The organism is Streptomyces sp. BE303 (assembly GCF_036290945.1).
Taxonomy (GTDB): Bacteria; Actinomycetota; Actinomycetes; order Streptomycetales; family Streptomycetaceae; genus Kitasatospora.
The window spans coordinates 1-113,702 of sequence record NZ_JAQYWZ010000716.1; the positions used below are offsets into that span (position 1 = coordinate 1).

The following is a 113,702-nucleotide window of genomic DNA, read 5'->3' on the forward strand; positions in this document are numbered from 1 at the left end:
GTCCACCAGGGCCTTGACCTTGGTGTCCTGGCCGATCCAGTAGGGCATCGACCAGAACGTGACGGTGGTGGGCCCGGCGGACTCCGACGACCCGCCGCCGGAGGCGCAGGCCGAGGCGGCGAGGGCGAACGCGGACGCCAGGGAGAGGGCGGCGAGTCTGCGGCGGAGTGGTGCCATGGGTGGGTCTCCTTGTGCGACGGGCAGCGGCCGGGCCGGCCGTCCCGGAACGTGCGGGGGCAGGGAGAGGCCGGGCGATCCGGCCCAGAGACCGGCCCCAGAGCGGTGCGGCGTAACGTCGAAGCAGCAAGCTGGAGCCTTGCCCGAAACTTATGCGATATACGAAATGGCCGCCAGGGGTGTTGCCGTTTCGTGTTCTTGGCCAACCGGATCTCTCTCGGGCCGAGCCGGGGGATCGGTGGCAGGGGGCGCCACCATGCGGACGGCTCCGCAGACCCCGCCCGGCGGCCGTACCCTGCCGCCACCCGCGGAGCGGCGACGGCGCGGTCGTCCGGGCGCACTGCGGAGCGCGAGCGGCGTCACGGGTGGATCAGTTCGCCCAGCCCCAGGGTGCGCAGCGCGTGGTTGGCCATGTGCAGGTGGCCGACTGCGTTGGGGTGGATGGGGTCGTCGAGCCACTCGCCCGGGTCGCCGTCGGGGAAGCGGGCCAGCCAGTACGCCTCGTGGTCGACCAGGAGCGAGCCGGTGTCGTGGGCGATGTCCCGGACGGCCTGGCAGTAGGCGGGCAGGCCCGGGTGGGTGGTCCGGGCGGCGGGGCCGGTCGGGACGGGGGTCTGGAGGATGATCTGGGCACCGGGGGTGCGGGTGATGATCTCGCGCATGCCGGAGTGGAAGGCGTCGAGCCCGACCGCCCCGGCGTGCGCGTCGTTGGTGCCCAGGGAGATCGAGAGGATGTCGGGGGCGAACCGGCCGATCAGATGGTGGTAGGAGCCGAGGACGTCGGCGGAGGTCCAGCCGGACACGCCGGTGTTGACGACGATGTCCGTGCGGCGGTCCAGCTGTCGCCGCACGCGTTCGTGGAGGTGCTCGACCCATCCGCGGGCCCCTCGCGTGTGCGTGCTCGCCTGGGTGATGCTGTCTCCCGCCGTCACCCAGGTCATCGGCGCGGCCGACAGATCGATCATGCGTGTACCTCTCGCCTCGTTCGGATTCCGGACGCTGTTGCGGACGCACGCGGCGTCGGCGGCCTCGACGGGCCGCACCACGGTGCAGTGGTGGCGGCCGGCCGGACCATCCGGGCGCGCCATACGACGCAGACTCCCCTGTGCGATCTACGACAGCGATGCTTCGAGATCAGGACCTGGCCGGCCGGACGCCCGCGCTTCCACGTTCACTTCACCCCGACCGGCCCCACCAGGACAACATCCTTGCGGTCGACGTGAGGTGGGTGCAGTGCGCCGCCCATACGATTCTGTTATCGGCCCCATCAGCAATTCGGACCTTGCCGCCGTCGGCCGACGGGCCGAGAATCGGACCCCACGCTCCCGGGGAGGGGGCGGTGCCGGCGACGCGGTCGACGTGAGCGGGAGCAGCCTCGCCGACCGTGCCGCGGTCGTCCGCAGACCGAGCGCCGACGCCCCGGGCCGGGGCTCCGGGTTCGGACCGCTCGCAGACGGTCACACGCGTGTCGCCCACAGCCTCGGCGGCCTCTACCTCACCGCGGGCGCCACCCGGGACGGTCGGTTCGAACAGCACCCCTGTGGCGGAAGCAGCCCCCAGGCGTTCGTCCTCGGCCGACATCGCCGCGTCCACCGAGGTGCGAGATCCGCGGCCCCTCTCGACTGGCTGGCAGTAACCCCTTCATTTTCCTCCGGAAGAAAGGGACTTGGCGGCACAGTTCGTTCGCCGGATGCTCCGAACTCACGTGACCTTCGCCCGCCGGGATCGCTGATATGACGTGCACGAATTGCGGTCGGTCCATGAGGGTCTGGCCGCTTCGCAAGGGAAAGGAGCGACGGCGTGTCAACCTCCAGCAGCCCGAGGCCCGTTGCGCGGTGGTGGTCCTCGCCTCGCCCGCGTCAGGCCCGGTCCGCTCCGGTGACCTTCCGGTGAGCAGGAATGGCCCCCGCCGCAGTGCGCCGGGGCGGGGACCGCGTGGTGTGCTCCCGGGCGGGCTCCGGGGGCGGGTCGGGTGTGGGCCGGTGGATCGGCCGACTGCGGGGGAGGGCAGGGGAAGCGAGCGGTCACGGACGGGGGTAGACGCCGCACGACGTGACCGGTTTGCCGTTCGCGTCGTCGAGGCAGACCCCGACGTACGAGCCGCCGCCGACGACATCGGCGGGAAGCGTGGCGGGCACCGAGGTCACCGTGTTGCAGTGCGTACTGCTGCTCCTGGGGCCGAGCGGGTTGGCGTAGCCGTCGAACACGCTGTACCACGCCCTGCGGCAGCCGACGGACTTCAACGTCCCGGTGAAGCCCACCGATCGGTTGTACCAGGTGAGGGTGCCGGAGATGTAGCTGCCGGCGCCGTCGGCGACGTGGACCGGGGTGGTGGGGTAGGCGGCGGCCGTGGCCGGAGGTGCCGCGACGGCCGGTGCGGTCAGTGCGGCGGACGTGGCCAGGCTCGCCACGGTGAAGAGGGTGAGTGCAGTTCGGCGCAACACGGCGTTTGTCTCCATTGGTGGGAGTTTGCGGTGATGACGCCACAAGGTTGCCCGCAGCCCTTGCATGTCAACCCTGGCGGAGCGCGATGTCCACGGACGGCCCTGCCGGCGCCGGGGTGGCGCGAAGTCGGGTGGATTTCGTCCGTTGTCGTCCGCTTCGTCTTCGGACGGACCGTCAGGAGGCCCAGGGGGATGTCCTTGTCGGCAAAGGTCAGGTAAAGGAAAAATGGTCTGGACCTCTTGACGGCTTGGTCTGGACCTTTCTAGTCTCGCCGGAGCACCCTGCGAAGGACGTCGCGCAGCGTGCGACCACGGACTCCCCCACCCCTGTCCGCCCCCACGTCGAGGAGCCCCTCTCTTGAGTACTCGCTTCGCCATGTCGAAAAAGAAGTTGAGAGTCGCTGCAGCCGGTCTGACCGCGCTCGCCCTTCCGCTGGTCGCCGTCGTAGGCCTGTCCACCCCCGCCCAGGCCGCCACCGCCGCCACCGCCACCTTCGCCAAGGGCTCCGACTGGGGCTCGGGGTTCGACGGTAAGTGGACGGTCAAGAACACCGGCACGACCACGCTCACGTCCTGGACCATCGAGTGGGACTTCCCGACCGGTACGAGCGTCGCCTCGGCCTGGGACGCCACGGTCACCAGCTCCGGCACGCACTGGACCGCCAAGGACAAGGGCTGGAACGGCACCCTCACCCCCGGTGCCTCCGTGACCTTCGGCTTCAACGGCGCCGGCCCGGGCGTGCCCAGCGGCTGCAAGCTCAACGGCGCCTCCTGTGACGGCACCGACCTGCCCGGCGGCAACCAGGCGCCCTCCGCGCCCGGCACCCCGGTCGGCTCCGACGTCACCGACACCTCGCTGAAGGTGTCCTGGACCGCCGCCACCGACGACACCGGTATCAAGAACTACGACGTCCTGCGCAACGGCACCAAGGTCGCCACGGTGACCGGCCTCAGCTACAGCGACAGCAACCTCACCGCGGGCACCAGCTACGACTACACCGTTGTCGCCCGCGACACCGCGGACCTGACCGGCCCCGCCAGCGCCCCCGGCAGCGTGCGCACCACCGGCGGCGACGTCGTCGTCGGCGACAAGGTCAAGCTCGGGTACTTCACCAACTGGGGCGTCTACGGTCGCAACTACCACGTGAAGAACCTGGTGACCTCCGGCTCCGCCGCGAAGATTACCCACATCAACTACGCCTTCGGCAACGTCCAGAACGGCAAGTGCACCATCGGCGACGCCTACGCCGACTACGAGCGCGCCTACACCGCCGACCTGTCGGTCGACGGCGTGGCGGACACCTGGGACCAGCCGCTGCGCGGCAACTTCAACCAGCTGCGCGAGCTCAAGCGCCTCTACCCGCACATCAAGGTGATCTGGTCCTTCGGCGGCTGGACCTGGTCCGGCGGCTTCGGCCAGGCGATGCAGAACCCGGCCGCGTTCGCCAAGTCCTGCCACGACCTGGTCGAGGACCCCCGCTGGGCCGACGTCTTCGACGGCATCGACCTCGACTGGGAGTACCCGAACGCCTGCGGTCTGACCTGCGACACCAGCGGCGCCGACTCGTTCAAGAAGATGACCCAGGCGATGCGCACCGAGTTCGGCCGTGACCTGGTCACCGTGGCCGTCTCCGCCGACGCCTCCCCGGGCGGCAACATCGACAAGGCCGACTACGCCGCCGGTGCGCCGTACCTCGACTGGATCAACGTCATGACGTACGACTTCTTCGGTGCCTGGGCGGCGAAGGGCCCGACGGCCCCGCACTCCCCGCTCACCACGTACAACGGCATCCCGAAGGCCGGCTTCACCTCGGCCGAGGCCATCGCCAAGTACAAGTCGATCGGCGTGCCGGCCGACAAGCTGCTGCTCGGCATCGGCTTCTACGGCCGTGGCTGGACCGGCGTGACCCAGTCCGCCCCGGGTGGTACCGCCACCGGTGCGGCGGCCGGTACGTACGAGACCGGCATCGAGGACTACAAGGTCCTCAAGAACACCTGCCCCGTCACCGGCACGGTGGCCGGCACCGCCTACGCCCACTGCGGCACCAACTGGTGGAGCTACGACACCCCGGCGACCATCGCCTCGAAGATGGCGTGGACCAAGGCCCAGAACCTGCGCGGCGCCTTCTTCTGGGAGTTCAGCGGTGACACCGCCAACGGCGAGCTGGTGAACGCGATCCACAGCGGTCTCCAGTAACACCTGCACCACCGTTCGACCACAGCACCACAGCACCGCAGCACTGTACGAAGCGGCCCGCCGGCCATCCGCCGGCGGGCCGCCGTGCTGTGTCGGTGCCCGCAGCCGTCGAGAAGGTGCGGTTGTTCCAGGGCGGCCGCGAGGCGGCGGCGAAGGTCCGGGAGGATGCGTCGCGCCGGTGCACCCGCCCCGGACACGGTGAAACCGTCGGCCTACCCGGCCTGGACGGCTCACGGGGCAGTGACGTCACGATCACGGTGGCCTCGCCATCCGGCCCAGCTGATATCGCCCGATGAAGTGACAAGCGGGTGTCACTCGGTCCGGGGCCGTCCGTGCTCTGCCTCCTTGGGACTGGTGACCTCCTCATTCCTCGGGACATGCCGTCGTGGCTCGGTGGGCCTGATCGCCGCAGCCGTTCTCTGCTCGTCGGCCGTCCTCGGTGCGGGCACGGCGCGAGCCCAACCGATGCCCGTTCCCGTCCCCGTGCCGTCGCCCGCGCCGTCGCCGTCCGCCGGCGCCGCGCTGCCGGACGAAGGGCTCGCGCCGCCGACCGGGCCGCTCGGACCGGACGGAGAGCCGGCCGCGGTGGCCGAACCCGGCCCGGCCCCGACGGCGGAGGCCGTTCGGGAGTGGACGGACACCGCGTTGGCGATCGTGGAGGGCGAGGCCCGACTGTCGGTCGTGCGGGACAGGGCCGTACACCTCCGTCAGGACGCCGCCGCCGCCGTGGCGTCAGCGGACGCCGGGCGGGTCCGCCAGGAGGTGCTGGGAGACCTGCTCAGCGGGTTGGCCCAGGCCCAGTACCTGAACCACGGGATGGTCCAGCTGGCCGCCTTCCTCAGCTCCACACCCGAACAGAGCCTTGAACGATGGCGGGGCGAGCGGCTCAGCGACGACGCCCTCGCCGACCGCTACCACGATGCCGAGGAGGTGCGCCGGGCCCGGGCGCAGCAGGCGGAGCTCGCCCGTGCTGCCGAGTCGGCGGGCGCCGAGGAGGTCCACCGGGTCGAGGCGGACCAGGGTGGTCTGGTGCAGCGGCAGGAGAGGATGCGCGCGGATCTCGCGGACCGGTTCGGCGACGGGGTCTGGCAGCCGGGGACGTACCGGAACTCGACGCTGGCCGACGGCCGGACCGACCCGGTCGCCCAACGCGCCGTCGCCTACGCGCTGAGCCGCATGGGCAGCCCCTACGTCTGGGGCGCGACCGGGCCGACGGAGTTCGACTGCTCCGGCCTGACCTCGAAGGCGTGGGAGGCGGCCGGTGTCACCGTGCCCCGGACCAGTCAGGAGCAGTGGGCGAAGCTCCCGCGCGTTCCGAGTGGCGCTCCGCTGCGCCCGGGTGATCTGGTGGTCTATTTCGAGGAGGCGACCCACGTCGGCCTGTATGTGGGTGACGGGTTGGTGGTCCACGCGCCCCGGCCCGGCACGGTGGTCCGGCTCACCGCTCTGCAACGGATGCCGGTCGTCGGAGTGGTGCGGCCGGAGCCTTCACCGCCCCGGCCGTAGCGTCTCGTCAGGCAGCGGGCAGTCACCCGTCTTCACGCCATGGCCGCGCCCTCGCCGAGGAAGTCCCTCACTCCCGATTCCGGCCGATTCCCGGTATGGGACGCACACTGTTCTCTCCCGGCCTTCCCCGGCAGCTCGGCGAAGTCATTCGCGAGCACACCGTGTAGAGAACGGAAGGCCGAGCGCATCCCCGTCCACGGCGCCCGAATGCCGTCCGGCGGCGCTCGCCCGTCATCGGCGGTGTCCGAGTCCCGCAAGGGGCGCAGCCTGTCAGGCACACCGGGCATCCGGAACGAGGGCCGGTGCGGCGTGACTACTGCGACGCCCGCACTGCTGCCCCCGCGGAGGCGACATCCAGGTCGATCACGACCTCCTCACCCTCCCAGCGGCCGCGCTCCGAGATCACCAGGCCGATCAGTGCCAGATCGCCGGCCTGGTCCCGCAGCGCGTACTGCTCGTGGGTCTCCTCGCCGAGGTCACCCAACTCGTCACGCTCCCAGGCATCCACCGCGGCCTCGGCCACAGCCCTGGGCAGTCGCACGGTGACACGGCCGACCTGGGCGTCGACATGCTCCCCGATCACTGCCAGCACCTTCGAGTCTTCCCGATACCGGACGTACTGCTCTTGATCCACCACAGGGCGAGGCTACTCGGACTGCTGAAGCCGTCTCGACCGAATTGACCCGGCGGTCCTGTGCGGGGCAGCGGTCATGGCAGTAGCGTTTCCCCGGCCTCGGCCCCCGACCCCGGCGGCTTGCAGGCGGTCACGACCGCCGCTCCTCCGACCGGCCGACACGCGGGCTACTCCCGCCAGCCCGCTGTCGCGGCGGCGCGTTCCCGCCACTGCCTCACACCCGGGCCGTTCGACTCCCAGCGGTCGCAGAACCGCTCCAGGTCGGCGCACCTGGCCAGCATGGCGGCCTGGCGCACCGGCCAAGCGGGCACAGGCCCGCCGTAGGCGTCGAAGAAGTGGCCGAGCTCCTGGCGGTGCTCGGCGTGGTGCATCCGTACGATCCACTCGCACCAGGCCAGGTCCTCGACCGCGTCGCCGAGGTGGGCGAACTCCCAGTCGACCACGGCAGTGACCCGGAACGCAGCCGGGGTCACGGGTGCCAGGAGCAGGTTGTTGGGCCCGAAGTCCCCGTGCACGAGCACCTGGCCGACATCGTGGGTCTTCGCCCCAAGGATGCTCGGCGCGATCTCGTGGATGCGGCGCAGCAGTGCCCCGCAAGCCTCCAGGACCGGAGCCGCGCTACCGGCCTCCATCAGTTCCTGGCCCGGGGTGCCGGCGACGAACCCGAGGGAGAGGATCCCGTTGTCCAGGCCATGTACCGGAGGGACCGGCAGCTTTCCCTCCAGCCGGGTCAGCAGCGTGTGCTCCCGCGCGCGCCGGAGCCCGGCATCGGGACCTTCATAGGTCTTCTCCACCACCGATCCGTCGCCGACGGTGCGGTTGGTGTAGCCGTGCTTCAACGGACGCATCCACAGATCATCGATCACGACGCCGCGTGGTTCTGCACCGGGCCCGAGAGGTCGGCGTCTGCGGACGAGGTGAGGCGAAGGAGGACGAGGAGGGAAGGGGTGGCCCGTCCGATCAGATGTCGGGTCTCGTGGTGTGCCGGGACCGGCGACGTTCGACGGCGCCGTCGCGACCGAACGCATGGCCGCGCCCCGTAGTACAGTCCGCGAGGACGATCACCGGGGGGAGCGTATGGCAGCGATACGTCGCAGGCGGATTGCATGGTGGCTCAGAGGACTGGCGTTGGTGACTCTCCTGGCGTACCTGCCGGGCTGTCAGGCCTCGCGCTCGGGCGGGCTGGTGGAGGTCGAGCGCTGGTTCAACCGCCCGGTGCTGCTGATCGGGGCAGCGGTCCTGCTGATCGTGGTCTCGGTGGTGGTCGAGTTCGAGTTCCGCTCCAGGTGGTCGCAGATCGGCTTCGCAGCTGTCCTGGTGGCTCTCGGCTTCGTCGGGCTGCCGATCGCCCTCCTGTCGTTCGCGATGGGCGAGGACGGTCGGGCAGTCGACCGGAAGGCCGATCCGAACCACCCGGACCACGTGCTGACCGCGACCGACATCGCCTTCTCGATCGACCCGGTCTACCGCGTGGAGCTGCTGACCGGCAGCGGGTGGTCAGCCCGCCACTGGGATCTGGGCGTGTGGGAGGAGGCCGGCGGACGCGGCTTCTTCAAGAGTGCCAAGTGGTCCGGGGCGGACGAGATCACCGTGTTCGCGGAGAAGGAGACCACGGTGTTCACCGTGGACCCGGTCAGCGGCCGTCCGGGCGAGCCGAGGGCGGGGGCCCGGTAGTCCGCTCGCCTGACAGTGGCGCGTGGCACAGTTCCGCCCATGAACATCGTCGCCACGCCGCACAGTTGGGACGGCGCCGTCGCTCTCTTCGAGCAGCGGAGCCTGCCCGTCAGCACCTACGAGAACCTGTACGAGGAGGACTACGACGTCCACGCGGGTGACCTCGCCATCGACGGCCACCTCGACCTCGACGCCGTCGAGCCGGACGGCACCGGCTACATCGTCGACGGGAACCTCGACGTCGCCGGCGCGATCCTCAACCTCGACGACGGCTGCCCTGCCCTGATCGTCCTCGGCGACCTCAGGGCCACCGCCGTCTACCTGGAGGGCGACGCCAAACTGCTCGTCCGGGGGAGCGTCCACGTCGAGGCGTTCGTCGGTAACATGACCGACAAACTGGTGATGATCCACGGCGACCTCCACGCCCACGCCACCGTCCTGTCCTCCGAGTTCGCCCCGGATCTCATCGGCGGCGCCCTGCACGGGCCCGTCCTCGCACCCGACTACCTCGCTCCCGCTCCCGGCCGACCGACGGTCGCTCCTGAAACGGTGCTCGTTCCCGAGGTCCTGCGCACCGGCGCCGACGACGACCCCGACGACCTGCGCTGCTTCGACGCTCCCGGCGTCCACGGCGGGCGCCTCCTGCGCCGCATCGAGGCCGGGCTGCCCGTCACCCTGACCGCTCGGTCCACGGCCGGGCCCGCCACCGGGCGGTAACGGGGGCGGCTCCTCCCGGACATCGGCTCCGGCCGATGTCCGGCGGGCCCCGCTGCCGTCTGTCTCGTCAGCCGTGGCCGTCGCCGGGTCGTCCTGGCCCGCTCCCGCGGCCGGCACGGCGACGTCATCGTGCTCCTGGAAGGGCTCAGGATCACCGGCCCGCCGAACACCGACGACCGGCCGGCGCGCCAAGTCCGCATCCCGATAGGGTCCTTGGACGAGGAGGGATGACCTTGGGCATGGATGATCTTGTCGCCGGCCGGTTGCCATGGCCGGCGGTGATGGCGGAGCTGGCCCGGGCACGGCCGGTGTTCCACTCGGAGGCCGACCTGCAGCACGCGTTCGCCCGGACGCTCTGGGAGCTCGACCGCGAGGTGCGGTGCCGCCTGGAGGTGCGGCAGACCACCTCGGACGGTGCCGAGCACCTCGACCTGCTCTGTGCCACCGCGGAGGGTCGGACCGCGGTGGAGTTCAAGTACGTCAAGAGCGCCTGGAGCGGAGCGGTGGGTGCCGGACCTTCGGGCGAGCAGTACGCCCTGAAGGCGCACGGTGCCCCTGATCTGGCCAGGCGCGACTTCGTGTTCGACGTGGCACGGCTGGAACGGTTCTGCGACCGGGCGGACCAGAACGGTCTGGCGCTGATGGTCACCAACAACTCGGCCTTGTGGCGGGAGCCGAAGCCGTTGGCGAAGCTGCCGCGCGACCACGCGTTCCGGTTGCACGAGGGCGGCGAACTGACCGGGGAACTGCTGTGGGGCGGGGGTGACTACCCGCCCAACACCCGCGTCCTGCGCGGAACGTACCCCCTGCGCTGGCAGCCGTACTCGGTCCGGCCCGGGGCGGCGGGGGAGTTCCGATACCTGGCCCTGTTCGTCGAACCGGGCGGGACGGCTCCCGCGGAACCGGACGCCTCGGAGGCGGACAGCCGACCGGCCTGATCGCGCCCGGCCCGGCCCGGACGCACCTCCGGAACCGCGGGCACGTCGGCGGCGAGCGTGTGGACGGGCGGTTCGCGCGCGGGCGCCCGTCGGCTCCTGCTTCGGCCTCGACTGAGTACGGATACTCAGGCGCCCGCCGCTCGTGCGGCGTCACACTGGGGACGTCATGACGGGTGCGAAGGGGGCGGTTGTGAGGCGTGCGAGGGTTCTCACGGTTCTGGCGGTACTGGCGGCGTGTGCGGTGACGGGTGCGGGCCCTGCGGCCGCTGCCGATGACGTGCTGCTCCCGCACCCCGGGCCGGACGGCCTGGTGTGGGTGCCGGACCAGGTGGGGGACGGCGGTTTCGTGTCGGGCGGAGCGTGGAGCACCCTGCCGACCGTCCTCACGGTGGCCTGCGAGGGCGGCGGCAGCGTGCAGGTGACGATGGAGTCGCAGGGGGTGCAGACGGCTTCGCTCACCGTGGACTGCCCGGTCGGAACCGCCGGGGTGGGGTCGGCGACCATGGCTCCGGGGGTCGTGCTGGGATCTTTCTACGTGGGCGTCGACGCGTCCGGTGACACGATCCGGTGGGCCGCGACGGTGACGCAACCGGAGTAGACGCCGTGTTAACGGGGGGCTGCCGCCACACCACCGTGCGGCGGCAGCCCCCGCACCGATGAGCGCCGTCTGCCGGACGCCGCCGGACGCGCGACCGCGGACGGCCGGACCCTAACCGGGAAGGTGGATCAGGAAGCCCCAGGCCTGCTGCTCGTCGCGGACGTCCAGCGGTCGCAGGGCGATCCGCTGCGGAGCGATGTCCAGCACGCTGAGATCGAGCGCCAGCTCGGTCCCTCCGACCGGACCGCCTGGGACGACCACGTGGAACCGGGAGGCGTCCGGATCTCCGGCCGGGCGGAGCTCCCACTCCCGGGGCTCGGACGAGCCGACCACCTCGGAGTTCTCCTCCGGATCGCCGTAGTAGCCCGCGTAGGAGCGGTGCCGCTGGTTGCGGAGCAGGACGTTGCCGTTGTCGAGTTCCTCCACCTCCCACGACTGCGCCTCCACCTTGCCTCCGTGGGGAGGGAGGAGCAGCACGTGCTCCTTGACTCCCGGCAGGCTGAGCAGCTGCTCGTTGGGCTTGTCGATGCCGTAGGTGCCGCTCGGTACGGGTGCCATGGGCGGTCTCCCCTCGTTCGTGTGGTGCCGCACGGCACCGCAGATCGATGAATGGGACGATTCAACCCGCGAAGGACGGGACGTGTACGGACCGACACGAGGTGCCGGCCCGCCGAGCCCGGGCACCTGAAGGCGCAGGCCGGTCCGGGACTCGGCCGTGGCCGGCGGTGCTGCTCCGGACGAGTACGCGCCCGCGTCAGGGCGAAGGCGGCGCCGGGGAGTTGCGGTGGGCGGCGATCCAGGCGTCGGCGTCGCGGAGGGCGGTTTCGAGCGGGCCGAAGAGAGTGCCGGTGGCGGGGACGACGGCGCCGGGCCCGAGGTGCTCGGCCAGACCGGTGTCGGCGACGATCCTGGCGAGCGGGGGCTGGACGCCGGCGAGGATCAGGTGTCCGCCCGCGTGGTGGAGTTCGTCCGCCTTGCGGCGCAGGAGCTTGATCATGGCGGACGACGGTACGTCGGGGAGGGTGCGGACGACGAGGACGAGGACGGCGCCCTCGGCGGGCGCGGGCCAGCTCCGGTCCATGCGGGGGAGTTCGGCGAAGAGGCTGACGCCGTTGTAGTCGAGGACGGTGACCTGCCCGGGGGTCAGCCGGTCGGGCGGGGGCGCGGTCCTCCAACGGCCGTCGCCCGCGGGTTCGAGGGCGAGGAGCCGGGACTGGCGGGCGGCCTGGGCACAGTAGAGCAGGAGGGAGACGACGGCGCCCAGAATGACGGCCTGCTGGAGCGGGAGCTCAGTGGTGGCGAGGAAGGTGAGGGCCATCGCGGCGGTCGACAGGGGAGAGGTCTTCAGGACGAGGCGGATGTCGGGGATCTTGCCGGCGATGAGTTCGGTGCCGACGACGATGATCAGGCCGCCGATGACGGGCATCGGGATGCGCTCGGCCAGGGGCGCGAGGGTGAGGACGATCGCGGCGAGCCACAGGCCGGAGAAGATCCCGGTCCAGCGGGTGCGGGCGCCGGCGGAGACGGCGACACCGGTGCGCGACAGGGAGCCGCCGACCGGCAGGGACTGGAACAGGGCCCCGGCGACGTTGGCCGCACCCTGGGCGGCGAAGTCGCCGTTGACGGAGGAACGGGAGCCGTCCGGGTTGGGGACGGTCGGGGCGATACCGGCCGCTTGCGCGAGGGCGACCAGGGCGATGGAGACGGCGCCGCCGAGCAGGTGCGGGAACGCCGACCAGTCGGGGGCGGTGAAGTGGGGCAGGGCCGAGGGGATGTCGGCGATGCCCTCGACCAGCTCCACACCGGTGCCCAGCGCGGCGACCGCGCTGCTGACGACCACCATGGCGATCAGCAGCGCGACCGTTCTCAGCCGCTTCACGGCGTGGGCCAGGGCCCAGACGCCGACGGTGGCGGTCGCGGTCAGGGTGGCAGCGAGCTCCCAGGAACCGACGTGCACCACCCAGTCGCCCAGCTGCACGAGCTTGTTGTGGCCCTGCGGCTTGTAGCCGGTGGCGTCCTTCAGGACACCGGTGATGATCTGCACGGCGATGCCGACGGAGAAGCCGGTCATCACCGCGTTGGAGACGAACGAGAGCACCACTCCGAGCCGCAGGACGCCCATGAGCAGCATGACGAGGCCGGTCATCACGGCGAGCATCGCGATGTTTCCGCTGCTGCCGGCATCGAGGCCGGCGTCGGCCAGGACGCTCTGCGCCGTGAGTGAGATGGCGCTGGTGAGGGTGGTGACCATCAGTACGGTGCGGGCGGTGATCGAGCCGACGACGGCGGGCACGACACCGGAGAAGAGTCCGGCGACCGGGTTGAACCCGGCGATCGCCGCGTAGGCCATGCCTTCGGGGATGCTGAACAGGCCGGTGACCAGACCGGCGGAGACATCGGCGGGCCGCGGCCTGCCCAGGTGGGGGCGGCGGAGCCTGGAGGGTGCGGTTCGGGTCATGCGCGGCTTCGGTGGCATGCGGGGCCGTGGTCGCGGTGTCGGACGGTCAGGGAGTGACGACCGGGAAGGACTTGTCGACCGGTGTGACCAGGGAGAAGAGGCGATCGAGGGCGCCGAGGTCGCCCTCGTGGTCGATCTTCTCCGAACCGCCGCCGGCCAGCAGGCCCAGCAGCTGGGGCTTGGTCAGGGTCAGGGTGAGGTCGGCGGCTGTCCTGGCCGCGCCGCTCGGGGGAACGGTGCGGTGGGTCAGGGCGCCGTTGCTGAGGGTCAGACGGTGGCGCCGGCGCTCGTCGACGAGGGCCAGGTCGATCGTCAGGTTCTCCTGCCAGGCCCGGGGGCCGTCGACGCGGACCGCGATCGAGTCGAGGAGCATGTCGACGGTCAGGGCCATCGCCATCTCGGGGTTGGTGGAGTCCAGCAGGATGGTGCCCGGTCCCTGGCGCAGTTCCAGGGCCGCGGTGAGGAAGAAGTTGCGCCAGGGGCCGTTCTCCGCGCCGTGACCGAGCCGGTCGTAGACGCCGGCGAGCGCGTCCTTGGCCGCGGTGTCGGAGGCGTCGGCGAAGACCAGGTGGTTGAGGAGGGTGGCGGCGAAACGCAGGTCCCCGTCCTGGGTGAAGGCCCGGGCCTTCGCCAGTGCCTGGTCCCGCCCGCCGAGCGCGTCCACGTACCGGCGGGCCTGCTCCACCGGCGGGTGCTCCCACAGGTGCGCCGGGTTGCCGTCGAACCAGCCCAGGTACCGCTGGTAGACGGCCTTGACGTTGTGCGAGAGCGAGCCGTAGTAGCCCCGCGCGTGCCAGGAGGTCTCCAGCGCCGGCGGCAGCTCCAGCTGCTCGGCGATCTCCGGCCCGGTCAGCCCGTCGTTCAGCAGCCGCAGGGTCTGGTCGTGCAGGTAGGCGTACAGGTCGCGCTGCGCCGACAGGAACGTCACGACGTTGCCGTGACCCCAGGTGGGCCAGTGGTGCGAGGCGAACGCCACGTCGTACCGTCCGTCGAAGAAGTCGATCGCCTCGTCCAGGTAGCGGGCCCAGATCCGGGCGTCCCGGACCACTGCGCCGCGCAGGGTCAGGATGTTGTGCATGTTGTGCGTGGCGTTCTCCGCCAGGCACAGGGCCCGCCTGTCGGGGAACAGGAAGTTCATCTCGGCCGGGGCCTCGGTGCCGGGGGTCAGCTGGAAGACGATCCGCACCCCGTCGACCGTCTCCTCCTGCCCGGTGTGGGTGATGTCGAGCGTCGGCGGGATCAGCGTGACCGTGCCGGTCGAGGTGGTCATGCCCAGCCCGGCACTGATCTGTCCCTCGGGGCCCTTGGGCAGCCGGTCCCCGTACATGAACATCGCCCGCCGGGTCATGGCGTTGCCCGCGTAGACGTTCTCGCTCACCGCGTGTTCGAGGAAGCCCACCGGGGCGATCACCGGCACCCCCTCCTCCGTACCGGCCGGCAGCACACCGCGCGAACCGCCGAAGTGGTCGCCGTGCGAATGCGTGTAGACCAGGCCCGTCACCGGCCGCCGACCCCGGTGCTCGCGGTACAGCGCGAGCGCCGCCGCAGCGGTCTGCGCGGAGATCAGCGGGTCGATCACGATCACCCCGCGCTCGCCCTCCACCAGCGTCATGTTCGACAGGTCCAGACCCCGCACCTGGTAGATGCCCTCGGTCACCTCGAACAGGCCCTGCTTCGCACACAGCTGCGCCTGGCGCCACAGGCTCGGGTTCGCGGTGGGCGGGCATTCGCCCCGCAGGAAGTCGTAGGCGTCGTTGTCCCAGATCACCCGCCCGTCCTCGGCCTTCACCACGGCGGGCACCAGCGAAGCGATCAGTCCGCGCTCCGCGTTCTCGAAATCCGTCCTGTCACCGAAGGGCAGTGAGGAGGTCATGCGTCGCTCCGATCCGAAGCCGAGCCGGGAACCCCGATCCGCGGCCCGCACCGGGCGCACCCGGCGGCGGAACGGCGGCGTACCCGGCCCACCCTAGGACGATCACGGACAGGACCCCGAGTCCTGTTGGACCTTCCGGGTGAAGGCCGAGAGACGCGCCACCGACACTGCCCTCGGCCCCCTCTCGCCACGAGCGTGCGCAAGGCCCGGCGCCCCGTCCGGCGACGCCGCTCGAACCGGGTGCGGGTCGGTGGCGGCCACCGGCGGATGCGTCCTCGTGCGGCTACTCGAAGCGTGCGGGGTCGCCGGCTCCGCGGCGGACGATCTCCGCTCCGCCGTCGGAGAAGTCGACGACCGTGGTCGGGGTCGTGCCGCAGTCCCCGGAATCGACGACGGCGTCCAGCACGTGGTCGAGCCGTTCCTTGATCTCCCACCCCTGGGTCATCGGCTCGTCCTCGCCGGGCAGGAGCAGGGTGCTGGACACGAGGGGCTCGCCGAGCGTGGCGAGCAGGGCCCGCGTGACGGTGTGGTCGGGGATCCGGACGCCGACGGTCTTCTTCTTCGGGTGCATCAGACGGCGCGGGACCTCCTTGGTGGCGGGGAGGATGAAGGTGTAGCTGCCCGGTGTCGCGGCCTTGATGGCACGGAAGACGTCGTTGTCGATGTGGACGAACTGCCCCAGCTGGGCGAAGTTCTCGCACATCAGGGTGAAGTGGTGGCGGTCGTCGAGGCGCCTGATCGACCGGATCCGGTCGAGGCCCTCGTGGTTGCCCATGCGGCAGCCGAGGGCGAAACAGGAGTCGGTCGGGTACGCGATGAGGGCTCCGGAGCGGAGGCTGCCGGCCACGGTGTTGATGGTGCGGGCCTGGGGGGTCTGCGGGTGAACGTCGAAGTACTTCGCCATTGGCCGACCCTACGGGATCCGCCCGGCCGTCGTGGGACCGGCCCGCGGTGGGGCGGGGCCGGGGCCAGCCCGGCGCGCCGTCCGCGCGAGCCGGTCAGGGTCGTAGCGGTCAGGGGTGGGGGGCACCTCGCGGGGCGGGCGGTACTCAGACGCTGCCCGCGGTGGCGACGTGCTCCGCGGCGGGTTCCTCGTCGACGGCCACCCGGTGGCCGGTGGCGCGCAGTTCGGCGCTCCGGAAGGGTTCGAGCTGCTCGCGGCCGGCCGGCATCACCTGGTGGTACCAGTGGCGCAGCAGCGGGTCGGGCTGGTCGGTGGCGTAGAAGGAGTTGTGGACGACGCCCCGGGCGCCTACCAGCGCCTGCTCTCGGGCGGTGGGGCCGTCGAGGATGGTCACGACGTCGCCGTTGGCGAAGGGGGGCGCGGTGGCGGCCTCCTCCTCACCGACCTCCGCGCCGCGGACCGCAGGGTGGAGGAAGACGTCCCCGCGCGCCGTACGTTCCCAGCGGGGCCAGTCGCCGTGCTCGTCCGGGCGCAGTCCCAGGGCGAGGAGGCAGTGCGTGGTGGAGGCGGAGGGGGTGAGTTCCACGTCGAGGAGGAGCAGGGAGGGGGTGCGCCAGTGGGGTCCGCGCGAGGTGACGGTGACGCGGCCGAGGGGGGCGAGCGCGTCGGCGACGGCGCGGGTCAGCCGCGGGCCTTCCTCGGCGGGGGCCTCCAGCCGCAGGTTCATCCAGACGAGGCGGTGAGGGGCCAGGGGCATCGTTCGGTCGCTTTCCCGAGTCGGTGGTCGAATCGTGCGCGGATTCTACTGGTGTCGGTCGGTGCCGCCACCGGCCCGGCGGGGGTGCCGGGGCCGGTGGCGGCGGGCGGGTTTCGTCTCAGTGCGTGACGTAGCCGTCCGGGGAGATGTTGGCGTGTTCGAAATCCTTGCCCTGGTTCTTACCGCTGGAGAAGATGGAGAACTTCGTTCCCTTCTTCACCTGGACATCCCATTCGTCCTTCCCGTCGTCCGCCTTCTTCCAGAGATTTCCGTAGGCGTCCCTGAAGCCGCCGCCCCTTTCGGGCTTTCCCATCCAGCCCTTCGGCGGAACGAAGGGCACGGGCCCTTCGAGGTCGGTGGGCAGGTTGTGCCTGATGGCGGCGGACCGGGAATTCGCGGTGTATCCCTTCTTGGCGTCGCGGGCGAGTGTGTTGAGCGTGGCCACGCCGTCGCCGAGCTTGGCGGGTGAGACGTGTTTGAGGCTCTGCGCGGCCCACTTCACCCATTCCAGGTCGGTGGCCCGCTTCGCGATGTGGCTGTTCTTCCCCAGGAGCTTCGCGATCTTGGCCGGCTTGGAGAGGTCGCCGGCGAACGGGATGATCGCGACCGCGGACAGGCCGGCACCCGCGAGGTCGCCGCGGAAGAGGCTGAGGAGGCCCGAGGCGCCGTCACTGATCGGTGTGGGGTCGAAGATGCCGATGATGTCGAGGGCCAGGGTGGCGGCGTCGGCGGCGGACAGCCCGCCTTCGAGGTCCATCGGCTCTTCCGGGTGCGCCGGCTCGAACTCGTCGCCCGGGCCGGTGCCCGGGTCGCCGGGGGTGCCCGGTGAGGTGGGCGCGGTGGCGTTGGCCTTGGCCTCCTGCTGGGCGAGCGTGATGGCGTGGCCGAATGCCTCGCCGGCCAGGGTCAGGGCCTCGCCGGCGCTCTTGCCCGCGGCCACGGCGGAGGCGTACGCGCGCGACGACGACTCGTAGGCGGCGCGGGCGGAGGCCGCAGCGGTGGCGGCGGAGTTCGCGGCGCGGTGGGCGGACCGGGTCGCCTGGGCGGCCGAGCTGTTCGCCGACGCGGCCGCGTTCCTGGCCCGGGTGGCCGATTCGGCGGCCTGGCGCGCGGAGGCGTCGGCGGACCTGGCCGCGTCGGAGGCCTGGTCGGCCGCCTGCTGTGCGGTGTGCGCGGAGGCGGCGGCCTGGGCCGCGTAGCCGGTGGCCTCGGCGGCGGCGCCCCTGGCGGTGGCGGCGGCCTCGGCGGCCTGGGCCGCGTTCTGGGTGGCGGTGGCGGCGAGGGCCTTGCCCTCGGCGACCAGGCGCCGGATGCCGGCGACGTGGACGGCGTCGTCCTGGTCGCGGGTGGCGGCCTTGTGCTGGACCTCGGCGACGAAGTCGCGCAGGAGAGGGGCGGGGCCGGCGAGGGCGACCTGGGCCGCGGCCTTGACGCGCGGTCCGGCGGTGGCCGAAAGCCTGAGCGCCTCGACCTTGTCGTCCTCCTCGCGGGCCAGGTGCTGGCCGGTGGCGAGGAAGACGCGGAACGCCTCGGTGGAGTTGGCGTCCAGGGCGGCCGATCCGGCTTCCTTGACGGCCTTTCCGCCGCTGTTCATCAGGGCGAGGATCTGGACGCGGTAGTCGTCGGTCAGGACGGTGTGCCGGCCGGTCTCCAGGAAGGCCGCCTGCTCGCCGGGGCCGGTGTCCAGCGCGGCGAGGGCTGCCGTCTTGAGCGCGGGGGTGCCGCTCGCCGCGAGGGCGGCGATCTTGGTGTAGTCGTCCTGGGCGGCCGCGGTGCTCCGACCGCCGGCGAGCCACTGCCGGACGTCGGTCTCGGTGCCGGCCAGGGCCGCCTCGGCGGCACGCTCGGTCCACGGCGAGCCGGTCTCCAGCAGACGCAGGGCTGCCTTGCGGCCCTTGACGAGGACGGTCTCGGTGGGGGCCGCGGGGGCGGTGGCCTCGGCGAGGAGCTGCTTGGTCTCCTCGTCCTGGCGCAGTGACTCGGCGCGCTCGGTGGCCTGCGCGGACTGCTGCTCGATGTACTGCTGCTTCTGTTCCTCCGCGTACTGGACGGACAGGTCGCGGTCGCTCTCCAGGGCGACGGTCTCGGCCTGGCGGGCCGTCTGTTCGACCTGGTCGGCCTGGTTCGCGGCGGTGGTGGCCTTCTCGGCGGCCTGGACGGCGGCGTTGGCGTGCTCGGTGGCGAGGTTGGCCCAGTTGCCCGCCTGGCCGGCGTGGTCGGCCGCGTCCTGGGCGGCCCGGGCGGCGGCGTTGGCGTGCGCGGCGGACTCGTTGGCGGCGGTGCGGGCCTGCTGGGCGGCGGTCAGGGCCCGGCCGGCCATCGCCTTGGCGGTGTTGGAGGCCGCGGTTGCGGTGGCGGACAGGCGCCGGGCCTTGGCGGCGGCGGCGTTCGCGCGGTTCGCCTGGGCCTGGGCGACCGCGCTGTTGCCGCCGGCGGCGGTGGCGGCGGTGGCGGCGGCGGCAGCGTGGGAGCCGGCGTCGAGTGCTTCGCCGACGGCGGTCAGGGCCTCGTTGAGGGCGCCGATGGCCTGGAAGACGGACTGGGCCGCGTTGCCGGCGCCGACGGCGGCGTCGCGGGCGGTCTGCGCGGCCGCGCGGGCGGCGGCGGCCTGGTTCTGGTCCTGGGCCGCGGCGGACGCGGCCTGGTAGGCACGGGCGGCGGCCCGGCCCGCCGCGGCCGAGGCGGCTGCGGCGGCGGAGGCCGCGGAGGCCGCGGTGCGGGCCGCACTGCTGGCCGCGTTGGCTGCGGTGATCGCGGTGCGTGCGGCGGTGGCCGCGCTCTCGGCGGCGTCCGCGGCCCGGCTCGCGGCCGCCGTCGCCTTCTGGGCCGATCCCTGGGCGGCGGCGGTTTCGGCGGCGGCCCGCTGGGCCGCCTCCTTGGCGAGGCGTGCGGAGTCCACGGCGCGGCCCGAGGCCTCCTTGGCCGACGCGGTCTCCTTGGCGGCCTCGGCGCCCGCCTGGCGGGCCGCCTCGACGAGCTGTCCGACCGTCATGGCCTCCTGGTCCTGGGCGCGGGCGGCGTTCTGGCCCTCGCGCAGGAACTCCCGGACCTCTGCGGGGCCGGCGTCCAGGGCGGCGCTGGCGGCTTTCCTCAGCTGGGGGCCGCCGACGTTCAGCAGCCGCAGGACGCGGACCCGGTCGTCCTCCTCCTGCGCCTTCTGCAGGTCGGTGGCGAAGAACCGGGCCGCCGCCTCCGGGGAGCCGTCGTCGAGCGTCAGCTGGCCGGCCTCCTTCACGGCGGTCCCGCCGGTGTTCATGGCCCGCAGGATGGCGACCTTGCGGTCCTCCGTGAACGGCGCCGTCCAGCCGGTCGTCAGGAAGGCACGCAGCTGCTGCGGCGTGCCGGCGAGCGCCGCCTGCGCGGCCTCCCGGACGCCGGGGCCGCTGACGTTGAGCAGGTGGAGGACGGCGAGCCGGTCGTCCTCCTCGGCCGCGATCGCGCGCCCGGTCTCCAGGAACGCGGCGATCTCGCCGTCCGATCCGGTGAGCGCCTGTCCGGCGGCGGCCCGGACCGCCTTTCCGCCCGACTTCCACTCGGCGACCGCCTGGGCCCGAGGGCCGGGGGCGGGTGATGCGGGCGTGTCCGCCGCCGCGGTGGCGGCGGCGGACAGCGATCCCGCCGCGAGGGCGAGCACGGCGATGCCCGCCAGAAGGCGGCGCGCCGGTCCGGCGTGCGGGGACTCCTTCCGACGCCCCCGCGGTATCTGCTGTTGCATAATCCCCTCGATCCCCTCGAAATCAGTCAGTTCGTCACGAAACCGATTGGGGTGAACGACTTCCCCCCGGGGTGAATGATTTCATGACGCGTTCGACGCGCGGCGGGTTTCCGTCGAATTTGTCAGAACAATGGACGCATCCGACTCATAATTTACTATCCATCACATTGCGGACAGTCGGCGTTCGTTCAGCGGCCGAGGTGATATCAATGACCCGTCATCCCGGCAGGTCGGCGGCCGGGACGTGGTGCCGGCGCATCCGCGCGGCACCGCCCGGGCCGCCGCCGGTCGCCGTGCCGATGACGGGGAAGTCGAATTCAAGCCAGAGGGATATGGGGGTGAGGAGCCCGAAATGAGGGTTTCTTCTCGAATAGTGGCAGCCGGCGCGGCGATCGGGATGTCGCTGCTCTACGGGGCCTTCGGCACCACACCGGCCGGCGCGACGCCCACCGCCGCCGCGCCGTTCGTCGTCGAGGACGGTTCGTATCCGGACGCGGACCGGATCCTCGCCGAGAGGGGCGTGCGGTTGAAAGCCGGCAACGGCAACATCGTGCTGGCGCCCTGTGCGCCGGGGGGCGGCCTGCTGCGGATCATGGCACGCGGCCGGGACGACCTCTGCTTCCGCATGACGGGGGCGACCGGGTACCTGAGCCTGGAGGTCCCGCGGGTCCACGGCATCCAGAGCGACGGCGTGCGCGACGTGAGCGTCGCCATGTCCGTCGACGGTGCCGGTACCTCCTTCACGGTCGACCGGCACCTGTGGACCGCGGTCGGGGAGGCGGCGGACCCCCAGGGGCGCGCCCACACCCTGCTGGAGATCACCGCCACCGGCCCCGCGTCGCCGGGCACCGGCGCCTCGGACCGGCCGTACCTGGCCAAGCTGGGCGTCGGCAACCGCACCTGCACCGGGACGCTGGTCGACCCGTACTGGGTGCTGACGACCGCGAGCTGCTTCGCCGAGAACCCGGCGCAGTCGCTCGCGGTGCCGGCGGGTGCGCCGCAGAAGAGGACCACGGCGATCGTCGGCCGCGGTGACCTGAACGGGGCGGGCGGGCACACCTCGGAGGTGACCGAGCTGGTCCCGCACGCCGACCGGGACCTCGTGATGGCCCGTCTGGCCTCGCCCGCCACCGCCGTCGTCCCGCTCGCGGTCGCCACCGCGGCGCCGGTCCCGGGCGAGGGACTGAAGGTCGCCGGCTACGGGCGCACCAGGACCGTGTGGGCCCCCACCGCGCCCCACACCGCCACCTTCGGCGTGGGCGCCGTCGAGGCGGCCGGCATCGACCTCGCCGCCACCGCGCCCGCCGACGCCACCGTCTGCCTCGGGGACACCGGCGCGCCCGTGATCCGCGAGACGGGGGGCCAGGGCGAGCTCGTCGCCGTCACCAGCCGCTCCTGGCAGGGCGGCTGCCTCGGCGTCCCGGCCACCGAGACCCGCACCGGCGCCCACGGCACCCGCGCCGACGTCCTCGCCGACTGGGTGCGGAGCGTGCGCTGGCGCACCGCCTCCATCAAGAACGTCCACAACGGCAACTGCCTCTACGTCCCGTGGCAGACGCCGGGCGACGGCGCGAACGCTCGCCAGAGCTTCTGCGACCCCCAGTACACCGACCAGCTCTGGCGGGTGGAGAAGGTCGCGCAGGGCTACCAGGTCCGCAACACCTACAGCAACCGCTGCCTCTACGTCCCGTGGCAGACGCCCGACAACGGAGCGGCCGCTCTTCAGACGTTCTGCGACGCTCAGTTCGCCGACCAGGTCTGGCAGCTCGACAAGGTCGACCAGGGTTACCAGATCCGCAACACCCACAACAACCGCTGCCTCGTCTTCTTCGCCTGGCAGGACAGCTCCGACCCCGCCCGCGTGTACGACTGCGTGCCGTCCTACAACGATCAGGTCTGGAGGCTGTGACCCCGCAGGACCCGGGTGGCCGCCGCTGAAGCACGCCACCCCGGCCGGGCCCGGCAGCGCTCCCGCTGCCGGGCCCGCGCGCGATGCGCCGGCGGTGCGGAGCCGCGGTCACGAACGGGCGGCCGGCACCCGGTCCGGGTCGTGCTCAGGCGCCGGGCTCCGCGCCGGCGACGAGAAGGCACGCATGGCCTGAAGCGGGAGTGCTTTTACGGAGAGTGACCGGCAGACGTCCTCGACGTACGCCGTCAGGGTGAATCGGCTCCCCTGATGGGTGAGGCGGGTGCGCTTCGGAGGGTGGTCCAAGGCCCGTCCGGAGTTGGCTGGGAGCGGATTCCTGGAGGATGACCCATGGGGCGTACGACCCGGCTCGGCCATTCCACGGCCCGGTTCGCGGTCGTGGTGCTGATGGGTGTCGCACTCGCGCTCGCGCTGCTCGGCGGGGGAGCCGACAGCGGCTTCCCGGAGCGCGTGGCGAGCGGCCACTGCGCAGCCGGCCAGGAACGGCCCGCAGGTGAGGGTGGCCCTTCGACGCCGCCCGGCGCGCCCGATCCGGAGAACTGCTCCGAGCCCTGCGAGCGACGCCGTGACCGGGTGGGTGTGTCGGCGGGCGTCGTCGTCCACCGGGCCGTCCGGACCGGGACGGTGGCGGCCCACGGTGACGGAGCGGAGCGGCGACCCGACGCGGGGGCGGCCCGGCCCAGGACCGGTGAAGGCGTCGGGCCCGTCCGCGAGGTGGTCCTGCGCTGCTGACGGTGCCCGGCCGGGAGGTGCCGGGACGCGTGGGCGGTGTCGCCGCCGATCGCACCGGCCCCGGCCTGCCGCGACCACCGTCCGACTCCGCACACCGCAGGAGATCCGTCATGCCGTTCGATGTCTATGCCGCGATGGGCGCGCTGGTGCGTGCCGAGGCCGTTCGCGTCCACGAACCCGTTCCCGCTCCGCCGTCCGCCGCCCGGCCCTGCGGAGCGCCCGCCGCCGCACCTGCGGGCGGGCCGTCGACCGATCCGGCGCCGGTGCCCGCGACGGCCCGGGCCGCCGAGGCCGGGCGGGCGGGCAGCCCCGACGTCCTGCCGGCCTCCGTGTGGCGCAGGCTCACCGGCCTGTTCGGCTGACCGCCGTGCGGCACGCACCGGAGGCCGGAGCCCGGCCGGGTCAGGCCGGAGGGACGAGCCGTACCGACGGCAGTGACCCCGGCAGCTCCGCCTCCGGCGTGTCGTACCCCACCACCTGCGCGCCCCGGGGGATCTGGCAGCGGCGGAGCGCGATCCCGTAGCGGCAGTCGCCGCACCAGAAGGAGCCGCTGCCTCCTTCGCCGGGTCGGAGGTCAGGTCCAGCAGGTGCAGGCTCCCGGCCGCGCTCCCGCACCCCGGGCAGGTCGCTCGCACGGACCGCGGCAGCGCGCCGTACACCTCGTCGAACGTCTCCAAGCACGCGTCCCACGAAGCCATCGGTTCTCCCCGGTCGTCGTCGCCCACGCTGTCCGTGCCGTGATCGACCGCATGCCGCGCGGGTGCCCGCTGCTCGTCCCCGCGCTCCTCGGCCCGCGTCGACGGTAGCGCCGGAACGCGTCGTCGGGCAGGGTTCGGCATGACGGACGCGGCGGCGGCCACCGCGCGGGCCGCCCCCGTCGGGGCGGTGCCGTACGCGGACAGGGGACGGCGGCGGCCGGTGCCCCGGGTCCGGTCGGGCCGCCGGTGGCGGGCTGTTTCCCGGGACCCTGTATGTTGATCACCCGCCGGTGCTCCCGGTGTCCCACGACGGCCTCTGACGTGCGGTTCTGCCTGCCCGGGTGACGGCCGTGCGGACGCCGGGCCGCTGCCGTCGCCGGATCGGGCCGGGCTTCGGCCCCGGAGCCGACAGGCGCTCCTCGTCTCCCCATGCGTGAAGGATTTCGCATGACCGTTCCCGCCCCGCCCGACAGCCCGCCGCCCGTGGAGGACACGACCGGCCCGCGGCCCGTCGAGGACACGACCGGCGACGATCCGTGGACTCCGCCGGGTCCGGACCGGGGCGACGTCACCGACCGCGGTGGGGCCCCGGCGTTCGCGGCGGCGGGTCCGCCGCCCTGGGCCCCGTACCCGATGCCGGTGCCGCCGCCCCGCAACTCTCTGGGGACCGCGGCCATGGTGCTCGGGATCGTCGGTTCCACGCTGAGCCTGGCCGTGATCCTCTTCTGGCTGTCCTGGCTGCCGGCCCTGCTCGCCGTGATCCTCGGGGCCGTCGGCCTGGGGCAGGTGCGCAAGGGCCTCGCGACCAACCGTGCGGCGGCGCTCGCGGGCGTGATCCTGGGCATCACCGGTCTGCTGGTCTCGACGGGTGCCGGCGTGTTCGTCGTGACACAGCTCTGGGCGGTCAACCAGGAGCGGAAGGCGGAGGAGGAGGCCGCGCGGGTCCGGGCCGAAGCCGCGATCGAGGCCGCCGAGACGAGGGCGGCGCAGGAGAAGGAACGGGCCGAGGCCGAGAAGCAGCGGATCGAGGCGGAGCGGCAGCGGATCGCGGCCGAGCGGGAGAAGGCGGCTGCGGACGAGAGGGCCAGGCGTCTGTCGTTCGGCCAGTCCTACACGTACCCGGACGGGCTGAAGGTCACCATGGCCGCGCCGGAGCGCTACGTCCCCAGCACGACCGTCTTCGAGGCCCCCAAGAACGCCAAGATCGTCCAGGTGACGATCACCGTCGTCAACACCGGGTCCCAGGGCGTCTCGCTCGAAGGGGCGGGGCTGCCCTCCGTCAGGGACGCCTACGGCGGTCCCGTCTTCACCCTGATCGACGGGAGCGCACGGATGAAGATCCTCCCCGGCTCCCTCGCGCCCGGCGAGCAGGCCACCGGCGTGTCCGCGTACGCGCTGCCGGCCGGCGCGGCCGACCCGTTCTCCGTCGGGATCGACCACGGCCTCGGGTCGCAGCGCAAGAACGTGATCTGGTCCGGCCCGCCCGCCTGACCGGGGCGGTCGGCTCCGCCCCGGTGAAGCACCCGTGGGCGAACCGTCGGGGAAGACGTCAGTGCCGTTCTGTCGTGACCTCCCGCGCGGTCGGGAGGTCACGGCCGCGCCGGGCCGTCGCCGCCGGCGCAGCGCCTCACGGGCGGAGCGTCGGAGAGTCAGTCGAGGGCCACCTCGTGCCGCAGGATGCTGTAGTGGGCCATGTCGTGGAAGCTCCCGTTCCGGAAGTGGGCGCCTCGCAGGATGCCCTCACGGGTGAAACCCGCCTTCTCCAGCGCACGTTGTTCGGCGGCGTTCGTCACATCGGTGCTGGCGTCGATCCGGTTCACCTGGGTGTGGGCGAAGAGGTACCGGACGAGCAGTCGTTGGGCCGTCGTCCCGACGCCGCGTCCGCGGGCCTCGGGCAGGATCCCGGCGCCGATGTTCCAGCTGTGGTTGAGCGGGCCCTGCTGGGAGCGGTGCCAGGAGACGTGACCGAGCACCTCGTCGCCCTCGGCCACCACGAGGTTCCCGGAGTCGGGCGTGAGCAGCCCGTTCTCCTCCCAGCGGCGCGTCAGACGCGCCGGATCGTTCCATCCGAACCACCCGAAGGCCGAGGCCGTTTCCGGACCGGAGTTGTTCAGTAGGTCCAGGACGGGAAGGTCTTCCCTCGTTGCGGGCCGAAGACGAATCTCAGTGGTCATGCCGGGCAGGGTACGTTCCCGGGCCCGGCCGTGGTACCGGCCGGGGGGAGGAGATCGGTGCCGGGCCGGTCCGTGCAGGCGGCCGGTCACCGCTGCGTGAACGCGGCCCGGTACGCGCTGGGAGCGAGCCCCGTTCGTCGTGCCAGGTGCCGGCGCAGGGAGTCCGTGGTGGCGAGGCCGCTGAGCCGGGCGACCTGGTCCATCGACAGGTCGGTCGTCTCCAGGAGTTCCTGCGCCCGGATCACCCGCTGGTGGAGGAGCCACTGCAGCGGGCTCAGACCCGTTTCGTCGTGGAACCTGCGGGCCAGCGTGCGCACACTGGTCCTCGCGTGAGCGGCGAGGTCGGCGCGGGTGAGCGGCTCGTCCAGGCGGTCGAGCGCCCAGGCCCGGGTCGCGGCCAGCGAGATGCCCGTCTCGGGCGGCAGCGGCGTCGCGATGAACTGTGCCTGCCCACCGGGCCGCACCGGTGCCGCCACCACCAGTCTGGCGACGGCGTTGGCCGCCGCGGCGCCGTAGTCGGAGCGGATCAGGTGCAGGCACAGGTCGATGCCGGCCGACAGTCCTGCGGACGTCAGGACGTTGCCGTCCTCGACGTAGAGCACGTCGGGCCGCAGCCGGACGGCGGGGAAGCGGGCGGAGAACTCCTCGGACTTGGCCCAGTAGGTGGTGGCGCTGCGGCCGTCGAGCAGCCCGGCCCGGGCGAGCACGAACGCCCCGGTGCAGATCGAGGCGATGCGTTTTCCCGCGGCCGACGCGTGGCGCAGCATCGCGAGGACGCGCGGGTCGATGTCGTCGCGGGCACCGGTGCCGGTCACGATGACGGTGTCGGCGTCGTCGACGGCCTCCAGCCCGTGGAGGACGGTGACCTGCATGCTGCCGGTGACGACGGGACCGGGGCGGGCGGTGCAGACGCGCACCTGGTAGCCGGGGCGGCCGTCGACGCTCGTCTCGCCGAGGACGAGTTCCGGGATCGACAGGTCGAAGGTGGTGGCAGGGGGGACGGCGACGACGGCAACGCGGTGCATGGCCCGAACCTCCGGATGTTTGGCATTCGGGCCACTACCTTACGGATCAACCGTGGCGGAGGGTGGGGGCGTTGGGGCGGGCCCGTCCCAGCTCTTCGACCAGGGAGTGAACACGTGTCCTTGTACGTCATCGTCGGGGCCGGATCCACGGGATCGGCCGCCGCACGGCTGCTGGCGGACGCGGGCGAGCAGGTCCGGCTCGTCACCCGCCGGGGCGGCGGGCCGGTGGACGACCGGATCGAGCGGGTGGCCGCCGACGCCACCGACACCGCGCGGCTGAGCGGGCTGGCCCGCGGGGCGGCGGCCCTGTTCAACTGCGCGATGCCGGCCTACGACCGGTGGCCGGCCGAGTTCCCACCGCTGGCGACCTCGTTGCTGACCGCAGCGGAACGCGGCGGAGCGGACTACGTCATGCTCGGGAACACCTACGGCTACGGACCCGTCGACGGGCCGGTCACCGAGGACCTTCCCATGGCGCCCACCAGCGTCAAGGGCCGTGTCCGGGCCCGGATGTGGCAGGACGCGCTCTCGGCCCACGAGGCGGGCCGGGTGCGGGTGACCGAGGTCCGGGCCGGCGACTTCCTCGGCGCGGGCGCGTACTCGCCGTTCACGCTCATGGTGGGGGAGCGGGTGCTGAGCGGCGCGTCCGTCTCGTACCCGGGTGATCTCGACGCCCCGCACAGCTGGACCTACACCGGTGACGCGGCCCGGACGCTGATCGCCGCCGCCCGGAACGAGAGGTCCTGGGGCCGGGCCTGGCACGTGCCGTCCACCTCCCATGCCCCGGTCCGTGAGCTGGCCGCCCACCTGGCCCGGACGGCCGCCGTACCCGGCCCCGACCTGACCCACATGACGACGGCCGAGTTGGAGGAGATCGGACGGACCGATTCGGTCATGGCGGAGTTCCCGGAGATGTTGTACCTGTACGACCGACCCGGCATCCTCGACGCGTCGTTCACCGCGGAGGTGCTGAACGTCGCGTCGGCCCCGCTCGACGCCGTCCTCGCGGAGATGGCGCAGGAGCACGGCCTGCGCGGCGTCTGACGTCCGACGTCCGCGGTGCGGCGCGTCGGTGGGCGGCGGCCGGGCGGGTGGATCGTCCGAGGGCCCTGTGGATTCCGCGCCCTGTCCCTGTCCGGGTGGCTCCCGTTTCTCCGGCGGACGACGTGCCGGGGGTGGCGCCCGAGGCTGTCGGACCGGGCTTGCCGGTCCGGTCCGACAGCAGCCCGGTGTCAGGCCAGGGCGGCGCCGCCGTCGAGGGTGAGGACCGTGCCGGTCGCGTAGCCGTTGCCCAGGAGGTAGAGGTAGGCCGCCGCAGCCTCCTCGGGGCTGCCGACGCGCTGCACCGGAAGGCCGCTGCCCTGCGCCCGGAGGAAGGCCTCCGGCTCGGGCACGGTGCTGTCCCAGAGCTCGGTGCGGATCGCGCCGAGGCGGACCGCGTTGACCCGCAGCGGGGCGAGTTCCAGGGCGAGGGCTCGCGTCAGGCCCTCGACGGCGGCGGTGATGCCGGCGCCGAGCGAGGCTCCGGGGACGGGCCGGGTGGCGAAGGCGCCGGAGGTGAGGGTGATCGAGCCGCCGGAACGGAGCTTCGGTGTGGCGTACTTCGCGGCGAGCACGGCGCCCCAGAAGCGGCGCTCGAAGAACGCTCGGGACTCCTCGGCGGTGAGGTCGGCGAGCGGCTTCAGCAGTAGGGGCTCGCCCGCCGTGTAGACGAGGTGGTCGAACTCGCCGATCCGGTCGAAGAAGGCGACGAGGGCGGCCTCGTCGGCGACGTCCAGCAGGACGCCCTCGGCCGGGTCGCCGAGCTTCCTCACCGCCAGGTCGACCCGGTCCCGGCTGCTGGAGGCGACGACCACGTTCGAGCCCTGAGCCGCCGCGGCCTGCGCGACGGCGAATCCGATGCCGGAGGTACCACCTATGACGACGACACGCCGGGTGTCTGATGTGTTGTTCATGGCGAGAACGCTACGTGTCGCGATCGAGACAGTGAATGACACGAAGTCTCGATTCACTGTCCGATCGTCTCGATCGCAGCGCGTTAGGGTGAGCGCATGGACATACTCAGCGACACGCTCGCGGCCCTGCGCACGGGCCGTCCGTCCGTGGTCCGGACCGACGCGCAGGCGCCGTGGGGTGTGCGCTTCCAGCCCGTCGCGGGAGCCGGATTTCACGTCGTCGTCGAAGGGCGCTGCTTCCTCCTGCCGGTCGGCGGCGATCCGACACCCCTGGGCCCCGGCGACGTCGTGTTCCTGCGGCGCGGCACCGGTCACGCCATCTGCGACGCGGTCACCAGCGAGCCGGTCGCCTTCGAACCCGAGCGCGTCGACACCTCCTCGCCGATCGGGCGTTTCACCGTCGAGGGCGACGGCGCTCGCAGCGTGCTGGTGTGCGGGGCCTACCACCTGGACATCGACCGGCCGCATCCGCTGCTCGGCGACCTCCCGGAGGTCGTCCACCTCCCGGCCGGCCCCGGCCGCCATCCGGCGCTGCGCTCGGCGGTCGACCAGCTCTGCGCCGAGATCCACCGGCCGCGGCCGGGTTCGGACGCGGTGGTCACGGCGCTCGTCGACCTGCTGCTCCTCTACATCCTGCGGTCCTGGTACGCCGAGTTGCCCGGGGAGCGGACGCGGGGCTGGGCCTCGGCACTGGACGACCCGTTGATCGCCCCGGCGCTGAGAGCGATCCACGACGACCCGGCGCATCCGTGGACCGTCGAATCGCTGGGGAGCCGGGCCGGGCTGTCGCGCGCCGCGTTCGCCCGGCGGTTCACCACGGTGGTCGGCGAGCCACCGCTCAGCTACCTGACGACGTGGCGGATGGCCGTCGCGGCACGCACGCTGCGCGAGACGGCCGACCCGCTGAGCGCCGTGGCCGGGAACGCCGGCTACACCTCGGAATTCGCGTTCGCGAAGGCCTTCAAGCGGCACTTCGGCGCCCCGCCCGGGGCCTACCGGCGGGAGCGGCGGACGGCGTCGGCCTCGCGGGCGGCGCCGGGCTGATCCTCCCGGGCGAGCGTGCGGGCTCTCGGCCCCGGGCGGTCGGCCGTTTCAGCCGGCCAGTTCGCGGACCACGGCGGCAAAGCCGTGGACGAGCGGGTTGTCCTCCCCCGCCGGCCAGGCGAGGGCGACCCGCAGCGGCTCGACGTCGGTCAGCGGGACCCAGGCGAGGTCCGGGCGGGTGTAGTAGCGGGCCAGGCTCGCCGGGGCGAAGCAGACGGCCGCGCCCTCCGCGACCTGCTCCAGCATCTCCTCGACGTTGTCGTTGGTCGGCCCCCAGCGCGGCGTCGAACCGTCCGGGCGGGGGTTGACCGCCCACCAGTCGACCCAGGCGCGGGGTGCGCGCTCGGTCCACATCAGCGGCTCGTCGTTGACCTCCAGGACGGATATGCCCGCGCGCCCGGCCAGCCGGTGGCCGGTGGGCAGCCCGACGATCCGCGGCTCGGTGTGGACGGTCTCGTGGTGAAGCCCCGTGAGGTCGGCGGGCAGCCAGACGAAGGCGACGTCCACCCGGCCGTCGCGCAGCGCGTCGGCCTCCTGGCCCCAGTCGAAGCGCTTCGGCTCGACCCGGACGCCCAGGTGCCGGCGGGCGAACTCGGCGCGTGCCCGGGTGGTCAACTCGCCTGCACCGCTGGCCTCGAAGCCGACCCGCAGCACCCCGCTCGCCGCCCGCCGGTGCCGCTCGGCGGCGGCGTTGATCCGCTCGGCCTGGGTGACGGTGCGACGGGCCTCGGTGAGCACGTCGAGCCCGGCCGCGGTGGCGGTGACTCCGCCGGAGTGGCGGTCGAAGAGACGGACCCCCAGCTCGGTCTCCAGCCTGCGCAGGGCGTAGGAGAGGGCGGGCTGGCTCACGAACAGGCGGGCGGCGGCCCGGCCGAGGTTGCCCTCGTCGGCGATCGCGATCAGGTACCGCAGCTGGCGTAACTCCACTCGGTGATCATAAAGCGTCTTTATCGATCGACCAGGGTTCTGTCTTGGACGTCTTCGATCCCTGGCTGACATAAAAGAGTCCGTCAACTACCGAGGTCTGTCACGCCTTACGGAGGCACCCCCATGACCGGAACCACCCCCGAGACGACCGCGGCCGGTCGGGTCTGGCTCATCACCGGCGCCAACTCCGGCTTCGGCCAGGCGATCGCGGAGGCCGCGCTGGCCGCCGGCGACACCGTGGTGGCGGCCGCCCGCCGGCCCGAGACGCTGGACGCGCTGGTCGCCGCCCACCCCGACCGGGTCGTCCCGGTCCGGCTGGACGTCACCGACCCGGCCCGCATCGCCGCCGTGGTGGCGGACACCCTGCTCTGGTACGGGCGGATCGACGTCCTGGTCAACAACGCCGGGCGCGGGCTGATCGGCGCCGTGGAGGAGTACACCGACCGCGAGTTGCGCGACCTGATGGAGCTTCACTTCTTCGGACCGGCCGCGCTGACCCGTGCCGTCCTGCCGCACATGCGGGCCCAGGGCTCGGGCGCGGTCGTCCAGTTGAGCAGCATGGGCGGCCGGTTCACCTTCGCCGGGGTGGGTGCCTACTCGGCCACCAAGTTCGCGCTGGAGGGCCTCTCGGAGGCGCTGGCGCAGGAGGTCGCGCCGTTCGGCATCAAGGTGCTGATCGTGGAGCCCGGCTCCTTCCGCACCTCCTTCGCCGGAGCGGGCGCGCTGGCCCAGGCGGCCGCCATCCCCGCGTACGAGTCGGTGGTCGGACCGCTGCGCACCGCACTGCCGGAGAGCGACGGCAAGCAGCCGGGCGACCCGGCCAAGGCCGCCGCCGCGATCCTGGCCGCACTGGACGACGAGCGGACCCCGCTGCGGCTCGCCCTCGGGAACGACGCCGTCGACGCGATCCTCGGTCACCTGGACGCCGCGGAGAAGGAGGTCCGGGACTGGGAGGCGGTCGGCCGGGGGACCGACTTCGACGCCTGACGGGCACGGGCCTCGCCGGATCGTCGGGACACGGCGTCGCAGCGGCCGTGGCCGCCGGTCGGCGAGCACGCTCCGACCCCGGAGCCCACCGCGGCTCCGGGGTCGGACCTCGCCCCTGCCGGTGGACGGCCTGCCGCTGCTCACCGTCGAGCGGCCCGTTCCTGCCGGCGCCCGATCGGTGCGAGCGGGTGCACTGCCGAAGACGTCGGCGCTGCCGCCGCGCGTTCACTCCTTCGCGTGAACGGTCCGTATCCGCAGGAGCCCGCCGGGACCGCCCTGATGGAATCGCGAGGAAGACTTCCTTCGCGACTCCGGAAAGTGGGACATCGATGCGGGCAGAAGCGGTCGATCGAGTTCGGTGTGTTTTCACCCTGTTCGACGCAGACGGCAACGGATTCATCGAAGCCGACGACTTCGAGCTGATGGCCGGGCGGGTCATCGAGGCGGTGCCCGGGGCCGCCGACGCGAAGCACGGCGCGATGCTCAGTGCGTTCCGGGCCTTCTGGGGGAGCCTGGAGACGGAGCTCGACGCCAATCGCGACGGCAGGATCGACTTCGAGGAGTTCAAGGCCGTCGTGCTCGCGCCGGAGCGGTTCGACGAGGCGATCGGGGAGTTCTCCGAGGCACTCTCGACCCTGGCGGATCCGGACGGCGACGGGCTGATCGAGCGACCGGTCTTCGTGGGGGTCATGACGGCCATCGGCTTCGCCCTGCCGAACATCCACTCGCTGTTCGACGGCCTGGAACCCACGAGCACGGACCAGGTGGCGGTGTCGGACTGGGCCGAGTCGATCAGGGACTACTACCGCCCGGACCTGGCCGGCATCCTGGGTGACCGCCTGGTCGGGACTCCCACGGGCTGAGGGCCGCCGGGCGGTCGTCCGGGCGGCCGGGGGAGAGGTTCTGCCGCCCGGACGAGGACTGATCCCGCCCAGGCCCTCGGTGATCCGCGGGCCTGGGCTCCCGAGCGGCGCCCGCAGGTGGCTTCCGGGAGCCGCTGCCGCCGCGTTCGGTGACGAGCCGCGCCCCGGCCACCGCGTTCGGCCCGCGCGGGAGCGACCGGCTGCGCTCCTTGACCGTGGCGCGCCCGCGCCGCCCGGGCACCTGGACGGGCTGCCCTCCGCGGCCGAGGCCGCCGACGCGGCGCCCGTCCCCCCGGACCCCGGCGTGTGTATCGGTGCCGACGGGGTCGGGACACCCGCCCCCGGCGCCACCGCGGTGGGGGTCGGGCCCTGCCGCGCCGTGCCGCCGGCGCCCTGGTGCCCGCCGTTTCCGCCGACGCCGCCGTTTCCGCCGCCGCCGTCAGGCGTCCGCGTCCGTGGAGGCCCGCACCACCAGCTGCGGGGCGAAGCGCTCCACGCTCTCCTCCCTTTCGCCGGCCGGAGCCTGAAGGAGCGTCAGGGCGCGCTCGGCCATCGCGGTGAGCGGGTGGCGGATGGAGGTGATGGGCGGGTCGAGGAGTTCGAGGAGCTCGGTGTCGTCGAAGCCGGTGACGGCGATCTGCCCGGGCACGGAGACCGCCGAGCGCTGCAGCGTGCTGACGAGTCCGACCGCGAGGACGTCCGCGCCGCAGACGACGGCGTCGATCCGGTCGCGCTGTTCGGCGATGCGGCGGCCCGCGGTGCGGCCGGCGTCGGTGGTGAAGCTGGGCAGCAGCACGGTGGTGGCGTCGGTGCCGCGGGCCTCGGTGAAGGCGGCGAGGCGTTCCGCGCCGGAGGAGGACGCCTGGTCGGCGGCGACCAGGGCGATCCGGCGGCGGCCGAGGCTTTCGAGGTGGTCGAGGAGCAGGCGCATCGCGGCGGCGTTGTCGAGGGTGACGGCGACGGTGCCGGAGCCCGTGGCCCAGCGGTCGAAGAGGACGACCGGCGCGCGTTCGGCGGCGGCCCGGACGGCGGGCCCGGACGCGCCGGCGGAGACGGGGACGACGAGCAGGCCGTCGACCCGGCCGCCGAGCAGGGTCTCGATCTGCTCGGCCTCGATGGCGGTGTCGTTGGCGGCGTCGGAGACCACCAACTGGCCTCCGGCGGCGCGGACCTGCTGGGCGAGGGCGTCGGCGAGCTGGACGAAGTACGGGTTGGCGAGCGAGGGGACGACCACGCCGACGGTGCCCGTGGTGCCGGTCCGCAGCGCCCGGGCGGAGTGGTTGGTGCGGTAGCCGAGGCGCCGGGCGGCCTCCTCGACGCGGCGGACGAGGTCCGCGTCGACGTTGCGCGGGGTGCCGGCCAGGACGCGTGAGGCGGTCGCGCGGGAGACGCCGGCGGCCGCTGCCACGTCGAGGAGTCGGGGCGCTGTCACGTGGGTGGTCCTTCGCGGTCGGAGACGTGCTCAGTGGGTCTGAGCCGGCGGAAATGCGCAGCACGAGGGTACTTGACGGTTTTCTGGGGCTGGTCCACAGTGTGGGAGATCGATCTCCCAAGGAGTGTGGATGCCGCCCATCACCGTCGTAGGTTCGGTCAACCGCGACCTCGTCCTGACCGTCGAGGACCTGCCGCGCCCCGGCGAGACCGTGCTCGCACGGGGATTCGTCGAGGGCGTCGGCGGCAAGGGTGCCAACCAGGCCGTCGCGGCGGCCCGGCTCGGGTCACGGGTGCGTCTGGTCGCCCGGGTCGGCGCGGACGCCGGTCCCATCCTGCGGGCGCTCGCCGCCGAGGGCGTGGACGTCGAGGCGGTGCGCCCGGCGCCGGAGAGCATCACCGGGATCGCCTCCGTCGTGGTCGACCGGGCCGGTGAGAACACCATCGTGGTCAACCCGGGCGCGAACGCCGAACTGTCGGTCGCGGACCTTCCGCAGCGGCTGGCCCGGTCCGCGGGGGAGGTGGTCCTGGTCCAGCACGAGATCACCGCCGAGGTGGCCGCCGCCGCCGTACTGCGGGCCCGGGAGCAGGGCGGCACGGTCGTCCTCAATCCGGCCCCGGCCCGGCCGGTCGCCCCGGAGGTGCTGGCCGCCGTCGACGTCCTCGTCCCCAACCTCGGCGAACTCGCCACCCTGCTCGGAGCCGAGCGGCCCACCGGGCCGGACGGCGCACGCGAACTGCTGGAGCGGGCCGCGCTGCCCTGCGGGGCCGTCGTCGTGACGCTCGGCGCGGACGGAGCGCTGGTCAAACAGCCGGGCCGCCCCGCCGTGCACCTGCCGGCCCCCGTCGTGGACGCCGTCGACACCGTCGGCGCCGGCGACACCTTCTGCGGAGCCCTCGCGGACTCCCTAGCCCGCGGCGCCGACCTGCTCGCCGCAGCCGAACGCGCCGTCCGTGCGGCCTCGCTGGCCGTCACCGGGCTCGGCGCCCAGTCCTCCATGCCGTACGCGGCGCAGCTCGACGCCCCCGCCGCCGTGTCCTGACGGAACGCACCTCCGTCGCCCCTCCCTCGGTACCACCCCCAGTTCAACGGAGAACCACCCATGCGCAACCTCAAGCTCGGACTGTTCGAGAACGCCCAGACCAACGCGAGCGGCACCGCCACCTGGCGCCACCCGGACAGCCGCCGGCACCTGTTCGACACCTTCGGGTACTGGCGCGAGATCGCGGCGATCTGCGAGGACGCCAAGCTGGACTTCCTGTTCCTGGCCGACGCCTGGGGCTGGTCGGAGATCGACGGGGTGCGCCCGCCGATCGCCACCGAGGAGACCTTGGACCTGCCGCGCCTGGACCCGTTCGTGATCGCCTCGGCCCTGCTCGCGAGCACCACCGACCTGGGCCTGGTGGTGACCGGATCGGTGCTGGTCGAACCGCCCTACGCGTTCGCCCGCCGACTGGCCACCCTGGACCAGCTGTCCGGCGGCCGGCTCGGCTGGAACGTCGTGACCACCGGCACCGCCGACACGGCGGTCAAGGCCTTCGGCATGGACATGGTGGCGCACGACGACCGGTACAGGATGGCCGAGGACTTCCTCGACCTGGTCTACAAGTACTGGGAGGGCGCCTGGGAGCCGGACGCCCTGGAGAAGGACAAGGACGGCCGGTTCGCCGACCCGGCGAAGGTCCACCTGGTCGAGCACGACGGCCCGTACTTCCGCTCGCGCGGCTACGGCAACACCGCCCGCTCCCCGCAGGGCACCCCGGTGCTGTTCCAGGCCGGAGCGTCCCCGGCCGGGCGACGGGTCGGCGGGCGGCACGGCGAGTGCATGTTCGTCGGCAGCGGCTCGGTGGCGCAGCTCGCCGGGCACACCACGGCGATCCGCGAGGAGGCCGTGAAGGCGGGCCGACGCGCCGACGAGGTCAAGGTGATGTCGGCGTTCTCCTGTGTGGTCGGAGCCACCACCTCCGACGCCGAGCGCCGCTGGCAGCGCGTCCTGGACGCCCAGCGTCCGGAGGTCACCGTCGCCAGCTACGCCATGTTCACCGGCCTCGACCTCTCCTCGTACGCGCCCGGCACCCCGATGTCGGAGCTGTCCACCGAGATGTCGCAGACCCAGGTCGCCCGCTTCGCGGGCAGGACCGTCGGCGACGTGCTCGCCGACTGGCACACCCACGGTGTCGGCGCCCGCCCGGTGGTCGGCACCGCCGAGGAGATCGCCGACGAGATCTGCGCCCTGGCGGAGGGCGCCGACCTGGACGGCTTCCTGCTCTCGCCGACCGTGCAGCCGGCCTCCACCACGGAGTTCGTGGAGTCGGTGCTCCCGATCCTGCGCGCCCGCGGTGTCTTCCGCGGCGAGTACACGGCCGGTGAGTCGCTGCGCGAGCGGCTGACCGGCGCCTCCGACCGCGCCCTGCCTGCCAGCCACCCGGCCGCGCAGCACCGTCACTGACCACCCCACGCGCGACGAGAGGACGACGACCATGGTCACTCCCGCCCACCATCCGACCCCGCCCGCCGCGTCCGCGGAGCTGACCGCTGCGGAGCCGACCGCTGCGGAGCCGAACGGTGCGGAGCCCGACGCTGCGGAGCTGAACGCGGCGGTGCTGCGCCAGGCGTTCGGCGCCTACCCCACCGGTGTGGTCGCGATCGGTGCGCTGCGCGACGGCGGACCGATCGGGCTCGCGGTGAGCTCCTTCGTGTCGATCTCGCTGGAGCCGCCGATGGTCGCGGTCAGCGTGGCCCGCTCCTCGACCACCTGGCCGAGGCTGGCAGGGGCGCCCGTGCTGGGGCTGAGCGTGCTCAGCCGTGACCAGGGCGCGCTCTGCCGGCGGCTCGCCTCCCGCGCGGGCGACCGCTTCGAGGGCACCGCGTGGCGGGCGACGCCGGACGGTGCGGTGCTGATCCACGACACGGCCCTGTGGCTGACCGCCCGGGTGAGCGCGGTGTACGACGGCGGCGACCACGAGATCGTCCTGATGGAGCTGCTCACCGCCGAGCTCTTCCCCGGGGTGGAGCCGCTGGTCTTCCATACCAGCCAGTTCCGCGAGCTCACCCCGCATGGCTGACACACCGACGACCCCCCTGGCCGGCACCGTGGTGCACGGCGCCGGCCGGGGGACGGGCCTGGGATTCCCCACCGCCAACGTCGCTCCCGACCCCGGCACTCCCGTCCCACCGCCCGCGATCTACAGCGGCTGGCTGGCCCGCCGCGCGACCGGCACCGTGCACCGCGCGACGATCAGTGTCGGCACCAACCCCACCTTCTGCGACGCCTCCGAGATCCACACCGAGGTGTACTGCCACGACGCCCCGGGCGATCTGTACGGCGAGCGCGTCGACCTCTGGTTCGTCGCCCGCATCCGGGACACCGAGAGGTTCGCCTCGGCGGACGAGCTGGTGCTCGCCGCACGGGAGGACGTCCGCCGCTCGGAGGCCCTGCTGGACTCCGCGTACGGACGGCACGTCCGCAACGTCCTCTCCTGACCCCGTCACCACGCCCCACCTGCTCGGCGCGCGTTCCCGCCCCCTCGGTGACCGCGCCCTGCGCCCACGCGCCCGGTCGGCCCCGCTTCCCCCGCTTAGGCGGGGCCGACCGTCGATCCCCCTCCTCGCTCCGAACGAACAAAGGTGTGAGTCATGAGCGCATTCCACTGGCTGAACGAGCAGTTCAGCTTCTTCGGTCTCCCCGTCTACTGGTCCGACTTCCTGGGCAACCTCCTGGCGCTCGCCACCGTCTGGCTGGCCCTGCGGCGCTCGCTGGTGGCCTGGCCGGTGCAGATCCTCGGCTCGGTGCTGCTGCTGATCGCCAGCCTGAACGTGCATCTCGGCGGCAACGCCGCCCGGCAGATCGTGATCATCGTCTCGGCCTCCTGGGGCTGGGCGACCTGGAAGCGCAGCCGCGAGCAGGAAGGCACCATCAACGTCCGCTGGGCGTCGAGCCGTGAACGCGCCGCGCTGATCGCCGCGATGGTGCTGGGGACGGCCGTGTTCGGCGCGGTGCTGAGATGGACGGACGCCTCGTTCTACCCCGGCGCGCCGTTGTGGATGGTCCTCGCGGACGCCTGGATCTTCATCGGCTCGATCCTCGCCATGTACAGCCAGGCCCGCCGCTACGTCGAGTTCTGGTTCGTCTGGCTGGCCGTCGACCTGGTGGGCGTGCCGCTCGCGGTCCACTCCGAGCTGTACTTCTCCGGCATCGTCTACGGGATCTTCTTCGTGATGGTGCTGCTCGGCATCCGCGACTGGGCCTCCCGCAGCAAGCCGCAGGAGATCGCCTCGCCGCTGGAGCCCGCCGTCCTGGTCGAAGGCCGGGACGATTTCCGCCCGGCCGGCGGCCCGTCCCGCGCCGGGGTCCCCGACTGAGCGCGGCTCACGTCCGCCACCCCCTCATGCGTCGGCCGCCCGCCCCCTCAAGGGTGGGCGGCCTGCGTCGGATCCGGGCCGGGGGTGTTGTAGCGCACGATACGCACGGCTACGCTGACGGGCGTGAAGCAACTGAACGTCCGCCTGGACGAGACGACCCACGAAGCCCTGGAGCAGCGCGCCGAGGCGGCCGGGATGAGCCTGCCCGACTACGCGCGCAAGGTCCTGGTCGAGGAGGCCGACGAGAGGCGCGAGCGCTTCCTGACCGCCGCCGCGCACTTCTCGCAGGCGTGGGCGCCGGCCTTCGAGGCCGGGTTCGGCCCCTACCCGCAGAGCGCCCGGTCCGGCACGGCGGACGCGGCGTGATCCTGCGCGTCGACCGGGCCTGGCTCCTGGACGTCACCCACCAGTTCCTGGCCGCAGACCCCGACGTCACGGACTACGGCACGCTCGCCGCCGCGGTCGCCCGCCACGTCGACGAGGTCATGGAGGTGCCCGTGTACGGGGCCGTGCACCAGCGTGCCGCCGCGCTCATGCACCAGCTCATCCGCGTCCCGGCCCTGGAGTACGCCAACGAGCACTTCGCCGCCGTCGTCGCCGCCTCCTACCTCAGCGCCTCCGGTGTCATCGTCACCGCCGAACCGAAGGCCGCCGTCGCCCTGGCCGCCCGTGTCCGCGACGGACAGGCCGACGTGCGCGAGACCGCCACCGCCATCCGCACCTGGTACCGCTGAGCCGCGGCCGGGGGCGGCGCCGCAGGACGCGCCACCACCCCCGGCCGCGGATCGCTGATGCTCACACTGACGGAACCCGGCCCGTGTCCGTCGTCGTAGTGGAGGAATCCCGAGGCCGTGCCGGACTCGTCGAGCGTGAGCCGCCCGTCCTCGAACGACCCGCGGCCGGAGATCCGGGTGACCGTCCCCGGGGGCATGAACGCCGCCAGCTGGGCCGAGATCGGGCCCGAGCGCCGGCCTCCGCCGGCGGGGCCGTGGCCGGTGGCGGCCGGTCAGGTGTCGGTGCCGACCGCGGGCCGGCGTGTGTAGTGGGCGAAGAGGGCGTCGGCGACGACGGCCCACTGGGTGCGCAGGTCGAAGCCTTCGGGGTCCATGAGCCAGTGCAGCTGGAGGCCGTCGAGGACGGCCGGCACGACCTGGAGGAGTTCCGGCGCGGCGTCGGTGTCGACGCGGCTGCGGGCCTCCCGGATCAGGAGTTCGGTGCGGCCGTCGAAGTAGGCGCGAGCGGGGTGGGCGGGGTCGAGGGCCTCGGCCTGGACCATGGCGTACAGCTGGGCCCGGCGCGGGTGGCAGGCGTTGTAGTCGACGATCGCGTCGAGGGCGGAGCGCAGGTCGGGGCTGCCCGCGACGACGGCGTAGAGGTGCGGGCCGTCGATCCCGTCACGGTGCTCCAGGAGGGCGAGGAGCAGGGTGGGCATGTCCGGGAAGTAGTGCATCACGCCCGGGGCGGACATGCCGCAGCGGCGGGCGAGTTCGCGCAGCGACAGGCCCTTGTAGCCCTCCTCGGAGACCACGTCCATCGCGGTGTCGAGGATGGACAGCCGCCGCTCCTGCGGGGTCATTCGGGTCGCCACTACGCCTCCTGATCAGGGCCCCTTCGGCGGGCCTTGCCGGGGCCGCGGGGCTGGCCTAGAGTACCCCCGCCAGCTTATCTAACGGATGTTAGATAGTTCTGACGCCGGGGAGGGACGTCGTGACCGCCACCTCGTGCGAGGCCGTCGCCGTCGCCTCCGTCGTGCCGGTCGCCGGCGTGACGCTGCCCTTCCGGCTGCCCGCCACGACCGGCACGGCCGTCACCGGCCTCGGCTCCGGCCTCGGCGCCGGCACGGCACGGACCGGGCCGTCGGCCCGGCCCGGATGCCCGAAGGGCTGCCCGGAGAGCCTGCTCCTGCGCGGAGGTTCTCGGCGTCCTTGGTACCGTCACCGCTCTGCCGCCGACCGTCGGTCCCTTCGCCGTCGGCCCCTTCGACGGCGGTGCTGTCATCACCCTCGCCATCCTCCCGATCCGATCCGTGAGGCAGGTACCCCCGTGAACCGCACCGCTGCCCCCGCACCTCCGCGTCCCGGCGCCCGCGACGGCGTCCCGCTCACCGTCACCACCGGTACCCCGGTGAGGGGAGGTCCCGGGCCCGACGGCCGGGGCGGCCACCTCCGGATCGGGCCCACCCGCAGGGAAGGGGGTGGGGAACGGATGCTCCTGGAACGCGACGAGGTGCTGGGCACGGCCGCGGCAGCCGCGGCAGCCACGCGTGCGGGCAGCGGCCGGTGGATCCTCCTCTCGGCGCCGGTCGCCGGCATGGGGCGGACCGCGGTGCTGGAGACGATCGTCCGCCGCGAGTCCGGCCGCGGCGCGATGCGCGTCGGCCGGGCGCGCGGCGTGGCGGAGGAGACGGCGTTCCCGTTCGGAATCGTTCGGCAGCTCTTCACGGACGACGAAGCCGTGCCCTTCTCGGTGCCGACCGGGATGGACGAACAGTGGCTGTTCCACCGCCTGGTGACGCGACTGACCCGGTCCGCCGCCGAGCGGCCGGTCCTGCTCGTGGTGGACGACCTCCACCATGCCGACGAGCCGTCCCTGCGCTGGATCGGCTACCTCGCCCGCCGGATCGCCGAGATCCCCGCCCTGCTGGTGGTCACCGAGTGCGCGGACCAGCCCGGTCCGGTGCCCTTCCCACCCTCCACGGGCGGGGCCGTCGCCCTCCGCCCCCTCAGCGAGTCCACCGTCGTCCGCCTCGCCCGGGCCGCCGACCTGGACCGGGACGACACCGCGACCTGCGTCGAAGCGGGTGCCGGCAACCCGGCCCTGGTACGGGCGCTCATCGCCGACCTCGGCGGCGGACCGCCGTCCGGCCCGAAGTCCGCCAGGCCGCACGGCCGTTACCGCGACACGATCGCCGACTGGCTGAGGAAGGCCGATCCGTGCTTACGCCACGCCTGTCTCGCCCTCGCCGTCGCGGCGGAGGGCGACCCGCCTGCCGGCCCCGGTCCCGATCACCGGCTCTGCGACCTCTGCACGTCCGCGCGAGCCCCGGGCGAGCGGCCGGCGCACCACCTGGACGCACTGCTGAGTCACCCCCTCGCCCGCGGGGCCGTGCTCGCCGCCGCCGATCCGGAGGAGGTCGCCGCACTGCACGCCCGTGTCGCGGAACTGCTCGACGAGAGCGGTGCCCCTGCGACGGCCGTGGCCTCCCGGCTCCTGCACGTGGAGCGGCCCGGCGCGACGTGGATGGCCCGCGCGCTCTCCGAGGCCGCCGAGGAAGCCGCGCGCAACGGTCACGTCGCGCAGTCCGCCGCGTACCTGCGCCACGCCCTGAGCGGCACGCTCGACCCGGACCGGCGCGCCGCCCTCACCGTGCGCCTCGGCGCCCTGGAGCTTGCGAACAACCCGACGGCCGGTATCCGTCGACTCCACACCGGACTGGAACTGCACACCGACGTCCGGGAACGGGCCGCCGCGGCGACCGCCCTCAGCGCGGCCCTCGTCGCGGTCCGGGACCCCGACACCGCCATGCGGGTCCTGCGCCAGGCCGGTCGCGCCGCCGCCGACGACGAACTGGTCCAGGTGTTGCAGACCCTCGGCGCGCTCGTCGCCTCGCACGACAACGACGAGTGGCGCGGGGCCGTCGCCGGCCTGCGCGCGCTCGCCCCTACGGCGCCCCCCGCCATCGAGCCGCTGGTGTGCGGGCTGATCACCGAGTACGAGGCCGGCGCCGGTCTCTGCTCGGCGGCCGAGGCACTCGCCCGGATCCGACCGCGCCTGGCGACGCGGGTCGACCCGCGTCTGCGGACGGCCTGGTTCGGCAGCGCGGCCACCCTGTTGCAGTGGGCGGACTGTCTGGACGAGGCCCGCGAGCTGACCGGCCTGTGCCTGCCCGGCCTTTCCGTCCCCCCGGCCCTGACGGACGTCGGTGTGCAGTGCCTGCTCAGCGTCCGGGCCGAGGCGGCGCTCTGGGAGGGCGCGTTCGACCGCGTCGTCGCCGAGAACGCGCCGCTGGTGGAGGCGGCCGGTGAGCGGGGCGTCCGGTTGCCGCACCTGTCGGCGATGGTGGCGTCCGCCCGGTACGAGAAGGGCGATCGCGCCGGGGCGTGGGAGGCCGTGGCCCTCGCCGGACAGCGCGGCAGCGAGAGTTCCTGGGAGTGGAACGAGCTCAGCTACACGCGGGCCGTGCTGCATGCGGCGGACGGCGACTGGCACGCGGCTCTCGACGACTACCTGGCCTGCGGAGCCGGCCAGAGCGCCCACGACTTCGTCAGCCCGGTCGCCACGCCGTGGCGCTCGGGAGCGGCGTTCGCCCTGGTCCGGCTCGGGCGGCGGCAGGAAGCCCGCGAACTCGCCGAGGAGGAGCTGCGCCACGCCCGGACCTGGGGCACCGCGCGTACCGTCGGCCGGGCGCTGCGGGCGTACGCCGCGGCCGTGGGCGGCAGGCTGGCGCTGTGTTCGCTGACCGAGGGCGCCGAACTGCTCAGGCCGAGTGCCGCGCCCGTGGAACTCGCGGAGGTCCTGGTCGACCTCGGCCGGGCCCAGATCGAGGCGGGAAGCGCCCGCAAGGGTCGCGACACGCTGCGGGAGGCGCACGCCGTGGCCCTGCGGCCGGCCCCCGCGCCCGCTTCGGGGGCCGCTCCGGGGGCCGGGGGGCCGGCCGCCGTCGGCCGTCTCCTCGCCCTGACCCAGGACGCCTTGCGCGAGGGCGGGGTACGGAGCAGGAACGGCGGGCACGCCCTGACCCCGGCCGAACGGCGCGTGGCCGAACTGGCGGCGGTGGGGAACACCAACGCCCAGATCTCCTCCGCGCTGTGCCTCACCCTCCGCACCGTGGAAACGCACCTCACCAACTCGTACCGGAAGCTGCGGATCGCCCGGCGTTCCCAACTGGTGGCGGTACTGCAGCAGTAGGCGTCGCGGGCCCACCCCGGCCTCGCCGTGCGCAGACGGTGTTCCGGCGCGTGGCCCGGGGGCGTGGCTCAGAGGCGGGAGACCCGCAGGGCCCAGGCGATCAGAGGAGCCTGAAGCGGTACCCGGGCCAGGGCGGCGACGCGCAGCGGTGCGGGACGGTGGCGCCAGTCCCGGGCCATCTTGACGTTGGCGGGCAGGACCGCGACGAACAGGCCGGCTGCGGCCAGCGCTCCGGCCCGGCGGGTGGGCGGGCAGGCGATCGCCGCGCCGACGGCGAGCTCCGCCACCCCGCTGAGCCGGGTCCAGGTGCGCGGATCACCGGGGAGGCCGCGGGGCACCATGGCGTCGAACGGGCGGGGGACGGCGAAGTGTGCCACCCCGGCGCCGAGCAGCAGGCCGCTCAGGAGAGCGGCGGATCGGGGCAGGGTCGGCATGGTGCTCCTCCAGGTACGGGCCGGCGCCCGGGCTCGATTACCGAAGAGTAACCATGTGGCGCCCGGAGCGGAAGCCGTCGTGCCGTCCGTGACCGACCCGGGCGGCCGCGACGAAGGGGGACGCAGGGTCGGCGACCCGGTCGGCGGAACAGTCGCGCCCGGCCCGCGCCGTCCCCGCCGTCAGTCCTGGGTCCCCGCGGGGAGCGGCGTCAGACCGGCGACCTGTGCGAGGAGGCGGTAGGAGGTGAACAGCGCGTCGCGGTCGTAGGTGCTGGTGGCGAGGAGGAACTCGTCCGCCGCGGCGCGCTCCATCAGCTCGGTGAGGCGGGCCCACGCCTGCTGAGGGGTGCCCGCGATGTGGCCGGTGAGCGACTGCTGGAACGCCGCACGTTCGCGCGGGGTCATCGTCCGGGACAGGATCTCCCCGGTGGGGGCCAGCGGCGGGAACTCGCCGTGGGTCCGGGAGTGGGCGGCGGCCCAGGCCTCGGGGACGAGGAGGTCGCGGGCCTCGGACTCCGACCCGGCGACGGCGACCGTACCCGAGAGCACGACGTACGGCCGGGAGGCGCGGGAAGCGCTCCCGGTAGCGGTCGATCGCCTCGAACATCCGCTCCTGCCCTCGCGCGGCCGCGATCACCAGGGGGAGCCCGGCCTCGGCCGCGACGTCCGCGCCGGCGCCGGTGGCCAGCACGAACGCCGGTACGTCCAGACCCTCGGCCGGCCGGGCGTGAACGCCGTGGGGGGCGCTCGACGGCGCATCGAAGTAGGCCAGCAGTTCGGCGAGTTGCTCGGGAAACCGGTCGGCGGAGTCCTTCTCCCGGCCCAGCGCCCGCCGTACCCCGTCGGTGAACCCCACCGAACGGCCGAGACCCATGTCGATCCGGCCCGGGAACAGGGCGGCGAGCACACCGAACTGCTCGGCCACGACCAGCGGTTGGTGGTTGGGGAGCATCACCCCGCCCGTCCCCACTCTGATCCGCTCCGTTGCCGAGGCCACCGCTGCGGCCAGCACGGTCGGGGCCGAACCGGCCACGCCCGGGACGCCGTGGTGCTCGGACACCCAGAACCGGTGGTAGCCGAGCCGCTCGGCCTCGACGGCGAAGGCCACGGTGTCCCGCAGCGCCCGGGCCGGTTCCTCCCCCCTGCGGGTCCGGGAACGGTCCAGCACCGACAGTCGGAAGGGCGGCGTCGTGGTCACTCCCGCCACAACGGGCGCTGCCGCCCGGCTCATTCCCGTACGACGGAAAAGGCCACCTGCCCGGCCGGTCCCCGGCGCCGACCACCGGGGACCGGCCGTGGGGGAGCGGCCGTGCCCACGGGCCGGGTGTCGTCGGGCTCCGCGTCAGCGCGGGGCGAGGACGCAGAACTCGTTGCCCTCGGGATCTCCGGAGAGGTGATGTTAGGGGTTCTACGGCAGGGCCGAGAGTGCCCCGCCCGGATCGGTACCGGACGGGGCCGAGGGGGTACTACTGCGGGCAGTCCAGCGAGCACGCCCACAGGGTGTACCCGGGGCCGCTAGCGGCTTCCTGGTGGCCCACGGGGACCGGCTTCGGGGCAGGCCCCTTGCAGCGGACACAGCGCACCGGAGCGAGGCGGGGCCACGTTTCGCCGTGGGCGTTCTCGTGGTCGTCTCCGTGGAACGGGTCACGGCCGCACGGGGCTCCGTCGTACTGCCCGGGGCGAGGGGCGCCGCATGTGGGCTTCTCGGCAGCAGCGAGGGTCATCACGCCACCGCCCCGGCGAGGGTGTGCGCACCGGGGAAGGTGTGCCCGGTGTCCGGCAGCTTCTCGGCGACCGCCCGCAGGGCCTCGCGCCGCTCGTACTGGCGCTGCATCTCGTCCAGCTCGGCGAGCCATGCCGCACGGTCGACGTAGGGACGTACCAGGGGGCTCGCGTTCCAGTTCTCCGGCTCGACCCACGGGGCGAGGCTCAGTCCGGCGGGAACGGCCCGGATCGGCTTCGGGGTGGGCTCGGGGGCGACCGGGGCGGCGCGGTGCTGTCCGTGGGCCGGTAGGACCAGCCGCAGGGCGGTACGCAGAGCACGGGCGATAAGGTGTCGCATGTTCGGTCAGCTCCCTAAAGCTGTCGGACGCTCGACCCCCGGAGCCGGTCCTAAGCGGCACCGGGGGTTCTTTCGTGTTCGACGGTAAAGCAACTCCTCTACCCTCGTCTACCTACGTATGCCAATAGCTCGGGATGTTGCCCGTTGTCTACCCTTGGCCCATGGCCTCGGAAATCGACTACGACGCACCCACCCCGCCGTACCAGCAGATTGCGGCGGAGATCATCCGCGACATTGAGTCCGGGGTACTCGCGGCGAACCGTCCGATCCCGTCCGAGTCGGCACTGATCCAGCGGTGGGGTGTGGCCCGGGACACGGCCCGTCGAGCGGTCCGGCATCTGCGCGAAGGCGGGTACGTCTACACCGTGCCGCAACGCGGGACGTACGTGGCCGAGCAGACCCCCGAAAAGTAGAAGGCCCCGCCCTGCCGGAGACCAGCGGGACGGGGCCGAGTTGGGCGCGAGAGTCGGCAAGGGTGGTTCTTCCATTGGCGCCCCTGCGTCCCGGCTCCGGGTATCCGGCTCAGATCGGCAGGTTCCAACCTGGACCGGCCTCGCTGCCGATCCACACGCGCTGGCCGAGGGGCGAGACCGTGATGCCGAAACCGTCCTGGTGGGGCTCGCCGGCCGCCTGCCAGGCTTCAACGGCGCTTTCCACTTGGTCCCAGAGTCGGAGCGGTCCGCGCTGAATCACGGTCCACCCTCCGTCAGGGTTGGGCATGGTCCGGGCCTGCGATCCCGTGGCCACGTCCGAGAGGATCTGTTGCCCGCCCGCACCCATCCGCTCGGCCGAGGGTGCCGCGAGCTGAGCCACCCAACCACCGGTCCACGTGCTGATGATCTCGGGATCGATCCGGCTCGGGCGTTCGTCGCCAGGCAGCAGCGCGAGACTCTGACGGGGCGGCCGGTCGTGCGGACGGGCGATCATGAAACTCGTCCACCCAGGCAGGAACCGGCCCGTGGCACTGCCGGGCTCGGTCACGGTGAGCAGCGCGAGGCCGAACCCGTACGACCAGCCGGAGAGGGTGACCAGGATCTTTCCGCCCGGCTTGACCTGGTAGAGCCACGGTTGCGGGATGTACCGAACCGAGCAGGTGGCAATGAGGCGGTCGTACTCGCCCCCGTCCGGGTCACCGAGCAGCCCGTCACCGATGATCAGCCGGGGTGCGTGTCCGGCGGACTTGAGTGCCGCAGCAGCCGCTTCCCCCACGGCCTGGTCGTACTCAATGCTGGTGATGTTGGCGTCCCCGAGGCGGTACGCACCAAGAGCGGTCGAGTAGCCGGTGCCGGTACCGATCTCCAACACCTGGTGCCCGGCCTCGGTGTCGAGCTGGTGCCACATGCGCAGCACCAGTGACGGCAGGGTGGACGACGAAGACGGCGAACCGCTCGCCGTACCGTCCTCGGGCCTGATACGGCCGTCGAGTTGGGTGATCAGGGTCTGATTCGTGTAGACGCCCGCCAGCCAACCGGGTTCGCCCTCTTGGACGGGCCGGTACTCGGTGGGGGCGGTCCCCTCCACGGGAAGGAAGTAGGACCCGACGAACAGTTCCCGGGGGACGGACTTGGCGGCGCGGTTCCACGCCGGATCGGTGACCATGTCGTCACCAGTGAACCCGTCCACCAGGGCGGCGCGGAGTTCGGCCGATGTGCTCACGTGTCGGGGCCTTTCTGTAGTTGGTCGGCGAGGGCGTCGGCGATAGCAGCAGTTGTCTCCGTCGGCTGCCATGCCCATTGGCCGTTTGCGTTGCACTCAAAGAAGTACCAGGAACCGTCAGAGGTCACGGCGAAGTCGAACGCGCCGTACACCAAACCGAGTTCGTCAAGGTAAGCCGCAACCGAACGTACGACCGCCTCGGGGATCTCGATCGGTGCGCACGTCATCAGGTCTTGCCGGTAGCGCCAGTCAAGATCGGGGCTGTCCACGCGGACCCCGAACAGGCGGTCGCCTACGGCAGTCACCCGTACGTCGAACACCTTCGACACCTTGGCTTGGAACAGGTGCGGGCACAGGGACACGGAATCGGTGATCTCAGACGGGTCGACCCCGCGCACCCACACCTGTTGCAGGGCGCCCTCGGCATCCCGGTACCGGCTGTCCCACAAGGGCTTGTAGACCGCGCCGCCAGGTTGGGAGGTGCAGAACTCCCGAGCTTCGTCCGGGTTCGCTGTGATGATCGTGTCTGGCACCAGGAACCCGTTCCGGCTCGCCGCCGAGAGCTGAGCCGGCTTGTACTCCGCATTGCGGATGCGCCACGGGTGGTTCACATAGTGCGCCCCGGGAAGTGACGCGAGGATGCCCCCGGTGCCCCAGAACCCCTGTGCGGCAGCGAACTTGCCCTCTTGCTCCGCCATCCCGGCAGGGGGGTCGTAGGGCGAGGGCCTGCGGACCCACACGGCCCGGACGTTGGACAGGTCGAGCGTCCGGCTTGCAGTGCAGAGGGAGCCCCGCTGTCCACCTGTCCCGTAGCGGGCGGACAGCGAGGCACCCGCGTGCAGATCGGCGCCGGGGTCGACACGGACGACCGGCACCCGGCGGTCAGCCAAGCGGCGTAACACCAGGTCCGCGGTCACGTCGTACGGGTTGGTGAGGACCAGTACGGCCCCGTCCCGATCCGGTGTCATGTCAGCCCGTGCCCTGGTCCTGGTCGTTCGACTGCATGGTGTCCACGTCGGACGGTACGTTCTGCCCGCCGTTCTGTCCGTCGCCGCCACCCGTGGTGGTCGGGCCGGTCTGGTTCGTGCTGGTGCCGTGCGCGCCCATCTCGACCGTCCGGCCGTGCTCGCTCACGATCACGGCAATCTGCGTCTCGGGGTCGATCACGGGCGTGTACTGCGGAACCGCGAGGGTGGGTGCGTACGGCGCCATGCGCTGTACACCCCAAGGGGCGGGTGTGGTCGTCATATGTGCTGTTCCTCCTTGTCGTGGTGGTGCCAAGTAGGTTCAACCACCCTGCGGGAGCGCAGGGTGCGGGGCAAGCCCACCCCGGCCGACACAGCCACGTGACACCGGGGCGGGAGTGGTGCCCCGTCCTGGCGGGTGATTCCCTTTCCGTCCGCCAGGACGGGTGATCGTGGGGCGCTAGCTTCCGCGCCCGAGGGGGTACGCCCTGCGGATCGGGGCCGGCTCGCCGGGCTGCGTCCACCCGAGGGGGGAACAACTCCGGCTCGCCCGGGAACAGTTCGGCCCACTCGTCGGTGAGGAAGGCACCCCACCGGCCGCACGTCGTGCACCGCCAGACCGGCCCACCCGGACCGCTCTGCACGGCGCCCGACTCTTCGGCCCGCTCGACCTTGTGTCCGGCGCCCTCGGGGCACTTGTACATCCGCTGTTCTCCGCCGCTAGTTCTCGGTCTGGGTCCCCGCCCTGGTCGTCCGTGCCGTCCACTCGTCACGTCACCAGGGCGGGGGTTGTGCTTCCCGACGGCAGACAGGCACCCGCCGGGGCCCTAAGGGTGGTCCTGGTCCGCGCCGGGGGGCTGAACCAGGACCACCGACGCGCGCCGCCGCACGCGCCCTTCCGCCGGGTGGGACCGACGGGCGACCCGGAGCGCGGGGGAATCACTCCGGGAGACTTGGACGGCTCGGGACGGACACGCGGACGAATCAGCAGCCCGTACCAGGGCCGGAGTTGGACCGTGCGGACGAACCGCGCCGAGTACTGGCCGTGGTGCCAGCGACAGACCGTCATGACCGTGCGAAGCCCTATCGCCGGTATGGGCACCACGTCCCGTGTCACTCCGCAGGGGAAGCACCAGCCCGAGGCCCAGCGGAGCCCGTCCGGCACCAGCGGGAGAATCCCGGTCTCTAGGTTCATGAGCCGGTACGCCCGCGCCGAGCCTCGCGGCACAGTGCCGAGCCGTGGCGCAACGCCCTGCGAACGCGCGTCCTCGCCTGTCTTCGGCGACGGAACCAGGTCTCCCAGTCTCCGCCGTACACGATGCCGAGCATGGCCACCGCCAGGGCGAGGAACGCCCACACCCAACGGCGCCCGGTCTGCGGGTCGAGCCTGCCGAGGGCGAACACCATGACGGCCGGTCCGAGTCCGACCACGGCTGCCAGGGCAGCGCTGATCGCAGCTGCTTTGTGCCGCATCACAATCCCTCCGATCACTGCCGGACGTTGGGCGAGGCACCAGTTCAGGGTCAAAGGCCCCGCGTGAACAGAGCATGGATGACGCACTCTTGTGGCATCCCTGTCTCATAGTTACTGCATCGAGTGCCCTGACCTGCTAGAACAGTTACTCAGAGACAGGGAGGCGACATGGCAGCTCGGCGCAGGGCCTTTATCGAAAGGCGCAAGGCCCTTGGTTTCACTCAGGATTCCTTGGCTCAGAGCGTGGGTGTTGACCGCTCGACGGTGGCGAGATGGGAAAGCGGAAAAGTCGATCCGCAGGATTGGCAGCGCCCCACTCTTGTCAAGGTGCTGAGGGTGACGCTGGCCGAGCTTGACGACATTCTGTACGGTGGCGTGGATCAGGGGCGCTCGCAGGTTATGCGGGCTTCCGCAACCGTACCGCCGGCCTATGACGACGAAATCGACGCCTTGGAGCTGGCGCGCAGGGTTTCAGCCAGCGATGTTGGAAAAGAAACTATTGAACGGCTAGAACTGACCTTTCACGACCTGGCCGTAAAGTATCCGACCGTGGCTCCGCATGAGCTATTGGGCCAGGTGCGAAAGTATTCGTCGTATGTGACTAGCTTGATGGATGCAAGAAAGACTCTGGAGGAACACCGGCAACTGCTGGTCATAGGTGGATGGTTTTCACTGCTCGGCGCCACGCTGCACATTGATTTGAACCAGCAAGATGCTGCAACAGCCAGGCTGCGGACGGCAATGACCTTGGCGCAGCATGCCGGACATTCGGAAATTCAAGCTTGGTGCTTTGAAACCGACGCCTGGCGAGTACTAACCGATGGCCACTATTCGCGGGCGGCGGAACTTAGCGCCACAGCCCAGCAGTTGGCTCCGGCCGGAAGCTCAGTTGAAATTCAAGCCATCGCTCAGCAGGGGCGGGCGTTCGCGCGGCTTGGATATTCGAATGAAACATATTCGGCAATAGATCGAGTGCAATCTCTTTCCTCTTCCATCGGCACGCCGGATCAGCCAGAGCATCATTTTCAGTACGACCCTGCAAAAGCTGTTGCGTACGCCGCAACCACTCTGGCATGGCTCGGAGATCCGGCGGCAGAAACCTATGCAAGAGAGGTTATTTCGCGGCTTTCGCCGCCGGACGACCTGACCAAGTGGCCTCGCCGAGTGGCCTCGGCAAATATTGATCTCGCGCTCTCTTTGGTAACCACCAATCGCCTTGATGAAGCATGCTATGCGGCGCAGCGCGCAATGCTCTCAGGTCGGGTGGCACCGTCAAATCACTGGCGTGCCCTAGAAGTGGTAAATGCCGTTGAGACCGGCAAGATTTCCGATGCGCGCGACCTCAGGGAAGCATATGAAGAAATGCGACTCCAGATAGAGCCTGCGGATTGATCGGCGGAACACAAAATGGCCCCACTTCGAATCCGATTAGGGAATCGAAGTGGGGCCGTAATGGTCCGCAAGAATGGTCTAATGAGCCATGCGAGTTTCTTGCCTCCCTCCCGCGCTTCTGGCCAGGAGAGGGGAGGCCCCCGGGTGGGGTAGGCCCAGGGCTGCAACCCTGTGTCGGTCGGTCACGCGTCGGACGTGCGCCTCATGCCGGAGCCCGCGGAGGAATCACCGGCGGATCAATCGGGCGGCCGTCCGACTGCCTCGGCGTCACGTCCACGGCCAGCAGCCGGCCGGGATCGTGGGGGTCGCGCATCGGCTGTACGCCGCGAGGCATCGGCGCCCCACCGTTGGCTACTGGCAGGCCAGTTGGGGAGTCGGACCATACGGGCCGTCCCTGCGCGTCCCGGGGGAAGTACGGATAGGTGCCGTCCGGGCCGGGGTCGAGTGCGTCAACGGCCATGTCAGTCTGTCGCTTCGATGTAGGCGGTTCGCTTGGCGTCCAGTTCCTCGGCGTAGTCCGCGCCGATCTCAGCGGCCATGCGCTCGGTGGTCTCGATGAGGTCGTCCACCAGGCGCAGGTCATACATGCGTGGATCTGGCACAGTGGGATTCTGGCCGGTGGCGGACTGGGCTCGCTGGGCAGCGTGCATGATCTTCTCCCGCTTGTACCGCTCGGCCCGGGACGCCATGTAGGCCATGAACCACGGTTCCTCGGCGAGCAGTTCGACGAACCGTTCACGGTTGGCCTTGTCGGCGTCGCTGGCCTGCTGTGCGCGCTCACGCCACGAAGCGGCGAACGCGCGGTCGTACTCGGCGGCTCGCTCGGCACGGCGGGCCTGTTCGGCCTCCTCGGCGACCGCCAGGGCGGCTTCGGCCTCGGCGAGCGGAGCCGTGAACTTGTCGGCCTGGGCGCGCAGCTTGGCGAGCTTGTCGGCAGCCTTGGAAACGTCGGGGTTCATGGTCAGACCTCACGATCGGTGGGAGCGGAAACGTTGCGGCCGAGCTGCACGGCGGCAGCCTTCGCGATCTCGTAGTGACCGAGCGAGATACGGGAGATCGGGTTCATCTGGTCGTACTGCTCGGGGCGGTCGCGCTTCATCTCGGCAAGGTGCTCCATCGTGGAGTCGTACTGGAACGCGTCGGCGCGCAGACGGAGCTTCGCGGTCGCCCGGTCCTCGTAGGTGTAGGTGTGACTGCCAGGGTTGCTCACGGTGCTACCTCCGGTGGGCTGCTTGTCGACGGCATGAAGAAGCCCCTGCCCGACGGCTTCGGGAGGGGCGGTGAAGCTGGTCCTGTCCCATATGAGCGGGCAGGCCGTACGGGTGTAGGGGCGGGCACTCGGCCTGTCGGTTCCCCTCAGTGCGGTGCGCGGTAGTCCTGCGCTCCCTCTCTCGGGAGTAGAAGAGGGGGACGATATCCCGGGGCCCGCTGTGCGGCGCCGTCCGGTCGTTCCGTCCCGCTCTCTCTTCCTGGGGGTAGAAGAGGGGGACGAATTCCCGCGGGGCCCGAGGGGTGGTGATGGGTGACGTTGGAGACGTGATTTCTAGTTTCTTCTACACACACGGGTGTCTAGATAAAACAGAAAACACCCCTTCGAACGTCACCCATCACCACCCCCGCCGATGCCCTACGCCCCGACGGGCTCGGCGAGGCGCATCCGGCTGCCTTCCGCGGGAGCGTTTTCGGGCGTCATGGTCAGTTCGTCCCGGAGCCCGGCCCACGACTCCACCGCGGGGTCAAGGTCCCCGGTCACTGCGAACGCCACCCGGCGCGGGTCGAGCGTCCGCCACCCGCCGCGTACGCCCTTACGGATCTCCAGCCGTGCCCCGGCGTCGAGCAGCAGCAGCCGGCGAGCGGTGTCGTCCGACGTAGCCCACAGATCGGCGAACGTCTCCTCCGTGTCGACCTTCTCGCGCATCTCGGGGCGGGCGGGGGTCGCCTCCAGCTTGGCCATGCGGCTGTCAAGTGCTGTTGCCCGCTTCTTCCACGCTGCCTTCGCCGCGGCGGACTTCTGCTCTCCCTTCTCCTCCTGGTGGGCTTCGTACTCGGCGAGGACGTGCGCAAGCTCCTGTGTCGGGTCATACCCGGGCGTGATGATGGTCCGCTGAATCCGGATACGGCCGGTCAAGGCCAGGAACTCCCGCTCTACGTAGTCCTCGACCCAGTCAGCCCGGATGGTCATGGGGGCAGCGCACTTGACCCGCGTAAGGTGCCCGCCGCACGTGTACGCGCGCTGCTGCTTCTTGTTGGTCTGGTGGTACATGCGCGATCCGCACGTGCCACAGTGGATCACCCGGAGCAACTTGGAAGCGTCCAAGGGGATGGCTCGGGGCTCGGTCCGCTTCCGGTCGTCGAACAGCTTCCCGATCACGTCGAACTCTTCGCGCGTCAGGATCGGGTCTTCGGTCGACAGGATCGGGGCGCCCTCGGCATCCCGGATCGGGTCGCCGTTGTGCATCTTCCAGCCCAGTAGCGCAGGGTTCGTGAGGATCTTCTTAAGGACCGTGGGCACCCACTTGAACACGTCCCGGGTGTTGCTCTCGCCCTTCGCGCCGCCGGTCCTGCCGCCGGTCTTCCGGCCCCGGCTCACCGACCAGTGGTCCCGCGGGGTCGGAACCTTGTCGTGCTCCAGTTCCTGGCAAATCCGCGTGATGGTCTTGCCGTTCAGCATGTCCCGGATGATGCGAATGATGATCTTGACGGCGCTCTCGTCCTGCGCGAGCGTCTTGCCGACCCCGCCGTGTTCTGCGGGCATGGGAACGATCTTGTACCCGTAGGACGGGCGACCGCCCTTGAACCGGAACGGCATCTTGCGCATGGCAGCCTGCGCACCCATGACGCGCTCTTTGATGGACCACGCTTCCATCTCGGCAGCGAAAGCAAACTGATTGAGCATCATGCGCGTGATCGGGTCGAGCGGGTTGCGGAAGTCGAATTGCTGCATCCCTCCGCCGACGCCCTCGGCGAAGATGATCATCTTTCGGTGCTTGCTCGCCCACTCGGCAAGGTTGTGCATGTCCTGCTGCGATCGGACGGCGCGGTCAAAGCGCCACCACACGATCACGTCGAAGCTGTCGGGGTCCGCGAGCCACTTGCCAAGCTCCGGACGTTCCCACGGAGCGGTCTTGCTCGCCGACACGTCAAGGTCGACAGCTTCCCGGCGCTGGTCATCCTCGCCGAAGTCAATGTTGTTCATCTCGGCGGCGCGGTCGTTGGCCTCGCGCTGCCGTTCGGGGCTGGTGGTCTCGTCCGTCAGGACGGACAGTCGGATAGCCGAGACGCCACGCAGGCGCCCGGAGAACACGGTGCCCTCAGTGCCGGGCAGGTTCCTTGCAGTGGTCATGCCCTCGGGAGAGGGGGACGATATCCGCTTGTCACGGGCAAGGGTGGCGGTCGACACCGGGGCTCACTCCAGAACCATGAATCCGGAGTGTTCGGGTCGGCCAGGACCGTCCACGGCACGTCGCCCTGGCCCACGTCGGCGGGCGTCGCGCCGAGAGCCCGCAGCCGCGCCGCCTCCTCGACCCGGTCGCCCCCGGGGTACGGGCGGAGGTCGAGGTGGAGACGGTTCTTCACGGTCTTCTCGTCGGGGGTGCGGATGAATTCGAGGTACGGGCCGACGCTCCTGGCGGAGCGCAGCACGGCCTGGTCGTCCGTCACCTCGTGGACGGTCCAGTCCATCGCCTCGCCCCAGAACCCCGCCATGGCCCTCGGGTCCGCGCAGTCGACCACCACCGCGGCCATCGGCCCGGTGTCCAGGTAGCGCTCGCGGGGCTCCAGCACGCAGAACTCGTTGCCCTCGGGGTCGGCCAGGACCGTCCACGGCACGTCGCCCTGGCCCACGTCGGCGGGCGTCGCGCCGAGGGCCTTCAGCCGTGCGACCAGCTCCGTCTGATGGGCTGCCGAGGTGGTGGCGAGGTCGATGTGCAGACGGTTCTTCACCGTCTTGGGGTCGGTGGCGCGAACGACGTCGATGCAGACGGCGACGGGGTCGGGATAGACGAAGCCCACGGGTTCGAGGTTGGTCACACCGGGGCCCTCGCTGTCGATGCCCCAGCCGAGTACCTCCGCCCAGAACCGGCCGACCGCGGAGTCGTCCCGGGCATTCATCGAAATCTGAACAAGCCGTGTCGTCATGCCGCCGACCCTATGCATGCCGTCCCGCGTCGACAAACACATATCCCGGCCTGGGAGGGATCCGTGGTGCTCCGTGACATCCGGTGCTCGATTCTCCGGGGAGGAGGTGTCGTGACAGTAGAGCGCGCTCGCCGAGCACCTCACAAGATGCATGCAAGGTTCTTTCTAAGATTTGCCGACTTCATGCAGTAGCGGAGAGTGGATCTTGCGGACGTGGAGCCGGGCCTTCCGCTGGTGGGCGGCCCCGGCGGTGGTCCGGCGGTGATCCGGCAGTGTTCGGGCGGCGAAGTGCGGTAGGTGTGACCCGCCGGCAGATCCCAGGGAGGGGTGAGTGTGTAGCCGGCGGAGGCCGCAGCCGGCCAGGTCGCCGGGGCATCGCAGCGGGCTATCTTCTTTTTGCGAAATTCTGTCGACATCTTGTGGTCATCTGGACGGGATGGTTAAGTGAGCGGCGCGCCGAGGGGTGGTCGCCGACAGGTCCCGAGAGGGTCCGCGACGTGCCCCCGGGGCGTCCGAGCCGCGCAGTCCAGGAGTGCGCGGGCCTCGCTTCCGCACGTCCCCGCCCCCGTCACCAGGACCGGGGCGATCCCCACCGGAACACCGGGGCTCCCCCGCGCCCCGGCACCGGCCCTGCCCGCCGTGCCTGTAGAAGGGTCCTCTCTCCCATGAAGACGAATCGGCTTCTCCGCAGATCCCTCGCCGCCGTGGCCGTCGGCGCCCTGGTCCTCCCGGCCGCCGCGTGCAGCAGCTCCGCCGACAGCGGCTCCTCGGGCGACCCCGGCGCGCCGAACGGAGCGGAGGCCCCGCTGGACCCGTCCGCCAAGGTCACCATCAGCGCCGACTGCCAGCCGCCGACCACGAAGCCGGGGGAGCGCAGGCAGTGGGAGGAGGACATCGCGGAGTTCAACAAGACCTACCCGAACGTCACCATCAGGGCCACCGACGCCTCACCGTGCAACGAGCCCGCCAAGTTCACCGCGCAGCTCGCCGGCAAGACCCAACCCGACCTCTTCTACGCCTACTTCACGGACCTGGGCCAGGCGCTCGACGCTGGCGCGGTCGAGGACATCAGCGCGTACGTCAACGAGACGACCGTCCCGGCCCTGAAGGACATCGACCCCTCGGTGCTCGACACCCTCAGGAGCGAGGGCAAGCTCTACGGCCTCCCGGTCACCAACTACAAGATGGGCCTCATCTACAACCGCAAGCTCTTCACCCAGGCCGGTCTCGACCCCGACAAGCCGCCGACGACCTGGGCGGAGATCCGGACGGCCGCCCAGAAGATCTCCGCGCTCGGCAACGGCGTCAACGGCTACGGCGAGTACAGCGCGACCAACCAGGGCGGCTGGCACTTCACCGCCGAGCTGTACGGCCTCGGCGGCAGGATGACCGGTGACGACGGCAGGAAGGCCGCCTTCAACACCCGCGAGGGCAAGCAGGTCCTGCAGAACCTCCACGACATGCGCTGGACCGACGGCACGATGGGCGCCGCCCAGGGGCTCAAGTGGCCCGACCTGATGACCCAGACCTCCACCGACAAGCTCGGCATGTACATCGGGGCGCCGGACGACATCACGTACATGGTCCAGACCCTCAAGGGCAACTACGCCGACTACGGCATGGGTCCGATGCCAGGAGGCAGGGCCACCCTGCTCGGCGGCGACACCCGGCTCTTCAAGAAGGGGTCCACGCCCGACCAGATCAAGGCCGGCATCGCCTGGGTCACCTTCAAGTACCTGACCATGGGCAAGGGCCAGTTCGACTACGCCCGCAACAGGTCGGACAACCTGCCCGTCGGCATCCCTCAGCCCAACTTCTTCACCGGTTCGACCCTCGCGGCGGACAACGCGGCCAAGGCCGCCAGTGCAACCGTCCCGGTCCGGAACTACGCGCCCTACATCTCCGATCAGGTCCCGGGAAAGACCGAGCCGGCCAACGCCCAGCAGCTCTACAAGGTCCTCGACAACGCGGTCTCCGCCGTGCTCACCGACCGGGGCGCCGACATCGACAAGCTGCTCGCCGACGCCGAGTCCCAGGCCAACAAGGTCCTGGCGAGCCTCGGTTAGCCGACGCGGGGGACAACCCGCCCCGGGCCTCAGCCGCCCACGGCCACCCCGACGGACACACACGGATACGAAGACCGACCGACAAGCAGACCGACCGACAAGCAGACCGACGGACATGCAGACCGGCGGACCGGGAACCGCCGACCCGCCCGACCCGCCGGTCCAGCCGGCACACCAGGAGCACCGATGGCCGGGACCATCTCCCCCTACAAGACCACCCGCCGGGCCAGTCGCATCCCGGCCGACCGCACGGGTGGCTCCGGAGGCCGCTCGCCCAAGCGTCCGGAACTCGGCCGGACCGTCCGCCGCAACGTCTCCGCCCACGGTTTCCTCTTCGGCGCCCTGGTGTGCTTCGGGTTCTTCACCTGGTACCCGATGGTCCGCGAAGTCGTCATGAGCTTCCAGAAGACCAGACGCGGAAAGACCACGTGGGTCGGGCTGGAGAACCTCGAACGGATCTTCGGCGACCCCGACTTCTGGACCGCCTGGCGCAACACCTTCCTCTTCACCGCGCTCGCGCTGCTCCTGGGCTTCGCGGTGCCGTTCTTCGTGGCCGTGCTCCTCAACGAGCTCCGGCACGCCAGGGCCTACCTGCGGATCCTGGTGTACATCCCGGTGATGATGCCGCCCGTCGCCGCGGTGCTGCTGTTCAAGTACTTCTACGACCCGGAGTACGGCCTCTTCAACTCGATCCTGACGACCCTCCACCTCCCCACCTCCGCCTGGCTCAACTCGCCGGACACCGCGATGGTCTCGGTGGTCGTCGCGGCCACCTGGATGAACATGGGCGGCGCCACCCTCATCTACCTGGCCGCCCTGCAGGGCATCCCCGGCGAGCTGTACGAGGCGGCCGACCTGGACGGCGCCGGCCTGTTCCGCAAGATCTGGCACGTCACCGTCCCGCAGACCAGGCTCATCCTCTCGCTCCTCCTGCTGCTGCAGATCGTCTCCACCATGCAGGTCTTCGTGGAGCCGTTCCTGCTCACCGGTGGGAACGGCCCGCAGAACTCCACGATGTCGGTCGTCTACCTGGTCTACGAGTACGCCTTCGACATGGGAGGCAACAACTACGGCGTCGCCTCCGCGATGGGCCTGGTCATGCTCGTGGTCCTCGCCGGCTTCTCGGCCCTGTACACGCGGCTCAGCCGCACCGACGACTAGGAAGGGCTCCGGCCATGGCAGCGAACGAACCCCGGACCCGGACGCTCGTCGCACAGACCCAGCTCGACCGACCGCTCGGGAAGGCCGTCTACCGGACGGTGCTCGTCCTCGTGGTCCTCGTCTTCACCGCCGTCTTCGTCGGCCCGCTCTACTGGCTGGTGACCGGCGGCCTCAAGAGCACCCAGGAGGTGATCCGGAGCCCGCCGACCCTCTTCCCGTCCGAGATCCACTGGGGCACCTACGCGGAGGCCTGGCGCCAGCTCAGGATGGGCCGCCTGCTGACCAACACCCTCTACTACGCGCTCGGGGCGCTCGCCTTCCAGCTGGTGTTCGACGTCGCCGCGGCCTACGCGCTCTCCAAGCTGCGGCCGATCCTCGGCAACGTGATCCTCGGCATGATGCTCGCGACCCTGATGGTCCCCTCCGCGGTCCTGATCGTGCCGCAGTACCTCACCGTGCTGGACCTCCCGCTGCTCCACCTCAACCTGATCGGCACCCCGTGGGCGATCTGGCTGCCCACCGTCGCCAACGCCTTCAACATCTTCCTGCTGAAACGGTTCTTCGACTCCGTCCCGGAGGACCTGCTGGCCGCAGCCGCGATCGACGGCGCCTCACCGACCCGGGCCCTGTGGTCGATCGTGCTGCCGATGTCCCGACCGATCCTCGGCGTGGTCTCCATCTTCGCCGTGGTCGCGGTCTGGAAGGACTTCCTCTGGCCGATGCTGGTCCTGCCGGACCCGGCCGACCACACGCTCAACATCGGCATCCGCTCCCTCGCCACCGGCCTGCCGCAGAACGTCGTGATCGCCGCCCTGGCCATCGCCTCCGCACCGACGATCGTCTTCTTCCTGATCTTCCAGCGCAGCATCGTGTCCGGCCTCACCTCCGGCGGCCTCAAGGGCTGAGCGCCCCGCCCGGAAGCGGTCGACCACCACGCCCCTCCCGTCCGGTCGAAAGGACCCCCCACCGTGGGACAGAACTCCAGCCGCCAGCCCGAGCACCCGGCCTGGTGGCGCGACGCGGCGATCTACCAGGTCTACCCGCGCAGCTTCGCCGACGGCAACGGCGACGGCACCGGGGATCTCGCCGGGGTCCGGTCCCGCCTCCCGTACCTCGCCGAACTCGGCGTCGACGCCATCTGGGTCAACCCCTGGTACCCGTCCCCGATGGCGGACGGCGGCTACGACGTCGCCGACTACCGCGACGTGGACCCGCTGTTCGGCACCCTGGAGGACGCCGAGAACCTGATCACCGAGGCGCTCGCTCACGGCATCCGCACCATCGTCGACATCGTCCCCAACCATGTCTCCGCCGAGCATCCGTGGTTCAGGCGGGCCCTCGCCGCCGTCCCCGGCAGCCCCGAGCGCGAGCTGTTCCACTTCCGCCCCGGCCGCGGCCCGGACGGCGAACTGCCGCCCAACGACTGGGAGTCCGAGTTCGGCGGCTGCCCCTGGACCAGGACCACCGACCCGGACGGAACGCCCGGCGAGTGGTACCTGCACCTCTTCGCCAGCCAGCAGCCCGACCTCAACTGGGCCCACCCGCAGGTCCGCAGCGAGCACGTGTCGATCCTGCGCTTCTGGTTCGACCGCGGAGCCGCCGGCGTCCGCATCGACTCCGCGGCCCTCCTCGTCAAGGACCCCGAACTGCCCGACTTCCGCAAGGGGGTGGACCCCCATCCCTTCACCGACCGCGAGGAGCTGCACGAGATCTACCGGTCCTGGCGCAGGATCGCCGACTCCTACCCGGGCGAGCGCATCCTCGTCGGGGAGGTGTGGCTGCCCGACGCCGAGAGGTTCACCCGCTACCTGCGCCGCGACGAGCTGCACACCGCGTTCAACTTCGACTTCCTGGCCCGCCCGTGGGAGCCGGAGGCGCTGCGCGAGTCCATCGACTCCACCCTCGCCCTGCACGCCCCGGCCGGGGCCCCCGCGACCTGGGTCCTCTGCAACCACGACGTCACCCGCACGGTGACCCGTTACGGCCGCAGGGACACCCGTTTCGACTTCGCGGCCAAGGCCTTCGGAACCCCCACCGACGTCGCCCTCGGCCTGCGCCGGGCCCGCGCCGCCGCGCTGCTCTCCCTCGCCCTGCCGGGTGCCGTCTACCTCTTCCAGGGCGAGGAGCTCGGCCTGCCCGAGGTGGAGGACCTCCCGATCGATCGTCTCCAGGACCCGATGCACCTGCGCTCCGGCGGCACCGACCCCGGCCGGGACGGCTGCCGCGTCCCGCTCCCGTGGTCCGGCCCCCTCCCGCCGTACGGCTTCTCGCCAGCGGGCACCGAACCGTGGCTGCCGCAGCCGGAGGGCTGGGCCGCGCTGACGGTGGAGGCGCAGAGCGCCGACCCGGACTCCGTGCTGTCGCTGTACCGCGCCGCGCTCCGGATCCGCCGGGGATCGCCCGGTCTGCGCGGCGACAAGTTCGAGTGGCTGCCCGGCGACCGCGGCGTCCTCGCCTTCCGCCGAGGCGCCGAGTTCGCCTGCGTCGTCAACCTCTCCCCGGCGCCCGTCGTCCTGCCCGCGCACGACACCGTCCTGCTCACCAGTCGGCCGCTCGACGGAAACCTCCTTCCCGTGGACGCCGCGGCCTGGCTGCGGTCGCGGTGACGGCCCGCCATCACCGGGCCCTCCCTCGCGGATCCTGCCGGGCGCAGGATCCGACCGAAAAGGGCTGAAGCGGTCGGCCGGCCACGGCCGCCCCTGCGCTCCCCTGCGCTCCCTGCCCTCCCCGGCGGCGCCGGCCGGTCCGGTGCCGTCGCCCGTCCTGAGCTCGTCGGCCCTCCCCGGAGGATCCAGATGATGTCGGCTCGGTCACCGCCCCCTCTCGCCAGGCCCCTCCGCGACGCCCGCCCGGACCGCCCCGCCGGTCGGGGCCGCGGCACGCACGCGCCCACTCCCTCCCGGAGAGGCTCCGCTTTCCGGGCCTGTCCGCCCCCCACCTGTCATCCTGATGAGATCCAGAGGACTCCCGTGAGATCGACAGCTCCGATTTCCCGACTCGTGGCAGGGCTGGCCTCGGCCTGCCTGCTGCTCGTCGCCGGCCCGTTACTGCCCGCCCGGGCCGCCGGCGGCCCCGACCTGGCCGCCGGCAAGCCGGCCGCCGCCGGCAGCGCCACCGCCGGCCGAGGCGCCGCCTTCGTCAACGACGGCGACCAGAACACCTACTGGGAGAGCGCCGGCACCGCCCTCCCGCAGTGGGTCCAGGTCGACCTCGGCAGCACCACCGCCGTCGACGAGGTGGTGCTCAAGCTCCCCGCGAGCTGGGGTGCCCGCACCGAGACGCTCGCCGTTCAGGGCAGCACCGACGGCACCGCCTTCTCCACCCTCACCGCCTCGGCCCCGTACTCCTTCGAACCGGGCGCCGGCAACACGGTGAGGATCGGCTTCCCGTCGACCGGTACCCGCTTCGTCCGGGTGGACATCTCCGCCAACACCGGCTGGCCGGCCGCGCAGATCTCCGAGCTGGAGGTGCACGGCACCACCGGCTCCAGCGCCAACCTGGCCCGCGGCCGGGCCTTCACGGCCGGCAGCAGTTCGGGCGGCTACGGCGCGGGCAACGTCGACGACGGCAACCAGGGAAGCTACTGGGAGAGCGCGAGCAACGCGCTCCCGCAGTGGATCCAGGTCGACCTCGGGACGGCGGTCGCCGTCAGCCGGCTGGTCCTGAAGCTGCCGACGGGCTGGGAGCGGCGGACCCAGACCCTCGTCGTGCAGACCAGTACCGACGGCAGCACCTTCACCGACCGGGTCGCCTCCGCCGACTACGTCTTCGACCCGGCCACCGGCAACACGGTGACGGTGGACACCGGCACCACCACGGCCCGGTACGTCCGGCTGAAGGTCACCGCCAACACCGGCTGGCCGGCCGCCCAGCTCGCGGAGTTCGAGGTGTACGGCCCGGTGACCGGGGACACCCGGGCGCCGACCGCGCCCGCGAACCTGACGTACACCCAGCCGTCCTCCGGGCAGGTCCGGCTGGCCTGGAGCGCGGCGAGCGACAACACCGGGGTCACCGGCTACGACGTCTACGCCGACAACGCCCTGGTCAGCAGTGTCGCGGGAAACGTGCTGACGTACACCGACAGCCGGGCCGACGGCGCCACCGTCTCGTACTACGTGAAGGCCAGGGACGCGGCCGGCAACCAGTCGGCCGCCAGCAACACCGTGACCCGCACGGGCGCCCCCGGGGACACCCAGGCGCCGTCCGCGCCGACGAACCTGACGTACACCCGGCCGACCTCCGGGCAGGTCCGACTGGCCTGGGGCGCGGGCGCCGACAACGTCGCGGTCACCGGGTACGAGGTCTTCGCCGACGGCGCGTTGCAGGCCGAGGTGGCCGGCAACGTGCTGACGTACACCGACAGCCGGGCCGACGGCGCCACGGTGTCGTACTACGTGAAGGCCAGGGACGCGGCCGGCAACCGCTCCGAGGCGAGCAACACCGTCGTCCGGACCGGCAACGACGGTGGCGGTGGCACCAACCTGGCCGGGGGCAAGCCGATCACGGCCGACTCCAGCATCTACACCTTCGTCGCGGCGAACGCCAACGACGACGACGTGACCACCTACTGGGAGGGCGCGGGCGGCAGCTACCCCAATGAGCTGACCACGCGGCTGGGTTCCAACGCGACCGTCGGTTCGGTGGTGCTGAAGCTCGACCCGGCCGCGGCCTGGGCCACCCGCACCCAGACCGTGGAGGTACTCGGCCGGGAGCAGAACGCGACCGGATTCACCAGCCTGGTGGCCGCGAAGCCCTACACGTTCTCCCCGGCCTCGGGCAACACGGTGACGATCCCGCTGACGGCCACCGCGGCCGACGTCCGGCTGCGGATCACCGCCAACTCCGGTGCCGGAGCCGGGCAGATCGCGGAGTTCCAGGTGATCGGCACCCCGGCGCCCAACCCCGACCTCACGGTCACCGCGGTCTCGGCCTCTCCGGCCGCTCCGGTGGAGACCGACCCGCTCACGCTCTCGGCGACGGTCAGGAACGCCGGCACGGCCGCCTCCGCCGCCACCGCCGTCGACCTCTACCTGGGCGGTGCCAAGGCCGGCACCGCGCAGCTCGGCCCGCTGGCCGCCGGTGCCTCCGCGACCGTCTCGGTCCCGACGGGCCCGCAGAACGCGGGCAGCTACCAGCTGCGAGCCGAGGCCGACCCGGCCGGCGCCGTCGTCGAACGGGACGAGACCAACAACGCCCACACCGCGCCGGCCCCGCTGGTGGTGAGTCAGGTCGCCGGTTCCGACCTGGTCGCCGCGCCCGTCAGCTGGACCCCGGGCAACCCGGCGAGCGGCAACGAGGTCACGTTCTCGGTGGCGGTCAAGAACCAGGGCACGACCGCCTCGGCGGGCGGCGCCCACGGCATCGGTCTGACGGTGACCGACGCCACCGGTGCGGTCGTCAGGACCCTGACCGGCAGCCACACCGGCGTCATCGCGCCCGGTGCCACCGGCTCCCCGGTGAACCTGGGCAGTTGGACGGCGGGCAACGGCCGGTACACCGTGAGGGCGGTCATCGCCACCGACGCCAACGAACTGCCGGTCAAGCAGGCGAACAACACCTCCACCCAGTCGCTGTTCGTCGGCCGCGGCGCCAACCTGCCGTTCGACACCTACGAGGCCGAGGACGGCGTGCTGGCCGGCGGCGCCGCGGTGGTCGGGCCCAACCGGACCGTCGGCGACCTCGCGGGCGAGGCCTCCGGCCGCAAGGCCGTCACCCTGAACACGACCGGCGCCTCGGTCGAGTTCACCACCAAGGCGCCGACCAACACCCTGGTGACCCGCTTCTCAATCCCGGACGCGCCGGGCGGCGACGGCATCGACGCGAAACTCGACGTCTACGTCGACGGGGTCTTCCTCAAGGCCCTCGACCTCACCTCCAAGTACTCCTGGCTGTACGGCAGCGAGACCGGTCCGGGCAACTCGCTCGGCGCCGGCGGCCCCCGGCACGTCTACGACGAGGCGAACCTGCTGCTCGGCACCACCCTCCCGGCCGGCAGCAGGATCAAGCTGCAGAAGGACGCCGGCAACAGCACCACGTACGCCATCGACTTCGTCAGCCTGGAGCAGGCGACCCAGCTCCCCAACCCCGACCCGGCCCGGTACGCGGTGCCGACCGGCTTCACCCACGGCGATGTGCAGGCGGCTCTGGACCGGGTCCGGATGGACACCACCGGCGCCCTGGTGGGCGTCTACCTCCCGAGGGGGGACTACCAGACCGCCAGCAAGTTCCAGGTCCACGGCAAGGCGGTGAGGGTGGTCGGCGCGGGCCCCTGGTTCACCCGGTTCCACGCCCCGTCCTCGCAGTCCAACACCGACGTCGGCTTCCGGGCCGACGCCTCGGCCAACGGCTCGTCCTTCACCGGCTTCGCCTACTTCGGCAACTACACCTCCCGCATCGACGGCCCCGGCAAGGTCTTCGACTTCGCCAACGTCGCCGACATCACCATCGACGACATCTGGACCGAGCACGTGGTCTGCCTGTACTGGGGCGCCAACACGGACCGGATGAAGATCACCAACTCCCGGATCCGCAACACCTTCGCCGACGGCGTCAACATGACCAACGGCTCGACCGACAACCTGGTCTCCAACAACGAGGCCCGAGCCACCGGGGACGACTCCTTCGCGCTGTTCTCGGCGATCGACGCGGGCGGGGCGGACGAGAAGAACAACGTCTTCGAGAACCTGACCTCGATCCTGACCTGGCGGGCCGCCGGCGTCGCGGTCTACGGCGGGTACGCCAACACCTTCCGCAACATCTACATCGCGGACACCCTGGTCTACTCGGGGATCACCATCTCCTCGCTGGACTTCGGGTACCCGATGAACGGCTTCGGCGCCTCGCCGACGACCGATCTGAAGAACATCTCCGTCGTCCGGGCCGGCGGCCGCTTCTGGGGGGCGCAGGTCTTCCCGGCGATCTGGGTGTTCTCGGCCTCGAAGGTGTTCCAGGGCATCAGGGTCACCGACGTGGACATCGTGGACCCGACGTACAGCGGCATCATGTTCCAGACCAACTACGTGGGCGGTCAGCCGCAGTTCCCGGTCGCCGACACGGTGTTCAGCAACATCTCGATCTCCGGTGCGCGGCGCAGCGGTGACGCCTCCGACGCCAGGTCCGGTATCGGCGTCTGGGCCAACGAGCTGCCCGAACCGGGGCAGGGCCCGGCGGTCGGTTCGGTGACCTTCGACCACCTGCGGTTCAGCGACAACCACCAGAACATCCGCAACACCACCTCGACGTTCACCATCAAGGTCAACCCGTAGGGAGGGGAACCTCCCGGTGACGGGCGGTTCCGTGCCGCCGGGAGGTCTCCGACCTCCCGGCGGTCCTTGCGTTCCGGCGCGGCGCCCCACCTGGCATACCGGGCTCAGGGCTTGCGGGGATCGGCAAGCGGCGTGCGGTTCCTGTCCGATCGACCGTTGGAATTTGCGTCTTCGTCGCAAGACCATGCAATTTCCTTGCGTGGCGGAGCTAGAATGGCCGCATGACACGACGACTGGCCCAGGTGGCGAAGAAGGTCGGGGTCAGCGAGGCCACGGTCAGCCGGGTGCTGAACGAGAAGCCCGGCGTCTCGGAGACGACCAGGGCGGCGGTGCTGACGGCGCTGGACGTGCTGGGATACGAGCGCCCCACCCAACTGCGCGGTGAGCGGGCGCGGTTGGTGGGCATGGTGATGCCGGAGCTGCAGAACCCGATCTTCCCGGCCTTCGCCGAGGCGGTGGGCGGCGCGCTGGCCGGGCAGGGGTTCACCCCGGTGCTGTGCACGCAGTCCGCGGGCGGGATCTCGGAGGCGGACTACGTGGACCTGCTGCTGGCCCAGCAGGTGTCGGGGGTGGTGTTCTTCGGTGGTCTGTACGCGCAGGCCGACGCCGCCCACGACCACTACGAGCGGTTGGCGGAGCGCAGTCTGCCGACGGTGCTGCTGAACGCGGCGATCGAGGGCCTGGACTTCGCGCGGGTCTCCTGTGACGACGCGGTGGCCGTGGAGCAGGCGATGGGGCACCTGCGGCAGCTCGGTCACCGCAGGATCGGCCTGGTACTGGGGCCGGCGGACCACGTGCCGTCCCAGCGGAAGTTGGACGCGGCGCGGCGGGCCGCGGCCTCGGCGGGCCTGGAGCTGCCGGACAGCCACGTCAAGCGCGCGCTGTTCACCCTGGAGGGGGGCCAGGCGGCCACCACGCGGCTGCTGGGCGAGGGGGTGACCGGGATCGTCTGTGCCAGTGACCCGCTGGCGTTGGGCGCGGTGCGGGCGGTGCGCCGGGTGGGGCTGTCGGTGCCCGGCGACGTGTCGGTGATCGGCTACGACGACTCCTCGTTCATGACCTGCACCGATCCGCCGCTGACCACGGTGCGCCAGCCGATCGAGGCGATGGGCCGGGCGGCCGTGGACCTTCTGGCGGGGGAGATCGCGGGCGCGAGGATCACCCACGACGAGCTGCTGTTCGAGCCGGAGCTGGTCGTGCGCAGCTCCACCGGGCCGGCCCCCGCCGCCGGCTGACCGCACGCGGCCCTACACAGCCCCACGCGGCCGCAGGCCCCGCCGTTCCGGTCCATCGGAACGGCGGGGCCTGCGGCGCTTCGGGTTCTGCCCGGGGGACGCGGGGTCAGGAGGTGTAGGCCTCGAACTCGGCGAGCTGGGCGGCCGGCCAGCCGGTGTTGCCGGTGAACGAGAGCCGCAGGTGACGTGCGGTGGTGCCCGGTACGGCGAGGGTGACCGTGTTGCCGGTGGCCGGGTCGAAGCGGTGGGCGGCTTCGGCCCTGGCCGTGGTCCACGTCGTGCCGTCGGTGCTCGCGAGCACCGCGAGGGTCTGGGTCCGGGCGGTCCAGGCGGGGGCCGGCGGCAGTTTCAGCACCAGCCGGCCGACGGCGGTGGGGGCGCCGAGGTCGGCGGTCAGCGACTGCGGGAAGGCGTGGCCGGTGCTCTCCCAGTAGCTTCCGGTGTCGCCGTCGGCGGCCTGGCCGGGGCCGTAGCCGCCGACCGAGCCGGTGGCGGTGAGGGGCTTGCCCGCGAGGAGGTTGGTTCCGGCCGGGGGTGTGGTGGTCGGCGTGGTGGGCGTCGGGGTGGCGGTCGCGCCGGTGGCCCGGATCTCCAGCTCGCCGAGCTGGGCGGCCGGCCAGCCGGTGTTCCCGGTGACGGTCACCCGGACGAAGCGGGCGTTGCTGCGGGGGAGTCCGATGGTGACGGCGTTGCCACCGGCCGGATCGAAGGTGCGCCCGGCGGCGGGGGCCAGGGTGGTGAAGGCGGTGCCGTCGGCGGAGCCCTCGACGGAGAGGGTCTGGGTGCGTGCACCCCACGAGGCGGGGAGCCTGGCGGTGACGCTGTCCACGCCGGTCACGGCGCAGAGGTCGACGGTCAGCGCCTGGGGGAACGCGTCGTTGGCGCTCTCCCAGTAGGTGGCGGCGTCGCCGTCCACGGCGTTGGCGGCGGTGTAGGTCTGGTTGCGGCTGGTGGCCGTGGTGTTCTTGCCCCGGGCCAGGTTGCCCGTGCCGGGATCGCAGGCCGGCGGTGTGGTCGGGGCGGTGGTCGTCGGCGAGGGTGCGCTGGGGGAGGGGGTCGTCGGGGTGGTGGGCACACTCGGTGTGGGGGACGGCGTCGGGGTTCCGCCGGTCGGGCGGCCGCCGTAGGTGAACCGCGGGGCGGGCCACAGGCCGGAGCAGGTGGAGCCGGACCAGCCGGAGTTCCCCCCGCCGTCGGTGACCTTGAATCCGGCGCCGACGCAGTTGTGGGTCGGGGTGGCGCTCTGGGCGATGTTCTTCGCGGTCACGTGGGTGAACCGCATGTCGGCGGCGGCCTGGGCCTGGATCGCGTAGGTGCCGGCCCCGTCGATGGTGGTGTTGGTGAACTCGATGCCCTCGGACGAGCCCTCGATGGTGTGGATCGCCGCGTAGGAGCTGTCGAGGACGTCGGTGTCGGTCACGGTGATGTGCGCGCCCCTGATCGGCTCGTTGAGGCCGCTGAACCAGATGGCGCCGACGCCGAAGTTCCAGTTGTAGTCGCTGTTGCCGGTCCGGATCAGGGTGTTCCTGGCAGCGGTGATGGTCCCGGCCACGGCGGTGCCGTTGCCGGAGCCGACCCCCGGGTAGCGGTTGGCGATGTGCAGGCCGCCGCCGTTGGTGACGGTGTCGGCCATCACGTTGTCGGAGATGGTGAAGTCCTTGCCGCCGTAGGTGACGATGTTGTTCGCCAGGATCGGCAGGACCACGGTGTTGCGGGTGAAGCTGTCGCCGACGTTGGGCACCCGCTCCGGCCAGGAGGCGAGGCCGTCGTCGCCGGTATTGCGGACGAAGGTGTTGGTGACCGTCGAGCCGGTGACGCCGGTGTGGAAGTTCACGCCGTCGGCGGTCTGGTCCAGGATGCGGCTGTTCCTGAGGGTGAAGCGGTCCATCGGACCGTCCATCCAGGCGGCCACCTTGGTGTGCTGGATCCAGAGGTTGTCGACGGTGGAGTTGCTCATCGCGCCGCCGATGGCGTTCACCTGGTCGTCGTCGACGCGCTCCCTGATGTCGCCGATGACGGCGAAGTCCTTGAGGGTGACGTTGCGGCTCGGGCCGTTCGACTCGTGCGGGCGGACCGCCCCGCCGTACCCGCCGCCGGGGGCGTACTTGCCGTAGATGCCGGCGGCCCGGTTCCGGTTCACCGGGTCGCGTCCGCCGAGCACGCTGTACCAGGGCCCGGCGCCGGCCAGCGTGACGCCGTCCACCACGACGTGGTCGTAGAGGGTGAAGCTGCCCGGCGGGACGAAGACCGTCCGGCCCTGCGCCTGGCCGGCGTCGACCGCGGCCTGGAACCTCGCGGTGCTGTCGGCGGCTCCGGTGGGGTCGGCGCCGAAGTCGGCCACGACGTCGATGGCGCCGGCGGGTGCGGCGATCGGCGCGGCGACCTGCTCGAAGTCGGCCAGGTCGACGGTGAAGGTCGGCGACTGCGCGGTCGAGGTGACCTGCAGCCGGATCCTGGTGCCGGTCGGCAGCGAGGAGCCGAACATGGTCCGGGTCTCGTCGTAGAAGTGGTGCGGGTTGGTGTCCCCGGGGTTGTTGTTGAACGGGTACCCCCCGTAGTACCAGCCGTACTTGGAGGTGACCGGCAGGTCCTTCAGCTTCACCCCGTCGACCAGGAGACCGAGCGAGGCGTCCCGGCCCCGGCCGTCCGCGCTGTCCGGGAGGGAGTACCGGAAGCTCATCGCGTTGGCCGGTGCGGTGAGGGTGAACTCGACGTACTCGCCGGGGGCGTCGAGGGTGACGGCCTGGCGCCCGGAGGCCTCGGAGGGGAGCGTGCCGTACGCCCGCTCGGGGCCGATCACGGTGCCGTTGGTCGCCGCGTACTCGGCCTCCTGCTCCTTGAACGGCACGGTGGCGCCCCGGGCGGGGACGTCCAGCGGGGAGAGCGTCGGCACCGCGGCGGCGTGGGCGGGGGCGGCCGTCGTGACGGCGGCCGCGGTGAACAGGCCGGCCGCGCCCACCGCGACGGCGGTGAACGCGGCGAGGCCGTTCCGGAACCGGATCCGTGGCTGCGGGCGGCGTTGTCGTTGCATGGAGTCAGCACATCCTTGCCGGTCGTGGGGGTGATGGCGGGGTGGTGGTGACGGGGTGGTGATGGCGGGGTGGTGGCGGTGGGGTGCGAGCCCGCGAGGTCGGCCGTCGCCACGGGCGGGGCGCCCGGTGAACGGAGCGGAGCGCACCGGGAGTTGGGGAGCGGCGCGGGGGTTGCCGCCGAGGCGAGAGACTACGGTCGGTCATCGCATGAAGTCCATAGGAAAGAGCAAAGATGTGACACAGGACTGCAAGACATCGATTCTCATTCGCCCAGGACTGACCGCCCCCTCCCTCGCCTCCACGGGGATGTCCGGCAGGGTGCCGTCCACTTGATGCGAACGGACTTGGGCGGGGGATCAAGTGTCCTGCGGGCAGGGATCGGTCGGGTTCGTTGACACGCTCGTCGCCGGCCTGTATTCCTGGGAGCTCATCCCTGCGCAAAAGATGAACAGATGCATGTCGTCTAATCGACCGACTGTCTCTCCTCGGCAGGCAGCGGGAGCGGCGACGTCATGGGGACCGCCGTGCGTCCGCGGCCGTCCGCGGCGCCGCCCGGGCGGCGCCGGGGGAATCACCGGGCCGAGGGGCCGGACCGTCCGACCTGCCCCTCGGTTGCCCGGCTCGTGAGGTGCCACTGACGACTCGTCGGGCACGCGTACACCCGCTTCGGGTAGTAGCCGAGATCACGCCGACTCGTGATGGCCAGGAGCGCCTCCAGGGCGAGATCCCAGGAGTCGTAGCGGACCTTCCCGCACCGACACCCGTCGGCGTCGGTCCTCCGGGGATCCTCCAGCGGGCCGAGGCGGCCCGTGGCGAGGTACTGACACACCTCCGGAAGGGTCTTGAGGACGCCGGGCCCGAGGTGCGACGACTCGGCCGCGCGGTGGAGACCGGCGAACGTGGGGTGGGTCGGAGGCTCGACGCTCCGGACCGCGCGGGAGAGCCGTCGGCCGGTCCATCCGAGCAGGGTCTCGGCGAGGGGGTGCGGCTGCGGGAACTCGCCCGTGTCACGGACGTGCTGGAGCAGGTCGTCCGCGGTTCGGGACGCCAGGACGATCGTCACGTCGTCCGAGTGTTCGGCGGCCACGAGGCCCGCCAGCACGCCCAGCACGGCGGCTTCGTCGGTGTTGCGGGCGAGGGGGCCGGTCCGGAACCCGAAGACCTTCTTGTTGCCCGGGCTGTCCTTCCGTCCGGCGAAGGTACCGTCCGGCTTCCTCACGTTGATGATGCGCCGTATGTGGCAGGTCGCCTCGTCGCGGTTCCAGGCGGCCCACACGAAGATGCGGTGTCGCCTGCCGGCGTCCTCCGGTACGTGGTTCATCGGATCATCTTCCTCCGGGTGGTGGCGCCTTGACACGGAACCCGGGTCTTCCTTGCGGATCCTGCCTTCGTCCCGCGCCGTGGACTGCGGAGTCCGTCCGCCTTGCCGTGCGGCCCGCTGGTCACGGTCCTGCGGGCCGGACGACGTCAGGTGTCCGCCTGTGCTGCGTGAGGAAGGCGGCGAGCTCCTTGTCGTAGGCGGCGGGATCGGCGTTCCACGCGCCGGTGTGGCTCGCTCCTTCGACGGTGACGAGGGTGACCTTGCCGGGCCAGTCGCGGGCGAACTCGGCGCTGGTGGCGTAGGGCACGACGCTGTCGCCGGTGCCGTGGAAGAGCAGGACGGGCTGCTCGGGGCCGCCGGTGCGCCGGTTGACGGCCAGGGCGTCGATGTCGTCGAAGTCCACGTCCGCGCGCAGGCCGATGATCCCGGTCTCGAGGGCGGCGACGGGTGCGGGCAGACCGAGGCCGGTCACGATGGAGTCGAGGGCCGCGCGGTAGTCCAGGGCGGGCGAGTCGAGGACGACGGCGCTGACGGCGTCGGTGTCGGCGGCGCGCTGGAGGTAGGCCTCCACGACGGCCCCGCCCATGGAGTAGCCGATCAGGACGACATCGGTGGCCCCCTGGCTGCGGGCGTACCGGACGGCGGCGTCGAGGTCGCGCCACTCGGTGTCGCCGAAGTGGCGCTTGCCGCTGCTGTCCCTGGGGGCGCCGGGGTCGTTGCGGTAGGTGATGTCGAGGACGGGGTGGCCGAGTTCGTGCAGTTGGGGCATGGTGCGCAGTCCGGCGGCGCGGCCGGCGCCGAGCCCGTGGACCTGGATGGCCCAGGTGGTGCCGGTGCCGGGGACGAACCAGGCGGGCATCGGGCCGAGTTCGCCGGGGTAGGTGACGTCCTGGAAGTCGAGCCCGGCGGCCTGCCGGGGGTCGGAGTTCCAGACGGTGACGATGATCTTCGCCTTGGCGCCGGGGGTGGGCACCGTGTCGGCGGTGAGCTCCCTGGTGACGGTGTCGCCGTCGGTGGTGAGGACGGACCCGAGGACGCCGTGGTGGCGGCGGTCGGCGGTGTCCTGCCAGACCAGGCCGTAGGTGCCGGCGTAGCGGCTGTCGGTGGTGGCGGGGAGGGTCACCGTGCCGGGGCCGGAGGCGAGGACGCGGGTGTTGAGCGGGGTGTCGTCGATGGGGCTGACGATCTTGCCCGCGGCCAGCCAGAGCAGACCGGCGGCGGCGCCGAGCGCCAGGACGAGAATGCCTGCGACGACCGTGAGCAGGCGGCGGCGCAGCTTGGCGCGGCGAGTCCGGCGAACGGGCGTGGCGGGTGGGGTCGGCGTGGCGGGCGTGATGGGCGCGGCCGGTCGGGGCTGGGGTGAGGGGTTCTGCGGCATGGTCGGCGAGGGCTCCCGGTTCACGAGTGCTTCAGGGTGGTCGGGCCTGCGGAGAGGGTGAGGGCGAGGCCGGTCGGAGTGACGGCGAGGGCGGTGGGCGAGAGGCCCAGTGGGTAGCCGCCGCCCTGCTTCCTGGCGGTGAGGCGCTCGTTGATCCGGTCGAGCTGGGGCCCGGTGATCGTGCGGCCGAGGAATTCGAGCGCGGTGGCGGTGATCGTCACCCTGCCGTCGGTGAGGGCGGGCTTGAGCGTGAGCCGGCCGGTGCCGCCGGAGCCCAGGCCGAGTTCGATCGTGCCGGCGGCCGGATCGGTGCGGGCGGCACCGACCGGAAGGCTCTGGCCGGAGTCGCGCACGGTGGCGGCCAGGGCGTCGGCGGGGATCGTGATCTGCGCCGACACCCCGGCCGCACTGGGTACGGACGCGGCGAACCGCACGTCGGTCAGCGTGATCCGGGCCGAGGCGCCGCTCAAGCCGCCGAGCCGGGCGTTGTCGGCGCTCAGGGTGACGTGCTCCAGCCGCCGGTCGAGGATCTTGACGAGGGCCGGACCGCTGCCGGTGTCCACCTCCACCGGGGCACCGAGGGCCTTCGCGGTACTCTCGGCGATCCGGCTCTCCAGTACGTGCCCGGCGGCGACCTCCGCACCGGCGGCGAGGACCAGGACGGTGGCCACGGGCACCGCGACAGCGCGCGCGATCCGGCCGCGCCGGGTGGCGGGGCGCAGCATCCGGCGCAGCCGGCCGGGTGAGGGTGCCGGGGAACGGGGTGGGGCGGGACGGCGGGTCATGCTTCTCCTCGGGATGACTCGGGACGGCTCGGGACGGCTCGGGGCGGCTCGGGATGACGTGGGTCGGCTCGGGGCTCGGCACGCGGGCTCAGGTCCGGCGGCGGAGGCCGCGGGTGCGCGGACGGCTGCGGGTCCGGGCGAGCAACCCCGCGCCGGCGGCGAGCAGGACGGCCGTGGCCGCCACGCCGGCCAGTACCAGCGCCCTCGGATCCGTGACCACCGGTGCCCTCCTTCGCGTCCGGGCCCGCCGGTCGGGGGGCCCGGGAACAGGCTGGACCGGGGCTGCAAGCGGTGGGTTCGGCGAGTGTTCGGGGCGTGTAAGGATCACCGGCGGCGCCCCGGAGCGACCCGTTCGGCGCGTTAGCATCGGAGCAGTTCGAGACCCGCGACCGGAGCGTGCGCGGCGGCGGAGGTCGGAAGAGGACGGCGATGACACCGAGCAAGGGCCTGGTCCTGGTCGTGGAGGACGAGCGCCACATCGCCGACCTCCAACGCCTCTACCTCGCCCGCGAGGGCTTCGGGGTGCACACCGAGAGCGACGGGGTGGCCGGTCTGGACGCGGTCCGGCGGCTGCGGCCGGTGGCGGTCGTCCTGGACATCGGGCTCCCGGGCCTGGACGGCACCGAGATCTGCCGCCGCCTGCGTGCCGCCGACGACTGGACGCCGGTCGTCCTGGTGACGGCGCGCGACGAGGAGGCCGATCGGATCCTCGGCCTCGAACTGGGCGCCGACGACTACGTCACCAAGCCGTTCTCCCCGCGCGAGCTGGTCGCCCGGGTGAAGGCGGTGCTGCGCCGGACCGCCGGACCGCAGGCCGTCGGCGCCTACAGCGTCGGACGGCTGCGACTGGACCCGGAGCGCCGCACCGTGCACCGCGACGGGGAGCCGGTGGAACTGACCACCACCGAGTTCAACCTGCTGGCCCATCTGCTGGCCCGGCCGGGCCGGGTGTTCGGCCGCGACCAGCTGCTCTCACAGGTCTGGGGGCACGCCGACTACCGGGACAGCAGGGTCGTCGACGTCTACGTGTCCCAGCTGCGGGCCAAGCTCGGCGACGCCAGCCCGATCCGGACCGTTCGCGGCGTCGGCTACAGCGCCCAGGACGACGGGCGGTGAGGCTGCGCCCGCCGGCCCTTGCGCGAGCGGGTGCCCGTACAGGACCGGGTGCCCGTACGCGCGGCCGTACGCCGGGCGGTTCGCTGACCGGAAACCTGGTCCTGCTCGCCACCGTGGTGGCGACCGTGGCGGTGCTGCTGGCCGGGTTCGCGGGCTGGCGGACGGCCCGGTCCAACGCCGAGGCCCAGTACCGGGAACGGCTGGTCCGCCAGGCAGCCGTGCTGTCCGTCGCCCCCAACCTGTCGGTGCTGCTGCTCGACCAGGCGCAGCGGCTGACCGGGGCCACCGGTGTCCAGGTCGCCGTGATCGCCCCCGACGGCCAGGTGGCCGGCCCGTCGGCCGGTGCCGTCACCCCGGCCGACCGGGACGCCCTGCTGGCCGGCGAGGACATCTCCACCACGGCCGTGCTCGGTGGCGCGCGCGTCCTGCTGGAGGGCCGCCCGGCACGCGACGGCGCGGTGGTCCTCACCCAGCCCTTCACCGAAGTCGACGCCGCCGCCGACCGGATCCGCGCGGGCCTGACCCTTCCCCTGGTCGCCGGGCTGGTCGGGGCGGCGCTGGCCGGTGCCCTCCTCGCCCGGCGGATCGCCCGCCCCCTGGTGGACGCCGCCGCCGTCGCCCACCGGCTCGCCGGGGGCGAGCGCGACCTGCACTGCGCGGTCCACGGTCCCGCCGAGGCCCGCGAGGTGGCCCGCGCCCTCAACACCCTCGGCGCCGCCCTCGAACAGAGCGAAGGTCGCCAGCGCGCGTTCCTGACCTCGGTGTCCCACGAGATCCGCACCCCCCTCACCGCGCTGCGCGGCTTCGCCGAGGCCCTCGCCGACGGTGTGGTCGAACCCGGGCAGCAGGAGGAGGTCGGACGGATCCTCCTGTCCGAGACCGAGCGCCTGGACCGGTTCGTCACCGATCTCCTCGAACTCGCCCGCCTCGACGCCGACGACTTCCACATCACCCGGGAACCCGCCGATCTCGACGCACTCGTCCGGGAGACCGCGCGGGCCTGGACCCAGCAGGCCCGGCGGCAAGGGCTGGACCTGCGCCTGGAACACCCCGACGAACCGGTGACCGCGGCCACCGACGCCTTCCGCGTCCGCCAGCTCCTCGACGGCCTCCTCGCCAACGCCGTCCGTCACACCCCGCCCGGCGCACCCGTCGTCCTCGCCCTCCGGCGCACCGCCGAGGGCCAGGTGGAACTACAGGTCCGCGACGGCGGACCCGGTCTCACCGAGGACGACGTCCGCATCGCCTTCCGACCGGGCGCCCTGCGCGACCGCTACGCCGCCACCCGCCCCACCGGTACCGGCCTCGGTCTCGCCATCGCCCAACGCCTCGCCGAGCGTCTCGGCGCCACTCTCGTCCTTCGCGGCCACGGTCCCGAAGGCGGCGCCCACTTCACCGTCACCTTTCCGGGGGAGGGCTGACGCCCTGGCCCCGACCCCGTCCTCTGCCCTCGTCGGACGGGAAGATTCCCATGAATACGGGCTGATCAGCCGGGCAGACGGTCCTCCGACACTGACTACGGAGGTCGACTCATGGTTCCCCTTCTTCTCGTCCTGCTGCTGGCCCTGCTCCTGTTCGGGGCAGGTTTCGCGGTGAAGATCCTCTGGTGGGTGGCCATCATCGTCCTGGTGCTCTGGCTGGTCGGATTCGTCGCCCGCGGGACCCACTCCTCCGGTCGCCGCCACCGCTGGTACCGCTGGTGACCACAGGTCCGTCCGCACCAGGGAACGGGGGCGGGACCCGCGCACATGCGCCGGGTCCCGCCCCCGTTCCCGGGTACGGCCTTCCCGCCTCCGGCCCGCACCCGCCGTACGTCGAGGTCCACGGAGGGGCAGCCGGGTCCGCGCGCGCCGCCCGGAGCGGGCGACGGGCTGGGCGATGCCGAGGCGCCTGTCCGCGTTCCCCGTCGGTCGCCCGCCCCACGCCGCTCCCGTCCGACCGCCCGCGAGTCTTTTTGTCCGCATTGCCCGGAACGTTCTCCGTCAGGCGTGCGCGCGCCGGGAAGGACGGCTGCATCCGGCACCCCCACCAGTGAGAATGGTCCCGCAGCCGGGGTGCTCGCCGCGCCTGCGGGACGAAGAGTCCGAGACTCGAGGAGGCCGACATGGCACGCGATCGGATCGGACCGGCCGAGGTACTGGCCGCGGCGGAGGACGCCGCGCCGATGGACTCCCTCGACGTCGTGGCACGCAACCTGCGCGACCGCTTCGACGCGCGGTACGTGTCACTGCTGTTCGTCGACGTCGTCGGCCGGCGCCTGCTGCGGGTCAACGACACGGCGGCCACGCACGGAGAACGCCCCGCCGAACAGGTCCCCCTCGCGGGCAGCACCGTCTACGACGAGGTCCTGCGCACCCAGAAGCCGGTGCGGGCACCGCAGGACGGGCAGGGGGAGCGGGTGCTCGCCCCCGTCACCAACCGCGGCGACACCATCGGCGTCCTGGAACTGTTCCTCGACCGGGTCACCCCGGACGTGCTGGAGCAGGTCGAGGAGGCCGCGCACGCGCTGGCGTACATCATCATCGCGGACCGCCGCTTCACCGACCTCTACCACTGGGGCAACCGCACCACCCCGGTCAGCCTGGCCGCCGAGATCCAGCGCCAGCTCCTGCCCTCCGCCCCCTCCTGCGAAGCCGCCGAGTTCGCCCTCGCCGGCGCCCTGGTCCCGGCCGCCGACATCGCCGGCGACACCTACGACTACACCCTCGACCACGACACCCTGCACCTGTCCATCACCGACGCCATGGGCCACGACGTCGACGCCTCGCTCATGGCCACCCTCCTGGTCAACGCCTCCCGAGGCGCCCGCCGCGCCGGCACCGACCTCGCCGAACAGGCCCAGCGGATCCACCGGGCCCTCCTCGACCACGGCCGACAGACCTACGCCACCGGTCAGCTGCTGCGCATCGCCCTGGACGGGAGCGGCGCCCGGCTCGTCAACGCCGGCCACCCCTGGCCGCTGCGGCTGCGCGACGGCACGGTCGACGAACTGCGCCTGGCCGTGAACCTGCCCTTCGGCGTCCTCGGACAGGGCCCGTACCGGGTGCAGGACATCGACCTGCACCCCGGGGACCGCCTCGTCCTCTACACCGACGGCATGCAGGAACGCCAAGCGCACCAGGTCGACCTTCCCGGCCTCATCCGCAAGACCGCCGCCGAGCACCCGCGCGAAGTCGTGCGCACCCTGGTCGCCGCGGTCGCCGACGCCTGCGACGGCCGTGTCAGGGACGACGCCACCGTCCTGTGTCTGGACTGGTACGGCCCCCTCTCCGCGGACCGCGGGGCCGCCCGGGCCGGCACCTGACCTCGCGCGCGGCCCGGCCCGGCCGCGTCGGGACCGCGAAGCGTCGGTCGCGCCGGACGGACGGGGCCGATGCGGTGTCAGAGGCCGCCGAGCCCCGGGGGGTCGTTGACGGGCGTTTCGGTACTGCGCGGACGGTCGGGCCAGTTGAGGGCCCCGGACAGGGGTCCGAGCCTGCCGCCGAAGCTGCCCCCCCTGCACGCCGGCGGCAAGCAGCTCGGCGTCCTGCGGGGACAGGCGGTCGTTGGTACGGGGGATCCACGGCTGGTGGCGGGCGTAGTGGGCCTTCAGTGCGGCCCGCCCCTCCTCCGTCGTGCTGCAGAACCAGTAGTGACCCCTCACCTTCGGGCTGGCGGCCCTCCAGCCGGCCGCGAGGAGGACGGCCGTGGCGGCGAGCGGGATCAGGAACGTCCGACCGCCCTCGGCACCGGCCAGTCCGACGGCGGTCAGTCCCATGGCGATGCACGGCACCTGGATCCACACCAGCCGGTCGTGGCCGCGCGCCGCCGCCCGGGACCGCCCGGGGTGACGCACCAGCCCCTGGTCCCCCAGCCTGTTCCCGATCGCGAGGATGGCGCGGCTGCGCCCGAACCGGCCCATCCGCCGCCAGGTCCTGCGGCTCGGCGAGAGACCGATCACCTTGAGCACGTCGGCTTCGACCGCATCGCGCGGTACGGGGTCGGTGACGGTGAGGACCTTGTCCCGGACCTTCATCCGGCCGCCCAGGATCATCGCCGCGATCGCCACCTGGGCGACCCGCTTCTCGTAGAGGGACAGGAAGGCGACCTCGTAGAGCGTGAACTCGTCGTCGGGCGGGCGCGGACGCACCGGAGCGTCCAGGAAGACGCGGAGCGCCCGGCGGTAGCGGACGGCGCAGAGCGCGGTCGACCCGTAGGCGACGACAAGCAGGACCCACCACGGCACGGCGCACCCCCGGCCCGCCCCATACCCCGCCCGGTGGCACCTGACACGGAGAAGGGTTGACCACCGCGTTCCCGTGACGTCCCCGCTCGCCCCGACGCCGGTCCCGACGCCGACCCTGACACGGACGTGCCGCGACGCCCGGGCGCGCCGACGCCCGTAGGACGGGGCATCGCCTCGTCGACGAGAAGCAGGGTGTGCGGATGTCCTCGGAACGGGATCGCCGGCGGATGCTGCGCGACGCCCACAAGGCGGAGCACAAGCGCGCGGAGCGGGACCTGCTCGGCCTCGACCGCGAACAACTCGACGATCTCCTCGACCACGTCGAGGAGCGCCTCGCGGACACCGACTGTGATCACACCCTGAGGCACTCCCGGGCCTGGGCCGACGCCTGGTCGGTGCCGTGGTCCGCGCCGGAAGCGGGCCTCCTGGCCAACGGTGCCGGCTGCGACTGCGAGGTGCTCGCGAACCTCGACCCGGACGAAAGGGTCTGATTCCGCTCCGCCGCCTCCGGACGGGCCGGTGCCGGTCAGGGCAGGAGGACGGCCTTGCCGGTGAGGGTGCCGGTCTGGATCGCGTGGTGGGCCTCGGCGGCCCCGTCGAGGGGGCGGACGAGCCCGAGGTGGGGGCGCAGACCGGCGGCGAGCGCGGCGACGGTCAGGGCACGGCGGGCCAGGGGATCGGCGGCCTGGCCGCCGTAGCCGACCAGGGCCACCCCTCGGTACATCAGATCGGCCGGAGTGATCTCGGGCCAGTCGCCGCCGACGGTGCCGTAGGCGACCAGGCGGCCGGTTCCGGGGTTGAGCAGGCCGAGGGCGGTGCGGGAATGGGAACCCCCGACGGTGTCGAGGACGACGTCGACGCCGGCGGGCCCTGCCGCGTCGGCGACGAGGCCCGGCCAGTCGGGATCCCTGGAGTCGATGACGTGGTCGGCGCCGCATTCGCGGGCGAGGGACTGCCTGGCGTCGCCGTGGGCGAGGGCAAGGATCCTGAAGGCTCCGGCGCCGCGCAGCAGTTGGAGCAGCAGATGGCCGACTCCGCCGCCCGCTCCCTCCACCAGGACGGTCTCCGTTCCCGTGAGGCGTGCGGCGGCGACCACGCCGACGGCGGTGCTGCCCGCCACCGCCAGGGCGACCGCGTCGGCGGGCCCCAGCCCTTCGGGGAGAGCGATCAGGTGGCCGGCGGGGACGCCGGCGTACTCGGCGTATCCGCCGCACCCCGCCGCCAGGACGGCGACGACCCGGCGGCCGACCAACGCGGGGTCGGCGTGCGCGCCGACCCCGACCACGGTGCCCGCGACCTCGCCGCCGGGCACGACGGGGAAGCGGGCAGGCGGGGCGTGGCCGATGCTGTGCAGCCTGCCGGAGCGCAGCCAGGTGTCGGCGAAGCTCACGCCCGCGGCGGCGACCCTGACCAGGGCATCGTCCGGTCCGGGGGACGGGTCGGGGAAGGCGCGGTCCACCTCCAGTACGTGGGCCGGACCGTGACGGTGGAAGACGACGGCGCGCATGCTGATCTCCTGATCTGCTGACGACAGGGGGGACGGGGCCATGCCCGCGACGGGGCAGCCCGGCAGTGATCGGCCGGATCGCGGACCGGCCTTGTCTGCCTCGATCCGATGCTGCTAGAACGGCGCGGATGAGGGAAGAACGCACTTTGCTGTCCGTTGCTCACACTCCTGTTCCTGCCCGCGCCCGGGACGTGCTGGAGGAGTGTCCGGCCCGCGAGGCGCTGGACCGCCTGGGGGACAAGTGGACCCCGCTCGTCGTCGCGCTACTGGCGGACCGTCCGCGCCGGTACGGCGAGTTGAACCGCCTCCTGGAGGGGGTGTCGGCGCGCATGCTGACCCTGACGCTGCGGCGTCTGGAGCGGGACGGGTTGGTGCTTCGCCGGGTGACACCGACCATCCCGCCGCGTGTCGACTACGAACTCAGCTCGGCAGGAGAGGAGTTGTGCGAGGTTCTGGCCGCAGTGGCCCGGTGGGCCGACCGGCACGGCGGCGGCATCCGGCGCAGCCGCGCGGACTACGACGCCGGGCGCGTCGCCCGGCCGGCTCCGATCGGACCAGTGGGACGTGGGGCCGGGCATGCCGTCGACTGACGCCTCGACCGGCCGACGGCACCGCCGTCCCTCCTGAACCGGCTCCGTTGGCCCGCCCGGCGAACGTCCACCGCCTCCCGCGACCGTTCCGGCGTACCCGCACGGGGCCGCGGCCACGGGGACGGGCACCGGACCCCTGCCGGACCGCGTACCCGCTGCTCGCCGGGCACGGACCGTGCCTCTACGCTGGCGGCGGGCGCCGGCCCCGGCGCGCACAGACCCGGGGGGACCGCGTGATCCGAGTTCAGCAGCGCACCTACACCCTGATCGCGTGGCCGTGGAACGCCATGTCCTGGGCCCGGGTGCCCGAGGGGCTCGGGTTCACCCTGTACGACGTCGTCGACCCGACGGCGCGCGGCGTCGAGGTGCCCGGCACGGAGCAGGACGCCACCCGCTGGAAGGTGGCCCACGACGCCTACCAGGACCTGCTGCGCCACGCCGAGGACACCGTGCGCCACGCCCACGGCGTGCGCAGCAAGGCCGGCTTCATGGTGGACCGGCGCACGGTGCGCCTGCGCCGCTACGATCTGGTGCCCGGGCGCGGGGCCCGCTCCCGACGGCTGTTCGCCGAGTGCGGGACCCTGATGCGGGCGGCCGAGGCGGCCTACCGGCCGATCCTCGACGAGATCGAGGCCCGCCTCGCGGACGCTCCGGGCGCGGCCTGAGCCGCCGGCGCCCCGGCCACGGGCCGGGGTCCGGTCAGAGGCTGATGATCTGCAGGCCGGAGCCGGCGGTGAGGTAGAAGGTGTGGCCGTCGGGGCCGAGGGCCAGGCCCGTGACCCAGGTGAGGCCGGTGATGCCCTCGCCCGGGACGAGGGTGTTGGTCGCGGTGTCCAGGGCGAGGACCGAGGCCGCGCCGTCGGTGCCGGTGAGGTCCTGCTGGACGAGGTACAGCCGGGTGCCGCCCGCGCCCACCGACGGGTTCTGCAACCACTGGCCCGGGGCGATGTCGAGGGTGGTGAGGGTGCCGGTGGCGAGGTCGACGGCGTATCCGGTGCCGCTGCTCCCCACGCCGTGGAGCCGCGTGCCGTCGGGGGAGAGGGCCAGGCTCGGTACGGCGCCGATCGGGGCGGCGACGGCCCCGGCCACGGCGGGGGTCGCGGTGCTCGTGTCCAGGTGGACCAGGTTCTCGTCGGTGGCGGCGTACGCGGCGGCGCCGCCCGGCAGGGTGACGATCGAGCCCAGGTAGCGGCCGGGCACCGGCACGGCGGTGGTGAAGTCCTGCTGCTGCGGGGAGAAGGACAGGATCCGGGCGCTCGGTTCGGCCGGGCGGTGGAAGCGGGCCGGCCCGTTCTGGCCGACGTAGACCCTGGCGCCGTCGGGGCTGACCGCCAGTGAGGTGAGGGCCCCGGGGAGGGTTCCCTCGGGCCGGGGCTGGTCCGGTACCGCCGTGCTGGAGACCACGGCGTCGGTGGCCGTGTCGATGGCGGCCAGGGTGGACAGCGGTGCCCTGCGGGCGGTCGAGAACAGGACGTAGACGCGCGAACCGTCGGGGCTGACCGCGACCGGGCCGGGACCGGCCCCGAGTCCGGTGGAGAGCGTCACCACGGCGGTGATCGCCCCGCTCTGGGTGTCGACGACCTTCACCTTGGCGCCGTCGATGCTGTCCTTCACCGCGACGTAGGCCTTGTGCCCGTCCGGGCCGACCGCCACCGAGGCGGGCGACGAGTCCAGTTCGACGGTCCGCGGGACACCCGGGACCGGCCCGTCGGACGGGCCCGTGTCGGCGCCGGCGGAGCCGGATCCGGTGAGCAGCAGCGCCCCCACGGCGGCCAGGGAACCCAGCCAACGAGCCTTCGAGGCAAGCGAGTTCATTCAACCCTCCCCTTCGGACACCGCAGGTCCCCGCAGTGGAAGGCAAACGCTACGGGACGAACTCGGTATGAGTGCAGAGTTGTTGATGCATCATCAGGCCAATTCGAGAGTGACACCGGTCCGGTCCGGCGCCTCCACCGGGAGCCGCGCCCACGGGGTGATCCGCCGCCGGCCCGTCGGCACAGCGGGACCGCGGTGCCCGTGGCCGGTCTCCGCACCGCGAGCGGCGCCCTGCCTCCGGGCGCGGGTCGCGTCCGGAGGCAGGGCGGCGAAGCGCGCCGGTCAGCCTCCCGCGGGGGAGATGATGGCGTAGGCGCCGCGGGCCGCCGGGGAGAAGTGGCGGCGGATCACCTGGTCGCTGGAGTTGCCCTCGATGGTGTCGACGGTGCCGTCGGCGTTGGCCTTCTCGATGATGCCGACGTGGACGCTCGTGCTGGTGTTCTGCGGACCGGTGCCGAAGACGATGGCGTCACCGGGCTGCGGGTTGCTCAGACCGCTGTGCAGGGTGCCGTGGTTGCGGCCGTAGTAGTAGAAGTCCCCGCTGAACGCGGTGCTGAAGTTGACGCCGGCCTGGCGCCAGGCCCAGCTGGTGAACAGGGCGCACCAGGCCACGCAGGGGCCGTACGGGTTGCAGTTGTTGCCCCACTCGTGGACGCCGAGCTGGGAGCGGGCCGCCTGGACGATCTTGTCGCGGACACTGCCGTCCAGCGGGGGAACGGTGGGGGTTCCGCCGCTCTCGCCGCCCGGGGTGCCGCCGCCGAGCTCGCGGGGGATCCCCATCGACGCCATGGTCTGCGGCCCGGCGATGCCGTCGGCCTCCAGGCCGTGGGCGCTCTGGTAGCTGCGCACCGCGTTGATGGTGGCGGGGCCGTAGTCGCCGTCGGCGGGCGTGTTCGCCTTGCCCTGCACCTGCTTCACCTTGGCGGTCAGAGCCGCGTTGGTCAGCGGCCCGGCGATGCCGTCGACCGAGAGGTCGTTGTCGCTCTGGAACGAGAGCACCGCGTTCTTGGTGGCGGGGCCGTAGACCCCGTCCACACCGCCCTCGCCCAGGTAGCCGAGACCGGTCAGGTTGCGCTGGAGCAGCCGGGTGTCGTTGCTGCTGCCGGTGCCGCTGGAGGTGATGCGGTCGATGTTCATCGCGCCCATGGTCTGCGGGCCGGCGATGCCGTCGGCCTCCAGGTGGCGGGCGCTCTGGTAGCTGCGCACCGCGTTGATGGTGGCGGGGCCGTAGTCGCCGTCGGCCGAGACGCCGGCCTTGGCCTGGACCTGCCTCACCTTGGCGAGCAGCGCGGTCATCGTGTTCGTCCCGGCGACGCCGTCCACGGACAGGCCGTTGTCGCGCTGGAAGTGCCGCACGGAGTCGGTGGTCTGGGAGCCGTAGACGCCGTCGACGCCGCTGAGCGGGGCGTAGCTGAGCCCAGCGAGGTCGCGCTGGAGCAGCCGGACGTCCACCGCGTGGGCCTGCCCCGCGGTGGGGCCGAGCAGGAGGCCGAAGAGGATCATTGCCAGGGCCAGCGCCGTCGAGGTGAGCCGGGCGCCGGGAGCCCGGGTGGGTGGGCGGAGGTTCGTTGCGGACATGGACTTGCCTCTCGTTCTCGTTCTCGTTCGCCCGGGAAGCCCGGGACGGGTGGGCGAGGACGTGACGGGTCCACCGGTCGGCGGCGTCACGTCCTGGGGCGGTTCGGGGCCGGCGCCGAGGGGCCACCGGCGGCCGGGCCGCTGAGGCGCTCTCGGCCACGGTGGTCCGGCCGTACGGCCCGAGGGCCGCGCCGTACGGGGCGCGGAACGGGCGCGTGCAGTGCCTTTCGGTTCGCCACGCGGGTTCGTCCGTACTGGTCGTCCGTACGGACGGGTGCCGGTGGCGTTCGTCCGGCCGTTTCCCGCCCGACGGCGCCAACTCTGACCCGGCGTGATCCACGGGTCGAGGGGCGTCCGGATCTTTGAGACTTCGCGGAACGTCTCAGGCCGTGGACCTGCCCAGTGAGACACCGTCAGATTTATCCTGAGACGCCTGAACGCCTTCGAGGGAAAAGGCTCTGATGATGCGTCAGGACTGACTGTCCCGAATCGACTCCTTTGCCCTCGGGCCGCCTGCGGAGCCCGCCGCCCGCTTCCCGCCGCCCGCTTCCCGTCGCCCGCTTCCCGTCGGTCGGCGGCAATCCCGTCGCCCGCTTCCCGTTGGTCGCTTCCCGTTGGTCGGCGGCAATCCCGTCGCCCGCGCATCTGCGACGGCCTGCGGCGGGATCCGGCCTGACCACCGCAAGTGACTACCAGGATCGTCCGATCGCGGACTTCGCGAACGGCCTGCCCGTCGCTCGGGCCGCATGTGTCCCGGCCCGGCCGAAGCGATCGACCACGGTGACGGTGACTGCCGCCGGGTCGCGCCCTGGCCGCGGCAGCGCGAGTACCTCGCGAAGCTCTCATCTCCGCCACCCCCCCGAGCCTCGGTGACTGCTTCAGCGATCTGGGCGAACCCCCGCCCCTTTGTGTGCGCAACAGGCCAGTCTGCGCGACTTCTCAAGCCGCCTTCCCGGGCTTCCCCAGCTCGGACGGAAGGGCGCCGGGTCGCACAGGGTGACCTCTCCCGGTCGGTCAGGCGGTGTCCTGGACCGGCAGCGCCGCCACCATCGGGTGGTCCTTCTTGATCAGGCCGAGCTTCGCGCTGCCACCGGGGGAGCCGAGGTCGGTGAAGAACTCGGCGTTCGCCGTGTTGAAGGGCTGCCACGGATCCGGGGTGTCGTCCTCGAAGTAGATCGCCTCGACCGGGCAGACCGGCTCGCAGGCACCACAGTCGATGCACTCGTCGGGTTGGACGTAGAGCATCCGCTCCCCCTCGTAGATGCAGTCGACGGGGCACTCGTCCAGGCATGCCTTGTCCTTGACGTCCACGCAGGGCAGGGCGATCACATAGGTCATCGGGGCTGCCGTCCTCTCCGGGTCGGTGCTGCTCGCCGCTCTGGCACGGCCGACCGTAGGGCCTCAAGTAAGCTTGAGGTCAAGAGGAGGCGATGCATGGCGACCCACCAGCCCGGCGACGCCAGGGCCACCCCCGACGACTGGTTGGGCATCGGCGAGGTCAGCGCGCGGACCGGGGCGGCAGTTTCCGCCCTGCGGTTCTACGAGGAACTCGGCCTGATCGCCTCCGAGCGCGACGAGCGCAACCAGCGCCGCTACCCCCGGCACATGCTGCGCCGCGTCGCACTGATCTCCGTGGCGAAACGGATCGGCATCCCGCTGCAGGACCTTCAGGAGGCGTTCGCAGACGTGCCGCTCGACCGGCCGCCGAGCCATCACGAGTGGCAGCGCGCCTCGCGCGGCTGGAAGCGCCGCTTGGAGGAGCGCCGGCAGACCATCGAACGGCTGGAGGCCGAACTCACGGGGTGCATCGGCTGCGGCTGCCTCTCGATGAAGGCATGCGCCCTGCTGAACCCCGGCGACGCACTCGCCGAGGACGGTGTCGGACCCCGACGTCTGTGAGGGGTTCCGGGTCGAGGTCCTCTCCTGTCCTCCCCGCGCAGGCGGGGCCGGCTGTACCTGCCCGTCTCCATGCCCACGCAGGAGAACTCCTTCCGCGCGGCTCGTGACAGCACCACCTGAGACGGTCTCGACAACGGCGTATACCCGCCTGCTTCCGGGCGCCACAAGGCTCACCCGCCTGCCGTTCAGGTCCGGACGATCACCATGGTCGATGGCGGGAGCTCAGAGAGCGATCCAGTACCGCCGCTTGGCGGCCGCTCCGGTACTGCGCACGTCCTCCAAGACGTGAGGGAACGGAGGTGGGGGCGGCGACCGGCGACGAGGAGTAGGCGGTAGTCGCGATCCGGGAGGGCCGATGGACGGTGTGCCCGGAGCGCGGTCCGGGCACACCGCTCTCCGTGAGCAGCTCTCTGGCGCCCCGGTCGGCGCCCCTCGTGCCTGATCGTCCGGCTGTTGCCGTTCCTGCCCGGATGGCTCGCGGTTGCCGCTACTCTCATGGACCGACCGAGCCGCACCAGTAGGGGGAACACCATCGTAAGCAGCCGCATACTCAGAAGCCTCGCCGTGACTGCCGCCTTCGTCGGCGTCATGGTCGTTGCGCCATCCGCCTCGGCCGAATCCAGCCCGTCGGGTTGCCCGCGTGGCTACTTCTGCGCCTACTCCGGGTACTACCAGAGCGGCGCCGTCCTGTTGAAGACTTCCGGGAACTGGTCCGGCACGGTCTACGGCGTCCATTCACTGTTCAACAACGGCTACACCGATCCCGGCGCCGACCACGTCGACTACAGGTTCCTCTGGGGCGGCGGTGGCCCCTACACCGAGTGCCTGCACTTCAACCCCGGCCCCGGCGACTACAAGGTCAACTGGGGCAGCGAGATCACCCTCACCGGAGTGACGTGGCGAGACGAGTGCTGAGTCACACCTGACCGGTCAGCCCTTCGACCAGTTGCACCGTCGGCATCCCCGGAGGGCGGCGGGCGGCCGAGGATCCTCCTCGGCCGCCCGCCGGCCGCCGCCACCGGGTCGTCGTACCGCACCGGCGCAACCGCCCTGGCCGGCCCTGGCCGGCCCGATACGTCGGCGGCTCACACCGCAGGGGCTCCCGTTTCCCGGAGTGCTCCGTCGGCCAGCCGCAGCCAGCGGTTGACCCCGATCTCGGCGAGGAACCGTTCGTCGTGGCTGACCACCAGGAAGGCGCCCCGGTACGAGTTGAGCGCGCTCTTGAGCTGGCCCGCGCTGACCAGGTCGAGGTTGTTGGTCGGCTCGTCGAGGAGCAGCAGGTGCGGGGCCGGCTCGGCGCACAACACGCAGGCCAGGGTGGCGCGCAGTCGCTCGCCGCCCGAGAGTACGCCGACCGGCAGGTGGGCCCGGGCGCCGCGGAACAGGAAGCGGGCGAGCAGGTTCATCCGGTCCGCTTCGGGCCGCTCGGGGGCGAACGCGGCGAGGTTCTCCGCCACCGTGCGGTCCAGGTCCAGCAGGTCAAGGCGCTGCGAGAGGTAGGCGATCCGGCCGTCGTTGCGCGTGATCCGGCCGTCGTCCGGGGCGAGGTCACCGATGACCAGCCGCAGCAGGGTGGACTTCCCCGCGCCGTTAAGGCCGGTCAGCGCGATGCGCTCGGGGCCGCGGACGTTCAGGTGGACACCGCCGTCGGCGAACACGGGCCGGCCGGCGTGGCGCACCTGCAACCCCTCGCCGAGGAAGAGGTTGCGCCCGGCGGGTACCTGGGTGTCAGGCAGGTCCAGGGAGAGACGTTGCTCCTCGCGCAGGGCACGCCCGGCCTCGTCGAGCCGGGCCTTGGCCTCGTTGACCCGGGAGGCGTGCGTCTGCCCCGCCCGGCCCGCGGACTCCTGTGCGCCGCGCTTCATGGTGCCGGCGAAGATACGGGGCAGGCCGGCGTTGTTGAGGTTGCGGGCGGCGTTGCTCGCACGGCGGTCGGCGCGTTCGCGGGCCTGCTGCAACTCCCGCTTCTCCCGCTTCAGTTCCTGCTCGGCGTTGCGGACGTTCTTCTCGGCGACCTCGTGTTCGGCCCGCACCGCGTCCTCGTACGCGGTGAAGTTTCCGCCGTAGAACCGAAGTTCGCCGCTGCTGAGCTCGGCGATGTGGTTCATGCGATCGAGCAGCGCGCGGTCGTGGCTGACCAGCAGCAGGCAGCCGTTGAAGTCCTCCAGCACGTCGTAGAGCTTGTGCCGGGCCTCCGTGTCGAGGTTGTTGGTCGGTTCGTCGAGCAGCAACACGTCCGGGCGCCTGAGGAGTTGGGCGGCGAGGCCGAGGGAGACGATCTGGCCGCCGCTGAGCGTGCTCAGGCTGCGGTCCAGGGCGAGGTGAGCCAGGTCGAGTCGGTCGAGCTGGGCGCGGGTGCGCTCCTCGATGTCCCAGTCGTCGCCGATGACGGCGAAGTGCTCCTCGTCGACGTCGCCGGACTCGACCGCGTCGATGGCCTGGACGATGTCGGCGATGCCGAGTACCTCGGCGACCGTGAGGCCGGCGGTCAGGGGGAGACTCTGACGGAGGTGGCCGAGCTTGCCACTGACGGTCAACACGCCGGTCGCGGGCTGGAGTTCTCCTGCGATCAGCTTGAGCAGGGTGCTCTTTCCGGAGCCGTTGGGGGCGACCAGGCCGGTCCGCCCGGCGGGCAGGGTGAAGGACAGGTCGTGGAAGACCGGGGTGTCGTCCGGCCAGGCGAAGGAGACGTTCGAGCAGATGACGGCGGCGTCGGACATGGAAGTGACCTCGAAAGAGACTGAGGGCAGGACTGAGAGCTCTGCCCCGGGCAGATACGGGAAAGGGGCGCGACGAAGAAGACCACCTCGGCTGCGGCGCTCCTGAAGCACCGGCCGGTGGCCGTCAGATCCGGATCTCACCCGGAGATGTCGTCGTCACCCGCCACGTCTGCCACTCCTCGATCACTCGGATTTCAGGTCGTACGCAGGCTAGCAGGTGTCGTTCGTCGTCTGCCGGTATTTCCAGCGGCCATTCTGTGTCGGCTCATTGGCAGGTGCGGAGTGCGATGCCGGCATGCTTTGACGGTGTTCACATCTGTGCGGAGGCCCACCACTGCGTCCGGCCGGAGAGGTGGCCGGCCCTCCGGGGCGCCTCCTTCTGGAACGCATTGACCACGACGGGACAGCCGAGACGGCGATCCCGCGCGAGCGGTCCCGGAGTCCGCAGCCGCCCATGGTGTCCTCGGGCTTCGTGGTCGGCGGAAGGCGGCAGCCGCGTTCTGCGTGGGGAAGGGCGGCCGCTACCCTTAGCCTTCCCTCACCAAGATCCGGCCCGCGACGCGCGGGCTGCCCTTGCCTGCCCTTTTTTCCGAGAGGACGCCCATGTTCAAGGTCAACGAATACTTCGACGGCACGGTCAAGTCGATCGCCTTCACCGCGGAGGAAGGACCGGCGACCGTCGGCGTCATGGCACCGGGTGAGTACGAGTTCGGCACCGCGAAGCGGGAGATCATGCACGTGGTCTCCGGCGCCCTCACCGTGAAGCTGCCCGGCTCCGAGCAGTGGGAGACCTTCAAGGCCGGTGACCGGTTCAACGTTCCGGCCGACAGCAGGTTCCAGGTCAAGGCCGCAGTCGCGACCGCCTACCTCTGCGAGTACCGCGACTGACGCCGAGACCGTTGCCGATGGGCGAGGGGCGCCGGAGGCCGGGAGCGCTCCAGCGCGGCCGACCCGGCCTCCAACCCTCGCTCCAGCACGCTCGCCCTCGCCCGCCCCCGTCTCCTGACCGCCGCACACCGGGCATCCGTGTGCCCGCCGCCGCAGTGCGTGAGGCCGCCCGGAATCCGGATGGGCCGGCGGGCCGGTACGGCGTAACCGCCGCCACGGGGGCTGGGGACGGTGGGCCGCGCCCGACCGGTCAGGCCGTGGATTCCCCACTCGTTGACCTCCACCTCCCGGGCAGCGGTGACAGGACGTCTCGCCGCCGCGCAATCTCCGCGACGGGTGGCACCTCCGTGATCTACCGACCGGCGGTTCTGCCGACCGGGCGTACGTCCGGCCGCCGGCTCGATTGCGCGGAGCCGGTGACCTTCTGGCCGGTCGGATCAGGTCGGGTTCGTGGGTGGGGTGGCCGGCGGGGGTGCTGCGCCGGGCCACCGGTGGGGGTCGATGCTGCTCAGTTGAGGAAGTCGACGCGGTCGATCAGGCCTCCGCGCACCCGGTAGGCCACCAGGACGCGGACCGGCCCGTCGGCCAGCCCGTGGGCGATCTCGTGGTCCACCACCCGGTCGCCTTCGACGAGCCGCCCCACGATCTCCGCCCGGCAGCGGCCCTCGGCGAACTGTCCGGCGTACTTGTCCCGCAGGGCCTGCCGGCCCCGCAGCCGGCTTCCGTCGGCCCGGTGGACCGTGACGTCCTCGGCGTAGGTGGCGACGAAGGCGTCGATGTCGTGGTTGTTGTAGGCGGCGAGCTGCTGCTCGACCACGTCGCGCGGGTCGGACATGTGCGTGATTGTTCCTTCCTGGGCGAACGGGTTCAGGCCGCGAGACGGCGGGTGGCGAGTTCGGCGTAGAGCGCGGCTCCGTCGGGGAGCACCGCGTCGTCGAACTCCGCGTAGGGCGAGTGGTTGAGCGGCAGGTCGGCGGGGTCGTCGATCCCCTTCGGGGCGGCGCCGAGCCACGCGAACGATCCCGGAACGGCGGCAAGTATCCGGGAGAAGTCCTCCGCCCCGGTCATCGGGTTCGCCATCGTCTGGAAGCGCTCCTCGCCGAAGACCTCCCGGACGGTGTCCGCCAGGAAGTCGGTCTCGGCTCCGTCGGTCACGGTCACCGGGTACTCGAAGCGGTGCTCGACCTCCGCCCGCAGACCGTGGGCGGCCGCGATGGACTCCACCAGCTCCACCACGACGTCGGCCACCTTCGACCGCGTTTCGGCGGAGAAGGTCCGCACGGTCGCCTCGAAGCGGGCGGTCTCGGGGATGATGTTGCGCTGGGTGCCGGCCCGGAGGAGCCCGACGGTGATCACCACCGGATCGAACACGTCGAAACGGCGGGTCACCATGGTCTGCAGGGCGGTGACCATCTCGCAGGCCGCCGGGATGGGGTCCTTGGCCCGATGCGGCGCCGAGCCGTGGCCGCCCGCACCGTGGACGGTGACGTTCAGCGCGTCGGAGGCGGCCAGGATCGGACCGCGCCGGGAGCTGAACTCCCCGTGCGGCAGGGCCGATGCCACGTGCAGGGCGTACGCGGCGACCGGGAGCCTGCCCGCCGCGTCCAGCACGCCCTCGGCCAGCATGGCTCCGGCGCCGTCCCAGCCCTCCTCACCGGGTTGGAACATGAAGACCACGTCGCCGTGGAGCTGCTCCCGCCGTGCCGCCAGAAGGTGTGCGGCGCCCGCGAGCATGGTGGTGTGCAGGTCGTGCCCGCAGGCGTGCATGGCGCCGTTGTCGGCGGCGAACGGCAGCGGGGCCTTCTCGGTGACCGGCAGACCGTCCATGTCGGCGCGCAACAGCACCGCCGGCCCCGGCCGTCCGCCGCGCAGCACCGCAGTGACCGAACTCAGTGAGGTGCCCAGGCTCACCTCCAGCGGCAGTCCGTCCAGGGCCCTCAGCACCCGCTCCTGGGTGCGGGGGAGGGCGAGGCCCAACTCGGGGAACCGGTGGAGGTCGTGGCGGAGCCGGACCAGGTCCGGGGCCAGACCGAGAGCATCGTCGTGCAGGGACACAGGTACCTCCATCGAGCCCGCGCGTGGCGGGAACTTGTGCAGAGCGATCTGCTCCGTGATTCTGGTTCTTTCGGCGGGAGTTTCCCGTCATTTCGCAGGATCACGCCACGAGAGGCCCTTCAATGCACGGATCCACCGGCAGTCGACGGTGACCCGCTCCGACGTGACCGCGGATGAGCTCGACCTCGCCCTGGTGAACGCGATGCAGCTGCGGCCCCGGGCCCCCTGGTCGCTGCTCGGCCAGACCCTCGGGATCAGTCCGGTCACCGCCGCCCGCCGCTGGCGCCGACTCTCGGAGGCCGGGATCGCCTGGGTCACCGCCTACGGACTGCCGCACCCCGAGGACCCCGGGTGCGTCGCCTACCTCGACCTCGACTGCGCTCCCGACCGGCTCGGCCAGATCGCCGACGACCTGGCCGAGGATCCGCACGTGATGAGCATCGACCATCTCTCCCAGGGCTGCGACCTCGTCGTCACCGCGGCCTTCACCGACCTGGCGGCGGTCTCCCGGTACACCGCCGAACGGCTCGGCCGCCTCCCCGGGGTCAACGCCGTCCGCACCCACCTGGCGACCGGCTTCTACGCCGAGGGGATCCGCTGGAGGCTGGACTCGTTGGACCCCGCCCAGCGGGTGGAACTGCATGACGATCACTCGACGGCCAACGGGCCACCACCCGCCGTCCGAGCCGAAGTCCGTCAGGAGGACCGAGAGTTGCTCATCAGACTGGGCGTCGACGGCCGCCTCGACCAAGCCGAGCTGGCCGCCGCCACCGGGCTCAGCCCGTCCACGCTGCGCCGCCGCCTCGACCGGCTGGCCGCCTCCGACGCGATCCGCTTCCGCTGTGAGATCGCCGCCCGCGACGCCGGCCGACCGGTCATGACGACCTTCCGGGCGGACCTTCCCCCGGACCGGCTCGACGAGGTCGGCCCCCAGCTCGCCAGACTCCCCGAGGTCCGGTTGTGCGTGTCCGTCGCCGGCGCGCACAACCTCGTCCTCTCCGTCTGGCAGCGCTCCCTCGCCGACGTCCAGCGGCTGGAGGCCGCACTCACCCGCCGGTTCCCCGACCTGCGGGTGGCAGATCGCCGGGTGTCGCTGCGTACCGTGAAACGGATGGGCCGGATCCTCGACGCGGACGGACGCGCGGTCCGCGCCGTTCCTATGGACATCTGGCGGGACCCGGTGCCGGTCCGCTGACGGTCTCGGCCGCCGCCTCGCAGGGCACTCCCGCGCTGGGGCGCACCCCCGTCGGGAGGGCCGTGACCTCGTTCGGAGCGGGCCACAGGGTGCCGCGGACGGCGGGGCCCGGCGATGCCAGAGTTATCGGGGCCGCCGACGTACCTGCCGGACGGCAGGCTGCGCGTGGGCCCCACCGCCGACAGTCGGCGGACGGCTGCTCTCCGACCTCCACGGGCAGGAGCCCCTCCCCGGAAGACTCACAGTCGAATTGACGCGCCGTCTCCGAACACCGGCGAGTAACGGCCGCGCAGCCCCGTTCGGCTGCCCCGGCGTACAACCGGGACTGCCCGCGCCTGCGGCGACCCACGGTCGGAGCCCCGCCGGCCCCAGCTCCGCAGTACCCGTGCCCAACCAGGCCGGTTCGGCCGCCCGCGAAGCGCCCACTGCCCAGACGGGCAGCGCCGGGGTTCCCCGGCCGGCCCGCGCGCGGGGGCGACATGGTCGAGGCGTCCTCGTCGAGCCGCGCGGGCCGACGAGGAGGAGGCATCGAGGCGTCCGATCAGAACAGGACGGCGAACGGAGCGGCCACCGCGAGCCCGATCAGGCCGACCCCGGCCGCCGTGGCCGGTGAGGCGAGTGAACTCGCAGGCCCAGCACATCCGTTGGTGATGCGGCGGCTCCTGCTCGGTCAGCTCGGCCACCACCGAGATGCCCCGCAGGTGTAGCCGACGTTCCCGCCACGCCGACCGCGCCGCGAACAGCACGACAGCACCGAACCCCGCGATCAGCCAGCCGCAGAACCACCCCAGGACCACCTGGACGACCCCGCCCTGGTCGCCCGCCGCGATCGAGAGCCCGACCGGGCACAGAAGGAACAGCACCAGCAGCTCACGCGCAGGTCCCCACCCGTGATCGGAACGATGGGTGGATGAGTAGCCGGTCACATGAGCCACGGGGCAGTTCCTAGTCGGCCAGCAGCGCGCACACGAAGTCCTCCTCTACGGCGCGCAGGTGGGCCAGCAGGTCCGGGTTGACCCGCTGGTTCACCTGGCTGGTGACGGAGACGGTGAGGCTGCGGCGCCCGTCCGGGGTGCCCGCGCCGAACTGCGTGTAGCCCGCGGTGTTGCCCGTGTGCCCGAGCACGACGCCGCAGCGGGTGGTGTACTCGAAGATCGCCAGCCCGGCACGGTTGGCGCCCGGGCCGGCCGGCTCGGAGGCGCCCTCGATGAAGGCCCGCTGCTGCTGCCGGGTCTCGTCGCTGATCAGCGGGCCGCCCGCGTACCCGGCCGCGAACGTGTTGAAGTCCCTCGGAGTGGACACCAGGCCGCCCGAGGCCCAGGCGCCCGAGGCGCCGAACTGCGTGCTGACGTCCTCCGGCGGGTCGGGCGGCTGGACGGCGTAGCCGTGCAGGTAGGGCTCGGGCAGCTCGTACCCGGAGGGGAGGCTGGTCTGCGTGAGCCCCAGCGGCCGGTAGACCTGGGAGGCCAGCAGGTCCTCGTAGCGCTGCCCGGTCGCGGCCTCGGCCATCAGGGCGACGGCGATGTTGTCGGAGTTGGAGTACTGGTAGCGGGAGCCGGGGGTGAACTCCAGGTCCTCGTCGGCGACGAAGTCCAGCAGGTGCTGGGAGTCGAACACGTGGTGCGGGTCGGCGATGATCAGGTCGACGAAGCCCTGCGCCATGCTGTAGTCCGGCAGCCCGCTGGTGTGGCGGAGCAGCTGACGCAGCGTCACCGCGCCCCAGTCGCCCGGCAGCGAGGGCAGCCGGTCGGCGATCGTGTCGTCCAGTCCGAGGAGCCCGCAGTCGACCAGGCGCAGCGCGGCCGCGCCGCTGAACGCCTTCGCCGCGCTGGCCAGCCGCATGTGGTCGGTGGAGCGGGGCGGGCGGCCGGTGCCGACCTCGGCGACTCCGGCCCGGAGCACCCGCACGTGCCCGTCCTCGCGCAGTACGGCGATGGCGCCGGGCGGGCCGTCCGGACGGTCGACCAGCTCTTGCAGGCGGGCCCGAAGCTCGCGGTCGTCGCCGCGGGGCTCCGCCGCGGCGGGAGCGGCCGGTGCCAGGGCCATCGAGGCGGCGAGCAGTGCGGTGACCGCGTGCCCTGGACGGCGGGTGGGCCGCGGTCGGGCGGTGAGCGGCGAACGGCGGGAGCGCAGTGGCACGGCGGGGCCTCCGGAGGGCGTCGCGGCGACGGGAACGCCCGCCGCTCTGGCCGGAGAGGGATCACCCGTTCGCGGGCCGGAGAAACGGTCGGGCCCCTGCCGTGACCCGCCCGGCCGAGTCGTACCGGCCGAGCGGCCGCAGGCCGCGCGACGGCGACCGGCAGGTCGCGCGTCAGCCGTCGGAGCGGTGCCGGGCGGCTTCGATGTGTCCGAGGTAGCGGTGGGTCCAGTCGCACAGCCCGTCGATCGTCACTCGCAGGGCCTGGCCCGGCTCGGTGAGGGTGTACTCGACCCGTGGCGGCACGACGGGGTGAACCGTCCGCTCGACCAGGCCGTTGCGCTCCAGCATGCGCAGGTTCTGGGTGAGCATCTTGTGACTGATCCCCTCGACCGTGTCCCGCAGCTCACCGAAGCGCAGGGTGCGCTCCCCGAGGGACTCGATGATCAGGAGCGCCCATTTGTTGGCGACGTCCGAGAAGATCTCCCGCGCCAGGGAGTCGGCCCGCCGCAGGTCTGCGTTGTCGGTCGAGCCCGTGAACTGCTTGGTCACCATGAGGTTCCTCAGTCACCGAAAAGTGCGTTCTTCCATGTCAGCGCACACTCTCCTACGGTTCCCAAGTAACCACAAGAGAGCGGACGCATCGTGGCTCGACGGCCTCGGACCGCGGGCGACCCTGGCGAGGGAGACAGCAGCATGGCCATCACCCTGGTGAACCCCGGTGGACTGCCGGAGATCGACGTCTACCGGCAGGTGTCGATCGCGACCGGCTCGAAGCTCGTCTTCGTCGCCGGACAGGTCGCGTGGGACGCCGACGGGGTCACGGTCGGCGACGGCGACCTCGCCGTTCAGGTCGAGCGGTGCTACCTCAACATCGGCACGGCCCTGGCCGGGGTCGGTGCTTCCTTCGACGACGTGGCGAAGCTGACGGTCTACGTCGTCGACTGGACCCCCGACAAGATGCCCCTGCTCCTGGAAGGGATCGCCCGGGCGGCCGCGAAGCTGGGCGTCACGCCCGTGCCGCCGGGCACGCTGCTGGGTGTCGCGGCGCTGGACGTCCCCGAGCATCTGGTCGAGATCGAGGCCACGGCCGTCATCGACTGATCGGGCGCTTCCGAACCGCCGGACGTGTGCGGATCGTTGTCGGGTGCGGAGCGGTCGAACGGGGCACCGGTCCCGGCGGCGGGGCGGGGGACCGGTACGGCGCGCCGCCCCGGCACCAGGCCCGGGAGCGGTCACGAACGCACGGCCGAGGGCGCGGAGGCGAGCCCGGCGGAGAACGCCTTCGGTGCCCGGCCTGCTACGGGACGGCGATCTGCTCGGTCCTGTTCGCCCCGATCACCTCGATTCCCCTGGTCCCCAGGATGCCGTCCAGCGGCAGGGAGACCGTGTACGGGGTGGTGGCGGGGAGCCCGATGCCGGGCAGCGAGCCGATGACCTCGATGCCCCAGTACTCCGGACGCTCGATGTAGACCAGCGGCGAGAGACGAACCGTCATGTTCACGTAGGGCATGACGCCGTTGACGACCAGGATGAAGGTGCCCGGAACGATCCCCGGGACGGCCTTCGCCTCGTCGAAGTCGATGATGCGCACGGACTCCGGCGTCGGCAGATCCGCGTAGTGCTTCACCATGGTCGGTCCTCTCGTCGCTGTGACGTCACCAGTCACTTCGTCGACGCAGACTAGTGGACAGTCGCCTACGAACCGTATGTCCAACACGCCCGCGCACCAGGCAGCGGAACGCGGCTCAGCCCGGCTGCGCGGCAGCCTCCTCCTCGGCGGCCTCGCGGACCATCTCCTCGTACCGCGCTTCGGCCTCCTCGCGGGTGTCGGCCTCCTCGACGTAGCGGGAGTACGGCCCGAACCGGGCGGCGCCGTAGACGATGACGCCCTGTCCGGCGTCGTAGCTGATCAGCTCGATCCACAGGTCGTCCGACACGTCCGTACGGAGCAGGGTGGTCTCGAACCCGTCGTTGAGGAGTTCCTCGACGTGCTCGTAGTGGGGGAAGTCATCGGGGTGGGCGAAGATCAGGCGCACGGGGTCTCTCGGGGGTCGGCGGTCGACGGCGCGCGCGGCCTCGCCCGGGGGGCGGGGACACGTGCAGGCCGGGAGTGCGGGCCGCGCTCCCGGTGCCACCGTAGTCACCCGCACCGACAGCACGTCGCATCGGACGGAGGCACCCGGCACGCGCTCAGATCCACCCCTCCTCCCAGGCGCGGCGGGCCGCTTCGTGGCGGGTGCGGACGGCGAGTTTGGTGATCGCACCGGAGAGGTAGTTGCGGACGGTGCCGGGAGCGAGATGGTGCTCCGTGGCGAGGGCACTGATGGCCTGGCCGTGGTGGACGGCGCGCAGCACGTCCAGTTCGCGGGGGGTGAGGGGGCAGGGGGTTTCGGTGAGGGCGTGGGTGGCGAGCTGGTGGTCGATGTAGCGGCCGCCGTCGTGGACGTCGCGCAGGATCGCGGCCAGGCGGGTGGCGGGGGTGGTCTTGGGGACGAAGCCGTGGATGCCCGCGGCCAGAGCGCGGCGCAGTACCCCGGGCCGGGCGTGGCGGGTGACGAGGACGGTGGGGACGGGGCGGTGGCGATGGATGGCCAGGGCGGCGGAGATGCCGTCGAGGTGGGGCATCTCCAGGTCCAGGAGAGCGATGTCGATCGGGTGGCGGGTGGCGGCTTCGACCGCTGTGGGGCCGTCAGGGGCCTGGGCGACGACGGTGAGGTCGGGTTCGAGGCCGAGGAGCGCGGCGAGGGCGCCGCGGGTGAGGTCCTCGTCGTCGGCGAGCAGGATGCGGATCACGCGGGGGTCTCCCGGTGGCTGTGGCCGGTCAGTTCGAAGTGGCCGTCGGGCTGGGTGGCGATGCGTACGTACCCGCCGATGGCGTGGAAGCGTTCCTGCAGTCCGGCCAGGCCGCTGCCGGGCTCCGCCGGGCGTGAGGGTGCTCCGTCGTTGCGCAGCAGGACGCGGGCCCGGCCCGGGTCGGCGGTGATGGTGATGCGGCAGTGGCGGGCGCGGCTGTGGCGGAGGATGTTGGTGACGCCCTCGCGGACCAGGGCGGCGAAGGCCGGCTGGAGCTGGTGGGGGATGCGTGCGGCGTCGCCGTCGATGGTGGTGGCGATCCCGGCGGCCTCCAGGATTCCCGCGGCGTTGGCCAGTTCGGTACTCAGGCTGGCTCGCCGGTAGCCGTGGACGACGGCCCGGGACTCCTCGAGTGCGCTGCGGGCCAGTTCGGAGATCTCCCGGACCTGTGTGCGTGCCTCGTGGTCGCTGCGGCCGATCAGCCGCTCGGCCAGCTCGCCCTTGAGCGTGATGACCTGGAGCCGGTGGCCCTGGAGGTCGTGCAGATCGGCGGCGAACCGCAGCCTCTCCTCGGCCACGGCGAGGGTGGCCGTGGTCTCGCGGAGGTGTTCGGCCTCCAGTACCGCCCGCCACAGCCGGACCAGCATCAACTCCACCCCGGCGATGAACAGCACCATCCCCGCGCCGGTCGCCGCCGGCACCCCGGGCAGTAGTTCGGGGTGGTCGTGACGCCACTGCGCCACTGCCTCGCCCAGCACCGCGCAGCCCACCGCGACCGCCGTCAGCAGCCGGCGGCGCGCCCGGGCGGGCAGGGACAGGGCCAGCGCCGCCGCCATGGCCCCGGGCAGCATGGCCCAGTCGAGTGCGGTGTACGGGCGGTCCGCCATCTCGCCCCACATCGCGATCGCCGCGGCCAGCAGCAGGAAGCTCCACCGCCCTCCGGCGGTCGCGGAGCCGTGGAGGGGGGCCCGGCCCGCGCGGCCGACGGGGACCGCCCGGCGGATGAGACGCGTGTGCTGGACCGCGACGGCGATCAGCACCGGAGCAGCCATGACCTGGGTCCTGGTGCCCAGGTTGAACGCGAGGTCGTTCGCGGCCAGCAGCAGCCAGAGGGGGCCCAGGGCGAGCAGCGTCCAGCAGGTCAGGCGGCCCAGCCGCCCCGGCTCGGCCGTCCTGGGCCCCGCAGGTGAGATGATCATTTCCGGTCAGCCTAGAGTCCGCCGTCGCCGTCTGTCTGTGGCCGAACCAGCCAAACGTCATGACAGTTGTCACCGGCCGACCATGACACGGCCCGCCCGGCTCGTGGCATCGGCCACTACCGGCGCCCGGTGCGCCACGACGAGACTTTTCCTCACCCGGACCGCGGAGGTCCACGGTCCGGGCGCGTACCGACCGCCGGCCGGTACGGACCCCGACCCCGGTTCCTGTCCCGCGCATGCGATCTCCGAGGAACCGGTCCTGACCAGGGTCCTCAAGCTTCTGGACACAGAGGCCCGCCTCACGCAGAGCGCCGCTGCCGTCGTGTGCCTCACCACGGCAGCGGCACTGCTGCGAGGCCTGAAGCATCGCCAAGGACGCATACGCACGCGCATGACCTTCCTGCCCCTGTACGAGGCGTGTGCGCGCACTCGTCGTCGCGCGCACGTCTCATCCCTGTTTCCGCGACCGCTGGAGAAACACAGATGACCACCACCCGCAAGGCGCGCCTGCGCACCGTCGCCGCCTCGGCCACCACCGCCGTCGCGGTGGGCCTGCTGGGCCTGGGCACCGCTCCCGCCGCCCATGCCGACCCCCTCCCGACCCTTTGCAACCCCGCCGTGGACCACGCCACCACGGAGCCCTTGAACCTGCAAGTCACGCCCCTCGTCACCGACTTCCTCATCTACAACGTCACCGCGGGCACCACCGGACAGCACAGCGACACCCTGAGCCGGGTCAGCTCGGTGACCACCACCGTCGACAACAGGACCGAGATCACCGCCGGCGCGAGCGCGCTGTTCGCCAAGGTCGAGGTCAAGATCGGCTTCTCGGTCCAGAAGACCACCTCCAGCACCACCACCCAGACCGTCAGCGACACCTGGAACCTCATTTCGCCCGGACGGTACGGCCTCTACCGTGGGACCCGCGTCGTCACCGGCCAGTACGTCAACCGCATCTGCGCCCAGACCGGCCCCACCACCGGCATCTGGGTCACCACGTCGTCGAGCCCCGGGACCTTCACCACCTACGAGTCCCCGGAGATCGGCTCGGTCGGCTGCGCCCCCGCCCAACCGGCCGGCACCGTGCGCCGGGCGGCCCAACTCCTCATCAGCAACTGCTGACCGTGCCCACCGACCTGACGACGGAGGACCTCGTGACGAACCCACTGCGCCACCCCACCACCCGCCGGGGCACGTCGCTGCGGGCCCTCGGCGCCGCCGCCCTCGCCTCACTGGCCGGCCTCACCCTGCTCGCCGGCCCCGCGTCGGCCGCGCCCCGGGGTCTGGCGTCGAGCGAGTGGCACGGCTACGTCTGCGACGACGGCTACTACCGGATCAAGACGCCCTTCGGACAGCTCGTGGAGAGGAACCAGGCCAGCCCCTGGGGGCAGGCCATTCAGAGCCCCGACAGCGGTGGCTACCACCAGCAGTGGAAGATGTGCCACTACAACGCCGACAACCAGATCTTCATCTTCCGCAGCCGGCAGAACGAGAACACCTGCCTGGGCCTCTGGAAGCAGAACCCGAACGACACGACCGAGGGACTGGCCGACGGCGCCAACTTCAACGTGTTCGACTGCTCGGGGTGGATCTACCTCAACCAGCTCTTCACACTGGTCCACACCTCGCCCGGCTCCAGCGAGGTACTTCTCCGGATCGCGCACAGCGGGAGCTTCGCCACCGTCGCCGACCCGGCCGGCTCCGCAGGTTCGCCCGTGGCCCAGTACTCCTACCGGGCAACCCTCTTCACCCTGGAGCACCTTGCGGGGTGACGACCCCCCACACCGCCCGGGGGCCCGGCTCGTACAGCCGGCCCCCGGGCCCCACCCGTGGCCCGTTAGCCCCGGTCACGGGGTCGAGGTGATGACGACGGCGGCGGCGGATTCGCGTGATCGTCGCAACGCCGCCGGTCTCGTCGCTGACCGAGTGGTGACGGTGGCATCAGCGGGCGACGGCCGACAGGTGGCTCCGACCGGCGGGGAGTGCTGCTCCGAGCGTGCGCTGTTCCTCTGCGCTACGGTTCGAGCCCTTCGAGCCACTCGGCCACGTCCAGGGACTGTTGCAGAGCGATTTCGAAGCGGGCGGGGTAGACCTGAGCGAGGCTTCGGCGGATGGCGACGGCTTCTCGGACGGCGGCCAGGCCTTCTTCGCGGCGGCCCGCACCCCCCAGTTCGACGGAGAGGTTGTTGAGGGTCAGGGCGAGGTTGGGTCGGTGGGCGCTCGGGTCGGCCGCCACGAGGGTGCGGTAGTGGGCGGCGGCTTCTTCGATCGCGGCCAGGCCTTCGTCCCGCCGGCCCGCACCCCCCAGTTCGACGGAGAGGTTGTTGAGGGCCATCGCCAGGTCGGGTAGGTAGGCGCTCGGGTCGGCCGCCACGAGGGTGCGGTAGTGGCCGGTGGCTTCCTCGATCGCGGCCAGCGCTTCGGCCCGCCGGCCCGCACCACCCAGCTGGGTGGAGAGGTTGTTGAGGGCCTTGGCGAGGTTGGGTCGGTGGGCGTCGGGGTTGGCCGTTGCGAGGGTGCGGAAGTGGCCGGTGGCCTCAGCGGCGGCGGCCAGCCCTTCGTCCTGTCGGCCGACGTCGCCCAGCCTGGTGGAGAGGTTGACGAGGGTCAGGGCCAAGTTGGGTCGGTAGGCGTCGGGGTTGGCGGTCGCGAGGGTGCGGTAGTGGCCGGTGGCTTCCTCGATCGCGGCCAGCCCTTCGTCCCACCGACCCACCTCGCCCAACTGGATGGAGAGGTTGTTGAGGGCCATCGCCAGGTCGGGTCGGTGGGCGCTCGGGTTGGCGGTTGCGAGGGTGCGGTAGCGGGCGGTGGCTTCCTCGATCGCGGCCAGCCCTTCGTTCCACCGACCTGCACCGCCCAACCGGACGGAGAGGTTGGTGAGGGCCATGGCGAGGTCGGGCAGGTGGGCGCCCGGGTTGCTGCTGGTGAGGGCACGGTAGTGGCCGACGGCCTCCGCAGCGACGGTCAGTCCCTCGCTTCCGCGCCCGACCTCGCCCAGCCCGACCGAGAGGTTGGTGAGGGATTTGGCGAGGTCGGGCAGGTGGGCGTCGGGATTCGTCGCGACCAGCGTGCGGCGGATGACGGTGGCCTCAGCGGCGGCGGCCAGCCCTTCGTTCCGTCGGCCCACGGCTCCCAGCCGGGCGGAGAGGTTGTTGAGCGCCTTGGCGAGGTCGGGCAGGTGGGCACCGGGGTCGGCCGCGTCCAGGGTGCGGTAGTGGGCGGTGGCCTCAGCGGCGGCTGCCAGCCCTTCGTCCCATCGGCCCACGTCCGCCAGCCGGACGGAGAGGTTGGTGAGGGCCATCGCCAGGTCGGGTCGGTGGGCGCTCGGGTCGGCCGCTGTGAGGGTGCGGTAGTGGGCGGTGGCTTCCTCGATCGCGGCCAGCCCAGCGTCCAGCCGGCCCGCACCACCCAGTTCGACGGAGAGGTTGTTGAGGGCCATGGCGAGGTTGGTCAGGTGGGCACCGGGGTCGGCCGTCGCGAGGGTGCGGTAGTGGTCGGTGGCTTCCTCGATCGCGGTGAGGCCCTCGTCCCGCCGGCCCACCTCTGCCAGCCGGACGGAGAGGTTGTTGAGGGTCATGGCGAGGTCGGGGAGGTGGACGCCGGGGTCCGTTGCCGCCAGGGTGCGGTGGTGTTCGACGAGTTGGTGGCAGAGGCGGGCCGCGGTGGAGGCAAGACGCTGGCTGGCGTGGGGGAGTAGGCCGTAGAGCCCGGCGAGACGGTGGGGTGGGGTGCTGGAATCACCGGTGATGGCGTCGAGGGCGGCGATCAGGGGCCCCGGGTGGTCGGTGCGGATGGCGGTGGTGACGATGTGTCGGGCCATCTGCCGGTCGTGGCGCAGACAGAGGTCGGTGAGGTGGTTCTCAAGGCGCCGGTGGAAGACGGGGTGGGCGGCGGCGCGGCTGTAGACGGTGAGGAGCTGTACGGCCCGGCCTTCGTCGGCGTCGGTGAGGAGGTGGTCGGCGAGACGGGGGTCGGTGTCGAGGGTGCGGCCGATGTGGCGCTCGGCGAGGCGGTCGGGCTGCAGTGATCCCCAGGGCGGCCCGCCGGGGGCGGTGTCGGCGGGGTAGAGGGTGGCGAGCCAGGCGGTGACCTGGTCGCGGCGGTCGCGGGGCTGGTCGGCGAGTGCCGGGAGTCGTCGCCAGAGCCGGTCGGCGTGTTCGCGGTCGGCGGCGCCGACGAGGTGGGCGGCGGCGAGTGCGGTCTTCAGGGTTGCCGTGCTCAAGGCGGGGCTGAGGCCACGGGCGGTGGCGCTGTCGCGCCAGTACCGGCTCTCGTGGCCGAGCAGCCGGTCCTCGACGTCCTGTGCACGCCCGTGTGTCCCGCCGTTTCCCGCCGGTCCGGGTCCGCCGATTCGGGGTTCGGGCCCGGTGGCGTCGAGGAGGTCGGCGAGGGCGGTCATGTGGAGGGTGAGGGCGTTGCCGTAGGCATCGTGGCCGAGGTGCCGGGGCACGGGCAGGGAGTCGGAGGCCGCGGTCCAGTCGTGTCCGGCGAGGCCGTGGACGAGGGGGAGGGCCGTGGCGAGGGCGTGGACGGCTTCGCGGTAGTGGCCGGCCCGCCGGCCGGGGTCGTCTTCGAGGGGGGTGAGGCGGTGGGTGCGGGCCGTGGCGAGGTGGTCCTCGGCCTGGCGGGTGGCGGTGGTGGCCTGGTGCCACCAGTCGCCAGCGGTCCGGGCGAGCAGGAGCAGCCTGAGGGGGCTGGTCCCCGGGTGTTCGGCGGCGGCTTCGATCAGGGCCCCGAGCTGCTCGGGGCGGGTCTCGGCGTAGTCGAGGACGACCAGTACCGGCTTCGCCGCCCGCCGCACGTCCAGCAGCTGGGCTGTCGTGGCGGCGGCCCGCGGCCACAGCACCGCCCAGCCGTCGGCAGTCAGCAGATGGGCGAGGTGGTGGGCGAGGCGGGTCTTGCCCTGACCGCCCGGACCGTGCAGCAGCCACACTCCGAACCCGCCCAGCGCGCACCACGCGGTCATCTCGGCGAGCAGGTCCTCGCGGCCGTGGAAGGGAACGGTCTGCCGCCCGGCCTCCAGCAGCGCCGCCGGTGTCGCAGGAACGGGCCGGCCGGCAGGAGAATCGGCGCGGTCGGTGAGGTCCTGGAACTCCACCGGCTCCAGACCCCCGACCGGGCCGGCACCGTGCTCGGCCAGGGCGGCGCGGAACGCCGGGTCGTGGTGGAGGACGTAGGCCGGGACGACGTTCAGCCGGCCGTGGGCGGAGTGGTTCCGATCGGCGGCCACGACGCCGGTCAGGTAGCGGTCGCAGAACATCGCGGCGCCGGACAGACCGCCCCACGGCGACGTCCCGCCGCCGCGCCACCCGGACACGGGCGTGCGCAGGTCCATGACGTACTGGTTACCGACGAAGCCACTTCCCGGGTTCACCTCCCCGCGTAGCTGGGAGGCCTCGATCGGACGGCCGTGGCGCTGGGCCTCGTCCGGTACGCCCCAGGTCTCGCAGCGCGCGCCAGGGCGTCTGGTGACCGTGCGCCCCCACCGGACGGGCGCGGTCGGCGGCTGCCAGTGCTCGGAGTCGTCGACCAGGACCAGTGCGGCGTCGTCACGCTCCTTCGGTGTGCCGGCCCACACCACGCGCCCGCCCGCGCTGCCGGTACCGCCAGGGTGGAACACCTCCACCCTCGTGCCGACAGGTCCGGTGACGTGGGCGGAGGTCAGGACGAGCCGGCCACCGACCGCGTATCCCGACCCCGATCCGGGACCGGTCCCCCTCGGCCCGGTCACGGCGGCCACCCGTTCCTCTTCCACCCCGACCGAACCCGTCCTGTGTACCTGACGCACGGTCACGCCGATGCGAAACACCGTAGGACCCCGGGCCGGGCTCCCGCAGCTGATCCGCCGAGCCCGTGGCCGCTGCGGGGAGCGGAGCGACGGGTTCGGCTCCGGCCGGGGTGGGCGCTCAGTACGGCGTCGGCCCAGGTGCCGTTCTCCGGGCACGAGTGCGATCTGCGGGACGGGCGGTGCGACGAAGCCGTCCCGTCGCCCGTCCCGCAGGCCGTCCCGCAGGCCGCTCGGGATCCTCAGGAGGAATCGGTGGCCTGGTAGAGGGTGGTCCAGAAGTCGTGGATGAGCCGCGCCGAGTCCGGGGTGGACATCCCGACCTGGGTGAGCAGGATTCCGGTGAGCCGGTCGTCCGGGTCGGCGTGGACGGTGGTGCCCGTACCGCCGTCCCAGCCGAACTGACCGACGGGTGCGTAGTCGCTGCGATGGGTGCGCACCGCCATCCCGAAGCCCCAGCCGCCCTGCTGCCCCTGGCCGACCGTCATGTGGGCGATGCTCCGGTACATGGCGTCCCGGGAGGTCTGCTGCCCGGGTGCGAGGCGGTTGGTGGTCATCAGTTCGACGGCGGACCGGGACAGGACCCGTTCGCTGCCGTGCACCCCGTGATCGAGCAGCATCCGGAAGTAGGCGTGGTAGTCGTCGACGGTGGAGACCAGCCCGCCGCCGGCACCTTGGAAGACCGGGGGCCGGCTGGACCTTCCGCCCTCCGCCTCGTCCCAGACGTGGAACTCCCCGGTCTGCGGGTCGGGCCCGTACAGGGGCGGCAGCCGGTCGATCTTCTCGGCGGGTACGTGGAAGGCGGTGTCCTTCATCCCGAGCGGTTCGAGGACGCGTTCGCGCAGGAACGTCTCCAACGGCCGACCCGTGACCCTGGAGACCAGCACGCCGAGTACCTCGTTGCTGAGGTCGTACTGCCACCGCTCTCCGGGCTGGTACGACAGCGGCAGTTCCCCGAGGCGGCGCATCCACTCGTCCGGGTCCGGTGCCGGGCCGGACGCCACGCTGTAGTCGAGGCGTTCGAAGGTGGCGGCCCGGATCGGGGACTCCAGCAGATCGAAGTCCAGTCCGAGCCCGAACGTGGAGGTCAGCAGATCCCGTACGGTGATCGGCCGCCGCGCGGGCACGGTGTCCTCCAGCGGGCCGTCGGGCCGCTTCAGGACCCGGCGGTCGGCGAGCTCGGGGAGCCACGGGTCCACCGGCTCGTCCAGCCGAAGCCGGCACTCGTCGAGCAGGATCATCGCTGCCGCCGTCGTGACCGGCTTGGAGGTGGACGCCATCCGGAAGATCGTGTCCCGGCGCATCGGCGCGCCCCCGTCGTGCCGCATGGTCCCGAGCGCTTCGACGTGCGTCCGGCCGTCGCGGCTGACCAGGGCGACGAGCCCGGGAATCCTCCCGGACTCGACGTGCCGTGCCAGCACGTCGTGCAGCCGGCGCAGCCCTGCCTCGGAGAAGCCGCTGTCGTTCCTTGCCATCATGAATCCCCTTGTCCACGGTGTTCGATTCCACGGCGGCCCCGGTGGCTGCCCGGCCCCTTCGTGGCGGCCTCGGAAGGAGCGTGCACCTTGACCCAAGGTCAAGGTCAACGCGACACCGAGGGGGCGGGCGGGAGACGGACGGGAGCGGACGCGCGCTACCCTCACCTCTGTGATCATCCGCAACCCCCAGCTCACAGTGAGCGCGAAGGCCGCCTGCGGCCACCGCTCGACCGTGCCCGAGGACGTCCGGGCCGACGCGGCTCGCGGGGACGCGGACGCCCACGATCTGCGGGTGCGTTGAGCCGATGGCAGGGGGGCTCACGATCGGTCAGGCCGCGGCGTTCGTCGGCGTCACGATCAAGACCGTGCGGCACTACCACCGGCTCGGCCTGGTCGCCGAGCCGGAACGTGACGGTTCCGGCTACCGGCGTTACGGGTCGGCCGACCTCCTCCGGCTGGTCCAGGCCCGGACCCTGGCCGGAGCGGGCGTCCCGCTGGCCGAGATCGGCGAGCTGCTCGATGCCGATCCCGAGCGGTTCGCCGCCGCCCTGGACGATGTCCACCGTCGGCTCACCGCACAGGTCGAGGACCTGATCGCGCGACGCGACACGCTGCACCGGCTCGCCCACGGCGACCGCGCCCTCCTGCCCGACCGGGCCTGCGCGGTCCTGGACCGGCTCGCCGGCCTCGGTTTCGGCCCCGACTACGTCGCCACGCAACGGGAGGCCCTGGTGCTGGCCCGGGCGCTGGCCCCGGAGGTCTTCGACACCTTCCTGACCAGGCTCGAACACGGACTGGGCGATCCCGAGCTCGTCGAACTGACCAAGCGCGGCCTGGAGGCGGCGTCCTGGCAGCCCGACGACCCGCGGATCGAGGAGCTGGCGACCTCGCTGGCCGACAAGCTGCTGGCCGGCCGCGCGCTGCTGGAGGTGCCGGCGGGCTCCCGGCGCCGGTCCGACGCCTCTGCCCGGTACGGACTGATCAACCACCACCGGGAGGATCAGGAGCCGGCCATCGCCCGGCTGAACACCCTGGTCGAGGCGCACCTGCGCGCCGCCGGCATCGAAATCCCGCACCAGTGACGGTCGACCGGTAGGACTGACACCGCGGGAGGTACGCCGTACCCCGCCGCCTCCGGACCTGGTCGGCTGCCGGACGGGCCCCGGTGCGACGGCGCCCCGCTCGACGTCGGCGCCCGGAGCCGTCAGTACGGGCAGGCGATGCGCCCCCGGGGGGACGGCCTGGGCATGCGTCGGAACGCCTGCGCAGTAGTCGGGTCCGCGCCGCCTCACATCCGGGATCTCAGGACGTCGACCTCACATCCCGGCGCGAACGGGTCGAAGCCGTGCTCGATCAGCCAGCGAACCACCAGCAGGCTTCGCAACGACCACCACGCGTGGATCACGTCGAGGTCGACGTCGGTGCCGTAGCCGGCGACGACGTCGTCGAGGTGCTCCTCGTGTCCGAGCGTGAAGGTGGCGAGGTCGTACAGGGCATCACCCTGGCCCGCCTCGGACCAGTCGATGATGCCCGTGACCTCGTCGCCGTCGACGAAGACGTGCGCGATCTGCAGGTCGCCGTGCGTGAACGCCGCAGTCCACGGCCGGAGCGCGGCCTCGGCGACCTGGCGGTTGCGGGTGACCAGGTCAGCGGACAGGAGACCCTTCGTCACGAGCAGCTCGCACTCGTCGTCGAGTTCGGCCGCCAGCGCGGCGGTGCCGCGGCCGGCCCGGCCGGGCCAGGGCGGCAGCGGTGCGTCGTGCAGCTTCCGGATGGCGGCGCCCGCCGCGGCCCACGCCGCCGACGACCCGGTCGACGGCCCACCGAGGCGCCCGAGTGTCGTCCCCGGGAGCGCGGCGATCGCGAGTACGGGCGGGTTGCGCCACAGGACCTCGGGGGTCGGAACCGGCGCGAGGGACATCGCCTCGACCTCGACGTCGACGCGCGCCTGATCGGCGTCCACCTTCAGGAACACGTCGCCGACGCGCAGGGTGGCGCGCTCGGGATGGGCGACAACGACTTTGACCTCATCCATGGGCGACCAGTATCCCGGGGACAATCGCCGACGTCGCCAGGTTTGTCGCGTGCGACGACGCGGCCGACCAGGTCCTGCTACCCGGCGGCCTCGCGCACGACACCGACCGCTGACCGGCTCAGGCCCACCACCTCCGTCAGGAGTCCTGAGCGCGGCCGAAGAGGCCCTTCTTCCTCGGAGCGGCCACGGGCGCGGGCTCGGTCTCGGCCACCACCTCGACGAGGTTGCCCAGGGTGACCCGGAACGTTCTCCTCTGGTGGCCCTGCGTGACCTCCACCAGCCAGGACCGGTCCGTCAACTGGTAGATACGCCGCCCGTGGTGCGGGTTCCAGTGGTCTCCCAGCCAGCCCCCGGGCCGGAAGGTCCGGGCGGTCTCCACGGCCGCCTCCCGGGCCTGCTCGAAGGTACCCGCCTCCTCCTGGCGGCCGAGCCGCCAGGAGGTACCGCCGTCGTCGGTCCTGCCCTCGTAGCTCTCCTCGACCAACACGAACCATCTGCCGTCGACCGTCATGCCCGGTCCCACCCCCTTGATCAACGTCGAACCTAGTGTCCTGACCACGCAGGAGGCCACTCAACGGCCTGCCCGGATGATCCCGGCGAACCATTCCTCCCAGGGCACCGGCGATCACGTTCCAGATCGCTCAGGAGGGTGTGACCTCACAGAGCCGATCCACCGGTTCCGAGCAGGCCCCGGCATCCGGGTGGGACGGGTTCCAGAGCCGGTCGGCTTCGCCCCGGGCGACATGGTCCTCGTAGATCCGCACCTTGTGCCGCATCACGTCCAGGGTCTCCTGCAGCTCCCGGACCTGGGCCTCCACGTGGTCCTGGTGTCGGCGCAGCAGTTCGAGCCGTTCCTGCTCGTTGCCCGTGCCCTGGCGGACCAGCTCGATGTACTGCCGGATCATCGCCAGCGACATGCCGGAGGAACGCAGCTTCGTGCAGATCGCCAGCCATCCCAGATCCTCCTCGTGATAGATCCGGCGGCCGTTGGACAGACGGCGTACGGGGTTGGCGAACAGGCCCTCCCGCTCGTAGAACCGCAACGCGTGCACGCTCAGCCCACTGCGCTGCGCCACCTCACCGATGCTCAGGTCCATGAGCGCCCCCTCACCCAGCTGTTGATCTAGACCCGACTCTAGGGTCTAGCGTCGAGCCGTCGGCCCGTCGGGTCGACGGAACAGGGGAGAAGCATGAGTATCTGGTTTGTCACCGGGGCATCGCGGGGGCTCGGCGCGGAGATCACCCGCGAGGCACTGGACCGGGGACACGGCGTGATCGCTACAGCGAGGGACGTGTCGGCGGTGCTCGATGCGTACCCGCACCAGCCGGACGGACTGCTGGCGGTGAACGCGGACGTGACCGAACCGGAGCAGCTGACGGCCGCTGTGGAGGCCGGGCTCGCCCGGTTCGGCCGGATCGACGTCGTGGCCAACAACGCCGGGTACGGACTCGTCGGCGCGATCGAGGAGACCTCGGACAAGGCCGCTCGGGCACTGTTCGACGTCAACGTGTTCGGCGTGCTCAACACGCTGCGGGCGACCCTGCCGACGTTGCGCGCCCAGCGATCCGGACATGTCCTGAACATCAGCTCCGTGGCCGGCTTCGCCACCGCACCGGCGACGGGCCTCTACGGCGCGTCGAAGTTCGCCCTCGAAGGCATCTCCGAAGCACTCCACGGCGAACTCGCCCCCCTCGGAGTCCGCGTCACGATCATCGAACCGGGCGGCTTTCGCACGGACTTCCTGGGCAGCGCCAGCCTCCGGATCGAGCCGGCCACCATCGCCGACTACAGCACCGCCGCGGGACCGGTGCGCGAGGCACTGGTCCACAACGACGGCCGGCAGCCGGGCGACCCGGCGAAGGCCGCCAGAGCCATCGTGGACGTCACCGAGACCGCCGAGCCTCCGCTGCGCCTGCAGTTGGGCGCAGACGCGGTCGAGCGTGTCGAGGCGAAACTGGATCTTGTACGGCGTGAACTCGACCAGTGGCGCCACGTAGCACTCTCCACCTCCGTCTGACGGACGAGCGGTCGCCCCGGCCGCCGCCCGCTCGACGGCCGAGCCCGGTCGGTTGAGCGCCCGAGGCTTCCCCCTCCACCGGTCCCCACGATGCCGGACGGTGGACGCGCGAGGCCCTCGCCAGGCGCCCTCCCAGGGGCGCCGGGCGGGGGCCGTTCCGCTGTCGGACGGCCGCGTGCCGTCAAAGCCCTCCGTCAGGCATATCCTCCGTCAGGCGCCCACGGTGAGGCCCCCGTGGGCAGGTGCGTCCTCGAAGGCTTCCTGGTAGTCGGCGTTGGCGATCGGACGCAGGGCGAAGAATCGTTCCGGCAGATCGAAGGCGTCGACCAGGGTGAGGGACTGGTCGGCGAGCCGGGCGATGGCCTGCTCGATCAGGTCGGGCAACTCGTCGAGCCGGGCGGCCGTCAGGTGCCGCTCACCGTGCAGCGTGCCGCTGCGGGCCTGGAGGCGCCGCAGGGTGAACACGAGGTGCAGGTCCAGGAGCGCCGCGCGGGCCTGCGGATCGGTGGCGCGCACCGCCCAGGCCAGCAGGGCTGCCCCGGCCTGGTGCTCGGCCCGGGCGGTGACGGCGTCCAGAGCGGCGGGAGCGGCGGCGTTCCAGCGGCGCAGGCCGTCGCCGGCGGGTGCCTCGCGAAGCCGGGCCCGCGCGCGGACCAGCAGGAGGTGCTCGGCGGTCTGCAGCAGTCTCTGACGGACGGCCGGGTCGCTCAGGCTGCCCTCGGTGGCGCCGGCCGGCGGCGGATCCCGGTCGAGCAGCAGTTCGGCCCCGGTCTTCGCCCAGAGCGCGAGGTTGTCACCTTCGGCGGTGATCGTCCCTTCGACGTCGATGGCCGCGGAAACGATTCCGTTGACGGGGAGGAGGCCCTGGGCCCCGCAGCGCTCACGGCACTCGATCAGCAGGGCACGCGCCTGCCAGGTGATCCAGCCCTTCGCCACGGCGGCCTGGCGTTCCGCGACGGTGACGGCCTCCGGGTCCGTGCGGTCGCGCTCGGCCCACCGGGCGGTCGCCACCCGGTGCAGTGCCGTCATCGCGTAGGCGGTGGCGAGCCCTTCGACCAGCGGGCCGTGGTGGGTGCGGTGCGCCCACACGGGTACCCGGCGGTCCGGCCGGGCACCGGTCACCCGGCGGTGGTGGGCATAGCGGACGGCGGTGGCCAGCGCGGCCCGGGCGACGCCGATCCCGCTGGCGCTCATGCAGAGCTTGCCGAGGGTGACCCGGCCGATTCCGGTGAGGAACCGTTTCCGCTTGCTGCCCATCGCGCTGGTGAAGGTGCCGTCGTCCGCGAGCCGGCCCTGCTCGCCGGTCAGCAGCGCCTCGTACGGCAGGCGGACCTGGTCGAAGGAGGTCAGGCAGTGGTCCACCGGACTTCCCGGGCGCAGCGGCAGCGGTCGCACGGTGATCCCGGGCAGGGTGCCCCGGTGGTCGGCGAGCGGGACGAGGAAGAGGAACACGCCGTGGTCGCGGCCCTCGACCAGCAGCCGCGCGGCCACCACGGCGGACTTGGGGCCGCCGGCCAGGCTGGTGTTGGGCATGAACTTCCGGGCGCCGCCGTGCGGGGTGTGCAGGGTGAACGTGCGGTCGGCCTGGTCGTAGGCGGCGGTGGTCTCCAGGGCGGTGGCGTCGTTGCCGTGCGCGAGCTCGGTGCAGAGGAAGGTGCCGATCCGGTCCATGGCGGCGTACTCGGTCAACGGCCGCTTGGGGTGGGGGTCGTGGTCGAGCAGGCTGCCGAGGAAGAGGTTGTAGTGAATGCCTGCCAGGACGGTGAGCGCGCCGTCCAGTGGGCCGGTCCACTCGTGGAGGGCCGTCAGCCGGTAGGGGTCGCGGGAGAGTTCGAAGGGGTCGGTGATTCGGTTCAGACGACGCAGACGCCGGTAGGAGGCGTCGAGCTGGTCGGAGAGATCGGTCTCGTGCTGCCGGTGCATCGACGGGTCGGTGGCTAACTCCTGCCAGGGGCCGTGCACCTGGGCCCGGTCGGCCCCGAAGAGGAGATGGCGCAGCTCCGTGACGGCGGGGTCGGGGGTGCCGGGTTCGGCGTCGGCACTGCGGGTGCCGGGAATGGGGATCATGTTCTCACTAATGGCTCGCCCCTCGCGGATGACACGGTGTTGTGATCAAGGTCACCCGGGGTGGCCGTTCCCTGCCTGCCTGTGACCGCCCGCCCGGTCTGCGGACAGCAGGCCGAACGCCGATCCCCGCGCCCGCCCGCTCCCGGTGGCGGGCCGGGAGCCCGCCACCTCGCGGTTCGGGTGACGGGCTGCCAGGGGTGGATCCGCGAAGCGGGTCAGTCCCGCAGGGCGAGCACCAGGGCCGGGACGACGAGCAGGAGTAGCAGCCAGGGTTCGGCCAGGACGACCACTCCCAGGCCGGAGTAGGCCGCGATCTCCGCGGCCCACTGCCGGGTGCGCCGACGCTTCTTCACGGCCTTCTTGTCGGCCTTCCGGTCCAGCTTTCCGTCGTGCTTCTCGGCGTGCGTCCCGTCGTGCTTCTCGAACGACTGCGCCAGCTCGTCTCGGTTGTCGAACATCGGGTCCTCCATCGAATGGTCGTGATCTGGGATGCGGTGCTGCGGTTGGGGAGTGGAGCCTCGGGGTGTCGGCGCTCGCGATCCAGGGGCCGTGAATCGGGCGACGCCGGGGTGCTCCTGTCGACGGCGGTGTCAGTGGTGCGTTCGGCGGTG

At 72.1% G+C, this 113,702-nt stretch carries 98 protein-coding genes and 2 pseudogenes; 47 read left to right on the top strand and 53 right to left on the bottom strand.

The annotated features are described in order from the left end of the window. Window positions 1-536: 536 nt before the first annotated feature. On the bottom strand, window positions 537-1,142 hold the full coding sequence (locus tag PUR56_RS19900) for an SGNH/GDSL hydrolase family protein (RefSeq protein ID WP_329875852.1): 606 nt from the start codon (window positions 1,140-1,142) through the stop codon (window positions 537-539). Between the two features lie 1,059 nt (window positions 1,143-2,201). Next, window positions 2,202-2,636, bottom strand: coding sequence for a hypothetical protein (locus tag PUR56_RS19905; RefSeq protein ID WP_329875854.1), 435 nt, complete (start codon window positions 2,634-2,636; stop codon window positions 2,202-2,204). A gap of 361 nt (window positions 2,637-2,997) precedes the next feature. Between PUR56_RS19905 and PUR56_RS19910 the strand changes: the two genes are divergently transcribed. Both PUR56_RS19910 and PUR56_RS19915 read left to right on the top strand, forming a co-directional pair. Then, window positions 2,998-4,818, top strand: a complete 1,821-nt coding sequence (locus PUR56_RS19910; RefSeq protein ID WP_329949919.1) for a glycosyl hydrolase family 18 protein — start codon at window positions 2,998-3,000, stop codon at window positions 4,816-4,818. 465 nt (window positions 4,819-5,283) lie between these two features. Further along, entirely contained in the window at window positions 5,284-6,324 is a 1,041-nt protein-coding gene (locus tag PUR56_RS19915; protein WP_329949920.1) for a C40 family peptidase, read from the top strand. Window positions 6,325-6,637: 313 nt separating this feature from the next. Here PUR56_RS19915 and PUR56_RS19920 read toward each other — a convergent pair whose 3' ends face one another. Together PUR56_RS19920 and PUR56_RS19925 are read right to left on the bottom strand one after the other, a co-directional pair. Further along, complete coding sequence (locus tag PUR56_RS19920) at window positions 6,638-6,907, bottom strand: hypothetical protein (RefSeq protein ID WP_329949921.1); 270 nt, start codon at window positions 6,905-6,907, stop codon at window positions 6,638-6,640. A 218-nt stretch (window positions 6,908-7,125) separates the two neighbouring features. Further along, window positions 7,126-7,806: a phosphotransferase family protein gene (locus PUR56_RS19925; protein ID WP_329949922.1), complete on the bottom strand. Its 681-nt coding sequence runs from the start codon at window positions 7,804-7,806 to the stop codon at window positions 7,126-7,128. A 283-nt stretch (window positions 7,807-8,089) separates the two neighbouring features. Between PUR56_RS19925 and PUR56_RS19930 the strand changes: the two genes are divergently transcribed. The 4 genes from PUR56_RS19930 (at window position 8,090) to PUR56_RS19945 (ending at window position 10,885) form a co-directional block, all read left to right on the top strand. Further along, window positions 8,090-8,632: a hypothetical protein gene (locus tag PUR56_RS19930; RefSeq protein ID WP_329949923.1), complete on the top strand. Its 543-nt coding sequence runs from the start codon at window positions 8,090-8,092 to the stop codon at window positions 8,630-8,632. A 39-nt stretch (window positions 8,633-8,671) separates the two neighbouring features. Then, window positions 8,672-9,349 carry a hypothetical protein gene (locus PUR56_RS19935; protein WP_329949924.1) on the top strand — a complete coding sequence of 226 codons (678 nt, stop codon included), beginning with the start codon at window positions 8,672-8,674 and terminating at the stop codon, window positions 9,347-9,349. A 239-nt stretch (window positions 9,350-9,588) separates the two neighbouring features. After that, window positions 9,589-10,287 (top strand): hypothetical protein, encoded by a 699-nt coding sequence (locus PUR56_RS19940; RefSeq protein ID WP_329949925.1) that lies wholly within the window; start codon window positions 9,589-9,591, stop codon window positions 10,285-10,287. Between the two features lie 277 nt (window positions 10,288-10,564). Beyond that, window positions 10,565-10,885, top strand: a complete 321-nt coding sequence (locus PUR56_RS19945; RefSeq protein ID WP_329949926.1) for a hypothetical protein — start codon at window positions 10,565-10,567, stop codon at window positions 10,883-10,885. A gap of 111 nt (window positions 10,886-10,996) precedes the next feature. Here PUR56_RS19945 and PUR56_RS19950 read toward each other — a convergent pair whose 3' ends face one another. The 6 genes from PUR56_RS19950 to PUR56_RS19975 all read right to left on the bottom strand — a co-directional run bounded on the left by PUR56_RS19950 (window position 10,997) and on the right by PUR56_RS19975 (window position 20,592). Further along, entirely contained in the window at window positions 10,997-11,443 is a 447-nt protein-coding gene (locus PUR56_RS19950; RefSeq protein ID WP_329875873.1) for a hypothetical protein, read from the bottom strand. Between the two features lie 196 nt (window positions 11,444-11,639). Further along, complete coding sequence (locus PUR56_RS19955; protein ID WP_329949927.1) at window positions 11,640-13,343, bottom strand: SulP family inorganic anion transporter; 1,704 nt, start codon at window positions 13,341-13,343, stop codon at window positions 11,640-11,642. A 46-nt stretch (window positions 13,344-13,389) separates the two neighbouring features. After that, window positions 13,390-15,216, bottom strand: a complete 1,827-nt coding sequence (locus PUR56_RS19960) for an alkyl/aryl-sulfatase (RefSeq protein WP_329949928.1) — start codon at window positions 15,214-15,216, stop codon at window positions 13,390-13,392. 283 nt (window positions 15,217-15,499) lie between these two features. After that, entirely contained in the window at window positions 15,500-16,120 is a 621-nt protein-coding gene (locus PUR56_RS19965; protein ID WP_329949929.1) for an L-threonylcarbamoyladenylate synthase, read from the bottom strand. 145 nt (window positions 16,121-16,265) lie between these two features. Beyond that, on the bottom strand, window positions 16,266-16,877 hold the full coding sequence (locus tag PUR56_RS19970; RefSeq protein WP_329875881.1) for a hypothetical protein: 612 nt from the start codon (window positions 16,875-16,877) through the stop codon (window positions 16,266-16,268). Window positions 16,878-16,995: 118 nt separating this feature from the next. Further along, complete coding sequence (locus PUR56_RS19975) at window positions 16,996-20,592, bottom strand: hypothetical protein (protein ID WP_329949930.1); 3,597 nt, start codon at window positions 20,590-20,592, stop codon at window positions 16,996-16,998. A 373-nt stretch (window positions 20,593-20,965) separates the two neighbouring features. Between PUR56_RS19975 and PUR56_RS19980 the strand changes: the two genes are divergently transcribed. The 4 genes from PUR56_RS19980 (at window position 20,966) to PUR56_RS19995 (ending at window position 25,440) form a co-directional block, all read left to right on the top strand. Next, window positions 20,966-22,501: a trypsin-like serine protease gene (locus PUR56_RS19980; protein ID WP_329949931.1), complete on the top strand. Its 1,536-nt coding sequence runs from the start codon at window positions 20,966-20,968 to the stop codon at window positions 22,499-22,501. Between the two features lie 348 nt (window positions 22,502-22,849). Further along, window positions 22,850-23,251 carry a hypothetical protein gene (locus tag PUR56_RS19985; RefSeq protein ID WP_329875887.1) on the top strand — a complete coding sequence of 134 codons (402 nt, stop codon included), beginning with the start codon at window positions 22,850-22,852 and terminating at the stop codon, window positions 23,249-23,251. A 110-nt stretch (window positions 23,252-23,361) separates the two neighbouring features. Beyond that, window positions 23,362-23,613 (top strand): hypothetical protein, encoded by a 252-nt coding sequence (locus tag PUR56_RS19990; RefSeq protein WP_329875889.1) that lies wholly within the window; start codon window positions 23,362-23,364, stop codon window positions 23,611-23,613. 783 nt (window positions 23,614-24,396) lie between these two features. Next, the gene (locus PUR56_RS19995) at window positions 24,397-25,440 is read left to right on the top strand and encodes a hypothetical protein (protein ID WP_329949932.1); all 1,044 of its coding nucleotides are present in this window, start codon (window positions 24,397-24,399) and stop codon (window positions 25,438-25,440) included. 158 nt (window positions 25,441-25,598) lie between these two features. Here PUR56_RS19995 and PUR56_RS20000 read toward each other — a convergent pair whose 3' ends face one another. Beyond that, window positions 25,599-26,123, bottom strand: coding sequence for a GNAT family N-acetyltransferase (locus PUR56_RS20000; RefSeq protein WP_329949933.1), 525 nt, complete (start codon window positions 26,121-26,123; stop codon window positions 25,599-25,601). An 86-nt stretch (window positions 26,124-26,209) separates the two neighbouring features. Further along, entirely contained in the window at window positions 26,210-27,148 is a 939-nt protein-coding gene (locus PUR56_RS20005) for a GlxA family transcriptional regulator (protein WP_329949934.1), read from the bottom strand. Between the two features lie 114 nt (window positions 27,149-27,262). Here PUR56_RS20005 and PUR56_RS20010 point away from each other — a divergent pair, with 114 nt between their 5' ends. Beyond that, window positions 27,263-28,192 carry an NAD-dependent epimerase/dehydratase family protein gene (locus PUR56_RS20010; RefSeq protein WP_329949935.1) on the top strand — a complete coding sequence of 310 codons (930 nt, stop codon included), beginning with the start codon at window positions 27,263-27,265 and terminating at the stop codon, window positions 28,190-28,192. A gap of 188 nt (window positions 28,193-28,380) precedes the next feature. Here the strand turns inward: PUR56_RS20010 and PUR56_RS20015 are convergent, their stop codons facing one another. Then, a complete protein-coding gene (locus tag PUR56_RS20015; RefSeq protein ID WP_329875899.1) occupies window positions 28,381-29,103 on the bottom strand; it encodes an SDR family oxidoreductase in 723 nt (240 codons plus the stop codon). A 96-nt stretch (window positions 29,104-29,199) separates the two neighbouring features. Here PUR56_RS20015 and PUR56_RS20020 point away from each other — a divergent pair, with 96 nt between their 5' ends. Then, window positions 29,200-30,147: an AraC family transcriptional regulator gene (locus PUR56_RS20020; protein WP_329949936.1), complete on the top strand. Its 948-nt coding sequence runs from the start codon at window positions 29,200-29,202 to the stop codon at window positions 30,145-30,147. A gap of 48 nt (window positions 30,148-30,195) precedes the next feature. Here PUR56_RS20020 and PUR56_RS20025 read toward each other — a convergent pair whose 3' ends face one another. Then, the gene (locus PUR56_RS20025; RefSeq protein ID WP_329949937.1) at window positions 30,196-31,074 is read right to left on the bottom strand and encodes a LysR family transcriptional regulator; all 879 of its coding nucleotides are present in this window, start codon (window positions 31,072-31,074) and stop codon (window positions 30,196-30,198) included. A gap of 123 nt (window positions 31,075-31,197) precedes the next feature. Here PUR56_RS20025 and PUR56_RS20030 point away from each other — a divergent pair, with 123 nt between their 5' ends. Both PUR56_RS20030 and PUR56_RS20035 read left to right on the top strand, forming a co-directional pair. After that, window positions 31,198-32,061 (top strand): oxidoreductase, encoded by an 864-nt coding sequence (locus PUR56_RS20030; RefSeq protein WP_329949938.1) that lies wholly within the window; start codon window positions 31,198-31,200, stop codon window positions 32,059-32,061. 329 nt (window positions 32,062-32,390) lie between these two features. Next, window positions 32,391-32,924 carry an EF-hand domain-containing protein gene (locus PUR56_RS20035; RefSeq protein ID WP_329875905.1) on the top strand — a complete coding sequence of 178 codons (534 nt, stop codon included), beginning with the start codon at window positions 32,391-32,393 and terminating at the stop codon, window positions 32,922-32,924. Between the two features lie 439 nt (window positions 32,925-33,363). On the opposite strand, the gene PUR56_RS20040 is transcribed toward PUR56_RS20035, so the two are convergent. Continuing rightward, on the bottom strand, window positions 33,364-34,356 hold the full coding sequence (locus PUR56_RS20040) for a LacI family DNA-binding transcriptional regulator (protein ID WP_329949939.1): 993 nt from the start codon (window positions 34,354-34,356) through the stop codon (window positions 33,364-33,366). Window positions 34,357-34,486: 130 nt separating this feature from the next. On the opposite strand from PUR56_RS20040, the gene PUR56_RS20045 reads away from it, so the two are divergent. From PUR56_RS20045 to PUR56_RS20075, 7 genes are all read left to right on the top strand, one after another. Then, window positions 34,487-35,398 (top strand): ribokinase, encoded by a 912-nt coding sequence (locus PUR56_RS20045; protein ID WP_329875909.1) that lies wholly within the window; start codon window positions 34,487-34,489, stop codon window positions 35,396-35,398. Between the two features lie 60 nt (window positions 35,399-35,458). Next, window positions 35,459-36,805, top strand: coding sequence for an NtaA/DmoA family FMN-dependent monooxygenase (locus PUR56_RS20050; protein WP_329875911.1), 1,347 nt, complete (start codon window positions 35,459-35,461; stop codon window positions 36,803-36,805). A gap of 31 nt (window positions 36,806-36,836) precedes the next feature. Further along, a complete protein-coding gene (locus PUR56_RS20055; RefSeq protein ID WP_329875913.1) occupies window positions 36,837-37,421 on the top strand; it encodes a flavin reductase family protein in 585 nt (194 codons plus the stop codon). Continuing rightward, entirely contained in the window at window positions 37,414-37,839 is a 426-nt protein-coding gene (locus PUR56_RS20060; protein WP_329949940.1) for a riboflavin kinase, read from the top strand. Before PUR56_RS20055 ends, PUR56_RS20060 begins: the two co-directional genes overlap by 8 nt. A gap of 153 nt (window positions 37,840-37,992) precedes the next feature. Then, window positions 37,993-38,718, top strand: a complete 726-nt coding sequence (locus PUR56_RS20065) for a nicotinamide mononucleotide transporter family protein (protein WP_329949941.1) — start codon at window positions 37,993-37,995, stop codon at window positions 38,716-38,718. 123 nt (window positions 38,719-38,841) lie between these two features. Beyond that, window positions 38,842-39,084, top strand: coding sequence for a plasmid mobilization protein (locus tag PUR56_RS20070; RefSeq protein ID WP_329875918.1), 243 nt, complete (start codon window positions 38,842-38,844; stop codon window positions 39,082-39,084). After that, window positions 39,081-39,452 carry a fic family toxin-antitoxin system, toxin component gene (locus PUR56_RS20075; RefSeq protein ID WP_329875919.1) on the top strand — a complete coding sequence of 124 codons (372 nt, stop codon included), beginning with the start codon at window positions 39,081-39,083 and terminating at the stop codon, window positions 39,450-39,452. The genes PUR56_RS20070 and PUR56_RS20075 overlap by 4 nt, the downstream gene beginning before the upstream one ends. Before the next feature lie 272 nt (window positions 39,453-39,724). Here the strand turns inward: PUR56_RS20075 and PUR56_RS20080 are convergent, their stop codons facing one another. Further along, entirely contained in the window at window positions 39,725-40,306 is a 582-nt protein-coding gene (locus tag PUR56_RS20080; protein WP_329875920.1) for a TetR/AcrR family transcriptional regulator, read from the bottom strand. A 617-nt stretch (window positions 40,307-40,923) separates the two neighbouring features. Between PUR56_RS20080 and PUR56_RS20085 the strand changes: the two genes are divergently transcribed. Continuing rightward, complete coding sequence (locus tag PUR56_RS20085; protein WP_329875922.1) at window positions 40,924-43,626, top strand: helix-turn-helix transcriptional regulator; 2,703 nt, start codon at window positions 40,924-40,926, stop codon at window positions 43,624-43,626. 68 nt (window positions 43,627-43,694) lie between these two features. Here PUR56_RS20085 and PUR56_RS20090 read toward each other — a convergent pair whose 3' ends face one another. The 3 genes and pseudogenes from PUR56_RS20090 to PUR56_RS20100 all read right to left on the bottom strand — a co-directional run bounded on the left by PUR56_RS20090 (window position 43,695) and on the right by PUR56_RS20100 (window position 46,122). After that, complete coding sequence (locus tag PUR56_RS20090; protein ID WP_329875923.1) at window positions 43,695-44,060, bottom strand: DoxX family protein; 366 nt, start codon at window positions 44,058-44,060, stop codon at window positions 43,695-43,697. Window positions 44,061-44,240: 180 nt separating this feature from the next. Further along, window positions 44,241-45,291 (bottom strand): annotated as a pseudogene (locus tag PUR56_RS20095) (LLM class flavin-dependent oxidoreductase). 492 nt (window positions 45,292-45,783) lie between these two features. Further along, window positions 45,784-46,122 carry a hypothetical protein gene (locus PUR56_RS20100; protein WP_329875927.1) on the bottom strand — a complete coding sequence of 113 codons (339 nt, stop codon included), beginning with the start codon at window positions 46,120-46,122 and terminating at the stop codon, window positions 45,784-45,786. Window positions 46,123-46,283: 161 nt separating this feature from the next. On the opposite strand from PUR56_RS20100, the gene PUR56_RS20105 reads away from it, so the two are divergent. Next, window positions 46,284-46,535, top strand: a complete 252-nt coding sequence (locus PUR56_RS20105; RefSeq protein WP_329875929.1) for a winged helix-turn-helix domain-containing protein — start codon at window positions 46,284-46,286, stop codon at window positions 46,533-46,535. A 109-nt stretch (window positions 46,536-46,644) separates the two neighbouring features. Here PUR56_RS20105 and tgmC read toward each other — a convergent pair whose 3' ends face one another. The 4 genes from tgmC to PUR56_RS20125 all read right to left on the bottom strand — a co-directional run bounded on the left by tgmC (window position 46,645) and on the right by PUR56_RS20125 (window position 50,216). Further along, complete coding sequence (gene tgmC, locus PUR56_RS20110) at window positions 46,645-47,778, bottom strand: ATP-grasp peptide maturase system methyltransferase (RefSeq protein ID WP_329875931.1); 1,134 nt, start codon at window positions 47,776-47,778, stop codon at window positions 46,645-46,647. Continuing rightward, a complete protein-coding gene (tgmB, locus tag PUR56_RS20115; protein ID WP_329875933.1) occupies window positions 47,775-48,746 on the bottom strand; it encodes an ATP-grasp ribosomal peptide maturase in 972 nt (323 codons plus the stop codon). Before tgmB ends, tgmC begins: the two co-directional genes overlap by 4 nt. Before the next feature lies 1 nt (window position 48,747). After that, window positions 48,748-49,026, bottom strand: a complete 279-nt coding sequence (gene tgmA / locus PUR56_RS20120; RefSeq protein ID WP_329949942.1) for a putative ATP-grasp-modified RiPP — start codon at window positions 49,024-49,026, stop codon at window positions 48,748-48,750. Between the two features lie 908 nt (window positions 49,027-49,934). Further along, window positions 49,935-50,216, bottom strand: a complete 282-nt coding sequence (locus tag PUR56_RS20125; RefSeq protein WP_329875937.1) for a hypothetical protein — start codon at window positions 50,214-50,216, stop codon at window positions 49,935-49,937. Between the two features lie 168 nt (window positions 50,217-50,384). Between PUR56_RS20125 and PUR56_RS20130 the strand changes: the two genes are divergently transcribed. Next, entirely contained in the window at window positions 50,385-51,608 is a 1,224-nt protein-coding gene (locus PUR56_RS20130; RefSeq protein ID WP_329875939.1) for a helix-turn-helix transcriptional regulator, read from the top strand. A gap of 461 nt (window positions 51,609-52,069) precedes the next feature. Here the strand turns inward: PUR56_RS20130 and PUR56_RS20135 are convergent, their stop codons facing one another. The 4 genes from PUR56_RS20135 to PUR56_RS20150 all read right to left on the bottom strand — a co-directional run bounded on the left by PUR56_RS20135 (window position 52,070) and on the right by PUR56_RS20150 (window position 55,745). Then, window positions 52,070-52,567, bottom strand: coding sequence for a hypothetical protein (locus tag PUR56_RS20135; protein WP_329875941.1), 498 nt, complete (start codon window positions 52,565-52,567; stop codon window positions 52,070-52,072). 2 nt (window positions 52,568-52,569) lie between these two features. Then, window positions 52,570-52,818: a hypothetical protein gene (locus tag PUR56_RS20140; protein WP_329875942.1), complete on the bottom strand. Its 249-nt coding sequence runs from the start codon at window positions 52,816-52,818 to the stop codon at window positions 52,570-52,572. 417 nt (window positions 52,819-53,235) lie between these two features. Further along, the gene (locus PUR56_RS20145; RefSeq protein ID WP_329949943.1) at window positions 53,236-55,008 is read right to left on the bottom strand and encodes a recombinase family protein; all 1,773 of its coding nucleotides are present in this window, start codon (window positions 55,006-55,008) and stop codon (window positions 53,236-53,238) included. Beyond that, complete coding sequence (locus tag PUR56_RS20150; RefSeq protein WP_329949944.1) at window positions 54,948-55,745, bottom strand: VOC family protein; 798 nt, start codon at window positions 55,743-55,745, stop codon at window positions 54,948-54,950. Before PUR56_RS20150 ends, PUR56_RS20145 begins: the two co-directional genes overlap by 61 nt. Before the next feature lie 665 nt (window positions 55,746-56,410). Between PUR56_RS20150 and PUR56_RS20155 the strand changes: the two genes are divergently transcribed. From PUR56_RS20155 to PUR56_RS20180, 6 genes are all read left to right on the top strand, one after another. Beyond that, window positions 56,411-57,811: an extracellular solute-binding protein gene (locus PUR56_RS20155; protein WP_329875943.1), complete on the top strand. Its 1,401-nt coding sequence runs from the start codon at window positions 56,411-56,413 to the stop codon at window positions 57,809-57,811. Window positions 57,812-57,997: 186 nt separating this feature from the next. After that, the gene (locus PUR56_RS20160; RefSeq protein WP_443034535.1) at window positions 57,998-58,972 is read left to right on the top strand and encodes a carbohydrate ABC transporter permease; all 975 of its coding nucleotides are present in this window, start codon (window positions 57,998-58,000) and stop codon (window positions 58,970-58,972) included. Window positions 58,973-58,986: 14 nt separating this feature from the next. After that, window positions 58,987-59,877 (top strand): carbohydrate ABC transporter permease, encoded by an 891-nt coding sequence (locus PUR56_RS20165; protein ID WP_329875944.1) that lies wholly within the window; start codon window positions 58,987-58,989, stop codon window positions 59,875-59,877. Window positions 59,878-59,940: 63 nt separating this feature from the next. Continuing rightward, complete coding sequence (locus PUR56_RS20170; RefSeq protein WP_329875945.1) at window positions 59,941-61,578, top strand: glycoside hydrolase family 13 protein; 1,638 nt, start codon at window positions 59,941-59,943, stop codon at window positions 61,576-61,578. 393 nt (window positions 61,579-61,971) lie between these two features. Beyond that, the gene (locus PUR56_RS20175) at window positions 61,972-66,237 is read left to right on the top strand and encodes a discoidin domain-containing protein (protein WP_329949945.1); all 4,266 of its coding nucleotides are present in this window, start codon (window positions 61,972-61,974) and stop codon (window positions 66,235-66,237) included. 221 nt (window positions 66,238-66,458) lie between these two features. After that, the gene (locus PUR56_RS20180) at window positions 66,459-67,472 is read left to right on the top strand and encodes a LacI family DNA-binding transcriptional regulator (protein ID WP_329949946.1); all 1,014 of its coding nucleotides are present in this window, start codon (window positions 66,459-66,461) and stop codon (window positions 67,470-67,472) included. A gap of 106 nt (window positions 67,473-67,578) precedes the next feature. Here the strand turns inward: PUR56_RS20180 and PUR56_RS20190 are convergent, their stop codons facing one another. From PUR56_RS20190 to PUR56_RS20210, 5 genes are all read right to left on the bottom strand, one after another. Next, window positions 67,579-70,503, bottom strand: coding sequence for a discoidin domain-containing protein (locus tag PUR56_RS20190; protein ID WP_443034536.1), 2,925 nt, complete (start codon window positions 70,501-70,503; stop codon window positions 67,579-67,581). Window positions 70,504-71,075: 572 nt separating this feature from the next. Further along, window positions 71,076-71,825 (bottom strand): hypothetical protein, encoded by a 750-nt coding sequence (locus tag PUR56_RS20195; RefSeq protein WP_329875948.1) that lies wholly within the window; start codon window positions 71,823-71,825, stop codon window positions 71,076-71,078. Between the two features lie 121 nt (window positions 71,826-71,946). Next, window positions 71,947-73,227, bottom strand: coding sequence for an alpha/beta hydrolase (locus PUR56_RS20200; protein ID WP_329949947.1), 1,281 nt, complete (start codon window positions 73,225-73,227; stop codon window positions 71,947-71,949). After that, the gene (locus tag PUR56_RS20205) at window positions 73,224-73,988 is read right to left on the bottom strand and encodes an LmeA family phospholipid-binding protein (RefSeq protein WP_329949948.1); all 765 of its coding nucleotides are present in this window, start codon (window positions 73,986-73,988) and stop codon (window positions 73,224-73,226) included. The genes PUR56_RS20200 and PUR56_RS20205 overlap by 4 nt, the downstream gene beginning before the upstream one ends. 88 nt (window positions 73,989-74,076) lie before the next feature. After that, complete coding sequence (locus tag PUR56_RS20210; RefSeq protein WP_329875951.1) at window positions 74,077-74,208, bottom strand: hypothetical protein; 132 nt, start codon at window positions 74,206-74,208, stop codon at window positions 74,077-74,079. Between the two features lie 209 nt (window positions 74,209-74,417). Here PUR56_RS20210 and PUR56_RS20215 point away from each other — a divergent pair, with 209 nt between their 5' ends. The 4 genes from PUR56_RS20215 (at window position 74,418) to PUR56_RS20230 (ending at window position 78,408) form a co-directional block, all read left to right on the top strand. Beyond that, entirely contained in the window at window positions 74,418-75,104 is a 687-nt protein-coding gene (locus PUR56_RS20215; RefSeq protein WP_329949949.1) for a response regulator transcription factor, read from the top strand. 113 nt (window positions 75,105-75,217) lie between these two features. Continuing rightward, complete coding sequence (locus tag PUR56_RS20220; protein WP_329949950.1) at window positions 75,218-76,525, top strand: HAMP domain-containing sensor histidine kinase; 1,308 nt, start codon at window positions 75,218-75,220, stop codon at window positions 76,523-76,525. Between the two features lie 111 nt (window positions 76,526-76,636). Then, window positions 76,637-76,807, top strand: a complete 171-nt coding sequence (locus PUR56_RS20225) for a hydrophobic protein (RefSeq protein ID WP_329875954.1) — start codon at window positions 76,637-76,639, stop codon at window positions 76,805-76,807. Between the two features lie 401 nt (window positions 76,808-77,208). Continuing rightward, window positions 77,209-78,408: a PP2C family protein-serine/threonine phosphatase gene (locus tag PUR56_RS20230; RefSeq protein ID WP_329949951.1), complete on the top strand. Its 1,200-nt coding sequence runs from the start codon at window positions 77,209-77,211 to the stop codon at window positions 78,406-78,408. Window positions 78,409-78,615: 207 nt separating this feature from the next. Here PUR56_RS20230 and PUR56_RS43520 read toward each other — a convergent pair. Further along, a pseudogene (locus PUR56_RS43520) lies at window positions 78,616-79,329 on the bottom strand (TIGR04222 domain-containing membrane protein); the annotation flags it as partial. A 200-nt stretch (window positions 79,330-79,529) separates the two neighbouring features. Between PUR56_RS43520 and PUR56_RS20235 the strand changes: the two are divergent. Then, window positions 79,530-79,820 (top strand): DUF2695 domain-containing protein, encoded by a 291-nt coding sequence (locus tag PUR56_RS20235; protein ID WP_329875957.1) that lies wholly within the window; start codon window positions 79,530-79,532, stop codon window positions 79,818-79,820. A 35-nt stretch (window positions 79,821-79,855) separates the two neighbouring features. Here PUR56_RS20235 and PUR56_RS20240 read toward each other — a convergent pair whose 3' ends face one another. Then, window positions 79,856-80,836, bottom strand: coding sequence for a quinone oxidoreductase family protein (locus tag PUR56_RS20240; RefSeq protein ID WP_329875958.1), 981 nt, complete (start codon window positions 80,834-80,836; stop codon window positions 79,856-79,858). A gap of 128 nt (window positions 80,837-80,964) precedes the next feature. On the opposite strand from PUR56_RS20240, the gene PUR56_RS20245 reads away from it, so the two are divergent. Next, complete coding sequence (locus PUR56_RS20245; RefSeq protein ID WP_329949952.1) at window positions 80,965-81,426, top strand: winged helix-turn-helix transcriptional regulator; 462 nt, start codon at window positions 80,965-80,967, stop codon at window positions 81,424-81,426. Between the two features lie 233 nt (window positions 81,427-81,659). After that, entirely contained in the window at window positions 81,660-82,091 is a 432-nt protein-coding gene (locus tag PUR56_RS20250) for a hypothetical protein (RefSeq protein WP_329949953.1), read from the top strand. A gap of 34 nt (window positions 82,092-82,125) precedes the next feature. Here PUR56_RS20250 and PUR56_RS20255 read toward each other — a convergent pair whose 3' ends face one another. From PUR56_RS20255 to fdxA, 3 genes are all read right to left on the bottom strand, one after another. Then, window positions 82,126-83,241 carry a YncE family protein gene (locus tag PUR56_RS20255; protein ID WP_329949954.1) on the bottom strand — a complete coding sequence of 372 codons (1,116 nt, stop codon included), beginning with the start codon at window positions 83,239-83,241 and terminating at the stop codon, window positions 82,126-82,128. A gap of 282 nt (window positions 83,242-83,523) precedes the next feature. Beyond that, the gene (locus PUR56_RS20260) at window positions 83,524-84,819 is read right to left on the bottom strand and encodes a peptidoglycan-binding protein (RefSeq protein WP_329949955.1); all 1,296 of its coding nucleotides are present in this window, start codon (window positions 84,817-84,819) and stop codon (window positions 83,524-83,526) included. Window positions 84,820-85,833: 1,014 nt separating this feature from the next. Continuing rightward, a complete protein-coding gene (gene fdxA, locus PUR56_RS20265) occupies window positions 85,834-86,157 on the bottom strand; it encodes a ferredoxin (protein WP_329875963.1) in 324 nt (107 codons plus the stop codon). Window positions 86,158-86,253: 96 nt separating this feature from the next. Between fdxA and soxR the strand changes: the two genes are divergently transcribed. Together soxR and PUR56_RS20275 are read left to right on the top strand one after the other, a co-directional pair. Continuing rightward, window positions 86,254-86,718 carry a redox-sensitive transcriptional activator SoxR gene (soxR, locus tag PUR56_RS20270; RefSeq protein WP_329875964.1) on the top strand — a complete coding sequence of 155 codons (465 nt, stop codon included), beginning with the start codon at window positions 86,254-86,256 and terminating at the stop codon, window positions 86,716-86,718. 564 nt (window positions 86,719-87,282) lie between these two features. Next, window positions 87,283-87,633, top strand: coding sequence for a peptidase inhibitor family I36 protein (locus PUR56_RS20275; RefSeq protein ID WP_329949956.1), 351 nt, complete (start codon window positions 87,283-87,285; stop codon window positions 87,631-87,633). Window positions 87,634-87,803: 170 nt separating this feature from the next. On the opposite strand, the gene abc-f is transcribed toward PUR56_RS20275, so the two are convergent. After that, window positions 87,804-89,438, bottom strand: coding sequence for a ribosomal protection-like ABC-F family protein (abc-f, locus tag PUR56_RS20280; protein WP_329949957.1), 1,635 nt, complete (start codon window positions 89,436-89,438; stop codon window positions 87,804-87,806). A gap of 603 nt (window positions 89,439-90,041) precedes the next feature. Here abc-f and ppnP point away from each other — a divergent pair. Next, on the top strand, window positions 90,042-90,326 hold the full coding sequence (ppnP, locus tag PUR56_RS20285; RefSeq protein WP_329875966.1) for a pyrimidine/purine nucleoside phosphorylase: 285 nt from the start codon (window positions 90,042-90,044) through the stop codon (window positions 90,324-90,326). Window positions 90,327-90,834: 508 nt separating this feature from the next. On the opposite strand, the gene PUR56_RS20290 is transcribed toward ppnP, so the two are convergent. Then, window positions 90,835-91,161 (bottom strand): nuclear transport factor 2 family protein, encoded by a 327-nt coding sequence (locus PUR56_RS20290; protein WP_329875967.1) that lies wholly within the window; start codon window positions 91,159-91,161, stop codon window positions 90,835-90,837. Between the two features lie 32 nt (window positions 91,162-91,193). Further along, entirely contained in the window at window positions 91,194-92,381 is a 1,188-nt protein-coding gene (locus PUR56_RS20295) for a M20 metallopeptidase family protein (RefSeq protein WP_329875968.1), read from the bottom strand. Between the two features lie 163 nt (window positions 92,382-92,544). Here PUR56_RS20295 and PUR56_RS20300 point away from each other — a divergent pair, with 163 nt between their 5' ends. Beyond that, window positions 92,545-93,576 (top strand): Lrp/AsnC family transcriptional regulator, encoded by a 1,032-nt coding sequence (locus PUR56_RS20300; protein WP_329949958.1) that lies wholly within the window; start codon window positions 92,545-92,547, stop codon window positions 93,574-93,576. Window positions 93,577-94,521: 945 nt separating this feature from the next. On the opposite strand, the gene PUR56_RS20305 is transcribed toward PUR56_RS20300, so the two are convergent. Beyond that, window positions 94,522-95,715 (bottom strand): serine hydrolase domain-containing protein, encoded by a 1,194-nt coding sequence (locus PUR56_RS20305; RefSeq protein ID WP_443034537.1) that lies wholly within the window; start codon window positions 95,713-95,715, stop codon window positions 94,522-94,524. 172 nt (window positions 95,716-95,887) lie between these two features. Further along, window positions 95,888-96,268, bottom strand: a complete 381-nt coding sequence (locus PUR56_RS20310; protein WP_329875970.1) for a winged helix-turn-helix transcriptional regulator — start codon at window positions 96,266-96,268, stop codon at window positions 95,888-95,890. Window positions 96,269-96,409: 141 nt separating this feature from the next. Here PUR56_RS20310 and PUR56_RS20315 point away from each other — a divergent pair, with 141 nt between their 5' ends. Beyond that, window positions 96,410-96,817 carry a RidA family protein gene (locus tag PUR56_RS20315; RefSeq protein ID WP_329875971.1) on the top strand — a complete coding sequence of 136 codons (408 nt, stop codon included), beginning with the start codon at window positions 96,410-96,412 and terminating at the stop codon, window positions 96,815-96,817. A 196-nt stretch (window positions 96,818-97,013) separates the two neighbouring features. Here the strand turns inward: PUR56_RS20315 and PUR56_RS20320 are convergent, their stop codons facing one another. The 4 genes from PUR56_RS20320 to PUR56_RS20335 all read right to left on the bottom strand — a co-directional run bounded on the left by PUR56_RS20320 (window position 97,014) and on the right by PUR56_RS20335 (window position 99,708). After that, window positions 97,014-97,346 carry a hypothetical protein gene (locus PUR56_RS20320; protein WP_329875972.1) on the bottom strand — a complete coding sequence of 111 codons (333 nt, stop codon included), beginning with the start codon at window positions 97,344-97,346 and terminating at the stop codon, window positions 97,014-97,016. Between the two features lie 115 nt (window positions 97,347-97,461). Further along, window positions 97,462-97,752: a hypothetical protein gene (locus tag PUR56_RS20325; RefSeq protein WP_329875974.1), complete on the bottom strand. Its 291-nt coding sequence runs from the start codon at window positions 97,750-97,752 to the stop codon at window positions 97,462-97,464. A 154-nt stretch (window positions 97,753-97,906) separates the two neighbouring features. Beyond that, window positions 97,907-98,509, bottom strand: a complete 603-nt coding sequence (locus PUR56_RS20330) for a response regulator transcription factor (RefSeq protein ID WP_329949959.1) — start codon at window positions 98,507-98,509, stop codon at window positions 97,907-97,909. Beyond that, entirely contained in the window at window positions 98,506-99,708 is a 1,203-nt protein-coding gene (locus PUR56_RS20335; RefSeq protein ID WP_329949960.1) for a sensor histidine kinase, read from the bottom strand. Before PUR56_RS20335 ends, PUR56_RS20330 begins: the two co-directional genes overlap by 4 nt. Before the next feature lie 483 nt (window positions 99,709-100,191). Here PUR56_RS20335 and PUR56_RS20340 point away from each other — a divergent pair, with 483 nt between their 5' ends. Beyond that, on the top strand, window positions 100,192-100,830 hold the full coding sequence (locus tag PUR56_RS20340) for a hypothetical protein (RefSeq protein ID WP_329949961.1): 639 nt from the start codon (window positions 100,192-100,194) through the stop codon (window positions 100,828-100,830). Between the two features lie 32 nt (window positions 100,831-100,862). Further along, window positions 100,863-101,480: an RICIN domain-containing protein gene (locus tag PUR56_RS20345; protein WP_329875981.1), complete on the top strand. Its 618-nt coding sequence runs from the start codon at window positions 100,863-100,865 to the stop codon at window positions 101,478-101,480. A 242-nt stretch (window positions 101,481-101,722) separates the two neighbouring features. Here the strand turns inward: PUR56_RS20345 and PUR56_RS20350 are convergent, their stop codons facing one another. Both PUR56_RS20350 and PUR56_RS20355 read right to left on the bottom strand, forming a co-directional pair. Then, the gene (locus tag PUR56_RS20350; protein WP_329949962.1) at window positions 101,723-105,328 is read right to left on the bottom strand and encodes a tetratricopeptide repeat protein; all 3,606 of its coding nucleotides are present in this window, start codon (window positions 105,326-105,328) and stop codon (window positions 101,723-101,725) included. A 407-nt stretch (window positions 105,329-105,735) separates the two neighbouring features. After that, complete coding sequence (locus PUR56_RS20355; protein WP_329876003.1) at window positions 105,736-106,968, bottom strand: serine hydrolase domain-containing protein; 1,233 nt, start codon at window positions 106,966-106,968, stop codon at window positions 105,736-105,738. A 172-nt stretch (window positions 106,969-107,140) separates the two neighbouring features. Here PUR56_RS20355 and PUR56_RS20360 point away from each other — a divergent pair, with 172 nt between their 5' ends. Then, a complete protein-coding gene (locus PUR56_RS20360) occupies window positions 107,141-107,272 on the top strand; it encodes a hypothetical protein (RefSeq protein ID WP_329875985.1) in 132 nt (43 codons plus the stop codon). A gap of 4 nt (window positions 107,273-107,276) precedes the next feature. Beyond that, window positions 107,277-108,053 (top strand): MerR family transcriptional regulator, encoded by a 777-nt coding sequence (locus PUR56_RS20365; protein WP_329949963.1) that lies wholly within the window; start codon window positions 107,277-107,279, stop codon window positions 108,051-108,053. Between the two features lie 206 nt (window positions 108,054-108,259). Here PUR56_RS20365 and PUR56_RS20370 read toward each other — a convergent pair whose 3' ends face one another. From PUR56_RS20370 to PUR56_RS20380, 3 genes are all read right to left on the bottom strand, one after another. Then, complete coding sequence (locus PUR56_RS20370; RefSeq protein ID WP_329875988.1) at window positions 108,260-109,006, bottom strand: phosphotransferase family protein; 747 nt, start codon at window positions 109,004-109,006, stop codon at window positions 108,260-108,262. A gap of 136 nt (window positions 109,007-109,142) precedes the next feature. Beyond that, on the bottom strand, window positions 109,143-109,517 hold the full coding sequence (locus tag PUR56_RS20375; protein ID WP_329949964.1) for a hypothetical protein: 375 nt from the start codon (window positions 109,515-109,517) through the stop codon (window positions 109,143-109,145). A gap of 130 nt (window positions 109,518-109,647) precedes the next feature. Then, window positions 109,648-110,103 (bottom strand): MerR family transcriptional regulator, encoded by a 456-nt coding sequence (locus tag PUR56_RS20380; RefSeq protein WP_329949965.1) that lies wholly within the window; start codon window positions 110,101-110,103, stop codon window positions 109,648-109,650. Between the two features lie 93 nt (window positions 110,104-110,196). Between PUR56_RS20380 and PUR56_RS20385 the strand changes: the two genes are divergently transcribed. Further along, on the top strand, window positions 110,197-111,024 hold the full coding sequence (locus tag PUR56_RS20385) for an oxidoreductase (RefSeq protein ID WP_329949966.1): 828 nt from the start codon (window positions 110,197-110,199) through the stop codon (window positions 111,022-111,024). 210 nt (window positions 111,025-111,234) lie between these two features. Here PUR56_RS20385 and PUR56_RS20390 read toward each other — a convergent pair whose 3' ends face one another. Continuing rightward, window positions 111,235-113,091 (bottom strand): acyl-CoA dehydrogenase family protein, encoded by a 1,857-nt coding sequence (locus PUR56_RS20390; protein WP_329949967.1) that lies wholly within the window; start codon window positions 113,089-113,091, stop codon window positions 111,235-111,237. Window positions 113,092-113,306: 215 nt separating this feature from the next. Then, the gene (locus tag PUR56_RS20395; protein ID WP_329877209.1) at window positions 113,307-113,549 is read right to left on the bottom strand and encodes a hypothetical protein; all 243 of its coding nucleotides are present in this window, start codon (window positions 113,547-113,549) and stop codon (window positions 113,307-113,309) included. Window positions 113,550-113,702: the final 153 nt, after the last annotated feature.

Bases quoted from the DNA above. Each gene is read 5' to 3' on its own strand.
- PUR56_RS19900 (WP_329875852.1), bottom strand. From the start codon at position 1,142: ATGATCGATCTGTCGGCCGCGCCGATGACCTGGGTGACGGCGGGAGAC.
- PUR56_RS19905 (WP_329875854.1), bottom strand. From the start codon at position 2,636: ATGGAGACAAACGCCGTGTTGCGCCGAACTGCACTCACCCTCTTCACC.
- PUR56_RS19910 (WP_329949919.1), top strand. From the start codon at position 2,998: ATGTCGAAAAAGAAGTTGAGAGTCGCTGCAGCCGGTCTGACCGCGCTC.
- PUR56_RS19915 (WP_329949920.1), top strand. From the start codon at position 5,284: ATGCCCGTTCCCGTCCCCGTGCCGTCGCCCGCGCCGTCGCCGTCCGCC.
- PUR56_RS19925 (WP_329949922.1), bottom strand. From the start codon at position 7,806: ATGCGTCCGTTGAAGCACGGCTACACCAACCGCACCGTCGGCGACGGA.
- PUR56_RS19935 (WP_329949924.1), top strand. From the start codon at position 8,672: ATGAACATCGTCGCCACGCCGCACAGTTGGGACGGCGCCGTCGCTCTC.
- PUR56_RS19940 (WP_329949925.1), top strand. From the start codon at position 9,589: ATGGATGATCTTGTCGCCGGCCGGTTGCCATGGCCGGCGGTGATGGCG.
- PUR56_RS19950 (WP_329875873.1), bottom strand. From the start codon at position 11,443: ATGGCACCCGTACCGAGCGGCACCTACGGCATCGACAAGCCCAACGAG.
- PUR56_RS19955 (WP_329949927.1), bottom strand. From the start codon at position 13,343: ATGACCCGAACCGCACCCTCCAGGCTCCGCCGCCCCCACCTGGGCAGG.
- PUR56_RS19960 (WP_329949928.1), bottom strand. From the start codon at position 15,216: ATGACCTCCTCACTGCCCTTCGGTGACAGGACGGATTTCGAGAACGCG.
- PUR56_RS19965 (WP_329949929.1), bottom strand. From the start codon at position 16,120: ATGGCGAAGTACTTCGACGTTCACCCGCAGACCCCCCAGGCCCGCACC.
- PUR56_RS19970 (WP_329875881.1), bottom strand. From the start codon at position 16,877: ATGCCCCTGGCCCCTCACCGCCTCGTCTGGATGAACCTGCGGCTGGAG.
- PUR56_RS19975 (WP_329949930.1), bottom strand. From the start codon at position 20,592: ATGCAACAGCAGATACCGCGGGGGCGTCGGAAGGAGTCCCCGCACGCC.
- PUR56_RS19985 (WP_329875887.1), top strand. From the start codon at position 22,850: ATGGGGCGTACGACCCGGCTCGGCCATTCCACGGCCCGGTTCGCGGTC.
- PUR56_RS19990 (WP_329875889.1), top strand. From the start codon at position 23,362: ATGCCGTTCGATGTCTATGCCGCGATGGGCGCGCTGGTGCGTGCCGAG.
- PUR56_RS19995 (WP_329949932.1), top strand. From the start codon at position 24,397: ATGACCGTTCCCGCCCCGCCCGACAGCCCGCCGCCCGTGGAGGACACG.
- PUR56_RS20000 (WP_329949933.1), bottom strand. From the start codon at position 26,123: ATGACCACTGAGATTCGTCTTCGGCCCGCAACGAGGGAAGACCTTCCC.
- PUR56_RS20005 (WP_329949934.1), bottom strand. From the start codon at position 27,148: ATGCACCGCGTTGCCGTCGTCGCCGTCCCCCCTGCCACCACCTTCGAC.
- PUR56_RS20015 (WP_329875899.1), bottom strand. From the start codon at position 29,103: ATGAACAACACATCAGACACCCGGCGTGTCGTCGTCATAGGTGGTACC.
- PUR56_RS20020 (WP_329949936.1), top strand. From the start codon at position 29,200: ATGGACATACTCAGCGACACGCTCGCGGCCCTGCGCACGGGCCGTCCG.
- PUR56_RS20030 (WP_329949938.1), top strand. From the start codon at position 31,198: ATGACCGGAACCACCCCCGAGACGACCGCGGCCGGTCGGGTCTGGCTC.
- PUR56_RS20035 (WP_329875905.1), top strand. From the start codon at position 32,391: ATGCGGGCAGAAGCGGTCGATCGAGTTCGGTGTGTTTTCACCCTGTTC.
- PUR56_RS20045 (WP_329875909.1), top strand. From the start codon at position 34,487: ATGCCGCCCATCACCGTCGTAGGTTCGGTCAACCGCGACCTCGTCCTG.
- PUR56_RS20050 (WP_329875911.1), top strand. From the start codon at position 35,459: ATGCGCAACCTCAAGCTCGGACTGTTCGAGAACGCCCAGACCAACGCG.
- PUR56_RS20055 (WP_329875913.1), top strand. From the start codon at position 36,837: ATGGTCACTCCCGCCCACCATCCGACCCCGCCCGCCGCGTCCGCGGAG.
- PUR56_RS20060 (WP_329949940.1), top strand. From the start codon at position 37,414: ATGGCTGACACACCGACGACCCCCCTGGCCGGCACCGTGGTGCACGGC.
- PUR56_RS20065 (WP_329949941.1), top strand. From the start codon at position 37,993: ATGAGCGCATTCCACTGGCTGAACGAGCAGTTCAGCTTCTTCGGTCTC.
- PUR56_RS20085 (WP_329875922.1), top strand. From the start codon at position 40,924: ATGCTCCTGGAACGCGACGAGGTGCTGGGCACGGCCGCGGCAGCCGCG.
- PUR56_RS20090 (WP_329875923.1), bottom strand. From the start codon at position 44,060: ATGCCGACCCTGCCCCGATCCGCCGCTCTCCTGAGCGGCCTGCTGCTC.
- PUR56_RS20100 (WP_329875927.1), bottom strand. From the start codon at position 46,122: ATGCGACACCTTATCGCCCGTGCTCTGCGTACCGCCCTGCGGCTGGTC.
- PUR56_RS20105 (WP_329875929.1), top strand. From the start codon at position 46,284: ATGGCCTCGGAAATCGACTACGACGCACCCACCCCGCCGTACCAGCAG.
- tgmB (WP_329875933.1), bottom strand. From the start codon at position 48,746: ATGACACCGGATCGGGACGGGGCCGTACTGGTCCTCACCAACCCGTAC.
- tgmA (WP_329949942.1), bottom strand. From the start codon at position 49,026: ATGACGACCACACCCGCCCCTTGGGGTGTACAGCGCATGGCGCCGTAC.
- PUR56_RS20125 (WP_329875937.1), bottom strand. From the start codon at position 50,216: ATGCGGCACAAAGCAGCTGCGATCAGCGCTGCCCTGGCAGCCGTGGTC.
- PUR56_RS20130 (WP_329875939.1), top strand. From the start codon at position 50,385: ATGGCAGCTCGGCGCAGGGCCTTTATCGAAAGGCGCAAGGCCCTTGGT.
- PUR56_RS20135 (WP_329875941.1), bottom strand. From the start codon at position 52,567: ATGAACCCCGACGTTTCCAAGGCTGCCGACAAGCTCGCCAAGCTGCGC.
- PUR56_RS20150 (WP_329949944.1), bottom strand. From the start codon at position 55,745: ATGACGACACGGCTTGTTCAGATTTCGATGAATGCCCGGGACGACTCC.
- PUR56_RS20155 (WP_329875943.1), top strand. From the start codon at position 56,411: ATGAAGACGAATCGGCTTCTCCGCAGATCCCTCGCCGCCGTGGCCGTC.
- PUR56_RS20160 (WP_443034535.1), top strand. From the start codon at position 57,998: ATGGCCGGGACCATCTCCCCCTACAAGACCACCCGCCGGGCCAGTCGC.
- PUR56_RS20165 (WP_329875944.1), top strand. From the start codon at position 58,987: ATGGCAGCGAACGAACCCCGGACCCGGACGCTCGTCGCACAGACCCAG.
- PUR56_RS20180 (WP_329949946.1), top strand. From the start codon at position 66,459: ATGACACGACGACTGGCCCAGGTGGCGAAGAAGGTCGGGGTCAGCGAG.
- PUR56_RS20190 (WP_443034536.1), bottom strand. From the start codon at position 70,503: ATGCAACGACAACGCCGCCCGCAGCCACGGATCCGGTTCCGGAACGGC.
- PUR56_RS20195 (WP_329875948.1), bottom strand. From the start codon at position 71,825: ATGAACCACGTACCGGAGGACGCCGGCAGGCGACACCGCATCTTCGTG.
- PUR56_RS20205 (WP_329949948.1), bottom strand. From the start codon at position 73,988: ATGACCCGCCGTCCCGCCCCACCCCGTTCCCCGGCACCCTCACCCGGC.
- PUR56_RS20215 (WP_329949949.1), top strand. From the start codon at position 74,418: ATGACACCGAGCAAGGGCCTGGTCCTGGTCGTGGAGGACGAGCGCCAC.
- PUR56_RS20225 (WP_329875954.1), top strand. From the start codon at position 76,637: ATGGTTCCCCTTCTTCTCGTCCTGCTGCTGGCCCTGCTCCTGTTCGGG.
- PUR56_RS20230 (WP_329949951.1), top strand. From the start codon at position 77,209: ATGGCACGCGATCGGATCGGACCGGCCGAGGTACTGGCCGCGGCGGAG.
- PUR56_RS20235 (WP_329875957.1), top strand. From the start codon at position 79,530: ATGTCCTCGGAACGGGATCGCCGGCGGATGCTGCGCGACGCCCACAAG.
- PUR56_RS20240 (WP_329875958.1), bottom strand. From the start codon at position 80,836: ATGCGCGCCGTCGTCTTCCACCGTCACGGTCCGGCCCACGTACTGGAG.
- PUR56_RS20245 (WP_329949952.1), top strand. From the start codon at position 80,965: ATGAGGGAAGAACGCACTTTGCTGTCCGTTGCTCACACTCCTGTTCCT.
- PUR56_RS20255 (WP_329949954.1), bottom strand. From the start codon at position 83,241: ATGAACTCGCTTGCCTCGAAGGCTCGTTGGCTGGGTTCCCTGGCCGCC.
- PUR56_RS20260 (WP_329949955.1), bottom strand. From the start codon at position 84,819: ATGTCCGCAACGAACCTCCGCCCACCCACCCGGGCTCCCGGCGCCCGG.
- fdxA (WP_329875963.1), bottom strand. From the start codon at position 86,157: ATGACCTATGTGATCGCCCTGCCCTGCGTGGACGTCAAGGACAAGGCA.
- soxR (WP_329875964.1), top strand. From the start codon at position 86,254: ATGGCGACCCACCAGCCCGGCGACGCCAGGGCCACCCCCGACGACTGG.
- abc-f (WP_329949957.1), bottom strand. From the start codon at position 89,438: ATGTCCGACGCCGCCGTCATCTGCTCGAACGTCTCCTTCGCCTGGCCG.
- ppnP (WP_329875966.1), top strand. From the start codon at position 90,042: ATGTTCAAGGTCAACGAATACTTCGACGGCACGGTCAAGTCGATCGCC.
- PUR56_RS20290 (WP_329875967.1), bottom strand. From the start codon at position 91,161: ATGTCCGACCCGCGCGACGTGGTCGAGCAGCAGCTCGCCGCCTACAAC.
- PUR56_RS20310 (WP_329875970.1), bottom strand. From the start codon at position 96,268: ATGGTGACCAAGCAGTTCACGGGCTCGACCGACAACGCAGACCTGCGG.
- PUR56_RS20315 (WP_329875971.1), top strand. From the start codon at position 96,410: ATGGCCATCACCCTGGTGAACCCCGGTGGACTGCCGGAGATCGACGTC.
- PUR56_RS20320 (WP_329875972.1), bottom strand. From the start codon at position 97,346: ATGGTGAAGCACTACGCGGATCTGCCGACGCCGGAGTCCGTGCGCATC.
- PUR56_RS20335 (WP_329949960.1), bottom strand. From the start codon at position 99,708: ATGATCATCTCACCTGCGGGGCCCAGGACGGCCGAGCCGGGGCGGCTG.
- PUR56_RS20340 (WP_329949961.1), top strand. From the start codon at position 100,192: ATGACCACCACCCGCAAGGCGCGCCTGCGCACCGTCGCCGCCTCGGCC.
- PUR56_RS20355 (WP_329876003.1), bottom strand. From the start codon at position 106,968: ATGGCAAGGAACGACAGCGGCTTCTCCGAGGCAGGGCTGCGCCGGCTG.
- PUR56_RS20365 (WP_329949963.1), top strand. From the start codon at position 107,277: ATGGCAGGGGGGCTCACGATCGGTCAGGCCGCGGCGTTCGTCGGCGTC.
- PUR56_RS20370 (WP_329875988.1), bottom strand. From the start codon at position 109,006: ATGGATGAGGTCAAAGTCGTTGTCGCCCATCCCGAGCGCGCCACCCTG.
- PUR56_RS20375 (WP_329949964.1), bottom strand. From the start codon at position 109,517: ATGACGGTCGACGGCAGATGGTTCGTGTTGGTCGAGGAGAGCTACGAG.
- PUR56_RS20380 (WP_329949965.1), bottom strand. From the start codon at position 110,103: ATGGACCTGAGCATCGGTGAGGTGGCGCAGCGCAGTGGGCTGAGCGTG.
- PUR56_RS20385 (WP_329949966.1), top strand. From the start codon at position 110,197: ATGAGTATCTGGTTTGTCACCGGGGCATCGCGGGGGCTCGGCGCGGAG.
- PUR56_RS20390 (WP_329949967.1), bottom strand. From the start codon at position 113,091: ATGATCCCCATTCCCGGCACCCGCAGTGCCGACGCCGAACCCGGCACC.
- PUR56_RS20395 (WP_329877209.1), bottom strand. From the start codon at position 113,549: ATGTTCGACAACCGAGACGAGCTGGCGCAGTCGTTCGAGAAGCACGAC.